The sequence below is a fragment of the Simplicispira hankyongi genome (genome assembly GCF_003570885.1).
Lineage (GTDB): Bacteria > Pseudomonadota > Gammaproteobacteria > Burkholderiales > Burkholderiaceae_C > Simplicispira > Simplicispira hankyongi.
In genome coordinates, this window is sequence record NZ_QXJC01000001.1 from 682,609 (window position 1) to 796,365 (window position 113,757).

The 113,757-nt window shown below is 63.1% G+C and carries 99 protein-coding genes, 2 tRNA genes, 2 pseudogenes and 2 riboswitches (2 of these 105 cut by a window edge); of the genes and pseudogenes, 33 read left to right on the top strand and 70 right to left on the bottom strand.

Going from position 1 to position 113,757, the window contains the following annotated elements; translation table 11 throughout:
• Positions 1 to 284 carry the 3' end of a trifunctional transcriptional regulator/proline dehydrogenase/L-glutamate gamma-semialdehyde dehydrogenase gene (putA, locus tag D3F03_RS03065; RefSeq protein ID WP_119108546.1) on the top strand. 3,439 nt of this gene lie to the left of the window's left edge, so 284 of the gene's 3,723 nt are visible here — the last part of the coding sequence; its start codon lies off the left edge, out of view; its stop codon occupies positions 282 to 284.
• A gap of 14 nt (positions 285 to 298) precedes the next feature.
• Here the strand turns inward: putA and D3F03_RS03070 are convergent, their stop codons facing one another.
• The 14 genes and pseudogenes from D3F03_RS03070 to guaB form a co-directional block, all read right to left on the bottom strand.
• Positions 299 to 2,986: a bifunctional acetate--CoA ligase family protein/GNAT family N-acetyltransferase gene (locus D3F03_RS03070; RefSeq protein WP_119107864.1), complete on the bottom strand. Its 2,688-nt coding sequence runs from the start codon at positions 2,984 to 2,986 to the stop codon at positions 299 to 301.
• 103 nt (positions 2,987 to 3,089) lie between these two features.
• Positions 3,090 to 3,166 (bottom strand) — tRNA-Pro (locus tag D3F03_RS03075).
• A 25-nt stretch (positions 3,167 to 3,191) separates the two neighbouring features.
• Positions 3,192 to 3,614: a MerR family transcriptional regulator gene (locus D3F03_RS03080; protein WP_119107865.1), complete on the bottom strand. Its 423-nt coding sequence runs from the start codon at positions 3,612 to 3,614 to the stop codon at positions 3,192 to 3,194.
• A gap of 105 nt (positions 3,615 to 3,719) precedes the next feature.
• Positions 3,720 to 4,055: an integration host factor subunit alpha gene (locus tag D3F03_RS03085; protein ID WP_119107866.1), complete on the bottom strand. Its 336-nt coding sequence runs from the start codon at positions 4,053 to 4,055 to the stop codon at positions 3,720 to 3,722.
• A 10-nt stretch (positions 4,056 to 4,065) separates the two neighbouring features.
• Complete coding sequence (gene pheT / locus D3F03_RS03090) at positions 4,066 to 6,510, bottom strand: phenylalanine--tRNA ligase subunit beta (RefSeq protein ID WP_119107867.1); 2,445 nt, start codon at positions 6,508 to 6,510, stop codon at positions 4,066 to 4,068.
• 71 nt (positions 6,511 to 6,581) lie between these two features.
• Entirely contained in the window at positions 6,582 to 7,634 is a 1,053-nt protein-coding gene (gene pheS / locus D3F03_RS03095) for a phenylalanine--tRNA ligase subunit alpha (protein ID WP_119107868.1), read from the bottom strand.
• 100 nt (positions 7,635 to 7,734) lie between these two features.
• The gene (gene rplT / locus D3F03_RS03100) at positions 7,735 to 8,094 is read right to left on the bottom strand and encodes a 50S ribosomal protein L20 (RefSeq protein WP_106447603.1); all 360 of its coding nucleotides are present in this window, start codon (positions 8,092 to 8,094) and stop codon (positions 7,735 to 7,737) included.
• A 26-nt stretch (positions 8,095 to 8,120) separates the two neighbouring features.
• Positions 8,121 to 8,324 (bottom strand): 50S ribosomal protein L35, encoded by a 204-nt coding sequence (gene rpmI / locus D3F03_RS03105; RefSeq protein WP_119107869.1) that lies wholly within the window; start codon positions 8,322 to 8,324, stop codon positions 8,121 to 8,123.
• Between the two features lie 175 nt (positions 8,325 to 8,499).
• Positions 8,500 to 9,111 carry a translation initiation factor IF-3 gene (gene infC, locus D3F03_RS03110; protein WP_119107870.1) on the bottom strand — a complete coding sequence of 204 codons (612 nt, stop codon included), beginning with the start codon at positions 9,109 to 9,111 and terminating at the stop codon, positions 8,500 to 8,502.
• A 70-nt stretch (positions 9,112 to 9,181) separates the two neighbouring features.
• Entirely contained in the window at positions 9,182 to 11,101 is a 1,920-nt protein-coding gene (gene thrS / locus D3F03_RS03115; RefSeq protein ID WP_119107871.1) for a threonine--tRNA ligase, read from the bottom strand.
• Between the two features lie 271 nt (positions 11,102 to 11,372).
• Positions 11,373 to 12,704, bottom strand: a complete 1,332-nt coding sequence (gene aceA, locus D3F03_RS03120) for an isocitrate lyase (RefSeq protein WP_119107872.1) — start codon at positions 12,702 to 12,704, stop codon at positions 11,373 to 11,375.
• A 332-nt stretch (positions 12,705 to 13,036) separates the two neighbouring features.
• Positions 13,037 to 13,849, bottom strand: a pseudogene (locus D3F03_RS03125) (tyrosine-type recombinase/integrase); the annotation flags it as partial.
• A gap of 300 nt (positions 13,850 to 14,149) precedes the next feature.
• The gene (gene guaA / locus D3F03_RS03130; RefSeq protein WP_119107873.1) at positions 14,150 to 15,763 is read right to left on the bottom strand and encodes a glutamine-hydrolyzing GMP synthase; all 1,614 of its coding nucleotides are present in this window, start codon (positions 15,761 to 15,763) and stop codon (positions 14,150 to 14,152) included.
• A gap of 70 nt (positions 15,764 to 15,833) precedes the next feature.
• A complete protein-coding gene (gene guaB / locus D3F03_RS03135; RefSeq protein ID WP_119107874.1) occupies positions 15,834 to 17,309 on the bottom strand; it encodes an IMP dehydrogenase in 1,476 nt (491 codons plus the stop codon).
• A 76-nt stretch (positions 17,310 to 17,385) separates the two neighbouring features.
• Here guaB and D3F03_RS03140 point away from each other — a divergent pair, with 76 nt between their 5' ends.
• Positions 17,386 to 17,916, top strand: a complete 531-nt coding sequence (locus D3F03_RS03140) for a DUF4124 domain-containing protein (protein WP_119107875.1) — start codon at positions 17,386 to 17,388, stop codon at positions 17,914 to 17,916.
• Positions 17,917 to 17,919: 3 nt separating this feature from the next.
• Here the strand turns inward: D3F03_RS03140 and D3F03_RS03145 are convergent, their stop codons facing one another.
• Positions 17,920 to 18,282 (bottom strand): RnfH family protein, encoded by a 363-nt coding sequence (locus tag D3F03_RS03145; RefSeq protein WP_425453061.1) that lies wholly within the window; start codon positions 18,280 to 18,282, stop codon positions 17,920 to 17,922.
• Complete coding sequence (locus D3F03_RS03150; RefSeq protein ID WP_119107877.1) at positions 18,245 to 18,685, bottom strand: type II toxin-antitoxin system RatA family toxin; 441 nt, start codon at positions 18,683 to 18,685, stop codon at positions 18,245 to 18,247. Before D3F03_RS03150 ends, D3F03_RS03145 begins: the two co-directional genes overlap by 38 nt.
• Positions 18,686 to 18,807: 122 nt before the next feature.
• Between D3F03_RS03150 and smpB the strand changes: the two genes are divergently transcribed.
• From smpB to D3F03_RS03170, 4 genes are all read left to right on the top strand, one after another.
• Complete coding sequence (smpB, locus tag D3F03_RS03155; protein ID WP_119107878.1) at positions 18,808 to 19,281, top strand: SsrA-binding protein SmpB; 474 nt, start codon at positions 18,808 to 18,810, stop codon at positions 19,279 to 19,281.
• A 150-nt stretch (positions 19,282 to 19,431) separates the two neighbouring features.
• On the top strand, positions 19,432 to 19,803 hold the full coding sequence (locus tag D3F03_RS03160; protein WP_119107879.1) for a COG4315 family predicted lipoprotein: 372 nt from the start codon (positions 19,432 to 19,434) through the stop codon (positions 19,801 to 19,803).
• A 21-nt stretch (positions 19,804 to 19,824) separates the two neighbouring features.
• Positions 19,825 to 20,370: an RNA polymerase sigma factor gene (locus D3F03_RS03165; RefSeq protein WP_119107880.1), complete on the top strand. Its 546-nt coding sequence runs from the start codon at positions 19,825 to 19,827 to the stop codon at positions 20,368 to 20,370.
• A gap of 5 nt (positions 20,371 to 20,375) precedes the next feature.
• On the top strand, positions 20,376 to 21,311 hold the full coding sequence (locus D3F03_RS03170) for an anti-sigma factor family protein (protein ID WP_199665397.1): 936 nt from the start codon (positions 20,376 to 20,378) through the stop codon (positions 21,309 to 21,311).
• A gap of 13 nt (positions 21,312 to 21,324) precedes the next feature.
• Here the strand turns inward: D3F03_RS03170 and D3F03_RS03175 are convergent, their stop codons facing one another.
• The 9 genes from D3F03_RS03175 to D3F03_RS03215 form a co-directional block, all read right to left on the bottom strand.
• Positions 21,325 to 22,416, bottom strand: coding sequence for an enoyl-CoA hydratase/isomerase family protein (locus D3F03_RS03175; RefSeq protein WP_119107881.1), 1,092 nt, complete (start codon positions 22,414 to 22,416; stop codon positions 21,325 to 21,327).
• Positions 22,413 to 23,327 (bottom strand): DMT family transporter, encoded by a 915-nt coding sequence (locus D3F03_RS03180; protein ID WP_342769297.1) that lies wholly within the window; start codon positions 23,325 to 23,327, stop codon positions 22,413 to 22,415. Before D3F03_RS03180 ends, D3F03_RS03175 begins: the two co-directional genes overlap by 4 nt.
• 76 nt (positions 23,328 to 23,403) lie before the next feature.
• Positions 23,404 to 25,227 (bottom strand): translational GTPase TypA, encoded by a 1,824-nt coding sequence (gene typA / locus D3F03_RS03185; protein ID WP_119107882.1) that lies wholly within the window; start codon positions 25,225 to 25,227, stop codon positions 23,404 to 23,406.
• Complete coding sequence (truB, locus tag D3F03_RS03190) at positions 25,224 to 26,222, bottom strand: tRNA pseudouridine(55) synthase TruB (RefSeq protein ID WP_119107883.1); 999 nt, start codon at positions 26,220 to 26,222, stop codon at positions 25,224 to 25,226. Before truB ends, typA begins: the two co-directional genes overlap by 4 nt.
• Positions 26,219 to 26,596, bottom strand: a complete 378-nt coding sequence (rbfA, locus tag D3F03_RS03195; protein WP_119107884.1) for a 30S ribosome-binding factor RbfA — start codon at positions 26,594 to 26,596, stop codon at positions 26,219 to 26,221. The genes truB and rbfA overlap by 4 nt, the downstream gene beginning before the upstream one ends.
• 165 nt (positions 26,597 to 26,761) lie before the next feature.
• Complete coding sequence (gene infB / locus D3F03_RS03200; RefSeq protein ID WP_119107885.1) at positions 26,762 to 29,632, bottom strand: translation initiation factor IF-2; 2,871 nt, start codon at positions 29,630 to 29,632, stop codon at positions 26,762 to 26,764.
• Between the two features lie 23 nt (positions 29,633 to 29,655).
• Positions 29,656 to 31,140, bottom strand: coding sequence for a transcription termination factor NusA (gene nusA, locus D3F03_RS03205; protein ID WP_119107886.1), 1,485 nt, complete (start codon positions 31,138 to 31,140; stop codon positions 29,656 to 29,658).
• 75 nt (positions 31,141 to 31,215) lie between these two features.
• On the bottom strand, positions 31,216 to 31,800 hold the full coding sequence (rimP, locus tag D3F03_RS03210) for a ribosome maturation factor RimP (RefSeq protein ID WP_119107887.1): 585 nt from the start codon (positions 31,798 to 31,800) through the stop codon (positions 31,216 to 31,218).
• A gap of 224 nt (positions 31,801 to 32,024) precedes the next feature.
• Positions 32,025 to 32,426, bottom strand: a complete 402-nt coding sequence (locus D3F03_RS03215; RefSeq protein ID WP_119107888.1) for a thioredoxin family protein — start codon at positions 32,424 to 32,426, stop codon at positions 32,025 to 32,027.
• Positions 32,427 to 32,734: 308 nt separating this feature from the next.
• On the opposite strand from D3F03_RS03215, the pseudogene D3F03_RS17555 reads away from it, so the two are divergent.
• Both D3F03_RS17555 and D3F03_RS17560 read left to right on the top strand, forming a co-directional pair.
• Positions 32,735 to 33,190, top strand: a pseudogene (locus D3F03_RS17555) (universal stress protein); the annotation flags it as partial.
• Between the two features lie 93 nt (positions 33,191 to 33,283).
• On the top strand, positions 33,284 to 33,592 hold the full coding sequence (locus tag D3F03_RS17560; RefSeq protein WP_425453087.1) for a universal stress protein: 309 nt from the start codon (positions 33,284 to 33,286) through the stop codon (positions 33,590 to 33,592).
• 18 nt (positions 33,593 to 33,610) lie between these two features.
• On the opposite strand, the gene arsA is transcribed toward D3F03_RS17560, so the two are convergent.
• The 8 genes from arsA to D3F03_RS03260 form a co-directional block, all read right to left on the bottom strand.
• Positions 33,611 to 35,455 (bottom strand): arsenical pump-driving ATPase, encoded by a 1,845-nt coding sequence (gene arsA, locus D3F03_RS03225; protein ID WP_119107890.1) that lies wholly within the window; start codon positions 35,453 to 35,455, stop codon positions 33,611 to 33,613.
• Positions 35,456 to 35,468: 13 nt separating this feature from the next.
• Positions 35,469 to 35,831, bottom strand: coding sequence for an arsenite efflux transporter metallochaperone ArsD (arsD, locus tag D3F03_RS03230; RefSeq protein WP_119107891.1), 363 nt, complete (start codon positions 35,829 to 35,831; stop codon positions 35,469 to 35,471).
• Between the two features lie 35 nt (positions 35,832 to 35,866).
• The gene (locus D3F03_RS03235; RefSeq protein ID WP_119107892.1) at positions 35,867 to 36,367 is read right to left on the bottom strand and encodes an arsenate reductase ArsC; all 501 of its coding nucleotides are present in this window, start codon (positions 36,365 to 36,367) and stop codon (positions 35,867 to 35,869) included.
• 56 nt (positions 36,368 to 36,423) lie between these two features.
• Positions 36,424 to 36,762: an ArsR/SmtB family transcription factor gene (locus D3F03_RS03240; protein ID WP_119107893.1), complete on the bottom strand. Its 339-nt coding sequence runs from the start codon at positions 36,760 to 36,762 to the stop codon at positions 36,424 to 36,426.
• A 92-nt stretch (positions 36,763 to 36,854) separates the two neighbouring features.
• Positions 36,855 to 37,424 carry a hypothetical protein gene (locus tag D3F03_RS03245; protein WP_119107894.1) on the bottom strand — a complete coding sequence of 190 codons (570 nt, stop codon included), beginning with the start codon at positions 37,422 to 37,424 and terminating at the stop codon, positions 36,855 to 36,857.
• An 86-nt stretch (positions 37,425 to 37,510) separates the two neighbouring features.
• The gene (locus D3F03_RS03250) at positions 37,511 to 38,983 is read right to left on the bottom strand and encodes an RNB domain-containing ribonuclease (RefSeq protein ID WP_119107895.1); all 1,473 of its coding nucleotides are present in this window, start codon (positions 38,981 to 38,983) and stop codon (positions 37,511 to 37,513) included.
• Between the two features lie 22 nt (positions 38,984 to 39,005).
• The gene (locus D3F03_RS03255) at positions 39,006 to 40,247 is read right to left on the bottom strand and encodes an MFS transporter (protein WP_119107896.1); all 1,242 of its coding nucleotides are present in this window, start codon (positions 40,245 to 40,247) and stop codon (positions 39,006 to 39,008) included.
• A 125-nt stretch (positions 40,248 to 40,372) separates the two neighbouring features.
• The gene (locus D3F03_RS03260) at positions 40,373 to 41,923 is read right to left on the bottom strand and encodes an RNB domain-containing ribonuclease (RefSeq protein ID WP_199665398.1); all 1,551 of its coding nucleotides are present in this window, start codon (positions 41,921 to 41,923) and stop codon (positions 40,373 to 40,375) included.
• 422 nt (positions 41,924 to 42,345) lie between these two features.
• Here D3F03_RS03260 and D3F03_RS03265 point away from each other — a divergent pair, with 422 nt between their 5' ends.
• Entirely contained in the window at positions 42,346 to 45,027 is a 2,682-nt protein-coding gene (locus tag D3F03_RS03265; RefSeq protein WP_425453065.1) for a cation-translocating P-type ATPase, read from the top strand.
• Positions 45,028 to 45,033: 6 nt separating this feature from the next.
• Here D3F03_RS03265 and D3F03_RS03270 read toward each other — a convergent pair whose 3' ends face one another.
• Together D3F03_RS03270 and dmeF are read right to left on the bottom strand one after the other, a co-directional pair.
• Positions 45,034 to 45,987, bottom strand: a complete 954-nt coding sequence (locus D3F03_RS03270; RefSeq protein ID WP_119107898.1) for a cation diffusion facilitator family transporter — start codon at positions 45,985 to 45,987, stop codon at positions 45,034 to 45,036.
• Between the two features lie 92 nt (positions 45,988 to 46,079).
• Positions 46,080 to 47,027, bottom strand: a complete 948-nt coding sequence (gene dmeF, locus D3F03_RS03275; RefSeq protein ID WP_119107899.1) for a CDF family Co(II)/Ni(II) efflux transporter DmeF — start codon at positions 47,025 to 47,027, stop codon at positions 46,080 to 46,082.
• A 65-nt stretch (positions 47,028 to 47,092) separates the two neighbouring features.
• Between dmeF and D3F03_RS03280 the strand changes: the two genes are divergently transcribed.
• On the top strand, positions 47,093 to 47,368 hold the full coding sequence (locus D3F03_RS03280) for a metal/formaldehyde-sensitive transcriptional repressor (RefSeq protein ID WP_119107900.1): 276 nt from the start codon (positions 47,093 to 47,095) through the stop codon (positions 47,366 to 47,368).
• Positions 47,369 to 47,602: 234 nt separating this feature from the next.
• Here the strand turns inward: D3F03_RS03280 and D3F03_RS03285 are convergent, their stop codons facing one another.
• The 5 genes from D3F03_RS03285 to D3F03_RS03305 form a co-directional block, all read right to left on the bottom strand.
• Positions 47,603 to 48,766: a DUF4382 domain-containing protein gene (locus D3F03_RS03285; protein WP_119107901.1), complete on the bottom strand. Its 1,164-nt coding sequence runs from the start codon at positions 48,764 to 48,766 to the stop codon at positions 47,603 to 47,605.
• A 220-nt stretch (positions 48,767 to 48,986) separates the two neighbouring features.
• Complete coding sequence (locus tag D3F03_RS03290; RefSeq protein WP_119107902.1) at positions 48,987 to 50,618, bottom strand: ABC transporter ATP-binding protein; 1,632 nt, start codon at positions 50,616 to 50,618, stop codon at positions 48,987 to 48,989.
• The gene (locus tag D3F03_RS03295; RefSeq protein WP_425453066.1) at positions 50,615 to 51,790 is read right to left on the bottom strand and encodes an ABC transporter permease; all 1,176 of its coding nucleotides are present in this window, start codon (positions 51,788 to 51,790) and stop codon (positions 50,615 to 50,617) included. The genes D3F03_RS03290 and D3F03_RS03295 overlap by 4 nt, the downstream gene beginning before the upstream one ends.
• On the bottom strand, positions 51,756 to 52,787 hold the full coding sequence (locus tag D3F03_RS03300; RefSeq protein ID WP_119107904.1) for a microcin C ABC transporter permease YejB: 1,032 nt from the start codon (positions 52,785 to 52,787) through the stop codon (positions 51,756 to 51,758). The genes D3F03_RS03295 and D3F03_RS03300 overlap by 35 nt, the downstream gene beginning before the upstream one ends.
• Before the next feature lie 3 nt (positions 52,788 to 52,790).
• On the bottom strand, positions 52,791 to 54,617 hold the full coding sequence (locus D3F03_RS03305; RefSeq protein ID WP_119108550.1) for an extracellular solute-binding protein: 1,827 nt from the start codon (positions 54,615 to 54,617) through the stop codon (positions 52,791 to 52,793).
• Between the two features lie 107 nt (positions 54,618 to 54,724).
• Here D3F03_RS03305 and fabI point away from each other — a divergent pair, with 107 nt between their 5' ends.
• Both fabI and D3F03_RS03315 read left to right on the top strand, forming a co-directional pair.
• Positions 54,725 to 55,513, top strand: a complete 789-nt coding sequence (gene fabI / locus D3F03_RS03310) for an enoyl-ACP reductase FabI (protein ID WP_119107905.1) — start codon at positions 54,725 to 54,727, stop codon at positions 55,511 to 55,513.
• A 75-nt stretch (positions 55,514 to 55,588) separates the two neighbouring features.
• The gene (locus D3F03_RS03315) at positions 55,589 to 56,437 is read left to right on the top strand and encodes a DNA ligase (RefSeq protein WP_119107906.1); all 849 of its coding nucleotides are present in this window, start codon (positions 55,589 to 55,591) and stop codon (positions 56,435 to 56,437) included.
• Positions 56,438 to 56,489: 52 nt separating this feature from the next.
• Here D3F03_RS03315 and D3F03_RS03320 read toward each other — a convergent pair whose 3' ends face one another.
• The gene (locus D3F03_RS03320) at positions 56,490 to 57,056 is read right to left on the bottom strand and encodes a fasciclin domain-containing protein (RefSeq protein WP_119107907.1); all 567 of its coding nucleotides are present in this window, start codon (positions 57,054 to 57,056) and stop codon (positions 56,490 to 56,492) included.
• A 155-nt stretch (positions 57,057 to 57,211) separates the two neighbouring features.
• On the bottom strand, positions 57,212 to 59,578 hold the full coding sequence (locus D3F03_RS03325; RefSeq protein ID WP_119107908.1) for an arginine/lysine/ornithine decarboxylase: 2,367 nt from the start codon (positions 59,576 to 59,578) through the stop codon (positions 57,212 to 57,214).
• A gap of 150 nt (positions 59,579 to 59,728) precedes the next feature.
• Here D3F03_RS03325 and D3F03_RS03330 point away from each other — a divergent pair, with 150 nt between their 5' ends.
• The 4 genes from D3F03_RS03330 (at position 59,729) to D3F03_RS03345 (ending at position 62,804) form a co-directional block, all read left to right on the top strand.
• Positions 59,729 to 60,154, top strand: coding sequence for an NfeD family protein (locus D3F03_RS03330; protein ID WP_119107909.1), 426 nt, complete (start codon positions 59,729 to 59,731; stop codon positions 60,152 to 60,154).
• Between the two features lie 41 nt (positions 60,155 to 60,195).
• Positions 60,196 to 61,116 (top strand): SPFH domain-containing protein, encoded by a 921-nt coding sequence (locus D3F03_RS03335; RefSeq protein ID WP_119107910.1) that lies wholly within the window; start codon positions 60,196 to 60,198, stop codon positions 61,114 to 61,116.
• Positions 61,117 to 61,676: 560 nt separating this feature from the next.
• Positions 61,677 to 61,766, top strand: a tRNA-Ser gene (locus tag D3F03_RS03340).
• Positions 61,767 to 61,844: 78 nt separating this feature from the next.
• A complete protein-coding gene (locus D3F03_RS03345) occupies positions 61,845 to 62,804 on the top strand; it encodes an IS5 family transposase (protein ID WP_119107911.1) in 960 nt (319 codons plus the stop codon).
• Between the two features lie 198 nt (positions 62,805 to 63,002).
• Here the strand turns inward: D3F03_RS03345 and galE are convergent, their stop codons facing one another.
• The 3 genes from galE to D3F03_RS03360 form a co-directional block, all read right to left on the bottom strand.
• A complete protein-coding gene (gene galE, locus D3F03_RS03350) occupies positions 63,003 to 64,019 on the bottom strand; it encodes a UDP-glucose 4-epimerase GalE (protein WP_119107912.1) in 1,017 nt (338 codons plus the stop codon).
• A gap of 176 nt (positions 64,020 to 64,195) precedes the next feature.
• The gene (locus tag D3F03_RS03355) at positions 64,196 to 64,834 is read right to left on the bottom strand and encodes a 3-oxoacid CoA-transferase subunit B (RefSeq protein ID WP_119107913.1); all 639 of its coding nucleotides are present in this window, start codon (positions 64,832 to 64,834) and stop codon (positions 64,196 to 64,198) included.
• A gap of 1 nt (position 64,835) precedes the next feature.
• Positions 64,836 to 65,543: a CoA transferase subunit A gene (locus tag D3F03_RS03360; protein ID WP_119107914.1), complete on the bottom strand. Its 708-nt coding sequence runs from the start codon at positions 65,541 to 65,543 to the stop codon at positions 64,836 to 64,838.
• A gap of 76 nt (positions 65,544 to 65,619) precedes the next feature.
• Between D3F03_RS03360 and D3F03_RS03365 the strand changes: the two genes are divergently transcribed.
• The 3 genes from D3F03_RS03365 to D3F03_RS03375 all read left to right on the top strand — a co-directional run bounded on the left by D3F03_RS03365 (position 65,620) and on the right by D3F03_RS03375 (position 68,542).
• Complete coding sequence (locus tag D3F03_RS03365; RefSeq protein WP_119107915.1) at positions 65,620 to 66,162, top strand: PAS and helix-turn-helix domain-containing protein; 543 nt, start codon at positions 65,620 to 65,622, stop codon at positions 66,160 to 66,162.
• A 215-nt stretch (positions 66,163 to 66,377) separates the two neighbouring features.
• Positions 66,378 to 67,826 carry a catalase gene (locus tag D3F03_RS03370; RefSeq protein ID WP_119108551.1) on the top strand — a complete coding sequence of 483 codons (1,449 nt, stop codon included), beginning with the start codon at positions 66,378 to 66,380 and terminating at the stop codon, positions 67,824 to 67,826.
• Positions 67,827 to 67,951: 125 nt separating this feature from the next.
• Positions 67,952 to 68,542, top strand: coding sequence for a peroxidase-related enzyme (locus D3F03_RS03375; protein ID WP_119107916.1), 591 nt, complete (start codon positions 67,952 to 67,954; stop codon positions 68,540 to 68,542).
• A gap of 98 nt (positions 68,543 to 68,640) precedes the next feature.
• Here D3F03_RS03375 and D3F03_RS03380 read toward each other — a convergent pair whose 3' ends face one another.
• A complete protein-coding gene (locus D3F03_RS03380; RefSeq protein ID WP_119107917.1) occupies positions 68,641 to 69,063 on the bottom strand; it encodes an acyl-CoA thioesterase in 423 nt (140 codons plus the stop codon).
• 152 nt (positions 69,064 to 69,215) lie between these two features.
• Positions 69,216 to 69,998, bottom strand: coding sequence for an SDR family oxidoreductase (locus D3F03_RS03385; RefSeq protein WP_119107918.1), 783 nt, complete (start codon positions 69,996 to 69,998; stop codon positions 69,216 to 69,218).
• A 141-nt stretch (positions 69,999 to 70,139) separates the two neighbouring features.
• Between D3F03_RS03385 and D3F03_RS03390 the strand changes: the two genes are divergently transcribed.
• Positions 70,140 to 71,846, top strand: coding sequence for an electron transfer flavoprotein-ubiquinone oxidoreductase (locus tag D3F03_RS03390; protein WP_119107919.1), 1,707 nt, complete (start codon positions 70,140 to 70,142; stop codon positions 71,844 to 71,846).
• A 125-nt stretch (positions 71,847 to 71,971) separates the two neighbouring features.
• Here D3F03_RS03390 and D3F03_RS03395 read toward each other — a convergent pair whose 3' ends face one another.
• From D3F03_RS03395 to D3F03_RS03435, 9 genes are all read right to left on the bottom strand, one after another.
• Complete coding sequence (locus D3F03_RS03395; RefSeq protein WP_281271416.1) at positions 71,972 to 73,501, bottom strand: methyl-accepting chemotaxis protein; 1,530 nt, start codon at positions 73,499 to 73,501, stop codon at positions 71,972 to 71,974.
• A 227-nt stretch (positions 73,502 to 73,728) separates the two neighbouring features.
• Entirely contained in the window at positions 73,729 to 77,391 is a 3,663-nt protein-coding gene (locus tag D3F03_RS03400; RefSeq protein ID WP_119107921.1) for a hydantoinase B/oxoprolinase family protein, read from the bottom strand.
• 3 nt (positions 77,392 to 77,394) lie between these two features.
• Positions 77,395 to 78,360 (bottom strand): TRAP transporter substrate-binding protein, encoded by a 966-nt coding sequence (locus tag D3F03_RS03405; protein ID WP_119107922.1) that lies wholly within the window; start codon positions 78,358 to 78,360, stop codon positions 77,395 to 77,397.
• Positions 78,361 to 78,462: 102 nt separating this feature from the next.
• Entirely contained in the window at positions 78,463 to 79,764 is a 1,302-nt protein-coding gene (locus tag D3F03_RS03410; protein ID WP_425453088.1) for a TRAP transporter large permease, read from the bottom strand.
• Between the two features lie 16 nt (positions 79,765 to 79,780).
• A complete protein-coding gene (locus D3F03_RS03415; protein WP_119107924.1) occupies positions 79,781 to 80,293 on the bottom strand; it encodes a TRAP transporter small permease in 513 nt (170 codons plus the stop codon).
• 104 nt (positions 80,294 to 80,397) lie between these two features.
• Positions 80,398 to 81,363 carry a TRAP transporter substrate-binding protein gene (locus D3F03_RS03420; RefSeq protein ID WP_119107925.1) on the bottom strand — a complete coding sequence of 322 codons (966 nt, stop codon included), beginning with the start codon at positions 81,361 to 81,363 and terminating at the stop codon, positions 80,398 to 80,400.
• An 11-nt stretch (positions 81,364 to 81,374) separates the two neighbouring features.
• The gene (locus D3F03_RS03425) at positions 81,375 to 82,199 is read right to left on the bottom strand and encodes a putative hydro-lyase (protein WP_425453067.1); all 825 of its coding nucleotides are present in this window, start codon (positions 82,197 to 82,199) and stop codon (positions 81,375 to 81,377) included.
• A gap of 317 nt (positions 82,200 to 82,516) precedes the next feature.
• Positions 82,517 to 83,437: a LysR family transcriptional regulator gene (locus tag D3F03_RS03430; protein ID WP_119107927.1), complete on the bottom strand. Its 921-nt coding sequence runs from the start codon at positions 83,435 to 83,437 to the stop codon at positions 82,517 to 82,519.
• 22 nt (positions 83,438 to 83,459) lie between these two features.
• Positions 83,460 to 83,918 (bottom strand): Lrp/AsnC family transcriptional regulator, encoded by a 459-nt coding sequence (locus D3F03_RS03435; RefSeq protein WP_119107928.1) that lies wholly within the window; start codon positions 83,916 to 83,918, stop codon positions 83,460 to 83,462.
• Positions 83,919 to 84,149: 231 nt separating this feature from the next.
• Positions 84,150 to 84,250, top strand: a riboswitch (glycine riboswitch).
• 13 nt (positions 84,251 to 84,263) lie between these two features.
• Positions 84,264 to 84,391, top strand: a riboswitch (glycine riboswitch).
• 46 nt (positions 84,392 to 84,437) lie between these two features.
• On the opposite strand from D3F03_RS03435, the gene gcvT reads away from it, so the two are divergent.
• The 5 genes from gcvT (at position 84,438) to D3F03_RS03460 (ending at position 92,028) form a co-directional block, all read left to right on the top strand.
• Positions 84,438 to 85,571, top strand: coding sequence for a glycine cleavage system aminomethyltransferase GcvT (gene gcvT / locus D3F03_RS03440; protein ID WP_119107929.1), 1,134 nt, complete (start codon positions 84,438 to 84,440; stop codon positions 85,569 to 85,571).
• Between the two features lie 88 nt (positions 85,572 to 85,659).
• Complete coding sequence (gene gcvH, locus D3F03_RS03445; RefSeq protein ID WP_119107930.1) at positions 85,660 to 86,034, top strand: glycine cleavage system protein GcvH; 375 nt, start codon at positions 85,660 to 85,662, stop codon at positions 86,032 to 86,034.
• Between the two features lie 74 nt (positions 86,035 to 86,108).
• Positions 86,109 to 88,991 carry an aminomethyl-transferring glycine dehydrogenase gene (gene gcvP, locus D3F03_RS03450; RefSeq protein ID WP_119107931.1) on the top strand — a complete coding sequence of 961 codons (2,883 nt, stop codon included), beginning with the start codon at positions 86,109 to 86,111 and terminating at the stop codon, positions 88,989 to 88,991.
• A gap of 201 nt (positions 88,992 to 89,192) precedes the next feature.
• Positions 89,193 to 91,367 carry a PAS domain-containing hybrid sensor histidine kinase/response regulator gene (locus tag D3F03_RS03455; RefSeq protein ID WP_119107932.1) on the top strand — a complete coding sequence of 725 codons (2,175 nt, stop codon included), beginning with the start codon at positions 89,193 to 89,195 and terminating at the stop codon, positions 91,365 to 91,367.
• The gene (locus tag D3F03_RS03460; RefSeq protein ID WP_119107933.1) at positions 91,360 to 92,028 is read left to right on the top strand and encodes an RluA family pseudouridine synthase; all 669 of its coding nucleotides are present in this window, start codon (positions 91,360 to 91,362) and stop codon (positions 92,026 to 92,028) included. The genes D3F03_RS03455 and D3F03_RS03460 overlap by 8 nt, the downstream gene beginning before the upstream one ends.
• 71 nt (positions 92,029 to 92,099) lie before the next feature.
• Here the strand turns inward: D3F03_RS03460 and D3F03_RS03465 are convergent, their stop codons facing one another.
• Positions 92,100 to 93,023 (bottom strand): pseudouridine synthase, encoded by a 924-nt coding sequence (locus tag D3F03_RS03465; protein WP_245960482.1) that lies wholly within the window; start codon positions 93,021 to 93,023, stop codon positions 92,100 to 92,102.
• A 181-nt stretch (positions 93,024 to 93,204) separates the two neighbouring features.
• Between D3F03_RS03465 and D3F03_RS03470 the strand changes: the two genes are divergently transcribed.
• Positions 93,205 to 93,762 (top strand): hypothetical protein, encoded by a 558-nt coding sequence (locus D3F03_RS03470; protein WP_119107934.1) that lies wholly within the window; start codon positions 93,205 to 93,207, stop codon positions 93,760 to 93,762.
• Positions 93,763 to 93,887: 125 nt separating this feature from the next.
• Entirely contained in the window at positions 93,888 to 96,098 is a 2,211-nt protein-coding gene (locus D3F03_RS03475; RefSeq protein ID WP_119107935.1) for an AsmA family protein, read from the top strand.
• A 209-nt stretch (positions 96,099 to 96,307) separates the two neighbouring features.
• Here D3F03_RS03475 and rraA read toward each other — a convergent pair whose 3' ends face one another.
• From rraA to D3F03_RS03525, 10 genes are all read right to left on the bottom strand, one after another.
• Positions 96,308 to 96,832, bottom strand: coding sequence for a ribonuclease E activity regulator RraA (gene rraA, locus D3F03_RS03480; protein ID WP_199665399.1), 525 nt, complete (start codon positions 96,830 to 96,832; stop codon positions 96,308 to 96,310).
• 21 nt (positions 96,833 to 96,853) lie between these two features.
• Positions 96,854 to 97,147, bottom strand: a complete 294-nt coding sequence (locus D3F03_RS03485; RefSeq protein WP_119107937.1) for a hypothetical protein — start codon at positions 97,145 to 97,147, stop codon at positions 96,854 to 96,856.
• Positions 97,148 to 97,185: 38 nt separating this feature from the next.
• The gene (locus D3F03_RS03490) at positions 97,186 to 97,467 is read right to left on the bottom strand and encodes a FixH family protein (protein WP_119107938.1); all 282 of its coding nucleotides are present in this window, start codon (positions 97,465 to 97,467) and stop codon (positions 97,186 to 97,188) included.
• A 54-nt stretch (positions 97,468 to 97,521) separates the two neighbouring features.
• Positions 97,522 to 98,967, bottom strand: coding sequence for a cytochrome c oxidase accessory protein CcoG (gene ccoG, locus D3F03_RS03495; protein WP_119107939.1), 1,446 nt, complete (start codon positions 98,965 to 98,967; stop codon positions 97,522 to 97,524).
• Between the two features lie 131 nt (positions 98,968 to 99,098).
• Complete coding sequence (gene ccoP, locus D3F03_RS03500) at positions 99,099 to 100,013, bottom strand: cytochrome-c oxidase, cbb3-type subunit III (protein WP_119107940.1); 915 nt, start codon at positions 100,011 to 100,013, stop codon at positions 99,099 to 99,101.
• 30 nt (positions 100,014 to 100,043) lie between these two features.
• The gene (locus D3F03_RS03505; protein WP_119107941.1) at positions 100,044 to 100,181 is read right to left on the bottom strand and encodes a cbb3-type cytochrome oxidase subunit 3; all 138 of its coding nucleotides are present in this window, start codon (positions 100,179 to 100,181) and stop codon (positions 100,044 to 100,046) included.
• A 15-nt stretch (positions 100,182 to 100,196) separates the two neighbouring features.
• Positions 100,197 to 100,826 (bottom strand): cytochrome-c oxidase, cbb3-type subunit II, encoded by a 630-nt coding sequence (ccoO, locus tag D3F03_RS03510; RefSeq protein ID WP_119107942.1) that lies wholly within the window; start codon positions 100,824 to 100,826, stop codon positions 100,197 to 100,199.
• A gap of 17 nt (positions 100,827 to 100,843) precedes the next feature.
• Positions 100,844 to 102,286 carry a cytochrome-c oxidase, cbb3-type subunit I gene (gene ccoN, locus D3F03_RS03515; protein WP_119107943.1) on the bottom strand — a complete coding sequence of 481 codons (1,443 nt, stop codon included), beginning with the start codon at positions 102,284 to 102,286 and terminating at the stop codon, positions 100,844 to 100,846.
• A 62-nt stretch (positions 102,287 to 102,348) separates the two neighbouring features.
• Positions 102,349 to 102,486 carry a cbb3-type cytochrome oxidase assembly protein CcoS gene (gene ccoS / locus D3F03_RS03520; RefSeq protein ID WP_119107944.1) on the bottom strand — a complete coding sequence of 46 codons (138 nt, stop codon included), beginning with the start codon at positions 102,484 to 102,486 and terminating at the stop codon, positions 102,349 to 102,351.
• A gap of 16 nt (positions 102,487 to 102,502) precedes the next feature.
• Entirely contained in the window at positions 102,503 to 104,914 is a 2,412-nt protein-coding gene (locus D3F03_RS03525; protein ID WP_119107945.1) for a heavy metal translocating P-type ATPase, read from the bottom strand.
• A 109-nt stretch (positions 104,915 to 105,023) separates the two neighbouring features.
• Here D3F03_RS03525 and D3F03_RS03530 point away from each other — a divergent pair, with 109 nt between their 5' ends.
• Positions 105,024 to 105,467, top strand: coding sequence for a universal stress protein (locus D3F03_RS03530; protein WP_119107946.1), 444 nt, complete (start codon positions 105,024 to 105,026; stop codon positions 105,465 to 105,467).
• 82 nt (positions 105,468 to 105,549) lie between these two features.
• Here D3F03_RS03530 and D3F03_RS03535 read toward each other — a convergent pair whose 3' ends face one another.
• A complete protein-coding gene (locus tag D3F03_RS03535) occupies positions 105,550 to 106,239 on the bottom strand; it encodes a glutathione S-transferase family protein (RefSeq protein WP_119107947.1) in 690 nt (229 codons plus the stop codon).
• A gap of 210 nt (positions 106,240 to 106,449) precedes the next feature.
• Here D3F03_RS03535 and D3F03_RS03540 point away from each other — a divergent pair, with 210 nt between their 5' ends.
• The 5 genes from D3F03_RS03540 (at position 106,450) to hemH (ending at position 111,512) form a co-directional block, all read left to right on the top strand.
• The gene (locus tag D3F03_RS03540) at positions 106,450 to 106,845 is read left to right on the top strand and encodes a DUF2946 family protein (protein WP_119107948.1); all 396 of its coding nucleotides are present in this window, start codon (positions 106,450 to 106,452) and stop codon (positions 106,843 to 106,845) included.
• Between the two features lie 92 nt (positions 106,846 to 106,937).
• Positions 106,938 to 109,196: a TonB-dependent receptor gene (locus D3F03_RS03545; RefSeq protein WP_119107949.1), complete on the top strand. Its 2,259-nt coding sequence runs from the start codon at positions 106,938 to 106,940 to the stop codon at positions 109,194 to 109,196.
• A 202-nt stretch (positions 109,197 to 109,398) separates the two neighbouring features.
• A complete protein-coding gene (locus D3F03_RS03550; RefSeq protein WP_119107950.1) occupies positions 109,399 to 109,758 on the top strand; it encodes a TraR/DksA family transcriptional regulator in 360 nt (119 codons plus the stop codon).
• A 39-nt stretch (positions 109,759 to 109,797) separates the two neighbouring features.
• Complete coding sequence (locus tag D3F03_RS03555) at positions 109,798 to 110,382, top strand: Lcl C-terminal domain-containing protein (RefSeq protein WP_119107951.1); 585 nt, start codon at positions 109,798 to 109,800, stop codon at positions 110,380 to 110,382.
• Positions 110,383 to 110,420: 38 nt separating this feature from the next.
• On the top strand, positions 110,421 to 111,512 hold the full coding sequence (gene hemH, locus D3F03_RS03560) for a ferrochelatase (RefSeq protein WP_119107952.1): 1,092 nt from the start codon (positions 110,421 to 110,423) through the stop codon (positions 111,510 to 111,512).
• A 15-nt stretch (positions 111,513 to 111,527) separates the two neighbouring features.
• Here the strand turns inward: hemH and D3F03_RS03565 are convergent, their stop codons facing one another.
• Both D3F03_RS03565 and D3F03_RS03570 read right to left on the bottom strand, forming a co-directional pair.
• A complete protein-coding gene (locus D3F03_RS03565) occupies positions 111,528 to 112,925 on the bottom strand; it encodes a GTPase/DUF3482 domain-containing protein (RefSeq protein WP_119107953.1) in 1,398 nt (465 codons plus the stop codon).
• Positions 112,922 to 113,757, bottom strand: the 3' portion of a protein-coding gene (locus D3F03_RS03570) for a DUF2868 domain-containing protein (RefSeq protein WP_119107954.1). It continues 589 nt past the right edge of the window; the window shows 836 of its 1,425 coding nt (coding positions 590-1,425); the start codon falls outside the window, past its right edge — the gene reads right to left on this strand; the stop codon is at positions 112,922 to 112,924. The genes D3F03_RS03565 and D3F03_RS03570 overlap by 4 nt, the downstream gene beginning before the upstream one ends.

Sequence of the window (113,757 nt, forward strand, 5' to 3'; positions counted from 1 at the left end):
GCCTGCGCGAACAACTGCCCGCCGCCGTGCAGCAGCACGTCACGCTGGCTGCCGTGGGCGTGCTGGACGCGCCAGCACTCGACGTGGTGCTGCAACACGGAACAAGCGCCGACCTGCAGCGCAGCAGCGAAATCCTGGCCAAGCGCCCGGGGCCCATAGTTCTGCTGCAGGGCCTTGCACCTGGCGAGACGGCCATTGCTCTGGATCGATTGGTGCTGGAGCGTTCGCTCAGCGTGAACACCGCAGCGGCCGGCGGCAACGCCAGCCTGATGACCATAGGCTGATAAGTGGCCTGCGCTCAGAGCGCATGGCTGACGAGCTTGAAGTCAGGGTCTTCCGCAAACGCCTTGACGCTGAAACCCAGGCTGCGCATAAGCTTGAGCATGCCAGGGTTGTTGGCCAGCACCAGGCCTTCCATTTCGCTCAAACCACGTTCACGCGCTACGTCCATGATGCTGAGCATCAGGCGCGAACCCAGGCCACGGCCACTGAAATCGTCTGCCACTACGAGGGCGAACTCACAACTGCTGTGGTCGGGATTGGTGATGTAGCGCGATACGCCGACAACGCGCTCGGTCTCCACCATTTCCCCATCCGCGCCCGGCGCGCGTTGCTTGAACACGGCGACCAGCGCCATTTCCCGGTCGTAGTCGATCAAGGTGAACCGCGCCAGCATGCTGGGCGGCAGCTGCGCCATTGAGGAGATGAAGCGGAAATAACGGCTCTCAGGCGAAAGGCTGTGCACCAAGGCCTGGAGCATCTGCGCATCGTCAGGACGTATCGGGCGTACCGTGTATTCGCCGCCACCGCTGAGCGGCCAGACCTGGCGAAAGCGTGCCGGGTACGGCAGGATGGCCAGATGGCTGTAGTGCGCGGCACTGCCGCTGGCCTGCGGCGCATGGTCGACCACGATGCGAGCATCCACCGCAATGACGCCGGAGGCATCGACGATCAACGGATTGATGTCCATTTCGCGCAACTGCGGAAGCTCGCACACCATTTCGGAAACGCGCAGCAGCACCTGTTCCAGCGCATTGCGGTCCACTGCGCTTGCGCCGCGCCACTCGTCCAGGGTTTCAGCAACACGGGAGCGCTCAATGAGCCGGCGCGCCAGGAACTGGTTGAGGGGCGGAAGCTCCATGGCTCGGTCATCGATCAGTTCGATCATGGTGCCACCAGCGCCAAAAGTGATCACCGGACCGAAGGGATCGTCGGTCACCAAACCAATACACACTTCGCGGCCACGCCGGCTGCGCGCCATCTTCTGCACCGTCACGCCGTTGATGCGCGCGTTGGGCAGCTGCTGCTTGACCCGCTGCACCATATCGGTATAGGTGTCGCGGGCATTGGCGCCGCTCATGATGTTGAGCGCCACGCCCTGCACATCCGACTTGTGGCTGACGTCGGGCGAGTCGATCTTGAGTGCCACCGGAAAACCCAGCTGCGTCGCGATCATCATCGCTTCGGTGGCGCTGCGAGCCAGAATGGTGTTGGTGACAGGAATGTGGAAGGCGGCCAGCAGCGTCTTCGATTCCATCTCGGTGAGCACCTTGCGCCGCTCGGCCAGCACACCTTCGATGACCAGCCGAGCCCCCTCGATGTCCGGTTTCGCCAAAGTAGTCAACGGTGGCGGCGTTTGCTGCAGCAACTGCTGATTTTGGTAAAACGACGCAATGTTGCCGAAAGCGCCCACGGCAGCTTCCGGTGTGCGAAAGCTGGGAATGGCTGCCTCGACCAAGACAGCGCGAGCCGCCACCACGGAGCTGTCGCCCATCCAGCACGAGAGCAGCGGTTTGCTCATCTGGCGCTTGGCTTCAACGACCGCCTGTGCCACCGCCGTGGCATCCACACCCGTCTTGGGCGAGTAAATGGCCAACACGCCGTCGATTTGCCGATCGCGGCTCGCCGCTTCCACCGCAAGGCGGAAATGCTCGGGGCCGGCCTCTTCCGACAAATCGATCAAATCGCACAAGGAAGCGAGCAGCGGTAACTGAGGCTGCAAGGCTGCAATGGATTCAGGCGACAGACGCCCCAGGTCAAGAAGAATCTCGTTCACCCAATCGGCTGCCAGAACCCCTGGCCCACCTCCGTTGGTCACGATAGCAAGCCGCCGGCCCACAGGTCGGTAGCGCGATGCCAGGCACTTGGCTGCCGAAAAAAGCTCTACAAACGACCGCACCCGCACGGCACCCGCACGGCGCAGCACGGCGTCGAACGCATCGTCGCTGCCGACGATAGCGCCGCTGTGGGTTTGTGCTGCAGCATTACCCGCAGGTTTTCTACCCGCCTTGAGAACGACCACGGGCTTGGCGTTGGCCGCGGAGCGCAATGCACTCATGAAGCTGCGCGCGTTGGAGATACCCTCTAGATAGACAACGATGCTGTGCGTCTGTGGATCGCTGGCCAGATAGTCCAGCACTTGGGCACTGTCCAGCGACGTGTTCGGCCCCACCGACACGACGGACGAAAACCCCACGGCATTCTGGGCCGCCCAGTCCAGGATGGATGCCGTCAACGCCCCAGACTGCGACACCAAGCCAAGAGACCCCTGGCGGGCCAGTGGCCCTGCCACACTAGCGTTGAGCCCAAGCGCAGGGCGCTGAAACCCAAGGGAATTAGGCCCCAGCAGGTACACCCCTTCGCGATGGGCAATCTTGGCCAACACCGCCGCTTCGTCCTGCCCCATGCCGCTAGAAATAACCAACGCTGCGCGACATGCCATGCGCCCCGCCACCTCCAACGCCGCCGGCACATCTTTCGGAGGCAGCGCGATGATGGCCAGGTCGGCGCGCGCCTGTGCCAGATCGGCCAGAGTGCCAGTGGTTTCAATGTCGAGAAACTGCAAACGACCGCCGAAGCGCTGGGCACTGATCGCTTCGCGAAGCAACCTGCCTTGCGGGATCTGGCTCTCCTCGCGTGCAGAGTCGCCGGAGAAAACGACGATGGATTCTGGTGAGAAAAGAGGTGTCAGAAAGTGCTTGTCCACTGGTGTTCCTCCAACCCCGGTCAGCTTATTGGTACCACCTGAGCTGAAAATGACAACGGGTCACAGCATTGCTGCTGTGACCCGTTGTCTCTAGTCAAATTATTGGTCGGCGTGAAAGGATTCGAACCTTCGACCCCTTGCACCCCATGCAAGTGCGCTACCAGGCTGCGCCACACGCCGAACAGCTTCGAATTATAGATCCAAATCACGCTGCCACCGACAGAAGACCTCGGATTTCAAACAATTCACGGCGTACCGATTCGAGGTCTGCGGGCAGTACTGCCTGAGGGGCTGGGCCATTGGGATCAGATCGCGCTACGTGGCCCGCATCCAAGGCGTCTTGCAGCGGATCACCGGCGAAGGACAGCGCCTGCGCCCCGTCTTGAAGCTGATTGCGGGCACCACTGATCGTGAAGCCTTGGTCGTAGAGCAGATCCCGTATGCGACGAATCATCAGCACCTCATGGTGCTGGTAATAGCGCCGGTTGCCGCGGCGCTTCATAGGGCGCAATTGTGTGAATTCCTGCTCCCAATAGCGCAGTACATGCGGCTTGACAGCGCACAAATCGGCCACTTCACCAATGGTGAAATAGCGTTTGGCTGGTATGGAAGGAAGCGCAGATCCCATGAAACGAGCGCGCCACCGCGCGCAAGATGCGATAAACCTTCTAGCCTACAGCAGACGCATCCGTTGCGCTATGCGTTGTAACGGCCCAACAACGCGGAAGCTGCATCATTCCGAGGGGAAATGCCCCTGAATTTGTTCCTTGAGCTTGGTACTGGCATGAAAAGTCACCACCCGGCGTTCACCAATGGGGATGGCCTCACCCGTGCGCGGATTGCGACCTGGGCGGGGTGCCTTGGTGCGAATCTGGAAATTGCCAAATCCTGATAACTTGACATCGTCCCCCTCCACCAGGCTGCGCGCAATCAAATCGAAAAACGCGTCCACCATGTCTTTGGACTCCCGCTTGTTCAGCCCGATCTGGTCAAACAAGAGCTCCGCAAGCTGCGCCTTGGTGAGCGCGGGCGTTTCCAGGCTTTCCACTGAAAATTCGATGCGTTGCATCGTATGTCTCCTAGGCCCGCAGGCGAGCGCCGTGGCGCAGACCCAGTTGCTCCACGATCGTCTGCACCGCCGTATCGATCTGCAACTCGGTCAGCGCGGTTTCCCCCCCAAGCACCAGTCGAATCGCCATGCTCTTCTCTCCCACGGCAAGCGAGCCAGGCGCTGCAAGCTCGCCAGTTTTGTTGAGCTTGGGCCGGAAGACGTCAAACAAGACCACATTGCGCAGAAGACCGGCATCCACCGCACTGGCGATGGTGTCCTTGATCTGCGCGTAGATGATGCGCTCGTTCACCACGACCGCGATATCACGTTCCACCACCTGGTGCCGGGCAACTGGACGGAACGCTGGCACCGTGCGGCGGAGCACCGGGTCAAGTTCCAGCTCAAACATCACGGGCGCCTGAGCAAAACCCCAACTCTGTCGCCACTTGGGGTGCAGTTCACCCACATACCCCACAGCACAACCGTCGACCAAAACCCGTGCACAGCGACCGGGGTGCATGGCGGGATGCTCTGCAGCCTCAAACACCGGCACGCGCGGTGCCAACAATGCCTCGACGTCGCCCTTGATATCGAAGAAATCGACATTGCGCGGGCTAACCGACCATTGGACACCGTCGGCAGGGCCGAAGGCGAGACCGGCAACGCGCTGCGGCTGGTGATAACCCGCCACACTGTTATCAGAGTCCTGCACGGATGCGTCGCGCAAGAAGATGCGGCCAATCTCGAAGACCCGCACCCGCTCTGCCCGTCGGTCTGCGTTGTACTTTAAAACCTGTAGCAAGGAACCTAGAAGGGACGAGCGCATGACGCTCATTTGGGACGAAATTGGATTGAGCAAACGGATCGGGGCAGTGTTGGAGGTCAACTCACGTTCCCAACCCTCGTCGACAAAGCTGAAATTGATCGTTTCCTGGTACCCCAGCGAGGCGATCTGACGCCGCAAGGTGAAGGGACTGCGCCTGCGCTCCTCGCGCAGCGTGGGCGTGACAGGCGCCAGCGGCGGCGTATCGGGCAATTGCCCGTATCCCACGATCCGCGCAACCTCTTCGATCAGGTCTTCTTCAAGCGCAAAATCAAACCGGTAGAGCGGCGGTGTGACGGTGAGCACGTCGGCCGACTCGACCACCTCAAGGCCAAGCCGTGTCAGCACCTCGGCGCATTGGGCTTGCGAGAGCGGCATGCCGATCACCTTGGCCGCCCGGGAGACACGAAGACTCACGGGGACGCGCTGTGGCATACGCGGCTGTTGGTCATCGACCGGGCCACAAACCGTCTCGGGCGTGCCGCAAATATCCAGCACCAGTTGCGTGATGCGCTCAATGTGCAGGACTGTCTGCTCGGGGTCTACCCCTCGCTCGAAGCGATGCCCTGCCTCGGTGGCGAAGCGAAACTGCCGCGAGCGGCCGGCCACGGCTGCAGGCCACCAAAATGCTGCTTCGATGTAAATATCCTGCGTGTCGTCGGAGACGGCCGTCGCATCGCCACCCATGATGCCGGCGAGGGATTCGACCTGCACTTCGTCCGCAATCACGCCCACGCGTTCGTCCAGATCCACCGTGCTGCCATTGAGCAAGGCCAGTCTTTCACCCACGCGTGCCCAGCGAACGTCAAGGCCTCCGTGGATTTTTCCGAGATCAAAAATGTGCGAGGGCCGCCCCAGTTCGAACATCACGTAGTTCGAGATATCCACCAGCGGCGAGACGCTGCGCTGTCCACAACGCGCCAAACGCTCCACCATCCACGCGGGAGTGCTGGCACGCGGGTTGACCCGGCGCACGATGCGACCGGAAAACCGTCCACAGAGGTCGGGCGCGCTGATCTTGACCGGCAAGGTATCCAAAATATTTGCAGAAACTGAGCCAATGTTTGGCTGCATGAGTGGGGAACCGGTCAGCGCAGCCACTTCACGCGCCACCCCGAAGACGCTCAAACAATGCGCCAGATTGGGCGTCAGTTTGAGTGTGAACAACGTATCGTCCAGCGCCAGCACGTCGCGTACGTTGGCACCGAGAGGCGCCTCAGAAGCGAGCTCCAGCAGTCCACCGTGGTCGTCGGACAGCTTGAGCTCCTTGGCAGAACACAGCATGCCGAAGCTTTCCACCCCACGCAGCTTACCTACGCGAATAGCAAATGGCTTGCCATCTTCTCCGGGTGGTAGCTGCGCCCCCACGACAGCGCAGGGCACCTTGATGCCAACACGCGCATTGGGTGCTCCGCAGACGATGTTGAGCAGTTGCGCTTGGCCAATATCCACCTGGCAAATGCGCAACCTGTCGGCATCGGGGTGCTGCACCGCCTCACGGATTTCGCCCACCACCACACCGGTGAAAGGGGGCGCGACCGGCCGCAGTTCTTCGACTTCCATGCCGGCCATGGTCAAGGTATCGGCAAGCTCTTGCGTGCTCAAGGGCGGATTGCAAAATTGGCGCAGCCACGATTCAGGAAATTGCATGAGGAGATTTTTGGTTCGTCAAAAGAGCGCTGGCGCGCTGATCGCAGGGCAGTGGAAAGCGTCCTTGCACATCACTGGAATTGCGACAAGAAGCGGATATCGCCGTCAAAGAAGAGCCGCAAATCATTCACCCCATAGCGCAGCATGGTCAAGCGGTCAAAGCCCATGCCAAAGGCGAAACCTATGAAGCGCTCGGGATCGAGCCCCATGTTGCGCACCACATTGGGGTGCACCTGGCCTGACCCGGCCACTTCCAGCCAACGACCGGCAAGCGGCCCGCTTGGAAATTGAATGTCAATTTCGGCACTCGGCTCGGTGAACGGGAAAAAACTGGGTCGAAAGCGCAGCACCAAGTCGTCTGTCTCGAAAAAAGTGCGGCAAAACGCGGTGAAGATGTACTTCAAGTCCTTGAAACTGACGTTCTCGCCGATCCACAACCCCTCGCACTGGTGAAACATGGGCGAATGCGTGGCATCGCTGTCTACACGGTAAGTGCGACCAGGCGCAATGACGCGAATTTCCGGCATGGGCTGGCCGGCATCGATTGCGGCGCGGTGGCGCTTGACGTGCGCGATCGCATGGCGAATCTGCATCGGACTGGTGTGCGTGCGCAGCAAATGGGGCGCATGCTCGCTCCCACCTTCCAAATAGAAAGTGTCATGCATGGAGCGTGCCGGATGGTCTTCGGGCGTATTGAGCGCCGTGAAATTGAACCAATCGGTCTCGATTTCCGGCCCATCGGCCACCTCGAACCCCATGGAGCCAAAGATGCTCTCGATGCGCTCCAAGGTCAGCGATACCGGATGCAGCCCGCCCTGCCCACGTTGGCGCCCAGGCAGGGTCACATCCAGGGCTTCGGCGTGCAACTGGGCATTGAGCTCGGCGTCGGCCAAAGCCTGCCGCCGGGCCGTCAAAGCAGCCTCTATGGCTTGTTTGGCAAGGTTGATGGCCGCACCGCGCGACTTTTTCTCGTCGGGCGAGAGCTGCGCCATGCCCTTCATGAGTTCTGTCATGCGCCCCGACTTGCCAAGGAACTGCGCCTTGGCGTTTTCGAGATCGGCCGGCGTGCCACTCGCAGCAAAAGATTGCTGCGCGGCACCCACCAAGGAATCCAGATCGTTCATAAGTGCTCTTGAAAAAGAAACAAGGGCTAGCGCCCTTTCAAGCCCTAGCCCTTGTCATGGTTGCGGTACAAGCTATCAATAAAATAGCAAGTCGCTACGCTCAAGCAGCCAGTTTTGCCTTGACCTGCTCCACAATGCTGCCAAAGGCAGCCTTGTCGTGCACAGCCAGATCGGCCAGCATCTTGCGGTCGATCTCGATGGATGCCTTCTTCAGGCCGTTGGCGAACTGGCTATAGGTCAGGCCCAGCTCACGGGCTCCAGCGTTGATACGGGCAATCCAGAGGCGGCGGAACACGCGCTTCTTGGCACGGCGATCGCGATAGGCATATTGCCCAGCCTTCATGACCGCTTGTTTGGCGATCCGAAAGACATTACCGCGGCGACCGCGAAAACCCTTGGCAAGGGCCAGAACTTTTTTGTGACGGGCGTGAGCCGTTACACCACGTTTGACGCGAGGCATGTGAGTACTCCTTGTTCGTCCGTTGATTACAGGCCAGCGAAGGGCAGCATCTGCGCCATATGACCCATATTGGTCTCATGGACAGACGTGATGCCACGCAGATGGCGCTTGTTCTTGGTGGTCTTCTTGGTCAGGATGTGACGCTTGAAGGCGTGGCCGCGCTTGACGGTACCACCCGGGCGAACGCGAAAGCGCTTCTTTGCGCTGCTCTTGGTCTTCATTTTGGGCATGGAAATGCTCCTTTTATTGTGCTCGTGAGGCGCCTGCAAAACAGCTTGCAAGCTTGTTGGCCCCGAGACACTTCTTTTGACCGGTTTTGCATCCGGCCCAGGACAGCGGCAACACCGCTCTCCATTTTTTGATCGCCCAGGCGAACCCGGGCGGATCAAAATCTTAAATCTATCGTCAGGCTGCGTTCACGTCCGAACCAGCAGCCACCTCAGCCGATCGCGCAGCCGCAGTCTTTTTACGTGCCGGTGCGATCATCATGATCATCTGCCGACCTTCAAGCCGGGGAAACTGCTCCACGAGAATGGTGTCACCCAAATCGTCGCGCAGTCGGTTAAGCAACGCCAGACCGAGATCCTGGTGCGTGATCTCACGGCCACGAAAACGCAGCGTAATCTTGCATTTGTCACCCTCAGCGAGAAAACGCCGGATGTTGCGCAACTTGATGTTGTAGTCGCCGTCATCGGTGCCCGGGCGGAACTTGATTTCCTTGATCTCGATGACCGTCTGCTTGGCCTTCGCTTCCGCCGCACGCTTTTGCTCGATGTACTTGAACTTTCCATAGTCCATCAGACGGCAAACAGGCGGGTTGGCCGTCGCGGAAATTTCCACGAGGTCCACATCCAGCTCCCCGGCCATGCGCAAGGCGTCCATCAGGCTCACAACACCCAAAGGCTCGTTCTCTGGGCCCGACAAACGGACTTCCGGGGCCATGATTTCACGGTTCAAGCGGTGCTTGCGCTCTTCACGGTGGCGACGATCACGAAATTCAGTAGCTATGGTTCTCACCTCTTGTGTTGAATTTAAGAATCCCAAGACCGCCCAAACACCGCCGCAAAGCGGCTGGCATCAGACAATCTCAAGTTCTTTCGGCAACTGCGCTGGTAAGAAGTCGAATGAAATCATCGACTGGCATTACCCCGAGATCCTTGTTGCCTCGGGCGCGCACTGCAACGGCACCGGCTGCACGCTCTTTCTCGCCAGCGACGAGGATAAAGGGCAGCTTTTGCAACGAATGCTCACGTATTTTATACGTAATCTTCTCGTTTCGTAGATCCAGCGCGATGCGCAGCGGGTGCTGGGGCACCGCTTGCTGGATTTTTTCGGCAATTTCACGACAGTAATCGCCCTGCGCGTCAGTGATGTTCAGAATACCCACCTGCACCGGCGCGAGCCAGACCGGCATAGCCCCAGCGTGCTGCTCGATCAGAATACCAATAAAACGCTCCAGGCTGCCGACGATGGCACGGTGCAGCATGACGGGTCGATGTCGGTTGCCGTCCTCACCGACGTACTCGGCATCCAGCCGCTCTGGCATGGAGAAATCGACCTGGATCGTGCCGCATTGCCACTGGCGTCCGATGGCATCCTTGAGCGTGTACTCGATCTTGGGCCCATAGAACGCCCCCTCGCCCGGCGAAATTTCGTACGCGCAGCCCGAGGCGTCGAGGCTGGTGATCAGCGCTGCTTCTGCTTTGTCCCAGCTTTCATCCGAGCCAATGCGCGCATCGGGGCGCGTGGCGACCTTGTAGATAATGTTCTCGAATCCAAAGTCTTGGTACACCTTCTGAAGCAAAGCGGTATAGGCGGTGCATTCCGCAAGAATTTGGTCTTCGGTGCAGAAGATATGCCCATCGTCTTGCGTAAAGGCGCGCACACGCATGATGCCGTGCAGGCCGCCCGTCGGCTCGTTACGGTGGCACTGGCCAAACTCACCGTAGCGCAGCGGCAGATCCCGGTAGCTCTTGATGCCCTGCTTGAAGATCAGGATATGCCCGGGACAGTTCATCGGCTTGAGCGCGTATTCGCGCTTTTCCGATTCGGTCGTGAACATGTTTTCGCGGTACTTGTCCCAGTGCCCGGTCTTTTCCCAGAGCGTCTTGTCCAGAATCTGCGGGCCTTTGACTTCCTGGTAGCCGTTGTCCTGGTAGACACGGCGCATGTACTGCTCCACTTCCTGCCACAGCGTCCACCCCTTTGGGTGCCAGAACACCGTACCAGGCGAATGCTCGTCGATGTGGAACAAATCCAGCTCACGCCCCAGCTTGCGGTGGTCGCGCTTCTCGGCCTCTTCCAGCATCGTGAGGTATTGCGCAAGCTCGTCCTTGGTCGCCCAGGCCGTGCCGTAGATGCGCTGCAGCATCTCGTTGCGGTGGTCACCGCGCCAATACGCGCCTGCCACTTTCATCAGTTTGAAATGCTTGAGCTTGCCCGTGCTCGGGACGTGGGGGCCGCGGCACAAATCCTCAAAAGTGCCTTCGCGGTAAAGGCTGACATCCTCGCTGCTGGGAATGCTAGCGATGATTTCCGCCTTGTAATGCTCACCAATACCTTTGAAATACGCGACTGCTTCATCACGTGGCAGCACACGACGCACCACTGGCTCGTCCCTGGCGGCAAGAGCCGTCATGCGTTTTTCGATGGCTTCCAGGTCTTCTGGCGTGAACGGGCGCTTGTACGCAAAGTCGTAAAAGAAACCATTTTCAATTACCGGGCCAATCGTGACCTGGGCATCCGGAAAAAGCTCCTTGACTGCATAGGCAAGCAAGTGCGCCGTCGAGTGGCGAATTACGTCCAGTCCTTCAGCATCCTTTGCCGTCACGATAGAAAGCGGACTATCCTGGCTGATCAGATAACTGGTATCGACCACCTTGTCGCCCACTTTGCCCGCCAGGGCTGCCTTGGCGAGGCCTGAACCGATCGAGGCAGCCACTTCGCCAACGGTGACGGGGCCCGGATACTCGCGCTGCGAGCCATCGGGAAGGGTGATGTGAATCATGGGAATCCTTGTCGAATCTTGGGGGAAACCGCGCGGCGCCCTTCAAAGCAAAAGCGCGGACCATGTCCGCGCTTTTCAGGTAAAAGTTGAATCCTGTGCAGGCACGAACAGCCAGCCTCAGCGGCTGGTAACCATCTCCGGTGTAGTTCGCGGTGTCATAACCAAAGTGCCTTTCTTGCCCTTGTTGGTGGATTCTGCATTTCATTTTAACCGGTACAAAAAAAGGCCCGCAACGAGCGTTGCGGGCCTTTTCACATCTCCGCAGAAAAAATCAGTGGAACTGCTCTTCTTCGGTGGAACCGGTGAGCGCCTTTACGCTGGAGGAGCCACCCTGAATCACGGTGGTGACGTCGTCGAAGTAGCCCGCACCCACTTCTTGCTGGTGCGACACGAAGGTGTAGCCCTGCTCGCGCGCTGCGAACTCAGGCTCTTGCACCATGTTGACGTAGTGCTTCATGCCTTCGCCGCCAGCGTAGGCGTTGGCGAACTTGAAGGTGTTGAACCAGTTGATGTGGATACCGGCCAGCGTGATGAACTGGAACTTGTAGCCCAGCGCCGACAGGTCTTCCTGGAACGAAGCGATCTGCTTGTCGTCAAGGTTCTTCTTCCAGTTGAACGAGGGCGAGCAGTTGTACGACAGCAACTTGCCGGGGCAGGCCGTCAGCACGGCTTGCGCGAATTCGCGGGCGAAGCCGATATCGGGCACGCCGGTTTCGCACCACACCAAATCGGCATAGGGAGCATAGGCCACACCGCGGCTGATGGACTGCTCCAGACCATTCTTGACACGGTAGAAACCTTCTTGCGTACGTTCCCCGGTCAGGAAGGGCTTGTCGTTGGCATCGTAGTCCGAAGTGATCAGATTGGCGGCTTCAGCATCGGTACGAGCCAGGATCAGGGTAGGCACACCCATGACGTCGGCAGCGAAGCGGGCGGAAATCAGCTTCTCGCAGGCTTCTTGCGTGGGCACAAGCACCTTGCCACCCATGTGACCACACTTCTTCACGGCTGCCAGCTGGTCTTCGAAATGCACACCGGCAGCGCCTGCGGCGATCATGTTCTTCATCAGCTCGAAGGCGTTCAACACGCCGCCAAAACCAGCTTCAGCATCGGCCACGATGGGCAGGAAGTAGTCGATGAATTCCTGGTCGCCCGGGTTGAGACCACGTGCCCACTGAATTTCGTCCGCACGCTTGAATGTGTTGTTGATGCGGCGCACCATGGTAGGCACCGAGTCGTAGGCGTACAACGACTGGTCGGGGTACATGGTTTCCGACGTGTTGCCGTCCGCAGCCACTTGCCAGCCCGAGAGGTACACGGCTTCCAGACCTGCTTTGGCCTGCTGCATTGCCTGACCGGCGGAAATGGCGCCAAAGGCATTCACATAGCCCTTTTTGGCACCGCCATTGACCTTCTCCCACAGCTTCTCAGCGCCGCGCTGGGCAAGCGTGTGCTGGGGCTGCAGGCTACCGCGCAGGCGCACGACGTCGGCGGCGGTGTAGCCACGCTTGACGCCCTTCCAGCGGGGGTTTTGCGCCCAGTCTTTTTCGAGGGCAGCAATTTGCTGTTCGCGGCTCAGTTGTTGGGTGAGGGATTGGGGCATGTGAACTCCATGAAGGTTGAAAAAACGACCGCGCTGCTCGGCAGTTGCATGGCTTCACTTTAAGTCTTCTATAAGACTTGTGCAAGCTCTTATGTCTTATAGAAGAGTCAGATTAATTTTCACAAAATCAAGATGTTGCGATGAACTTTTCACATTACAAAATCATCTTAATGAAACGGGCTCTTCGGTATTGGCGTGGAACGTTATCAAATTTTCACATCAAGAAATGATATTTCCATAATATGAAACTTCTTGCTGCCATTGATCGAAAACTTCCCCATCCCCTAGCCGTTGTCCACAGCTGAGCTGTTTTACCTGCGCACCTATCTGCCCGTCAGGTAGACCACGTGCGGCTTGCGTCCCTTCATGCGCTGCTTTGGAATCGTCCAGGTCGCGCTCTCGAAATCGACCTCACCCCAAGTGGCCTGGATCAGTTCGCTCTTGCGAACCAAGGTCACCATGATCATGCGCAGCGCCAGCCGGATGGACGGATAGGTCGCCACCGATTCCATCATCCGGATCTCCAGCGGTGACAGGGCGCGATCCTTGGGCACGAAGGTCGCTATCGACGCTTCGCCCACTCCGGCCGCTGGGTTGTCCACCTTCTCTCTATGAAGTAGGGTGAAAGCATAGATTTGCTTCACGATGTCGCGGGTGTGCATCGCAGTGGCCGGGGCGCCCCACCCTTTCACCTTGCCGCACAGGGCGCGCAAGTCGTCGGCGGTGATTTCGTTGAGCATGCGGTTCTGGAAGGCCGGCAGGATGTCCCGATCAACGATGCTCTTGCGCATCGCTCGCGTGCTGTCGGCCATCCGGGCACCGGCAAGCCACTGGGCGGTCATGTCGCCGAAGTTCTTGGCGGCGGTCAGGCGGCGCTTCTCGCGCTGCTTCTCATGCGCCGGGGACTTGCCCTGGGCGACGGCCTTCTTGGCATCCAGCAGCTTTTCGCGGGCCATCGTGAGCGAAATGCGGGACGGCCCATACCGTCCAATGGTCAGCGTCTCGCGCCGGCCGTTGAGACGGTAATCGTAGCGGAAGGTGACGGTACCGGTGGGCGATACCGTCACGTACATCCCATCTCGGTCAGAAGCCTTATAAGTCAAGGGCTTAGGCTTCAAATTGCGCAGTGCGGTGTCGGTAAGCATCGAGGTTTTCCTCCTGTTGGTGACGGCTTTTACCGTCAGGGGTCAGGAGACCTGCTGATGCCCGGAAAGCCACATGAAATCAGCTTTCCAGAGGAGACTTTTACCGTCAAAGACCGATTTGGTCTCAATAGTGAACGGGAGGGTCTTAATCCGGCCTCCGGTTCTTACCGCCACTTTTACCGCCAACCTATTCCGCTGGCCGGCGATAGCCACCGATAGCTGCAGTCACGTATTTCTTTCTAAATCAACACGTTACGGCAGTTTTTCGATAGCTGGCGATAGTCCCCGAAGGACCTGATTTCACTCCCACTCAATCGTCGCTGGCGGCTTGGAACTGACGTCGTAGGTCACCCGATTGATACCCCGGACCTCATTGATGATGCGGCCGGAAACTTTCTTGAGCAGCGCGTAGGGCAGCTCGGCCCAGTCGGCCGTCATGAAGTCGCTGGTCTGCACGGCGCGCAGTGCCACCACATAGTCGTAAGTGCGGCCATCCCCCATCACGCCGACGCTCTTGACCGGCAGGAAAACGGCGAAGGCCTGGCTCGTCAAGTCGTACCAACTCTTTCCGCTTGCCTCGTCCTTAAAGTTGCGCAGTTCCTCAATAAAGATGGCATCTGCACGGCGCAGCAGGTCGGCATATTCCGGCTTCACTTCGCCCAGAATACGCACGCCCAGGCCGGGGCCGGGGAAGGGATGGCGATAAACCATCTCGGGCGGCAGACCCAAGGCTACGCCTAGCTCGCGCACCTCGTCCTTGAACAGATCGCGCAGGGGCTCTAGCAGCTTCAATCCCAACTGCTCCGGCAGGCCGCCCACGTTGTGGTGGCTCTTGATGGTGACCGCTTTTTTGCTCTTGGCGCCACCCGATTCGATCACGTCGGGGTAGATAGTGCCCTGCGCGAGCCATTTGGCGCCCTTGGCACCAGCACTGGTCAGCTTGGCTGCTTCCTGCTTGAACACCGTGACGAACTCGCTTCCAATGATCTTGCGCTTGGCTTCCGGATCGGCGACGCCCGCGAGCTTGCCGAGAAACAGCTCGCTCGCATCGACACGAATCACTTTGGCGTGCAGCTTGCCAACAAACATGTCCATGACCATGTCGCCTTCATTGAGGCGCAGCAGGCCGTGGTCCACGAACACGCAGGTCAGCTGATCACCAATGGCACGGTGAATCAGCGCAGCAGCCACGGATGAATCCACTCCGCCCGACAAACCAAGAATCACTTCCTCGTCACCCACCTGCTTGCGAATCAGTGCCACTGCTTCGGCCACGTGGTCGCGCATGACCCAATCGGGTGAGATCTGGCAGATGCCCAGCACAAAACGCTCGAGAATGGCCTTGCCTTGCCGCGTATGCGTCACCTCCGGGTGAAACTGCACTGCATAAAACTTGCGCTCCTCATCGGCCATGCCCGCGATGGGACAGGAATCGGTGGACGCCATGAGTTTGAAGCCAGGAGGCATCTCGGTCACGTTGTCACCGTGGCTCATCCAGACATGCAGCATGCCGTGGCCTTCGGGCGTTGCGTAATCCTGGATGCCTTCGAACAACTGGGTGTGGCCACGTGCACGGACTTCGGCATAACCGAATTCGCGCTTATGCCCGCCTTCGACCTTGCCCCCCAGCGCGGCAGCTATTGCGTACATGCCAAAGCAGATACCGAGCACCGGAATACCGAGTTCGAACACCACCTGCGGCGCCCGCAGGGTTTCGTCTTCCCAGAGGCTGGCATGGCTGCCCGAGAGGATCACACCTTTGAGCATGCCGTCTGCGGCGAACTCGCGGACCCAGGCATCGGTCACGTCGCAAGGGTGCACCTCGCAGTACACATGGGCTTCGCGCACACGGCGGGCGATCAACTGGGTGACCTGGGAGCCGAAATCGAGAATGAGAATTTTCTGGTGTTGCATGGCAGGCGACAGAAAGAAAGACAAAGGCCCGAACACCGTGAACTGGGTTCGGGCCTGCGGAGCAGTAGCGTCAGTCGGCGCGGTAGTTCGGCGCTTCCTTGGTGATCTGCACGTCGTGCACGTGGCTTTCGCGGATCCCGGCTGTGGTGATCTCGACGAACTCGGCCTTGTTGTTCATGTCTTCAATGGTGGCGCAACCGCAGTAGCCCATGGCGGCGCGCACGCCACCCGCCATCTGGTAGACGATGGACACCATGGAGCCCTTGTACGGCACACGGCCCTCAATGCCTTCGGGCACTAGCTTGTCGGCGTTCGGATTGCCCGTGCTCGATTCCTGGAAGTAGCGGTCAGCGCTGCCTTGCTGCATGGCGCCAATGCTGCCCATGCCGCGGTAGCTCTTGTAACTACGCCCTTGGAACAAGATAACTTCGCCCGGCGCCTCTTCCGTACCTGCAAACATGCCCCCCATCATGATAGTGCTGGCCCCAGCAGCAAGCGCTTTGGCAATGTCGCCGCTGAAACGCACGCCGCCGTCGGCGATCAGGGGCACGCCCGTGCCCTGCAAGGCAGTGGCGACGTTGTCAATGGCCATGATCTGCGGCACACCCACGCCTGCGACGATGCGCGTCGTGCAGATCGAGCCAGGGCCAATGCCCACCTTAACGGCGTCGGCCCCTGCCTCCACCAGCGCAAGCGCAGCTCCGCCCGTGGCGATATTGCCGCCGACGACGTCGATATGCGGATAGTTCTGTTTGACCCAGCGCACGCGCTCGATCACGCCCTTGCTATGCCCGTGCGCCGTATCGACCACAATGGCGTCCACCCCGGCTTTGACGAGCGCCTCAACGCGCTCTTCGGTGCCCTCGCCCACCCCCACGGCAGCGCCCACCCGCAGGCGCCCCGAAGCGTCGCGCGCAGCGTTGGGGAAACTGGTCTGCTTGGTGATGTCCTTCACCGTGATCAGGCCCTTGAGCTCGAAGGCGTCATTGACCACCAGGATGCGTTCAAGCTTGTGCTTGTTGAGCAGCGCCTTGGCCTGCGCAGGGGACGTGCCATCGCGCTCGTTCACCGTGATGAGCTTCTCGCGCGGCGTCATGATCTGGTGCACCTTGACGTCGTAGCGCGTCTCAAAGCGCAGGTCGCGCCCCGTCACGATGCCGACCACCTTGCCGCCATCACAGACCGGGAATCCTGAGATACCCAGCTGCTCGGACAATTGCAGCACCTGCAGCACGGTATGTTCCGGCGTGATCACCACCGGATCGCGCACCACGCCCGACTCGTAGCGCTTGACCTTGGCCACCTGGGCCGCTTGCTCCTGCGCGGTCAGGTTCTTGTGCACGATGCCGATGCCGCCTTCCTGGGCAATGGCAATGGCCAGGCGTGCTTCCGTGACCGTATCCATCGCGGCGGACACCAGCGGCAGGTTGAGACGGATATTGCGGGAAAACCGGGTGGCGAGAGAGGTGTCCTTGGGCAGGACCTGGGAATACGCTGGCACCAGCAACACGTCGTCGAAGGTGAGCGCTTTGCCAAGAAGGCGCATGTGAAAGCTCCAAAAAATCAATTGTACCCGCCACTTTTGCTGGCGACTTCGGCGCAGCAGCCGCTAAACTGCAAGCATGAAGCTGCACAAACTCTGTCTGGTGACGCTGGCCTGCGTTTGGTCGGTGGGCGCCGTAGCGCAATGGCAATGGATCGACAAGGACGGCCGCAAGGTTTTCAGCGATCGTCCGCCGCCGCTGAGCATTCCGGATAAAGACATCCTTCGCCAACCACAGCAGCAACCTCGACCCGTAGCGCCAGCCAACGCCGATGCAGACACGCAGGCAGATGCGCAGCCTGCCGCTGCCAAGGCGGCTGCAAAGCCTGCCGCCAATGCGCCAGGCAAAGGCGTAGACAAGGAGCTCGAAGAACGCAAGGCCAAAGCCGATGCGGAAAAAGCGGCCAAGGACAAGGCAGACGAGAAAAAAATGGCTGCCGCCAAGGCAGAAAACTGCACCCGCGCCAAGCAGTCCAAGGCCACGCTGGACTCGGGTCAGCTCATGAAACACACCAATGCCAAGGGCGAGCAAGTGTTCCTCGACGACGCAGCGCGGGCCGCCGAGCGCAAACGCGCACAGGCGGTCATCGACTCGGACTGCAAACCCTGAGCATCATCGCTTCGGAACCGGTTTGCGTACAAACAGCCCGGCGCTTCGCGCACCCTGGCTAACAAAGCGTTCACGCCGGGCCACCTTGGGATCCACCCTCAGCGCTCGGTAGGTCTCTACCCGATCGCCATCACGCAACACCTGGGTGAGCGGCGCAGCCTTGCCCCAGATACCGACAGAATCCAGGGCTGTCACATCGCAGCCAGCGAGGCGCAGGGCGTCCACAAGTTGCGCGCCGGCAGGCATATCACCGCACCATTCGCGCACCGCGCCTGGTTCTGTGCAGACGGCCACCGTCACCCGCAGCCTCTGTGGCACTTGGCCAGCGTCAGCCATAAACCTGCTCGGCGCGCTTGACGAAGGCATCCATCAAGCTGCTGGCAATACGATCGAACACCGGCCCCACCACCGCGGCCAAGGGTGCGCTGTTGAACCCGTAATCCAAATGCAGATTAATGCGCGCTGCGCGCTGCGCGCCGTCCCCCACGGGTTGGAAATGCCAATCGCCATTCAAGCGGGAAAATGGACCCTTGATCAGTTGCATCTCCACCCGCCGACCGGCCTCATGCAGGTTGCGGGTAACAAAACTCTGGCGAATCCCCGCCATGGAAATGCCGATTTCTGCCACCACGCCGCTGCTTTCCTGTTCCAGCACACGGGCGTGGTCGCACCAAGGAAGAAACTCGGGATAACGGTCCACATCGGTGACGAGGCTGAACATTTCCTCCGGGCTGTACCAAATGAGGACAGATTTGTTGACGTTCTTCATGAAATGGGACTGCGGGGCGCCAGGCCGCGCTCCGACCATGGCACACCCTAGAATCAGGACTGCGCGAGAACAGCAATTGTAAAGAGGGGCGTCCGCCCCCTCCGCTGGCGCCTTACGACCCGATGGCCAAGAAACCTGATTCCAATTCCCGCATCGCCGACAACAAGAAGGCCGCGTACAACTACTTCATTGAGGAGCGCTATGAGGCAGGCTTGGTCCTGCAGGGCTGGGAAGTGAAGGCGCTGCGCGAAGGCAAGGCGCAGCTGACAGATGGCTATGTGGTGATCCGCGAGGGCGAGCTGTACCTGATTGGATGTCAGATCAATCCGCTCAAGACCGCGTCCACCCACGTCAGCCCCGAGGCCGCGCGCACCAAAAAGCTCCTGCTGCACAAGGAGGAGATCAAGCGCCTGATCGGCAAGGTCGAGCAAAAGGGCTACACGCTGGTGCCCCTGAATCTGCATTGGAAGGACGGCCGGGCCAAATGCGACATCGCCCTGGCCAAAGGCAAGGCCGAACACGACAAGCGCGACACCATCAAGGACCGCGAAGGCAAGCGCGAGGTGGAACGCGCCCTGAAAAGCCGCAGCCGCTGAGGCAGCGCGCGGTAGGGGCCCGGCACCGAGTGCCAAAGGGCACCGGGCTTGGGTTTTTTTGCGGAGCCGTGGAATAAACATCGGGGCCCATGTGTTTGTTCAAGTGCAAGGCAGCATCCGCCTCCGCCTGCATCCCACCTGGAGAAACCCATGAAAAGATTGATCTCGATGGCCGTATTCGCCGCAGCAGCCTCGCTGGCTGGCTGCGCTACCATGGACGACTCGCCCGTGAAAACCATGGACGGCGCACTGGTCGGCGCTGGCGGCATGACGCTCTACACCTTCGACCGAGACGCCGCGGGCAGCGGCAAGTCGGCGTGCAATGGCCCCTGCGCCGCCAACTGGCCGCCGCTGATGGCCAGCAAGGCCCCCGGCGGCGACTACAGCGTCATTACCCGCGACGACGGCATGACCCAACTGGCCTACAAGGGCAAGCCGCTGTACTACTGGTCCAAGGACACCAAGCCTGGCGACAAAACCGGCGACGGCGTGAACCAGGTTTGGCATACCGCACGACCATAAAGTTCACGAAGCACCGCAGGCATGAACCGCACCCAGGTCGTCGAGCAGCTGCCCGGGCTGCGCCGTTATGCCCGGGTGCTGACGGGCGAGGCCTGGGCGGCCGATGATCTCGTACAGGACACGCTCGAGCGCGCCTGCAGCAAGTGGCTGCTGTGGCGTACGGGAACTGACCTGCGCGCCTGGCTGTTCACGCTGATGCACAACCTGTACCTCAACCAGCGCCGCGCGCTGTCCTCGCCAGCGCCCGTCAATATCGAGGACGTCCAGGACCAGTTGCCCGGTGGCAGTGGACCTTCGGATGAGGCGCTGGACCTGGAACGCTGCCTGCAGCGCCTGCCGCCCGACCAGCGAGCTGTGCTGCTGCTGGTCGCCATGGAGGACATGAGCTATGAAGACACAGCCCGGATCCTGGGCATCCCGGTGGGCACCGTCATGTCGCGCCTGTCGCGGGCCCGCACACGCCTGCGCGCGCTGATGGACCGCGAACCCACACCAGGCCTCTCCCAGGCGGCCCCCGCGGGCGCGCCGACCACAGGCCCGGCACCTGCACTGCGCCGCCTGAAGTAACGACCATGACCCGCTCCTCCACCATCGATCCGAGCCAGCACGCCTCTCGCCCTCAGGCCGACGAGAGTGCCCACTGGCATGCGCTGGTGGACGGCCAGCTGCCACCCGCACAGGCGCAGGCGCTGCACGAGCAACTGCTTGACGATGAGGCCGCCCAGGACGCCATGGCCCACTGGCGGGCGCAGGGGGACCGGCTGCACGCGCTGCACCAGGATCTGCTCCACGCCCCCGTCCCCGACATGCTGCTCGCCGCCGCGTTGCGAACCGCAGACCGCGGGCAGCAGCAGGCGAGGTGGTGGCGCTGGGGTGGCATGGCCGCCTCGGTGGTGCTGGCCTTTGGGCTGGGATGGACGGGACGCAGCCAATGGCCCGGCCTTGCACCTGGCGTTGCACCTGGGAGCAGCATGGCAATCCGGAACGCAGCGCCGCTGGCGGCAGAAACCCCGCAGCGATTTGCCCAGCAGGCCGCGGTGGCCCACGCGGTGTACCAGCCCGAGGTGCGCCACCCGGTCGAGGTTACCGCCGCGCAGCAAGACCATCTGGTGCAGTGGTTGTCCAAACGGCTGGGCCGGCCGCTCAAGGTCCCTGCCCTGGGCTCGCTTGGCTACGAACTGGTCGGCGGTCGGCTCTTGCCCGGCGATACCGGGGTACGCGCGCAGTTCATGTACCAAAACAGCGCAGGCCAACGGATCACGCTGTACCTGGGCGCTCTCGCACCCGCGTCGGCCGGTGCCGTCCGCAGCGGCTTGCCGGGACCAATCGCCCCGGCGCCCGGGGCGACTTCGCCCTCCGACACCGCTTCTTTCCAGTTCACCCAGACAGGCCCGGTGTCCGGCTTCTACTGGACAGACGCCGGATTTGGCTACGCCTTGAGCGGGCAGCTCTCGCGCCCGGAGCTACTGAGCCTGGCAACAGCCGTGTTCCAGCAATTGAATCTCTGAGGCCAACGACAGTTCAGGCCAACTGGGCCAGCGGATGTGCGTAGGCAGGCCAGGGGCTGGTAAAGAACGGCGCCACCATCGCGGGTGTCACGTCTTCGATGCGCGCCGGGTTCCAGTGGGGCGTATGGTCCTTGTCCACGGCGAGTGCACGGATGCCTTCCAGGGTTTCGCTCTGGCCTGGACGCAGGGTGAAGCAGTGGCGCACCATGTCGCGCTCCATGCGCAAATCGTCGGCCAGTTCCATGCTCCGCGCACGGCGGATTTGCTGCAGAACGACGCTCAGCAACAAGGGCGAACGCTTGCGCAGTGTCGCCGCGGTGTCGTGCTCCCACTCGCCGTCAGCGGCTTCGAGGGCAGCCACGATTTCGCCCACGCTGGGGAGTGAAAAATATTGGTCAATTTGAGCTCTAGCGCTTATGTAATATGCGCTTACAGCTATCATTTTTGATTTCACAAGCGCGGTAACCGCACCAGCGTCAGCGAAGTGCTGTGTCCCCAGAGCCTCCCACAACGACGCCTGTGTCTCCAGTGCGATGCGCCCGTCCGCCAAGCCCAGCGCCAGGGCGGCATCCCCTCCGATCGCCTCGCCGGTCAGCGCCAGCCACTCCCCCGTATGGCCGGGGCAGCGCGAAAGAAAGTAGCCGCCGCCCACGTCCGGAAACAGGCCAATGGCCGTCTCGGGCATCGCCATCTTCGTGCGCTCGGTCACCAGCCGCAGCGCAGCACCCTGGCTGATGCCCATGCCGCCACCCATGACGATGCCATCCATGAAGGCAATGTAGGGCTTGGAGTAGCGATGGATCAGGTGGTTGAGGGCGTATTCCTCGGTGAAAAAATCTTCCAGGCGCGGATCGCCCGTACTGCCCGCCTGGTGCAGAAACCGGATGTCGCCGCCAGCGCAGAAAGCGCCAAACGGACCTTCCTTGTTACTGCCGCGCACAGCGACGGCCAGCACGGCGGGGTCGTCCTGCCAGGCGAGGAGCTGCTCCATCAGGCCGCGCACCATGTCAAGCGAGAGCGCGTTGAGCGCACGTGGCCGATTCAAGGTAATGAAGCCAACCTGGCCTCGTCGTTCGCACTGCAGTTCCACCAAATGCTCCGTCATGTCTGCTCTCTCCACCCCAGTAATTCGTTGAAAACCAGTGCGCCAATCACCAGCGCGCCTCCCGTCAGCACGGCCGGACCGGGTCGCTCGCCCGCGCCCCACCATGCCAGCAAAATACCAAAAATCACCTCCAGCAGACCGAGAAGCGCCATCTCGGGCGCTTTCAACACCCGGCCGCAACGCACCACCAGCAGGCAGGGGACCGCCAGCTGCACCAGACCCAGAAAAGCGAGCAGCAGCAGGTCATGGCCGGAGGCGGCAAACGGCAGCGCAAGCGGCAGGGTAGCCAAGCTGGAGATCACGGCGCCGATCAGTACCGCAGGCATCAGGTCGACCGATTCCCCATGGCGCTGCGCGTGCTGCACCACCGTCCAGTTCACGGCCGCAGCCAGGGGCACACACAGGGCAACCAAGGTGCCCGCCAGCGGTACGCTGCGCACCTGCGTACCGAACATCCAGGCGATGCCCAGCCCCGCCACTGCAATGGCCATCCCGGTGCGGGGGGCGATGCGATGGCCGATGAAAACCCGGGCTACCAGAGCGGTCAGTAGCGGGCCAGAGGCCATGGTGACCAGTACGTTGGCCACCGGCATGAGCGTGATGCCGACCATGAAGGCCGTGAACATCACGCTCCAGCACACGCCCGAGAGCCACAGGGCATGCCCGCCGCGCAATAGCGGCGCCAGGGCGTTTCGCCCGCGCACGGCAGGCAAAAGCACCAGAAGAGAGGCGAGCGTGAACACGCTGCGCCAGAACGTCACCTCGAAACTGCGCGCCTGCTCAAGGTGGCGGGTGACCACGCCCGCTATCGACCACAGAAAGGTGGCACCCACCATGGTCCACACCGCGCGGGTATGGGTCAGGCTTCGTCCTGCCTGCAGCAACGAAGCTTGGGCCGGATGCGTTTCCATCACGCGGCAATGAAGGCGCGCGCAGCGCATTGCAGCGGCCACCGCGCTGGGGCCAGCGCTACCGGGGCTTGTGCGCTCATTCCCGGCTGGCGCGCTTGCGGTCACTCTCTTTCAGGTGGCGCTTGCGCAGGCGAACGGACTTGGGCGTGATCTCGACCAACTCGTCGTCTTCAATGAACTCAACGCCGTACTCCAGCGTGAGGTCAATCGGCGGCGTGATCTTGATGGCGTCTTCCTTGCCCGAGACACGGAAGTTGGTCAACTGCTTGGTGCGCGTGGCGTTCACCACCAGGTCGTTGTCGCGGCTGTGGATGCCGACGATCATGCCCTCGTACACCGGGTCGTTGGCCTTGACGAACATGCGGCCGCGGTCGTCGAGCTTGCCCAGGGCGTAGGTGAAGATTTCGCCGTCGTCCATGGAAATCAGCACGCCGTTCTTGCGGCTGCCGATCTCGCCCTTGTGCGGCTCATAGCTGTCAAAAATGTTGGAAATCAAGCCCGAGCCGCGTGTCAGGTTCAGGAATTCGTTGGTGAAACCAATCAGCCCACGCGCAGGAATGCGGTATTCCAGGCGCACGCGGCCGCGGCCGTCCGGCTCCATGTTCACCAATTCGCCTTTGCGCTCGCCCAGCGCCTGCATCACGCCGCCCTGGTGGGTTTCCTCGATGTCGGCGGTGACCAGCTCGATAGGCTCGTGCTTGACGCCGCCCACGTCCTTGAACAGCACGCGGGGTTTGGAGACGGCCATTTCGTAGCCTTCGCGGCGCATGTTCTCCAGCAGGATGGTCAGGTGCAACTCGCCCCGGCCCATCACTTCAAAAATGCCTTCTTCATTGGTCTCGCTGACGCGCAGAGCCACGTTGTGCTGCAGCTCTTTCTGGAGGCGGTCCCAGATCTGGCGGCTGGTAACGTACTTGCCTTCGCGGCCAGCCAGCGGGCTGGTGTTGACGCAGAAATTCATGGTCAGCGTGGGCTCATCCACCTTGAGCATGGGCAACGGCGCCGGGTTCGTGGGGTCGGTCACCGTCACGCCAATGCCGATATCCGAAATGCCGTTGATCAGCACGATTTCGCCCGGGCCGGCCTCGGTGGCCTGCACGCGCTCCAGGCCCTGGAAGGTGAGCACCTGGTTGACGCGGCCTTTGAAGGATTTCCCGTCCGGGCCCTCCATCACGAGCACGTCCATGTTGGGTTTGATGGTCCCCTGGTTGATGCGGCCCACCCCAATGCGGCCGACGAAGGTGGAGAAATCGAGCGCCGAGATCTGCAGCTGCAGCGGCGCATTCTCGTCGCCCTCATGCGCGGGAACGTGCCCGAGCACGGTTTCAAACAGCGCCGACATGTCCGGGCCCCATTGTTCGCCCGGTTCGCCTTCTACCAGCGACGTCCAGCCGTTGATGCCCGAGGCGTAGACCACCGGAAAATCGAGCTGCTCGTCGGTTGCGCCGAGCTTGTCGAACAAGTCAAATGCAGCGTTCACCACCTTGTCGGGGTTCGCGCCGGGCTTGTCCACCTTGTTGACCACCACGATGGGCTTGAGGCCCAGCGCCAACGCCTTCTTGGTGACGAAACGCGTTTGCGGCATCGGGCCTTCCTGCGCGTCGATCAGCAGCACCACGCCGTCCACCATGGACAGCGCCCGCTCGACCTCACCACCAAAGTCGGCGTGGCCGGGGGTATCGACGATGTTGATGTGCGTGCCCTTCCAGGACACGGCGCAGTTCTTGGCCAGGATGGTGATGCCGCGCTCGCGTTCGATGGCGTTGTTGTCCATCACCGTGTCGACGACTTTTTCGTGTTCGGCGAAAGTGCCCGACTGGCGCAGCAGCTGGTCCACCATGGTGGTTTTGCCATGGTCAACGTGGGCGATGATGGCGATGTTGCGAATTTGCTTGTTCATGTCGTTTCCAAAATACCGGCGTTTGCGGCGCTCGGCGTGCTCTTCAAGATTTGTTCGATTTCGATCGGGCTCAGCAACCGGTCGGGGATAAGTTCGCCTGCCACCACGTGGCCCGCGCCCAACAGCGCGGCAGGCGCTTGCCCGAACACCGCAACTTCTGGCGCATCGGGCCAGGCGCCGCGGCGGCGCAGACCGGAGAGAAAACGCCCGGCCTCGTAGGCGTCCAGCTCAATGCGAGGTTGACCGGCGAGCAACAACTCAGCCGGCGCCAGGCAGGCAAGGCGAGCGTCTTCGTCCATGGCTTCCAGCGCCTCAAGCGTGACGCAATCGGCCAGCCCCAAGCCTCCGGTTTCAATGCGGCGCAAAAAGGTCAGGTGGGCGCCACAACCGAGTGCCGCTCCGATATCTTCGCCGAGGGTGCGGATGTAGGTGCCTTTGCTGCATTTCACTACGATATTGATAGCTGGATGCGCAGATGTATCCTGCGCTGGAGCCAGATTTAACTCAAAAATTTCTACGTTACGCGGCGCGCGCTCCACCTCAATGCCCGCGCGCGCGTATTCGTAGAGCGCGCGCCCGTCCTTCTTCAAGGCGCTGTGCATCGGCGGCACCTGCGCCATGGGGCCGGTGAACTGGCGCTGCACAGCCGCAAGCCGCTCTGGGGAGAGTGCGTCAGCCGGAACCGGCCGCTCGGCCAGCACGTCACCTTCCGCGTCGCCCGTGCTGGTCGTCACACCGAGGCGCGCCACCGCGTGGTATGTCTTAGGGGCGTCGAGCTGCAACTGGCTGAATTTGGTCGCCGCGCCAAAACACAGCGGCAGCACGCCAGTGGCCAGCGGATCGAGCGTACCCGTATGGCCCGCCTTTTCCGCGCGCAACAGCCATTTGGCCTTTTGCAAGGCTTGGTTGCTGGAGAGCCCCAGCGGCTTGTCGATGAGCAGCACCCCATGCACCGGGCGCCGCTGCACCCGAATGCGGGGAGCCGGCGCGGTCATTCGTTGTCTTCTTTTGAGCGCGAAGCGACCGCCTGGGCAATCAGCGCATTCATATCCGCCGCATGCTCGGGCGTGCGGTCGAACACGAAGTGCAGCGTGGGCACGGTATGGATGTGCAGGCGCTTGAACAGACCGGCGCGCAAAAACCCCGCCGCCTGATCCAGTGCTTCTTGCGTGGCGGCCGGCTCGCCGGTCAGCACGCTGTAGAACACCTTCGCATGGGCGTAATCGGGGGTCACCTCCACCGACTGGATGGTGACCATGCCGACGCGCGGGTCCTTGAGCTCGCGCGCGATCAGCTCCGACAGATCGCGCTGGATCTGGTCGGCCACCTTGAAGGCGCGGTTAGGCGTGGAGGATTTCTTGGCGGCCATGTTAGTAACCCACTGCGCCAATCACCGACGACGCCGCGTGAACGTGGCGCGGCCAATGCCAGCGCCCCCGCACAAGGGCCGCCCCGCCGTGCTGGGGGCGTCCCCCTCCCGAATCGCAAAGCGATTCGAGAGAGGGGGAAGGCGCGAAGCGACTCAGGGGGTGCTTCATAGCGTCCGCGCGATTTCCTTGACGTCGAAGAATTCCAGCTGATCACCTTCCTTGACGTCGTTGTAGTTCTTCAGCTTGATACCGCACTCGAAACCTTCCTTGACATCCTTGACGTCGTCTTTCAGGCGGCGCAGCGACTCGACTTCGCCGGTGTAGATGACGACGTTCTCGCGCAGCAGGCGGAACTTCGCATTGCGATGCACCATGCCGGACGTGATGTACGAACCCGCAACGGTACCGATCTTGGAGGCCACGAACACCGTACGGATTTCGGCCGTGCCGATGATCTCTTCGCGCTGCTCAGGTGCCAGCATGCCGGACATGGCCACTTTCAATTCATCGACGGCGTCGTAGATGATGCTGTAGTAGTGCAGTTCGACATCGTTGGCTTCAGCCAGCTTGCGCGCACCGGCGTCGGCCCGCACATTGAAGCCGATGACGATGGACTTGGATGCAATCGCCAGGTTGATGTCCGACTCGCTGATCGCGCCTACGCCGGTATAGACCAGTTGCACCTTGACTTCGTCGGTCGAGAGTTTGAGCAGCGACTGCGACAGCGCCTCTTGCGAACCCTGCACATCGGCCTTGACGATGATGGGCAGCATCTTGACTTCGCCCGCCGTCATGTCGGAGAACATGTTCTCCAGCTTGGCTGCCTGCATCTTGGCCAGCTTGGTATTGCGGAACTTACCGGCGCGGTAGGTCGCGATTTCGCGTGCACGGCGCTCGTCGGTGAGCACCATGAACTCGTCGCCAGCCTGCGGCACTTCCGTCAAACCCTGGATTTCCACCGGAATGGACGGACCTGCGGACTTGGCGGTCTGGCCATTTTCATCCAGCATGGCGCGCACGCGGCCAAAGGTCTGGCCGGCAAGCACCACGTCGCCCACCTTGAGCGTACCGGACTGCACCAGCACCGTCGCAACCGGGCCACGGCCTTTGTCGAGCTGCGCTTCAATCACGAGGCCCTTGGCCAGCGTCGTCACCGGCGCCTTGAGCTCCATCACTTCGGCTTGCAGCAGTACCTGTTCAAGCAGCGCGTCGATGCCCATGCCGGTCTTGGAAGACACTTGCACGAAAGGTGTGTCGCCACCGTATTCTTCAGGCACCACCTGCTCGACCACCAGCTCCTGCTTGACGCGCTCAAAGTTGGCGTCGGGCTTGTCGGACTTGGTGATGGCCACCACCATGGGAACACCGGCCGCCTTGGCGTGCTTGATGGCTTCCTTGGTCTGCGGCATGACGCCGTCGTCGGCTGCCACCACCAGAATCACGATGTCGGTCGCCTGTGCACCACGGGCACGCATGGCGGTGAACGCCTCGTGACCGGGGGTATCGAGGAACGACACCATGCCGCGCGGGGTCTCGACGTGGTAAGCCCCAATGTGCTGCGTAATGCCGCCCGCTTCACCCGTCGCCACCTTGGTGCGGCGGATGTAGTCCAGCAGCGAGGTCTTGCCGTGGTCCACGTGGCCCATGACGGTGACAACCGGCGCGCGCGAGACGAGCTCGGCGGTTTGCAACGATGCATCCTCTTGCGCAAAAGCTTCCGGATCGTCCAGCGCGGCGACCACGGCCGTGTGGCCGAGTTCCTCGACCACGATCATCGCGGTGTCCTGGTCCAGCGGCTGGTTGATGGTCACCATCTGGCCCATCTTCATCAGCGCCTTGATGACTTCAGACGCCTTGATGGACATTTTGTGCGCCAGCTCGGCCACCGTAATGGTTTCAGGCACGTGCACTTCAATGGCGCGCATCTCCACCGGTGCGGCGTGTGCGTGCTGATCAGAACGGTCGCGGTCGTTGCCACGGCGGCCGCCGCTGCGCGAACCGCTGCCACTGCGCCAGGCACTGGCTCCACCACGTCCACCGCCCGTGTCGCCACGGGTGGGAATGCCCTTTTTCTTGGCTGCGTCACCCGCCCAACTCGACGAGAGCTTGGCTGACTTGACTTCCTTGCCGGCACCCCCTGGGGCACCTGGGGAGCCCGCCGCACGCGGTGCCGCACCAGGGGCGGCAGCCGGCTTGTGCAAGGTGCCCTTCTTGGCGTCGCCAGCGCGCGCAACCACCTTGGGCTCTTCCGGCTTCTTGGCTACCAACACCTTGGCAGGCGCCGACATCATGGAGCGAATGGCAGCGGCTTCCGCCAATGCCTTGCGACGGCGCTCATCCAGATCGCTGGCGCGTTCGGCTTCCTCGGCGGCACGCGCGCGGGACTCGGCTTCGGCCTTCTCACGCGCTTCGGCCTGTGCGGCCGCGCGGGCTGCGGCCTCGGCGGCCTGCTCACGCGTGGCCTCCTGCTTCTCAGCAGACGCCTGCGCCTTTTTCTCGGCTTCCTGCGCGGCATAGGCTGCGGCGCGCTCTGCGGCTTCGCGTTCGCGCTGCTCGCGCATCTCGCGGTCGCGGCGTTTCTCGCTCAGATCCTGCTCCTGGCGGCTGATCAGCTCGGCCTGGCGACGCGCTTCCTCCTCGCGGCGTGCGAGATCAGCGTTGTCCTGTTCTGGCGCCTGCTCCACGTCTTCCGGCACGGCATCAATGTCCGACAGTGCTGCAGCCTCCGCCGCATCGTCACGCTTGACGAAAGTGCGCTTTTTGCGCACTTCCACCTGAATGGTACGCGCCTTTCCAGAGGCATCGGCCTGCTTGATTTCGCTGGTGGAGCGCTTTACCAAGGTAATTTTTTTGCGATCCGATGCTGCAAGACCATGGCTGGCCTGCAGATGCGCGAGCAGCTTTTGCTTGTCGCTCTCGGTCAGAACGTCGGACGCAGCGGCCTTGGAGACACCGGCAGACTTGAGCTGTTCGAGCAAGACGTCAGAGGTTTTTTTGAGTTCGCTGGCGAACTCGGCAACGGTATTACTGGACATATGTGGTTCGTGCCTCCCGACCTTTACGCTTGCCCCGCGAACCAATGCTCGCGTGCTTTCATGATCAATGCCTTGGCGTCGTCTTCGGTTTGCCCTGTCAGCTCGATGAGCTCATCCAGGCCCAAGTCGGCCAAATCGTCGCGTGTGTGTACGCCACCCCCAGCCAGCTTGGCAATCAGCTCGGGCGTCACGCCTTCGAGATCGCGCAAATCCTGAGAGACGCTCTCGACACTGTCTTCGCGTGCGATTTCCATAGTCAACAAGGCATCCTTGGCGCGCGCGCGCAGTTCGTTGACGGTGTCTTCGTCGAAACTCTCAATCTCCAGCATTTCCTGCAGCGGCACGTAGGCCACTTCTTCGAGGGTGTTGAAGCCCTCTTCGATCAGGGTGTCGGCGATCTCCTGGTCAACATCAAGCTTTTCCATGAACAGGTGACGCGCCATATTGGTCTCGTTGGCCTGCTTCTGGGCCGATTCGGCAGCGTCCATGATGTTGATTTTCCAACCCGTGAGGTCAGACGCAAGGCGCACGTTCTGGCCGCCACGGCCGATGGCAATGGCGAGGTTTTCCTCATCCACCACCACATCCATAGCGTGCTTTTCCTCATCGACCATGATCGATGAGACATTCGCTGGCGCCAGGGCGCCAATGACAAACTGCGCCGGGTCTTCGGACCACAGCACAATATCGACACGCTCACCAGCGAGTTCGTTGGTCACGGCATTGACGCGCGTGCCACGCACACCGACGCAAGTGCCGATGGGGTCCACGCGACGGTCATGCGAGAGCACGGCAATTTTGGCCCGGCTGCCGGGGTCACGGGCACAGCTCTTGATCTCCAGCAGGCCCTGCTCGATCTCGGGCACCTCATGGCGGAACAGCTCGATCATGAATTCTGGCGCCGAGCGCGAGAGGATGATGGGCGCGCCGCGCAGCGTCAGGTCCACCTCCATGATCATGGCGCGCACGCGGTCGCCGCTGCGCAGGTTTTCCTTGGGAATCATCTCGCTGCGGCGCAGACGCCCTTCGACGCGGCCAGACTCGACAATGAGGTCCCCCTTGTCCATGCGCTTGACGGTACCTGTCAGAATCTTCTCGCCACGCGACATGAAGTCGTTCAGCAACATTTCGCGCTCGGCGTCACGAATCTTCTGCAGGATGACCTGCTTAGCAGCCATCGCGCCAATGCGGCCGATGGGCACAGATTCGATGCCTTCCTCAATGTACTCGCCGACCTCAACGTCTGGAACGCGCTCCCGCGCATCCATCAGCAACTCTTCAGCGTCAGGGTTTTGCAGACCGGCGTCGTCAGGCACCACCAGCCAGCGACGGAAGGTTTCGTAGTTACCGCTGTCGCGGTCAAGCGCCACGCGGATATCTACTTCGCCGGAATAGAGTTTTTTCGTCGCCTGGGCCAAGGCGGATTCAACGGCACCCAGCACCACGTCCCGCTCAACGCTTTTTTCGCGCGAAATGGCATCCACCAACATCAACAATTCGCGATTCATGCAACGACTCTCCTATTTCTTTCACCTTGGGGCCACACGCAGGCGGCCCGGACCGACTTCATCCCTCACGGGATATCACCCCGACGCCGCCCCCGCGCCGCGCCCTTTGAAATTCACAATGGGCGCCAAGCGCACCTCCTTGAGTTCATCAAGTGCAAAACCCAGCGCCTGGAGCGGCGTCTGCGCCCGTTTGGCGCTGACACGCTGACCAGGCTTGATCGGCGGCTCGTCGCGCCACGTAATCTGCCAGCCGCCACCCTCGGCACGCTCAAGCGTGCCGCGAAACTTCTTGCGCAGCGGGCTCACCTGCCCTGCCGCGGCAGCGCCTATGGGCTGCTTGAGGACAAGATCAATCACCTGACCCTCAAAACGCACAAAATCCTGCTCGTGGCGCAAAGGCCGATCGATACCGGGCGAAGACACCTCAAGCCGCGTGTACTCCACCGCATCCACTTCCAGCGCAAACTGCAGCTGCCGCGTGACCTTCTCGCAATCTTCCACGGTGATGAATTGCTCAGACCGCGAACCACCGATTTCTGCCGGCGCCTGCCAAGGCAAATCAATGGTGATGCGCAACAGGCCACCGGGGCAGCGAGCCACCTCGACCAAGTCGTACCCCAGGCCGATGACAGTTTGCTCGACGATTTGCTGCAGCGCCACGTATTGAATTCAATTCCGGAAAAACAAAAAACCCGAGAACCCCCTGAGGCTTCGAGCTCCAAAAGCTTACGGCCAAAAAAAACGGGCGGTTGGTACCCGCCCGCTTGGTCGTGAGAGAGCCATTGTAGCCCGGAAAACCTCCTCACAAAAGCCCCTGGCCCCTGAAAAACGCAAAAACAGGCCTTGCCACACCCCCAGCAAACGGCTGGCGCAGGGCCGCACGGTCAGTTCCTGCTTGCACGGACCCGCTCGAACAGCGCCTGCCCCTGCGGGTCCACCCCAGGCGCCAGCCCTGAGGCGCCCGCCTGCAGGTTGCTGATGAGGCGCGTCAGAACGCCGGCCTGCGGCAGCAAGGGGCCGAGAAAGCGCGTGCCACTGGCATCGGCCACTAACAGCGTGGGAAAGGTTTCCACGTCGACATCGCCCGTGACTTCGGCTTCATCCTCGATGTCTACCCATTCAAAGCGAATCGCCGGCCACTGGCGCGCAACGGCTTCGAACGTCGCACGGTAATCGCTGCAAGTATTGCACCAGCCGGCGCATAGACACACCACCCACAAGAGGCTGGGGGCCGACTTCGGTTCGGTGGCCAAAGGTTTCACGGCGTGGGACTGCGTCATAGGCATTTAAGGGAGGCGCCGCACCATAGGTGCGCACGACAGGTCGCCATGGTAGCCGCAGTCGCTCTGGTCACAGAACATGTTTACGATCTCTCCAAGGTCACACAAGCGTCTTTTCAGAACGGCATACAAGATGCAGCAGCCTGCCCGGAAAGTCGCTTTCCCTTCAGATTGGGGCGAAATCGGGCGATTTCCACGTCCGGCAGCTTGGCAATGGGCATGCACCGATGCTGCGCAGCCAGGCTTAAACTTGTCCTGATTGCGCCCGAATGCGGCCCCGGATGGATCGTCAACACGTTCTGATAGGAGATCCCATGAACAAGGTCTACGCCTGCATCGACGGCCGCACCACCACCGCCGCCGTCATCGACTGGGCCGCCTGGGCGGCGCAGCGCCTGTCTGCGCCACTCGAATTGCTGCATGTGCTGGAGCGCCCGCCCGAGCTGCCCAACGTGGGCGACTACAGCGGCACGATCGGCCTGGGGGCACAAGAGGTGCTGTTACAGCAACTGAGTGCACTCGATGAGCAACGCAGCAAGCTGGCGCAGCAGGCCGGACGCGACATGCTGGAAGCTGCCAGCCTGCGCGCCCAAGCTGCCGGCCTGCCGGTGCCCGCCACGCACATGCGCCACGGCGAACTCGTCGATACCCTTTTGGAACTCGAACCCGAGCTGCGTTTGTGCGTGCTGGGCGCGAACCACCGGGCCAGCGGGCCGCGCCGGCTGCACCTGGACCACCATGTCGAGCGCGTCATCCGGGCGCTGCAACGGCCGGTACTGGTAGCCACCAGCGAGCGCTTTGCCCCGCCCGAGCGCTTTGTGGTGGCCTACGACGCCAGCCCCACCGCCCGGAAAATGGTGGACATGGTGGCTGCCAGCCCCCTGCTGCGCGACCTGCCGGCACTGATCGCCATGGTGGGCGAAGACACGCCCGAGGCGCAGGAGCCACTCGCTGCTGCCGCCGAACTGCTGCGCGTCGCGGGTTTTTCGGTGCAGACGCGGCTGTTACCGGGCGAGCCCGAAAGTGCGCTACCCGAACTGCTCGCCAGCCAGGGCGCGGCCCTGCTGGTCATGGGTGCCTACGGCCATTCGCGCATTCGCCAGCTCATCGTCGGCAGCACCACGACGACGCTGCTGCGCTTGTCCGATGTGCCGGTGTTGATTCTTCGGTAACTCTGTTTTTGATAGCTGCTAGCGCTTACCCAATAAGCGCGAGAGGCCATTTTTATCGGATTTTATGCCTACCTCAGACACGGTCCGTTCTCCCTGAGCCTGGAAGGCCGATCCGGCAAGCTCCAGCAGGCGCGCAATGCCGACGGGCTCCTCGCTCAGCAGCGGGACGATGGCCCAGCGCGTGGCGTGCTGCGTGATGACGGCATCGATCTCGCGCAGCTCGTTGCGGGCGCGCTGGCGCAGCAGCGGCGAGGTCACCCGAGCAGCCGCCACGCTGTTGTTGATGACCCAGGCCCAGGGCTCAATGCCGGCGCGGCGCAGGTCGTTCTGCAGGTTGGCGGCTTCCAGCACCGGCGTGGTCTCGGCCAGCGTGACCAGAACCACCTTGGTCTGCTTGGGGTCCTGCAGCTGCATCATCGGCGTGGTGAAGTGCACGCCTGTGCTGCCCATCTGGCGCACGATGTCGCGGTGGTAGGCGCCGGTGGCGTCCAGCAACAGCAGCGTGTGGCCGGTGGGGGCCGTGTCCATCACGACAAACTTCTTGCCCGCTTCGCGGATGGTGCGCGAGAAGGCCTGGAAGACGGCGATTTCTTCGGTGCACGGCGAGCGCAGGTCTTCTTCGAGCAGTGCGCGCCCTGCGGCGTCGAGCTTGGCGCCCTTGGCTGCCAGCACCTGCTGGCGGTAGCGCTCGGTCACCTCGTGCGGGTCGATGCGGCTCACGGTGAGGTTCTCCAGCGCACCGCTCAGGGTTTGCTCCAGGTTGGCCGCCGGGTCCGACGTGGACAAGTGCACCGCAAAGCCCCGGTGCGCCAGCTCCACAGCGACGGCGGCGGCCAGGGTGGTCTTGCCGACGCCGCCCTTGCCCATCAGCATGACCAGCCCGTGGCCATCGGCGGCGATGCCATCCACCAGCGCGGCCAGGCGCGGCAGGTCGGTCTGTGGCTGCTCGCCAGCGTCGTCAGACATCACCGCCGGTACGGTCTCCACCAGCAACTGGCGCAAGGCCTCGCGCCCCACCAGGTTGAAGGGCTTGAGCGCCACGAGGTCGGTGGGCAGCGCCTGCAAGGCGGGCGGCATGGCGGCGAGCACGGCCTGCTCGCGCCGGCAGATGGCGGCGGCCAGCGGGTCTTGCGCCGCTTCGCCGGGCGGAAACACGCCGTTCACCACCAGGAATTGCTGCCCCAGGCCGATCGCGTCCAGTTCGCCATGCGTGCGCGCGGCTTCGCGCAGCGTGGACTGCTGCGCGCGCGCCACCAGCACCAGCCGGGTGCGCGTGCCGTCGGCCAGCGCCGCCACGGCCGCCGCGTACTGGCTGCGCTGCTTTTCCAGCCCGACCAGCGGGCCCAGGCAGGAGGCATCGCCCTTGCCAGACTCCAGAAAACCGCTCCAGGCCCCCGGCAATTGCAGCAGGCGGATGGTGTGGCCGGTGGGCGCGGTGTCAAAAATGATGTGCTCGTAGCGCGCGTCCAGGCTGTCGTCGGTCAGCAGCGCGGTGAATTCGTCAAACGCGGCAATCTCGGTGGTGCAGGCGCCCGAGAGCTGCTCTTCAATGCCCTTGACCACGTCGTCGGGCAGCACGCCGCGCACCGGCCCGACGATGCGGTCACGGTAGCCCTGCGCGGCCGCCTGGGGATCGATCTCCAGTGCCCACAGGCGCGGCACCTCGGGCACGGCCGTGACCTGGTTGCCAATGGCGACGCCAAACACCTGGCCCACGTTCGACGCCGGGTCGGTGCTGACCAGCAGCACGCGCTGGCCCTGCGCGGCCAGTTGCATGGCCGTGGCGCACGCCAGCGAGGTTTTGCCGACGCCGCCCTTGCCGGTGAAAAATAGAAAGCGCGGCGCGCTGTCGAGAAATTTCATAGGGTCTTTCGGTTCAGCAGCAGGCGCCGCCCGAGCAGCAAGCGCCCGTGGACTGCGGCTCGGCAGCGGGCAGCGCGATGCCGGCCCAGCGCGCCAGATCGCTGCGGCTGGGGTAGCGGCCAGCCAGCGCCACCTCGCCCGCCACCAGCGTGAGCGGCAGGGCCTCCTGACCCGAGCGCTGCAAAAAGCCTTTCACCAAGGGATTCTCGGCAAACGCCAGGGGCTGCTGCGCGAGGTTGAAGCGCTCGATCTGCGCGCCGTTCTGGCGCGCCCAGTCGGCATCGGCGGAGAAGTTGACGAGGGCTTGGTCCACGTCAGTGCCGCACACGCCGCTGCTGCAGCACAGGGCCGGGTCAAAAATCTGGATGGTGCTCATGGGGAACTCCTGGTATTTGGGGCCTGTTAAAGGCCCTAGTGGGAAGACAGGCCGCGTGCGGTTTCCTCTAGCAGGTGCTGTTGCAGCTTCTCGACCGGTAGGTTGAGCAGCAGTTCGAGGCGGCGCTTGATGGCGTGCAGCGTCTGGCGGAAGGCCTCGCGCTTGACTGCATCCGGCGCATCGCCCGCCGACGGGTCGGCATAGCCCCAGTGCGCGCTGGCGGGGTGGCCGGGCCAAAGGGGGCAGACCTCGCCTGCAGCGCTGTCACAGACGGTGATGATCAGGTCCATGTGGGGCGCGCCCGGGGCGGCGAATTCGTCCCAGTTCTTGCTGTGCAGGCCCTCGGTAGAAATACCGGCGCGCTGCAGAACCTCCAGCGCCAGCGGGTGCGGCTGCTGCCCGGGCCGGGGGCTGCTGCCAGCCGACCAGGCCTGGAAGCGCCGCGTGGGTGCCCGGCTGTCCAAGTGGTTAAGCAGCGCTTCGGCCAGGATGCTGCGGGCGGAGTTGTGGGTGCAAAGAAACAGGACGTTGCGCATGGCTTGTGGTCGATCCGAAGGATGGTGGAGTGGAAAAAGGCCTGCGTTTTGGGGCGTCAGGCGCGGTTGGTGCAGGCTGCCATGGCGCCAGCCGGCAGACAGGCCTCGGGGTGGCCTGCGCAGCATTCGTCCGTCAGGTAAGCGATCAGTTCGACCATCAGGGGAATGTGGGCGCGGTAGCGCTGGTAGCGCCCCTCCTGTGTGGCGGTGAGCAGGCCGGCCTGCGTGAGGGCCTTCAGGTGAAACGACAAATTGGTGGCTGGCACCCCCAGCGCGGCCGCAATCTCGCCCGCCACCAGGCCCTCAGGGCCTTGTTTGACGAGGAGGCGAAAGACATCAAGCCGGACACCCGATGCCAGCGATTCAAAGACAGTGGTAGCGGTTTCTTTTTCCATTTTGCAATTATTCAATAATAATTGAATAATTGCAACGTAATGAACCCAAGCGCACAAGGCGTCAGGCGGCCCGAACGAACCGGCTCCGCTTCTCAGGCCGACACGCGGATGGCCGAAAAAGCCAGGTGGTGCATGAATTCACGCAGGATCAGCAGCACAGCCGCAAACGCTGTGCTGTCGGGCAGGCCTTCGAGTACCGCCGGGCGGCCCTCGGCCACGGCGGTCAGCCGCTCAAAAGTCTGCTCCATGCGCTCCAGGGGCAGCACCATGCACGCGCCAGGGGCCACGCCCGCCATCAGGGCAATGTCACGCACCGACGGGTCCGTCGACCACAGAGTGGAACGGGGCGGCAACAGCGCAGCCAGGCGCATCACTTCGTCCTCCACCGTGGCAATGGCGTTTTCCATTTCCAGCGGCGTCGGCGGGCTGCGCCGGAAGAACATTTGCGCCGTTTTCAGCGCACCGATCGGCAGTACGAGGGTGGCGGCCGCCTCGGCGCCCTCCCCCGTGGCCACGACCGTGTGCTCGGCACCGATGTGCAGCACCGTAAGAGCCTCGGTCGACCCGGCATACACGCGCACCGTTCGGTAGGCATGGCGGATGCTCGCCTCCGCATCCCAGGGCGTCGGTGCGGGTTCAGGGGGCGTAGCGTGTGGTTCCATGGAATATTTCCTTCGGTGAGCGCCCTTGCCGCCAAGGGCCAAATGCAAACCAAGCGCCTGAACGGTCCAGGCGGGGACCGAGCACACTAGGCGATCTGCTCAAAATCGATGAAACCCCGCTCCACATTGGTCGCCACCAATTTGACGCGCAGCTTCTGGCCCACATCCAGGTGGGTGCCAACGCCCACCAGCATGCCTTCGGCAGGCGGCACGAAGATGCGCACCCAGGTGGCGCGGTCGGTCGCGCCGGTGACGACGGCGTCGAACTTTCTGCCCACCAGCCCCTGCAGGTACAGCGCGGCTTCGGACTTGCGCACACTGCGCTCCACCTTCTGCGCTGCGTCTTCCTGCTGCGTGCAGTGCTCGGCCAGAAGCTCCAGCTCCGCCGCGCCATAGGGCGAGTGCTCGCCCTGCAGCAGCGCCTTGACCATGCGCAGCGTGATCAGGTCGGGGTAGCGCCGATTGGGCGCGGTGGAATGGGTGTAGTCGCGCACCGCCAGGCCGAAGTGGCCGATCGGCTCGCCGCGCGGGCGTTCCACCACGTATTCGCCCGAGCCCATGAGCTTGACGATCACTAACGAGAGGTCGGGAAACCTCAGCGGGTCGGCCTTGCGCCGGCGCGCCAAAAAACCCTCCAGCGCGCGCGAATCGGGCGCCGACGGCAGATGCTCGCCGTATTTGGCGGCCACCTCCACGATGCGCTGCCAGCGCTCGGGCGAGCGCACCACCCGGCGCAGGGAGCTGGCGCCGTGCTGCGCCAGGAACTGCGCGGTGCAGGTGTTGGTGGCGATCATGAATTCTTCAATCAGCTGGCGCGCGCGGTTTTGCGCCTGCTGGACGATGTCCACCACGCGCTCTCCCTCGAACACGGCGCGTGGCTGGAAGGTTTCCAGGTCAAGCGCGCCCTGCTCGCGCCGGCGTGCGCGCATGCGCTGGGCCACGGCGTCCTGCGTACGCAGTTGCTCGTCCATACCCGGCACGTCGCGCGCGGCGTCTGGCAAATCGCCCACGCCCTCGATCCACGCGGACACGGCCTCGTAGGCCAGCTTGGCCTGGTTGCGCACGCGGGCACGGTGCACGGTGCTGTGGGTCACCACGCCACCGTGGTCGACCAGCATTTCGGTGACGATGGCCAAGCGGCTCTGCCCGGCATTGAGCGAAGTCAGGTTGGTGGACAAACGCTCGGGCAGCATGGGAAACACCCGTGCCGAGGTGTAGACCGAAGTGGTGTTGGTGCGCGCATGCACATCGATGGCGGAGTTTTTCTTCACCAGCGCGTCCACATCGGCCACGGCGACAAAAATCTTCACTGCACCGCGGCCCATGGCAGCGCAGGCGGTGAGCTGGTCGAGATCGAGCGAATCGTCGTTGTCGATGGAGCACCAGGGTAGCGCCGTGAGGTCGCGGATGGTGGAACTGGCGTCTCTGCCTGGGCCCGTGATGGCATGGAGTTCCTGGAGGGCGCCAGCAGGAAATTCGGGTTCCAGGCCGCGCTCCTTCATAGCCTCGGTGGCAATGCGAACCAGGTCGCTGCGGCGAAAGTTTTGTGGATGGCTCATGGTGCAACTGTAGGGCAGCGGATCAGTGCGCCGGACCCGCAGCGGGCCGCACGCGCACAAAAACCGCCATCGCCGCCAGCGACAGCGCAGCCGCCAGGCCAAACGCCAGGCTGGGGGACAACGTCCACAGCGCCCCGGCCACGAGCGAGGCCGGCAGGTACAGCAAACCCGTAACGAAGTTGTAGGCCCCCATGGCCGTGGCGCGGCGCTCGGGTTCGATATCGGCAATGAAGGCCTTGCTTTGCGACTCTTCAATCGCATAGAAAACGCCGTAGATGCAGAACACCGCGATCATCTCCCAGCGCGTGCCGGCAAACACCATCCACAGGTTCAGGCCGGCGTACGCCCCGTAGCCCAGCAGCACGATACGGCTGCGCCCTACCCGGTCGCCCAGGTGTCCCACCAGCGGCGCCACAACGACGCAGGTGGTGTTGAACAAAGCATAGAGCAGCACCACGTCGGTCATGCTGAAGCCCACGTCGTGCGCGCGCAGCAGAAAAAAGCCCAGGCTGAAGTAGCCCAGCGCAAACACGCCGGCCGGCAGCAGGAAGCGCTTGAAGCCGGGGCTGAGCTGCTGCCAGTTCTGGCGCAGGCCTTCGCGCGGATGCGGCTGGCCCGGAGCGTTCGAGATGAGCATGAGCACCAGCACGGCGAGCACCGCCGGCACCACGGCCACCAGGAACAGCAGGCGGTAGGTGCTGGCGGATTCGCCCAGCCATTTCAACAAGCCGTAGGCCACCAGGGGGCCGACGACGGCGCCCGATTTGTCCAGCGCCTTGTGTACGCCGAGCGCATAGCCGCGTGTGGCCTGGCCCGCCACCGACACCAGCCAGGCGTCGCGCGGCGGCCCGCGAAAGCCCTTGCCCAGGCGCTCGAGCACACGGAACACCGCCAGGCCGGCAATGGACGAAGACACCAGCAAAATCAGTTTGGCCACTGAAGAAAAACCATAGCCCGCCGTGGCGAACCACTTGCGCTGACCGCTGCGGTCCGACAACCAGCCGGCCAGGTAGTTGAGCGAGGAGGCGGAAAAATCCGCCAGCCCCTCGATGAGCCCCAGCAGCGCACTCGATGCGCCGGCCACCGTGGTGAAGAACACGGCGAACACCGAGAAAATCATCTCCGAACTCAGGTCGGTGAGAAAGCTCACCAGGCCGAGCTTGAGCACATCGGGGTGCAGCTTGGCCCTGGGTTGGCCCAGCGCTGGAGGCGCCGTGGAGTCAGGTGCTGCGGGTGCGGACGGAAGCGGTGGCTCTGGGTGCATGTCTGTCGGGCGGCGCCCAGAGGCGGCCGGGTTAGATACTATTAAAACTATAGCTGGTAGCGCATACGGTATAAGCGCTAGAGGCGATTTTTATCTGAAATTTTTCTGCCCATAGCAAGGCAGCATCAAGGAAGCGGCGCGAAATCAATAAACCCCTGGGCCACATCGGCGCTGAGCAGCTTGACACGCAGCTTCTCGCCCACCTCCACCTGCGCCCCGGCGCCCTCCAGTTTGCCTTCCACCGGCGGCACCAAGGTACGAATCCAGGTGCCCCGGTTGTTCCTGCCGGTGACGATGGCGTCGAACTCGGCGCCTATCTTGTCCTGCAGGAACAGCGCGGCCTCAGACTTGCGCAGACTCCGCTCCACCTTCGTGGCGGCGCTTTCCTGGTGGTTGCAGTGCTCGGCCAGGGCCTGCAGTTCGGCCACGCTGTAGGGCGCGCTCTGCCCCGCCAGCACCGCCTTGACGAGCCGGTGGCTGATGAGGTCGGGGTAGCGGCGGTTGGGCGCGGTGGAGTGCGCGTAGTCCCGAATCGCGAGGCCAAAGTGGCCATAGTCCTCGATGGCTACGGTTTTTGAGCGATCCACCGGCACGCCGGGCTGGGCATCCTCGATCACGTATTCGCCCGCGCCCATGAGCTGCACGATGGTGAGCGAGAGGTCGGGGAAACGCAGCGGATCGGCTTGGCGCCGGCGCTCCAGAAAGGCCTCCAGCGCCTTCGAATCGGGCTCGGCCGGCAAGCTATCGCCGTATTTCTTGGCCACCTCGACCACGCGGCTCCAGCGCTCGGGCGAACGCACCACACGGCGCATGGCCAAGCCGCCGTGCCGCTCCAGAAACTGCGCGGTACAGATGTTGGTCGCCACCATGAATTCTTCAATCAGCTGGCGCGCGCGGTTGTGCTCGCGCTGCGAAATGGCCACCACCTGATCGCCTTCGACCTGTGCGCGCGGCTCGAAGGTTTCGAACTGCAATGCGCCCTGCGCCGTGCGGCGTTGGCGCAGCGCCTGGGCGGCGGCGTCCTGCAGGCGCAGTTGTGCATCCATGCCGGGCGCGGCACGAACGGCGGCAGGCATTTCGCCGTTGCCGTCCAGCCAGGCGGCCAGAGAGTTGTAGGCCAGCTTGGCCTGGTTGCGCACCTGGGCGCGGCAGATGGAGAAGCCACTCACCTGCCCTTCCGCATCCACCACCATGGCCGTGACGATGGCCAGGCGGTCCTGGTGCGCGCCCAGTGAGCTGAGGTCGGTGGAGAGCCGCTCGGGCAGCATGGGAAACACGCGGGCCGCGGTGTAGACCGAAGTGGTGTTGCGCTGCGCCTGCAGGTCGATGGCCGAGCCCTTGTGCACCAGCGCATCGACATCGGCAATGGCGACGGACACCGTCCACCCGCTGCCCGACGGCTCGCAGCAGCTGAGCTGATCGATGTCTTGCGAATCGTCGTCGTCAATGGAGCACCAGGGCAAGGCACGCAGGTCGCGGATGTTGGGCCCAGCCTCCTGCGCAGGGCCGGCAATGGTGGCCAGCTCAGCCAGTGCAGCGGCTGAAAAATCCGGGGCCAGGCCGTGCGCGGCCAAGGCCGCCACCGCAAGCTGCACCAGGTCGCTGCGACGCGAAATGGCTGGGGTGGTCGCTGTGGCATGGACCTGAACGGCTTCGGTGCTGGAGGGTTCGCTCATGCCGCAATGGTAGAGCCTCACGCGCCTACCAAAGGGGTATCCGCCCATGGCGCTTATTCCATTGCCCAATCCATCGAGCACGCGAAGGCGAAGCGCAGACAGTGCTGTAGCACAGGAAGCGAAGTCGGCAAAGGAATCGCTTGATTGAGAAATGGAATCACCCGGCGTTCGGAGTCCGAAACCTGCTTTCGTCGATTGGCTGGGGCCGGGATGGCACCATTCAATGGCATTCAGGTCGAGAGGGGATTGCTATCATAACAATAGCATGAACCGCTGAACTGAAAGGCGCTAGGTGCCAATTCCGGCAAAAAAATCTACCAATACCGTCAGGACGGATGATCGGCTGCCTACACTGAGACACGCAACACGCCTGGCCGCGCCAAATTGCGGCGACCCATGCCCCGTCCAATGAAGTGATTTCCATGCCTACCAGAATGACGCGCTCGCCTTCTCCACCCGAGGCTACCGGGTCAATCGCCACCCACCATGGCCTGAGCGCCGCCGAGGCTGCCCGCCGCCTGGCTGCGGACGGACCCAATATGCTTCCCGGCAGCGCACCCAAGTCCAGTTGGGCCATCGTGCGGGACGTGCTCACCGAGCCGATGTTCCTGATGCTGTTGGCCGCGGGCGGCATCTACCTGGCGCTGGGCGACCGGGGCGAGGCACTGTTCCTGCTCGGCTTCGTGTTCGTGGTCATCGGCATCACGCTGGCACAGGAGCGCAAGACGCAGCGCGCCCTTGAATCCCTGCGCGATCTGTCGGCACCGCGCGCGCTGGTCATCCGCGACGGCCAGGAGCAGCGCGTGGCCGGACGCGACGTGGTGCGCGATGACCTGCTGGTGCTGCATGAGGGTGATCGCATCGCCGCCGACGCCCTACTGATCGACGGCCAGCTCGAAGTGGATGAATCGCTGCTCACCGGCGAAGCGGTGCCTGTGGCCAAGCTGTCCGTGGTACAGAACGAGCAGACGGCCGCCAACGCCGGGCCGCCCCAAGAGAGGCCAGCCCCCTTGGGGGGCAGCGCGGCACACGAAGTGGCAAGCGTGGGGGCACTATTCGCCAGCACCGTGGTCACGCGGGGCGTGGGCATGGCCCGGGTGTGCGCCACCGGAGCCCAGACAGCCGTCGGACGCATTGGCGCCGACCTGGCGGCCACCACCGAGCCGCCCTCGGCGCTGCAGGAAGGCTCACGCCGGCTGGTGCGCAACCTCGGCATCGGTGCCTTAGTGCTGGCGCTGGCCCAGGTGCTGCTGGGCTGGTGGTGGAACGGCCGGCCGCTGCTGGAGAGCCTGCTCTCGGGCATCGCCCTGGCCATGGCCATCCTGCCCGAGGAGATTCCGGTCATCCTCACCGTGTTCCTGGCCCTGGGGGCGTGGCGCATCGCGCACCAGAAGGTCCTGACGCGGCGCGTCACCGCCGTCGAGGCACTGGGCGCCATCACCGTGCTGGCCGTGGACAAGACGGGCACGCTCACCGTCAACCGCATGGCGGTGGCGGAACTGGCCACTCCCGAACAGCATTTCCGCCCCGAAGGCGCCAGCCATCTGCCCGAAGACTTTCACCTGCTGGCCGAATTCGCCATGCTGGCGACGCCGGGCGATCCGTTCGACCCCATGGAAAAGGCCATTCAGCATTTCGGCCACCAGTGGCTGGAAGGCACCGAGCATGTGCATGACGGGCGTGAGCCCGAGTTCGAATACGCCCTCTCGGGCGAGATCCTGGCCATGACGCGCGTGTTCGCCAGCGACGAGCCGGACGTGCACCTGCTGGCCACCAAGGGCGCACCCGAGGCCGTGGCCGATCTGTGCCATCTCGACGCGGTGCGGCTGGGCGCGATCCGCAGCCAGGTTGAAGCCATGGCCGAGCGCGGCCTGCGCGTGCTGGGCGTGGCGCGGGGGCGCTGGCGGGGCCAGGCCCCGGCGCCCGACCAGCCCCCGCCCTGGCCGCAAAGCCAGCACGACTTCGATTTCGACTTCCTGGGCCTGGTGGCCCTGGCCGACCCACCCCGCCCCGAGGTGCCCGCCGCGCTGGCCGAATGCCGACGCGCCGGCGTGCGTGTGATCATGATGACCGGCGACCACCCGGCCACGGCCCGCGCCATTGCCCAGCAGGTGGGCCTGTCAGACCGCCCCGACGTCATCACCGGCGCAGAGCTGGAAGCGCTGGACGATGCGGCCCTTGCCGAGCGGCTGCGCCACGTGGACCTGTGCGCGCGCCTCCAGCCCCAGCACAAGCTGCGCCTGGTGCAGCTGCTGCGCGCCAGCGGCGAGGTGGTGGCCATGACCGGCGACGGCGTGAACGACGCCCCCGCACTCAAGGCCGCCGACGTGGGTATCGCCATGGGCGAACGCGGCACCGACGTGGCGCGCGAGGCCGCCGCGCTGGTGCTGCTGGACGACAGCTTTGCGCGCATCGTGGCCGCGATCCGCCAGGGACGGCGCATCGACGACAACGTGCGCAAAGCCACGCGCTTCACCTTTGCGGTCCACATCCCCATCATCGCGCTGGTGCTGGGCCCCACGCTGCTGAAATGGCCCACGCTGCTGATGCCGGTGCATATCGTGCTGCTGCAGTTGCTGATCGACCCCACCTGCGCGGTCGTGCTGGAAGCCGAGCCCGAAGCCAGCGGCAGCATGGAACGGCCGCCCCGCCCTGTTTCCGACTCGCCCTTTGCCATGGGCCCCTTGCTTTACTCCGTGCTGCAAGGCATTGGCATGGCGGCCGTGCTGCTGGCTGGGCAGGCCTGGCTGGCGGACCAAGGCTGGAGCAGCGCCCAGAGCCGCACCGTGGTCTTCCTCACGTTGGTGCTTGGCGTGATGCTGTTGATTCTGGCAAACCGCGATCTGTCGCGCCCCGCGCTACTGGGCATCACCGCCCCCACTCCCTGGCTGTGGCGCATCACCGCCGCCATGCTGGTGCTGCTGGCTGCGGTGCTGGCCATTCCATGGCTGCGCGCCCTGATGGGGTTGGTTTTGCCCGGATCTCAGGGCATGGTGGTGGCCGCGGGCCTGCTGGTGCTGTGCCTGGCGTGGCTGGAACTGCTGCGGCTGGCGGGACGGCGCCTAGTGCGGCCCCGGTTGCCCGGGCCTGCTCTGCGCCAATAAAACGACCTACCGTGCCACGGGCGGCGCGGCGTGGTCCAGGTCGGGCAGGCGCCACGGGTCCACATGGGTCATGAGGTTGAGCACACGGTGGCGCTGCAGCACGCGCTGGCGCGCTGCAACGGCAATGTCGTGGCCGGCCTCCACGGTCAGCGCGGCATTCACCTCCAGGTGCGCATCAACGACGATCATGTCGCCCATCTTGCGCGTGCGCACGTCGTGCACACCGCTCACGCCAGGGGTGTCGAGCAGCGTCTGGCGGATGGCCTGCACCTCCTGCTCGTCCACCGAACGGTCCATGAGGTCGTGCAGCGCATCCCAGCCAAACCCCCAGCCCATTTTTGCGACCATGAAGCCGACGATGAGCGCGGCGATCGGGTCCAGGATGGGATAGCCGGCCAGATTGCCGGCGATGCCGACACCCACCACCAGCGACGAGGCGGCGTCCGAGCGCGCATGCCAGGCGTTGGCCACCAGCATGCTCGACTTGACGCGCTTGGCCACGGCCAGCATGTAGCGGAACAGCAGCTCCTTGCCCAGCAGCGCGCCGCCAGCCACCCACAGGGCGATCACATGCACCTGCGGTACGGTTTCGGGGTTCTCCAGCTTGACAACCGCGGACCACACCATGCCCACGCCCACGCCCAGCAGCAGCAGACCCAGCACCAGCGAGGCGGCTGTCTCGAAACGGTGGTGACCGTAAGGGTGGCCCTCGTCGGCGTCTTTCTGGGCATGGTGGTTGGCGAACAGCACCACGAAGTCGGCCACGAGATCCGACAGCGAATGGATGCCGTCGGCGATCAGGCCCTGCGACTTGGCCAGCACGCCCACCACGATCTGCACCGAGGTCAGCAGCACATTGACCCCCACGCTCACCCAGGTGCTGCGCGATGCGGCGGCGGCCCGCTGCTGGGGCGTGTGTTCGGTGTGCTCGGTATCGTCTTCAAGTTCGCTGAATTTCATCGCCGGGGTTCCGTAGTGTCAGCACGCCTTCGCGCCACGCGGGGATTCTGCCCCGCCGCTGCGGCGGCCTGCCGGTGGCATAGCAGAAAACATCAGCCCGCAGCGCCAGCGCCGGCGGATTGGATCTCGACCGTGATATGGACCAGTTCCTCGTGCACCCGCAGCTGCTGCTTGAAATATTCCGGGTCTGCACCCGGTGCCGTCACCAGCGACACGATGCAGGCATAGTCGCCCCGGCCCACGCGCCAGACGTGCAAATCGCTGATGCGCGCCGGCACCGGGCTGGCCGCAATGACCTCGCGGATTTCCTCCACCACCGGCGCCTCCATCTCGGCATCGAGCAACACCTTGCCCGCGTCGCGCAGCAGCCCTTGGGCCCACACGGCCACCAGGCCCGCGCCCGCCAGGCCCATCACCGGGTCGAGCCAGTCGAAGCCCCAGAGCTTGCCGCCGAACAGCGCCACGATGGCCAGCACCGAGGTGGCCGCATCGGCCAGCACATGCAGGTAGGCCGAGTGCAGGTTCAGGTCATGGTGGTGGCCCGCATGGCCATGGGAATGCCCGTGGCCGTGGCCATGGTGGTGGCCGTCGCGCAGCAGCCAGGCGCAGGCCAGGTTGACGAGCAGACCCAGCACACCGATGGCGATGGCCTCGTCATAGTGGATGGGCTGGGGCGCCAACAGCCGCTGGAGCGACTGCACCAGCATCACGCCCGCCACCAGCACCAGCGCCAGCGCGCTGGTGTAGCCCGCCAGCACCTCGATCTTCCAGGTACCGAAGGAAAACCGCCGGTCGTGCGCATAGTGCCGCGCCGCCGCATAGGCCATGGCCGACAGGCCCAGCGCCAGCGCGTGCGAACTCATGTGCCAGCCGTCGGCCAGCAAGGCCATGGAGTTGAAGATCCAGCCGCTCGCGATCTCGACCACCATCATCGCCGCCGTCAGGGCCATCGCCCAGCGCGTATGGCGTTCGGCCAGCGGGTTGCCCTGGTGGAAATGGTGGGAATGGGTCCAGTCCGGGTTCTGGGCAGAGGCTTGCATGGGAGGAAGGCGGCGGGAGAATGCCTGAAATATACTCCACCCCAGTATCAAAAAGGGCAAGCACCATGGCACACACCATCGCAGGGAAGAAGCAGTTGCTGGCGCGCGTGCGCCGCATCCAGGGCCAGGCCGCTGCACTGGAAAAAGCCCTGCTCGCCGAGACCGACTGCGCCGCCGTGCTGCAGCAGATCGCGGCAGTGCGCGGCGCTGTCAACGGTCTGATGGCCCAGGTACTGGAAGGCCACCTGTGCGAGCACGTAGGCGCACCAGGGCTTTCAGAGGCGGCCCGCAGCGAAGCCATGAACCAGGTCACGGCCGTGCTGCGCTCGTACCTGCGCTAGCCTCTGCACGAATCGTCGCGCCGTGTGCATCTGCGGCCTCGGGCGATCCGCAGCGCCCACTTGCCACGCAATTCGTGCAGAGGCTCCTTAGCCGAAATGCATCGGGCCGCACAGAGCGGCCCGATGATTGCTACTTATTTAATAGCTATATGCGCTTATCCAGTAAGCGCCACAGGCCGTTTTTATATAAAACAGGCACTGTGCAGAGCGCTCGCCCTGCCTGTCCGCTTCCCCTCAGGGGAAAGTGAAGTTGGCGGTGGCGGCGCCCCCAGCGGTCAGGGCGGGCAGCACAGCGTCCTTGTCGGCAAAGCCCGGCAGGCTGGCGCGCAGGGTGTACCGGCCGGCCGCAGACGCGTCGGCAGCGAACACCAGCGGCGCGGGCGCTGCGGCATAGGCGGCCACCAGCGGGGCGCTGACCGGCAGCGAGAAGGCATAGGCGCCCGTAACGCTGTTCACGTACTGGCCGTCGATCTCCACGGTGCCCACTGCGAGAGGTTGCAGCGCGCGCACCAGCGTGTCGGCTGGCGCGGTGCCCGTAGCGCTGGCGCTGGCCGAGGGTGGCAGGGCCACGGGCGCAGCCGCACTGGCCACGGGTGTCACGGTCTCCGCCGCCACGGGCACCCCGGTGACCACGGCCGACGTATGGCCCGGTGCCGCCATGACCAGCGTGTAGTTGCCTGGCGCCACGGGCTGCAGCAGGAACTTGCCGGTGCTGTCAGAAGTGGTCGCTTTCACGACGGTGCCGTTGACCTGCAGCGACACGCGGGTGGCACCCGCGCTCAGGGCCGGGTCCACATACCCTTGCACGCCGGACACATAGCGCGGGATCACCGCCACCACCGGCTTGAGCAGGTACTGGCCGGACGCCCCGGCCTGCACCACCGACTTGCAGGCATCGAAGTCCAGCACGAAATCGGCCATCTTGTTCTCGGCGATGTCGATATTGATGTTGGTCTTGACACCCGACTGCTGGCCGCTCGGCGTCTTGAGGGCCACTTCGCGGCCGCCAGTGGGCAGCACCGAATTGGCCAGCGGCTGGGTGGCGCTGTTGTCGGCCAGCACCAGGCGCATCTGGGTGTATTTGCCCGTGGGCAGCGGTACCTGGCCCAGTTCCATCAACACGCCATTGGTAAGGCCGAGGAGGTCCACCCGGCGCGCGGGGTTCAGCACGATTTCGGACCAGCCAGCATCGGCATCGCTGGCGCTGCTGTTCTGGTGGACACGGACTTTCGTGACGGTGACATTGACAGCGTCGTAACCGCAACTGGGCGCATCGGTCAGTGCCAGACGCAGCGTGCCGCTGCCCGCGGCGCTGTCGCTGCCACCACCACCGCAGGCCGCCAGACCGGCCAGCAGGGCGGCGCCCAAGGTGAACTTCATATTTCGGAATAAGGTCATGAGGGGTCTCTCTCGGTTGGCACACTCTTCAGGCAGTGCGATTGAATGCGAATTTTTCACATTCATAGAATAAAGGCCCGACACCCCGCGACCCGTAGGACTGCGCCCTCCGCGTGGAAACAGATGTAAGAACGTGTGTTCACGATCTCCCAGCCTGCGCACGGGGGCAGACCATGGCGCGCCGGCTTTGGCCTGCGTCTTGTTGCGGCCGGCGCCCCGGTCAGCGCACCGGCAACGCCGTGGCCGCCGCCACGAGACGCTGCGTATAGGGGTGGCGCGGTGCGTCGAGCACCTGGCCGACGCTGCCGCTTTCGAGCACCTCGCCATCCTTCATGACCAGCACGTCGTGCGCCATGGCGCGGATCACCTCCACGTCGTGCGTGATGAGCAGGTAACCCAAGCCCTTGTCCTTCTGCAGGCGCTGCAGCAGGGCCAGCACCTGCTGCTGGATGGTGACGTCGAGCGCGCTGGTGGGCTCGTCGAGCACCAGCACGCGCGGCTGCACGATGAGCGCCCGCGCAATCGCCAGGCGCTGGCGCTGGCCGCCCGAAAACTCATGCGGGTAGCGCGCCAGCAGGCCCGGAAATTGCGCGTCTGTCAGGCCTACCTCGGCGAGCGCAGCCTCCACCCGGCGCCGGCGCTCGGGCAAGGGCAGAGCCGGTTCATGCACGCGCAGGCCCTCACCGGCAATTTCCTCCACCGTCAGGCGCGGCGAGAGGGACGAGAACGGGTCCTGGAACACCACCTGAATCTGCCGGCGCAAGCGCTGGTTGGCGGGCGTGTTGCGCGCGCTGGGTGCCTGCCATGCACTGCCCACCACCTCGACGCTGCCCTGGTACGGCAGCAGGCCCAGCAAAGCCTGCGCGAGTGTCGATTTGCCCGACCCTGATTCGCCCACCACGCCCAGCGTGCGGCCGGGCAACAGGCACAGGTCGGCGCCGTGCACCGCAATGAATTCGCCCTTTTTGAACCAGCCGCGCACCCCCGGCAACGGCGTCGGGTAGCCCACGCGCAGGTGTTGTGCACGCAACAGCGGCTTTGCGGCCGCATCCGGCGCGCCCTCCACCACGTCGCGCTTGGGCTGGCTGGCGATGAGCCGGCGCGTGTAGGCGTGCTGCGGGGCCCGAAAGATGTCGGCCACGGGGCCCTGTTCGACCAGCACGCCCTGCTCCATCACGGCCACGCGGTCGGCAAAGCGATGCACCAGATTCAGGTCGTGCGTGATGAGCAACACCGCCATGCCAGTCTGGCGCTGCAGGTCGGACAGCAGGTCAAGAATTTGCCCGCGCAGCGTGACATCGAGGGCCGTCGTGGGCTCGTCGGCCAGCAACAGTTTGGGGCGGCTGGCCAGCGCCATGGCAATCATGGCGCGCTGGCGCTGCCCGCCCGAGAGCTGGTGCGGGAACGCGGTGGCGCGGCGCGCAGGCTCGGGGATGCCCGTGCTTGCAATCAATTCGATAGCTGCCTGCCAAGACTGCGCCTGCGTCAGCGCCTGTTTTAGCTCCAAAACTTCGCTGATCTGCCGGCCCACCGTCATCAGCGGATTGAGCGCCGTCATGGGTTCCTGGAAAACCATGGCAATGTCGCCACCGCGCACACCGCGCAGCTCGCGCTCGGTGAGTGCCAGCAGGTCGCGGCCCTCAAACAGCGCCTGGCCCTGCACCAGCGCATCGCCTGCCAGGCGCAGCAGGCTGAGCGCGGTGATGGTTTTGCCCGAGCCCGATTCGCCCACCAGTGCGAGTTTTTCGCCGGGTGCGATCTCGAAGCTCACATCGCGCACCACTTCCTTGGCGCCAAAGCGCACGCACAGGTCGTGCACTTGCAGCAAAGGCTGAGCCGAAGTTGCCGTCACTTATCTGCCTTGCGGGGGTCGAGCGCGTCGCGCAGCGCGTCGCCCATAAAAGTCAGCAGCAGCAGCGTGACCACGAGCACGGCGAAGGTGGAGAGCGAAATCCACCACGCATCAATGTTGTTCTTCCCCTGGCTGAGCAGTTCGCCCAGCGACGGCGTCCCCGGCGGCACGCCCAGGCCCAGAAAATCCAGCGAGGTCAGCGCAAGGATGGCGGCGCTCATGCGAAACGGCAAAAACGTGACCACGGGCGTCAGGCTGTTGGGCAGGATGTGGCGCCAGATGATTTGCCCGTTGCCCACGCCCAGCGCCCGCGCGGCCTTGACGTAATCGAGCTGGCGGTTGCGCAGGAACTCGGCGCGCACGTAGTCCGAGAGGCCCATCCAGCCAAACAGGCTCAGCAAAACCAGCAGCAGCCCAATGCTGGGCGCGAGCACTGCGCTGAAGATGATCAGCAGATACAGCTCGGGCATGGAACCCCAGATCTCGATGAAGCGCTGGAACGCCAGGTCCGTCTTGCCGCCAAAGAAGCCCTGGATGGCGCCCGTCACCATGCCCAGCAGCACGCCGGTGGCGGTGAGCGCCAGTGCAAACAGCACGCTGACGCGAAAGCCGTAGAGCAACTGTGCCGCAAGGTCGCGCCCCCGGTCGTCCGTGCCCAGCCAATTCTCGGTCGTGGGCGCTGAGGGATTGGGCTCTTTGGCAAAATAGTTCAGCGTGTTCGGGCCGTAGGGGTTGAGCGTGAACAGCGCCCAGTTGCTGCCTTCCTTCAACTTCTTTCGAATGTACGGATCCAGATAGTCGGTGGCGGTCAAAAAATCGCCGCCGAAAGTGGTCTCGGGGTAGTCCTTCAGCATGGGAAAGTAGAGCTGCCCTTCGTAGCGCACCACCAGCGGCCGGTCGTTGCTGACCAGCTCGGCACACAGACTCACCGCCACCAGCACCACGAAAATCACCAGGCTCCAGTAGCCCAGACGGTTGCGCTTGAAGCGCAGCCAGGCGCGGCGGCTGGGCGACAAGGACGGCGGCGCCGACGCCGCCACAGCGCCATCGCCAGCGCCCCCACGGATCGGGCTTTGTCCTGCCGCCAGGGGCGCCCCCCCTGCGGTGCGAAGGCGGCCTTCGGCCGATGCAGGGGGGCTAATCGAATTTGACACGCGGGTCCACCCACACATAGCAGAGGTCGGAAATCAGCTTGGTGACCAGGCCGATCAGCGTGAACAGGTACAGCGTGCCCATCACCACCGGGTAGTCGCGCCGGATCACGCTCTCGTAGCTCAGCAGCCCCAGGCCATCGAGCGAAAACAGCGTTTCGATCAGCAGCGACCCCGTGAAAAACGCGCCAATGAACGCCGCCGGAAACCCCGTGATGATGGGGATCAGCGCATTGCGAAACACATGCTTCCACAGCACCTGGCGTTCAGACAGGCCCTTGGCACGCGCGGTCAGCACATACTGTTTGCGAATCTCTTCCAGGAAGGCGTTCTTGGTCAACATGGCCGTCACCGCAAAGCTGCCCGCCACCATGGCGATGATGGGCAGCGTGATATGCCAGAGGTAGTCCGCGATGCGCGCGCCCCAACCCAGCTCGTCCCAGTTGCTCGACGTCAGCCCGCGCAGCGGAAACCACTGCAACTGCCCGCCGAATATGACTAGCAGTGCCACACCAAGCACAAAACCCGGAATGGCATAGCCGACCAAAATCAGCAGCGTCGTGACCAGATCGAAGCGGGAACCCGCCCGCACGGCCTTGGCCACGCCCAGCGGCACGGCGACCAGGTAGCTGATGAAAAAAGTCCACAGGCCCAGGCTGATGGACACTGGCATCTTTTCCTTCACCAGTTGCCACACGTCCTTGTTCTGGAAAAAACTGCGCCCGAGATCGAAGCGCGCGAACTGGCCCAGCATCTGGACAAAACGCTCCATCGGCGGTTTGTCAAAGCCATACAACTTCTTGATTTGCTCCAGGCGCTTGGGGTCCACGCCCTGCGCGCCGCGGTAGCCCAGCCCGCCGCCCTCTGCGCCCGCCCGCCCTGCGCCCGCTTTGGCCTCGGCGAGGTACTGCTCCACCGGCCCGCCGGGCACGAACTGCACCACGGCGAAGGTGAGCATCAGTACGCCCAGCAGTGTGGGCAGCATGAGCAGGATGCGTTTGAGGATGTAGGCGAACATGGCTTAGCGCGGGCTGGGTTCGGTCTGAGGTGGAATGCGTACCCACCAGGTGTCGATCACCCAGGTTTCGCCCGGAGAATACGGCGGCACCACGTCTGGCTTGGCCAGGCGCCAGGCGTTGTAAGCCATGCGGTGCGTGCCCGCGCTCCACTGCGGGATGAGGTAATGGCCGGCCACGATGGTGCGTTCGAGTGCATGGCAGGCGGGCAGCAACTGTTGCTGCGTTTTGGCGCTGGTCATGGCGCTGATCATGGCATCGACCGCCGGGCTCTTCACCCCGGCGAAGTTGCCAGAATCCTCCGTGTCAGCGGCCTTGCTGCCAAACAGGTCGGCGAATTCCTGGCCGGGGTTGTTGGTGCCCTGGTACGCAATCGACGTGATGTCGAAATCGAACTTCTGCAGCCGCTCCTGGTACAGCGCGAAATCCACCGAGCGAAACTTGAGCGTGATGCCGAGCTTTTCCAGATTGCGCATCCAGGGTGAGACGGTGCGCACGCCACCTTCGTTGCTGTCCATGTATTCGAGCACCATGGGCTCGCCCTGAGCGTTGCGCAGCAGCCCGTCTTTCACGGCCCAGCCTGCCTCATTCAGCAGGGTTTTCGCATGGCGCAGGTTGTCTCTCAAACTGTGGTCGCCATCGGTGCGCGGGGGCTGCGGCATGGGACCGAACGCAGCAGCGGGAATGCTCTTGCGCCAGGGCTCCATCAGCGCCAGTTCCTCGGACGAGGGGCTACCGTGCGTCTCGCAAGCGGTGTTGCCAAACAGGCCGTGCACGCGCTGATAGGCCCCATAGAAGAGCTGGCGGTTCATCCACTCGTAATCGATTGCCAGGCCCAAGGCCTCGCGCACGCGCTCATCTTGCAGATAAGGCCGGCGCGTGTTGAGCACATAGCTTTGAAACCCCGTGGGAAGCTTGTGCGCGAATTCGCCCTTCACCAACTCGCCCGTGTCGAACTTCTTGCCGTTCACGCGCCGGGCCCAATCGCCCGCGCTGAAGAAACGCATCAGGTCGAATTCGCCCGCCTTCAACGCTTCGAGCCGGGCCGTGGCGTCCTTGTAGATCTTCACTTCGATGCGGTCGAAATTGTTCTGGCCGCGTCGCACGTTCAGGTCGCGCGCCCAGTAGTTCGGGTCACGCACGTAGGTGATGTCCTTGCCAAAGCGCACCGGGCCGATTTTGTAAGGCCCGCTGCCGATCGGAATGTCGGTCACCACCTGGTCGAAGGGTTTGGACCTGCCGTTCTCCCTGCCCCAGGCACGGCTGAAAATGGGCAGGCCGCCGACGGTCAGTGGCAGTTCGCGGTTGGGCTTCTTGAAACGAAAGCGCACGGTGCGGTCGTTCACCACATCCACACCCGCCACGTCGATCAGCAGTGTTTTGTAGGCGGGCGAGGTGAAGGGCCCCACCAGCGTCTCGTACGTCCAGGCCACGTCCTGCGCCAGCACCGGGTCGCCGTTGTGAAAGCGCGCCTCGGGCCGCAGACGGAAGGTGGCCGAGAGGCCATCGCTCGCCACGCTCACGTCTTCGGCCAGCAGGCCGTAGCCGGTGGCGGTTTCATCCAGCGAGCCGGTCAGCAGGCTGTCGAACATCAGCTCGGTCAGGTAGGCCGGCGCCGCGCCGCGCATGGTGAAGGGGTTGTATTTGTCGAAGGTGGAGGTGCGCTGGTTGCTCACCAGGCGCAACTCGCCACCCTTGGGAGCATCAGGATTCACATAGGCGAAGTGCGTGAATCCGGGCGCATACAGCGGCTCGCCCCACAGCGCATACGCATGCGCTGCCCAGGCCGGCAGCGCCAGCCAGCAGGACAGGAAGATCAGCCAGATTCGCATGCGAGAATTCTGCACCACGCTGGCAAGGCTCCCGCCCCACAAGGCATGCGGCAAACCCTGCCCTGGCCAGCGCATTCACTTTCCCATTTCGCTACAGGAGAACCACCATGGGCTTTCTAACCGGCAAGAAGCTGCTGATTACCGGCGTGCTGTCCAACCGCTCCATTGCCTACGGCATTGCACGCGCCTGCCACCAGCAGGGCGCCGAACTCGCCTTTAGCTACGTCGGCGAACGCTTCAAGGACCGCATCACCGAATTCGCCGCCGAGTTCGGCTCCGAGCTGGTGTTCGATTGCGACGTCGCCAGCGACGAGCAGATCGAGCGCATGTTCCGTGATCTTTCAGCCACCTGGCCCAAGCTCGACGGCTTCGTGCACAGCATCGGCTTTGCCCCGCGCGAAGCGATTGCCGGGGATTTCCTCGAAGGGCTCTCGCGCGAAGGCTTTCGCGTGGCGCACGACATCAGCGCCTACAGCTTCCCGGCCATGGCCAAGGCCGCCCTGCCCTACCTGAACGACAAGTCGGCGCTGCTGACGCTGTCGTACCTGGGCGCGCTGCGCACCATTCCCAACTACAACACCATGGGCCTGGCCAAGGCCAGCCTGGAGGCGAGCGTGCGCTACCTGGCCGAAGCGCTGGGCCCCAAGGGCATGCGCGTCAACGGCATCAGCGCCGGCCCCATCAAGACACTGGCCGCCAGCGGCATCAAGGATTTCGGCAAGCTGCTCTCCGGCGTGGCCAGCGCCTCACCCCTGCGCCGCAACGTGACCATCGAAGACGTGGGCAACGTGGCAGCGTTTCTGCTGAGCGATCTGGCCAGTGGCATGACGGCCGAAATCACCTACGTGGATGGCGGTTTCAGCCAGACGGCAGGCATCAGCCGCGACATGGTGTAGGCTTCAAAATTTAAAGCCAAATCAGCCTTTAGTGCTTGCCCCTTATGCGCATGCAGCTCTCACTAAGATAGCAACATGCAGAGACGGCTCGCGCTTTTTTGGTGTGCGCTGGCGCTGTGGGCACCCGCCCAGGCCGGGGAACCGCCGGCCCTGCTGCTAGCGAGCGTCTACCGGCCAGGGTTGCCCCTGGCCGACTATTGGGTCAGCGAAAAATACGACGGCGTACGCGGCTATTGGGACGGCCAGCACCTGCGTACCCGAGGCGGCGAGCCCGTCACCCCGCCCGCCTGGTTCACCGCCAACTGGCCGAGCACGGCGATGGACGGTGAACTGTGGGCTGGGCGGGGCCAGTTTGCACAGGCCCAGTCCACCGTGCGCAGCGTGGACGCTGGCGACGCCGCCTGGCGGCAGATGCGCTACATGGTGTTTGACCTGCCGGCATACCCTGGCACTTTCGACCACCGCCTGCCAGAGCTGCAAAGAACGATCGCGCACATTGGTCAACCCTGGGTACAGGCGGTTGCGCAGCACCGCATCAGCAGCCCGGAAGCACTGCACGCCCTGCTGCTGCGCACGGTGCGGGCGGGCGGCGAGGGGCTGGTATTGCACTGCGGCGATTCGCTCTACCGCGAAGGTCGCAGCGACGATCTCATCAAAGTAAAAACCCACGACGACGCCGAAGCGCGTGTGGTCGCTCACCTGCCCGGCAAGGGCAAGCACGCCGGCAAGATGGGGGCGCTGCTGCTCGAAATGCCGGGTGGCCAGCGCTTCAAGCTGGGCACGGGCTTTAGCGATGCAGACCGCGCCGCACCGCCTCCGGTGGGCAGTTGGGTGACCTACCGCTTTCTCGGCACGCACGACAGTGGTCTGCCGCGCTTTGCCAGCTTTGTCAGGGTGCGCGAGGACATGCCGACCGAGCATTAAAAAACCCGCCGGCCATGTGCACGGCGAGCGGGTCGGGCTGGGCAAGCCGCACTTACTTGGGCATGAGCACCTTGTCGACCACGTGAATCACGCCATTCGACTGAACCACGTCGGCAATGGTCACGTCAGCCGTGCCACCCTTTTCGTCGGTCACCGTGACGCCCTTGCCCATGGCACCCGCCTTGGCTGTCAGCGTGCCGCCCTCTACCGTCTTGAGCTTGGCCATGCCGTGACCGTCGGCGATCATTTTCATGATGGCAGCCGCGTCGTACTTGCCGGCCACCACGTGGTACGTCAGCACCTTGGTCAGCGTGGGTTTGTTCTCGGGCTTGAGGAGCGTGTCCACCGTGCCGGCGGGCAGTGCAGCAAAGGCGTCGTTGGTGGGGGCAAAGACGGTAAATGGACCTGGACCCTTGAGCGTCTCGACCAGGCCTGCAGCCTTGACGGCGGCGACCAGGGTTGTATGGTCGTTGGAGTTGACGGCATTGTCGATGATGTCCTTGCTGGGCAGCATGGGCGCACCGCCCACCATGACCTGGGCCGTCGCAGGCAGTGTGGCGGCAGACAGGGCAACAGACAGGCCGATGGCGGCAAGACGGGGTTTGAAATGAATGCGCATGGAAAACTCCTATGGGGTTTGAGACAGACCGCTCGAACAAAAAATCGGGCGGCTGACAACCCATACGCATGCGTTGGCCGAGTGGATTCAGAGGGCCTCAAAAAAAATCGCTCCACGGCCTGCGCCGGGAGCGATCTCATGCCGGCGTCTTCGCGTCAGACCTGCCGGTGAAACGGTCCATCGTCGCCCACCTGCACCAGGTTTTCGACAGTGGCCAAGGGCTTGGGCGCGCGTTCTGCGTCGCCCGCGGCCACGCAATCGGCGTAGTAACGCACGGTGCCCGCGTCGTCCTCGATTTCCACCAAACCGTGAATGTCGGTTTCGAAGCCTGGGCACAGCTTGGCAAATTCGCGCGCGAACTTGAGGTAGTCCACGATCTTCTTGTTGAACACCTCGCCCGGAATCAGCAGCGGAATGCCGGGTGGGTACGGCGTGACCAGGCCGACGGTGATGCGGCCCTCCAGATGGTCGATTTCCACCCGCTCGGTCGTACGGTGCGCGATATGCGCGAAGGCATCCGATGGTTTCATGGCCGGGGTCAGATCCGAGAGGTACATCTCGGTCGTCAGGCGCGCGATGTCGTACTTGGCGTACATCTCATGCACGTGCTGGCACAACTCCTGCAGCCCCATGCGCTCGTAGCGTTTGTGCTGCTGGCAGAACTCGGGAAGGATGCGCCACATGGGCTGGTTCTTCTCGTAATCGTCCTTGAATTGCTGCAGCGCGGTCAGCAAGGTGTTCCAGCGGCCCTTGGTGATACCGATGGTGAACATGATGAAGAAGCTGTAAAGCCCCGTCTTCTCCACCACCACGCCGTGCTCGGCCAAATACTTGGTGACGATGGATGCCGGAATGCCCGTCTTGTCGAACTTGCCGTCGAGGTTCAGCCCGGGCGTGACGATGGTCGACTTGATCGGGTCGAGCATGTTGAAGCCGTCGGCCAGCTGGCCAAAGCCGTGCCACTTGCTGCCCACCTTGCGGCTCTTGCTGTCGCTGCGGATGATCCAGTCTTCAGCGCGGCCAATGCCTTCGTCGACCAGCTTTTCCGGCCCCCAGACCTTGAACCACCAATCTTTCTTGCCGAACTCTTCTTCAATCTGGCGCATGGCGCGGCGAAAATCCAGCGCCTCCAAAATGCTTTCTTCCACCAAGGCAGTGCCACCGGGCGGCTCCATCATGGCGGCGGCCACGTCGCAACTGGCAATGATGCTGTACTGCGGGCTCGTGCTGGTGTGCATCAGATAGGCCTCATTGAAGAGGTGCCTGTCGAGCTTGGTGGTCTGCGAATCCTGAACCAGCACATGGCTCGCCTGGCTGATGCCGGCGAGCAGCTTGTGGATGGACTGCGTAGCGTAGGTCACCGAATGCTGGGGCCGCGTACGCTTCTTGCCCATGGCGTGGTAGCTGCCATAAAACGGGTGAAACGCTGCATGCGGCAACCACGCCTCGTCAAAGTGCAGGTTCTCCACGTAGCCGTCGAGCATGCCCTTGATGGTTTCGGTGTTGTAGAGCACACCGTCGTAAGTCGACTGCGTAAGCGTCAGCACGCGCGGCTTCACCTTTTTGGCATCCACGCCCTTGAGCAGTGGGTTCTTTTTGATCTTGGCCTGGATCGTGGCTGGCTCAAACTCGCTTTTCGGAATCGGGCCAATGATGCCAAAGTGGTTGCGCGTGGGTTTCAGGAAAACCGGAATCGCCCCCGTCATGATGATGCTGTGCAGGATGGATTTGTGGCAGTTGCGGTCCACCACCACCACATCACCCGGCGCCACGGTGTGGTGCCACACCATTTTGTTCGACGTGCTGGTGCCATTGGTCACGAAGAAGCAGTGGTCGGCGTTGAAGATGCGCGCCGCGTTGCGCTCGCTCTCGCCAATGGCGCCGTTGTGGTCGAGCAGTTGGCCCAGCTCCTCCACCGCATTGCAGACGTCGGCGCGCAGCATGTTCTCACCATAGAACTGGTGGTACATCTGCCCCACCGGGCTTTTGAGGAACGCCACACCACCCGAATGCCCTGGGCAGTGCCAGGAATACGACCCATCCTCTGCGTAGTCGAGCAGCGCCTTGAAGAACGGCGGCTGCACGCCTTCGAGGTAGCTCTTGGCCTCGCGGATGATGTGCTTGGCCACGAACTCGGGCGTGTCCTCGAACATGTGGATAAAGCCATGGAGCTCGCGCAGGATATCGTTGGGCAAGTGGCGGCTGGTCTTGGTTTCACCGTGCACGTAAATAGGCACATCGACGTTCTTGCGCCGCACTTCTCCAATGAAGCTGCGCAGGCTCAGCACGATTGGATCCAGCCCTGATCCCAGGGTGAATTCTTCATCGTCAATCGACAGAATGAAGGCGCTCGCCCGGCTTTGCTGCTGCGCAAACTGCGACAGATCGCCGTAGCTCGTTACCCCCAGCACCTCGAAGCCCTCGGACTCAATCGCCTGGGCCAGCGCGCGAATGCCCAGCCCGGACGTGTTTTCCGAGCGGTAATCCTCATCGATGATGATGATGGGAAAGCGAAACTTCATGCGGGGCCTCCGAGCAGCCGCGCCTCTGCGCGGCGATAAAAAGCGAAATAGCCGCGCAGTGTAAGGAATATGTCGACCCGATCGCGTAAGTCTCTGTCTTTTGACCCAGAATGCGGGCTCATGAAGCAATAAGCATACGGAGGCGGCGGGATGGCGGAATCGACAATCTGGTGGCTGCTGGCGGGGGGCACGGTGGTGGCCGAACTGCTGACCGGCACCTTCTACCTGCTGATGCTGGCCGTGGGCTTTGCAGCGGCAGCCCTCGCGGCGCACGCAGGCGCGTCCACCGTGGTGCAAATCGTGACCGCCGCCTTGGTGGGAGGCGGCGCAGTCGTCGCGTGGCACTGGGCCCGGCGCCGGCGCCCCGGCGATCCTTCTGCCCGGGCAGACCGGAGCGTGAATCTCGACGTGGGCGAGTTGGTCATGATCGACAGCTGGAATGCCGATGGCACCGCCGCTGTCAAATACCGCGGTGCCAACTGGACTGCCGTGCACCGCAATGGCGTCACGCCCAGCGTGGGCATGCACCGTGTGGCCGAACTGGTGGGCAGCCGTCTGTTGGTCGATCCAGTCTGAGCGCCCACACCTATTTCAACGACACAGAGGGAACGTTCTCCATGCAAGTCGCCATCGTCATTCTCGTCATCGCCATTCTGTTCATCGCGCGCTCAATCAAGGTCGTGCCGCAGCAAAACGCCTGGGTCAAGGAGCGCCTGGGCAAGTACGCCGGCACCCTCACGCCCGGTCTGAATTTCCTCGTGCCGTTCGTGGACCGCGTGGCGTACAAACACAGCCTGAAGGAAATCCCGCTCGACGTGCCCAGCCAGATCTGCATCACGCGCGACAACACGCAGTTGCAGGTGGACGGCATCCTGTACTTTCAAGTGACCGACCCGATGCGCGCGAGCTACGGTTCGAGCAACTACATCGTCGCCGTGACGCAACTGGCGCAGACCTCGCTGCGCAGCGTCATCGGCAAGCTCGAACTCGACAAAACCTTTGAAGAACGCGACATCATCAACGCCCAGGTGGTGCAGGCCATTGACGAGGCAGCGCTGAACTGGGGCGTGAAGGTGCTGCGCTACGAGATCAAGGACCTCACGCCTCCCAAGGAAATCCTGCACGCCATGCAGGCCCAGATCACCGCCGAGCGCGAAAAACGCGCCTTGATTGCCGCCTCCGAAGGCCGCCGCCAGGAGCAGATCAACATCGCCACCGGTGAGCGCGAGGCCTTCATCGCCCGCTCAGAAGGCGAGAAGCAGGCGGTCATCAACAACGCACAGGGTCAAGCGGCCTCCATTCTGGCCGTCGCCGATGCCACGGCCCAGGCCATTGAACGCGTCGCCAACGCCATTCGCCAGCCCGGCGGCGATCTGGCGGTACAGCTCAAGGTGGCAGAAAAAGCCGTGGAGGCGTACAGCAAGGTCGCAGCCGACGCCACCACGACGCTGATCGTGCCTAGCAACATGACCGAGGTGTCGGCATTGATCGGGTCGGCGATGAAGATGGTGCAGAGCACTGGGCAGCGCGCCGCGTAGAGGTTCTTTCTTCCAACGCTTTTCGCATTGCTAGCCGAACGGATGGCACAGGCCATGCGGTAAACGGACCAAGTGTCCGGGTTTGGTGGAGAAGCGTTGGTACTGTTGCAGCCCGATACCTCGGAAGAGAATTCCCTGCACCTGGCCCACAAGCTGCGACAAAACTCGCCGATCCGCCAGTTGCCAGCCTGGGCACGCTCGGGGCTGCCAACATAGGCTTGGCTTGCATGGCGGCAGGAAGTACACAGCGCTTGGACGCCTGGCTCCAGCATGCAGACGACGCACTCTGGCAAGCCAAATACGAGGGGGCGGAACCGAACCATGGCGGCGAAAATTTCTGGTGACCGTCCACCAACCTGCCTTGCAGGCAGAGCAGGCGATCCGCACGACGACCATTGACGGTGAGGCGGACACACTGCCCGAGCTTGCGGACCCATCCCCCATGAAATTGGCCAGGGCGCTGAAATCGCACACGGGCGCAAGACAGACGCGCCAGTCACGCTCTTAATCACGCCAAAGCGCCCAGCACGCACCGCGCACATGGCATAATCGTGGGCTTCGGAGAGGTGGATGAGCGGTTTAAGTCGCACGCCTGGAAAGCGTGTGTGGGTTTATCCCCACCGCGGGTTCGAATCCCGCCCTCTCCGCCAGATACAGGCCTAAGGAAAGTCTGCATAAATCGGCTTCCGATGTGCTCGGCGAGCCGATGAGCTGAGAAAATCTGAAGCATGAAGCAAGCGGACCTTGGCCTGAACCTGACAACCAAGCGCACGCGCAAGCGTGAGTTCCTGGGGGAGATGGAGCGCGTGGTGCCGTGGGCGGAACTGGTTGCTCTGATCACGCCGTACGCACCGCAAGGCAATCGCGGACGCCCGCCGTTTGCTGTGGAGACCATGCTGCGGGTGCACTTCATGCAGCAATGGTTTACGCTGAGCGATCCGGCCATGGAAGAGGCACTGCACGACGTGCCGTTGTTCCGTGAATTCGCTGGCCTGACCTGGGACACCGCAGTGCCCGACGAGACGACGATTCTTCGATTCCGCCGGCTGCTGGAAGAACACAAGCTGGCCCCGCAGATCCTGGCGCTCATCAACGAACTGCTCAGCGCCAAGGGACTGCTGCTGCGCACCGGCACCGTCGTCGATGCCACACTGATTGCCGCACCGAGCTCGACCAAAAACGCATCGGGTAAGCGCGACCCGCAGATGAAGCAAAGCCAGAAGGGCAATCAGTGGTACTTCGGCATGAAGGCCCACATTGGCGTGGACGCGGACTCGGGTCTGGTGCACACGGTGCGGGGAACGGCAGGCAGCGTCAGCGATGTGGTCGAGGCCAATACCTTGCTGCACGGCGAGGAAGTCGAAGCCTGGGGCGACGCTGGCTACCAGGGCGCTGCCAAGCGGGCCGATGCCAAGGAGGGCGTGCGCTGGAACATTGCCATGCGCCCGGGCAAACGCAAGCTGCTGGACAAGACCCGGCTGGTCGACGACCTGACCGACCAGCTCGAACGCATCAAGGCCAGCATCCGGGCCAAGGTCGAGCATCCGTTTAGGGTGCTCAAGCGCCAGTTTGGCCACGTCAAGGTGCGCTACCGCGGCTTGAGCAAGAACACGGCACAACTGCACACGCTGTTTGCGCTGTCCAACCTGTGGATGGCCCGGCGAACTTTGATGAGAGCGCAGGGATGAGTGCGCCTGCAAACGGCCAAGGGGCCGAGAGAACTGCCCGTACAGGCTGAAAAATCGCTGCGCCACGCGCCCATTCTGCAAATTGGCTCAACTGGGAGCCATCAGCACACTCAAAGTCGCTTTAAGCAGAGCATCCCTAAGTGATTGATTCACTTAGGCCTTTTTTATTTTTAAAAGCGCTCACGCTGAAGCAACTGACTACTCCCGATTCACGCTGCGCCCAACACCGTCCTGCCAGCGCCAAGCATCCTGGCACATGCGCTCCACGCCATGACGCGCTCGCCAGCCCAGCAGGCGCTCGGCCAGCGCCGGGTCGGCCCAGCACTCGGCCACGTCGCCAGGGCGCCGCGCCACCACCTGGTAGGGGACCGGGCGGCCGCTGGCCTGCTCGAAACCGCGAACCATCTCCAATACGGACACGGGTCGCCCAGTTCCCAGATTCACGGTGAGTACGCCCGTGTGGCTTTGCAGGTAGCGCAGCGCCGCCACGTGGCCCTCTGCCAGATCGCAAACGTGGATGTAGTCGCGCACACCCGTGCCGTCGGGTGTAGGGTAGTCGTCGCCATACACGCTGAGGCATTTGCGTTGGCCAGCGGCCACCTGCGCCACATAGGGCAACAGGTTGTTCGGAACGTCTTGCGGGTCCTCTCCAATCAGACCACTCTCATGCGCCCCGACCGGGTTGAAGTAACGCAGCCGGGCAATGCGCCATTGGCCAGGATTGGCCGTATCCACATCGGCCAGTACCTGCTCCATCATCAGCTTGCTCCAGCCGTAAGGGTTGGTGGCGGTGAGTGGGAAATCTTCGCGGATGGGCGATCTGGCCGGATCGCCATACACCGTGGCGGAGGAAGAAAACACCAGCGTGTGCACCTGTGCCCGCTGCATGGCGCGCAACAGCGATACCGTGCCCACCACGTTGTTGTCGTAATAGCGCAAGGGCTCACGCACAGACTCGCCCACAGCCTTGAGTCCAGCGAAGTGCATGACGGCAGTAATGGGGTAGTTCGCAAACACGCTGTCCAGCAAGGCCGCATCGCGCACATCGCCCTCAATGCACTGGGGCACCACCCCGGTGATACGGCCGACGCGCTCCAGCACGCTGCGGCGGCTGTTGCTGAAATTGTCGAGTACGACATACGGCTGGCCTGCCGCTGCGAGCGCCACGCCAGTGTGTGAGCCGATATAGCCGGCGCCTCCGGTCACCAAAATCATGTAGCGGCTCCCATTAGTAGCGATTGGATGGCGAACGCGAGGTCAACAGAGCAGAAGCGGCGTGAATACATCGAAAAATCCTGTGCTTGCTTTGGAGAAGGCTGCGAACGAAACCCCTAAAAGAAAAACGGGCCTTGACGGGCCCGTTTTCGCTAATCCAACCTCTCCGTGCAGTCCTATTGTCGCAGCGTCACCCCGGTCTTTGCTTGCAATGCCTCGAACGTTACCCCAGGTGCGAGTTCGATCACCTTGAGGCCCTCGGGCGTCACGTCGATCACGGCCAGGTCGGTGATGATGCGGTCCACCACGCCCACACCCGTGAGCGGCAGCGTACAGCTGGGCAGAATTTTCAGGTCTTCGGTGCCGTCCTTCTTGCGCGCCACGTGCTCCATGAGCACGATCACGCGCTTCACACCGGCAACCAGGTCCATGGCGCCGCCCATGCCCTTGACCATCTTGCCGGGAATCATCCAGTTGGCCAGGTCGCCTTCTTCGCTCACCTGCATGGCACCGAGAATCGAGAGGTTGATCTTGCCGCCGCGAATCATGGCAAAGCTGTCGTGGCTGCCGAAAATGGACGATCCGGGCAGCGTGGTCACGGTCTGCTTGCCGGCGTTGATCAGGTCGGCGTCCACCCGGTCTTCGGTGGGAAAGGGGCCGATGCCCAGCATGCCGTTTTCCGACTGCAGCCACACCTCTTTGTCACCAGTGAAATTGGCGACGAGCGTAGGAATCCCGATGCCGAGATTCACATAGAAACCATCTTCGAGTTCTTGCGCGGCGCGGGCCGCCATCTGGTCTTGGGTCCAAGGCATGTCAGGCTCCTTTCTTGTCGGTCAGCGTGCGCTTTTCAATGCGCTTTTCCGGGTTCGGGTTGTGCACGATGCGGTGCACGTAGATACCAGGCAGGTGCACTTCGTCAGGCACCATGGCTCCGGTCTCGACGATTTCCTCGACTTCCACGATGCAGACCTTGCCGGCCATGGCCGCGGCCGGGTTGAAGTTGCGTGCCGTCAGGCGAAACTGCAGGTTGCCCGATTTGTCTGCGCGATGGGCCTTGACGAGCGCCACGTCCGGCACCAGCGAGCGCTCCATGACGTAGGTTTCGCCGTCGAATTCGCGCAGTTCCTTGCCTTCGGCCACCATGGTGCCCACGCCGGTCTTGGTGAAGAACGCTGGAATGCCGGCGCCACCCGCGCGCAGCTTTTCGGCCAGCGTACCTTGGGGAGTGAATTCCAATTCAAGCTCACCGGCCAGGAACTGGCGCTCGAACTCCTTGTTTTCCCCCACGTAGCTGGAGATCATTTTCTTGATCTGGCGCGTCTCAAGCAGTTTGCCAAGACCGAAGCCGTCCACGCCTGCGTTGTTGGAGACCACGGTGAGATCCTTGACCCCGCTGGCCTGGAGCGCCTCGATCAGGGCCTCCGGAATCCCGCACAGCCCAAACCCGCCAACCGCCAGCAACTGGCCGTCCTCCACCACCCCCGCGAGGGCTTCGGTGGCTGAAGCAAATACCTTGTTCACGCGTCTCTCCTGTTGATTAGGTTTATCGAACGATACTACGTATTAATATAGGTAGTTTTTCGTAGATATTTTCACCATGCCCATTGACTATCGTCTTGCATTTGAAATGGCCCCGGTGGGCATGGTGGTGTCCCGCAATCGGGACATGATCGACTGCAACGACCATCTCTGCGCCATGTTTGGTGCCTCGCGCGAGGTGCTGGTGGGGCAGTCGTTTCGCATTCTCTACCCGAGCGCCGAGGAATACGAACGCCTGGGCGCGCACATGGAACCCATCCTGAACGCCAAGGGGCACTACTCGGACAACCGCATCATGAAGCGGGCCAACGGCGAGATGTTCTGGTGCCATGTCTCGGGCCGTGCGCTCGACCGCGCCGATCCCCATGCTGCTGGCATCTGGACGCTGGAAGACCTGAGCGAGCGCCGTGCCGTGAAATCCAGTTTGACAGGACGCGAACGTGAGGTGGCAGCACGCCTGCTCGAAGGTCTGACGTCCAAGGAAATTGGCAAAATTCTGGACATCAGCCACCGCACCGTAGAAATTTACCGCGCCCGGCTGATGCGCAAATACAGCGCATCCACCGCCGTGGACTTGGTGCACAAACTCGTCACGGGCTGAAGCCGAGACTCTCACCCCCTGCCCGCCTTCAAAGGCACCGGCTATCACCGCCTTGCATAAATACGATGGGCCAAGGCTCGCCCTTTTCATAGAAAACGAAAATAATAAATTCATATTAATAGTTATTAGCTATTAATTGGAATAGAGACCCTGCCCCTTGCCATCTGGCCAGGAGCCAGCGCTCAATATTTTGTTTTCGTATGAAAGGATTCACCATGTCCAAGCTCACCACCGCCGCCGGCGCACCTGTTGCCGACAACCAGAACGTCATGACAGCAGGGCCACGTGGCCCGATGCTGCTGCAGGACGTGTGGCACCTGGAAAAACTCGCCCACTTTGCCCGCGAAGTGATCCCCGAACGGCGCATGCATGCCAAGGGTTCGGGTGCGTTTGGCCACTTCACCGTCACGCACGACATCACGCGCTACAGCAAGGCCAAGCTGTTTTCAGCCATCGGCAAGAAAACGCCTTTGGCGATGCGCTTTTCCACCGTGGCCGGCGAGCGCGGTGCGGCCGATGCCGAACGCGATATTCGCGGCTTTGCCATGAAGTTCTATACCGAGGAAGGCAACTGGGACCTGGTGGGCAACAACACGCCGGTGTTCTTCCTGCGCGACCCGCTGAAGTTCCCGGACCTGAACCGCGCCGTCAAGCGCGACCCGCGTACCAACATGCGCAGCGCCGAGAACAACTGGGACTTCTGGACCCTGCTGCCCGAGGCGCTGCACCAGATCACCATCGTGATGAGCGACCGGGGCCTGCCCAAGTCCTACCGCCACATGCACGGCTTTGGCAGCCACACCTTCAGCCTGATCAATGCGAAGAACGAGCGCTTCTGGGTCAAGTTCCACCTCGTCACGCAGCAAGGCATCCAGAACCTGACCGACGCCGAAGCCGAGGCCCTGGTCGGCAAGGACCGCGAAAGCTCGCAAAGCGACTTACTGAACGCCATCGACAACAAGGACTTCCCGCGCTGGAACCTGAAGATCCAGGTCATGCCCGAGAAAGACGCGGCCACCTACCACCTCAACCCCTTTGACCTGACCAAAGTCTGGCCGCACGGCGACTACCCGCTGATCGACGTGGGCGTGTTGGAGCTCAACCGCAACGCCGAGAACTACTTTGCCGAAATCGAGCAACTGGCCTTCAACCCGGCCAACGTGGTGCCCGGCATCGGTTTCTCGCCCGACAAGATGCTGCAGTCGCGCCTTTTCAGCTATGGCGACGCACAGCGTTACCGCCTGGGCGTCAACCACCACCAGATTCCGGTGAATGCGCCGCAATGCCCCTTTCACAGCAACCACCGCGACGGCGCGATGCGCGTGGACAGCAACAACGGCGCGGAGGTGGGCTACGAGCCCAATAGCAAGGGTGCATTGCAGGAGCAGCCCGACTTTGCCGAGCCACCGCTGTCGCTCGAAGGCGCAGCCGACCACTGGAACCACCGCGTGGACGAGGACTATTACTCGCAGCCGGGCAACCTGTTCCGTTTGATGGCGCCGGAAAAGCAGCAAGTGCTGTTTGACAACACCGCCCGCTCGGTCGGTGGCGCGTCAAAGGCCATCCAGGAACGCCACATTGCCCACTGCACCAAGGCCGACCCGGCCTACGGCGCCGGCGTGGCGGCGGCACTCGCAGCACTCAAGGCGGGCACGCTCAAGTAAGCAGCGCGGCATGACGCAAGGCGCTCGGCTTCGGCCCGGCGCCTTTTTCGTGCCCGCCTCTGCCCAAAGATGGCCGCACGTATCATTCCCGGCAGAGACAACAGCTGAAACCAAGGAGCCCACCCATGACCGCACGCTACCCCGCGCCCGACCTCAACGCCCTGCCCGACGACATCAAGGCCAAAGTGCTGGAAGTGCAGGAAAAGGCGGGCTTCATCCCCAACGTATTTCTGGGCTTCGCGCGCCGCCCCGCAGAGTGGCGCGCCTTCTTTGCCTACCACGACGCGCTGATGGACCCCGAGAGCGCGGGCCGCACCAGCCATCTCACCAAGGGCGATCGGGAGATGATCGTCACCACCACCAGCGCGGCCAACCAGTGCCTGTACTGCGTGGTGGCCCACGGCGCCATCCTGCGCATCCACGAGAAGAAGCCTTTTGTGGCCGACCAGGTGGCGGTGAACCACCGCAAGGCCGACATCAGCCCACGCCAGCGCGCCATGCTCGATTTTGCGATGAAGGTCTGCCTGCGCTCGGCCGAACTTGACGACAGCGATTTCGAGGCGCTGCACGCGCATGGTTTTGACGACGAGGACATCTGGGACATTGCCGCCATCACCGCGTTCTTCGGCCTGTCCAACCGCATGGCCAGCTTTGCCGGCATGCAGCCAAATCCCGAGTTTTACCTGATGGGGCGCGTGCCTCGGCAGAAGCAATAACTCCTGAATTGATAGCTGTTAGCGCTTATGGGATAAGCGCTAGAAGCCAATTTTCCTTGAAGCTTTGACAATGCGGCGCTTGCGCACCACCGCGCGGCTCACGGCGTCACCAGCGCCCGCATCCAGCCGGGCAAGTCCATTGCCTTCTGCCTGGGGAAATCCACCCAGATGGTCGTCGCCCCGCCGGCCGCGCAGACCACGCCAGGCGCAGCAATGCGCTCCATCGTGCCCCAGGTTTCAAACGTGGTGCGGCCCGGGTCGCTGACGTAGAGCTTGAGCAGCACCTCGTCGGGGTACTGGAGCTGCTGGTAAAAGTTACAGAAAGCGTTCACGATGACCGGCCCCTGGCCCGCCGGATCGGGGTTGCAGCCCGCGGCCACCATCCAGTCGATGCGTGCCGTCTCCAGGTAGCGGAAGTACACCGTGTTGTTCACATGGCCCATGGCGTCCATGTCGCCCCAGCGCACGGGAAAGCGCATTTCGTGCACCAGTTTCTTGTGCTCGGGAATTTCGATTCTCATGGAATACAACCGATTAAAGCTAGGAAGGCCTGGCGTGGTGCGAAGCGCAAAAACTGGCGCGCGCCAATACCAGTGCCGCCGTGGATCTGGCTTCGCCAGTCCACCGGAGGCGTCCCCCTTGGGGAAAGGCGCGAAGCGACGCAGGGGGAAATTCAGACGGCAAAACCGTCGTCGGCGGCAATCACTGCGCCATTGACAAAATGGCTCTGGTCGCTGGCCAGCATGACGATCAGCGCGTCCAGGTCCTGCGGCTGGCCCACGCGCTTGCGCGGCAGCATGGCAACAAGTTTCTGGCCGTGCTCGGTGTGCCAGTGGTCGTGGTTGATCTCGGTGTCGATGTAGCCGGGGCACAGCGCGTTCACATTGATGCCAAAACGCCCCCATTCAAGCGCCATCGCCTTGGTCATTTGCACCACGGCCGCCTTGCTCATGCAGTAGGCGCCAATCTGCGGCAGCACCTTGAGCCCCGCCATGGAAGCGATATTGATGATGCGCCCACCGGTAAAGCTGCCGGGCGCCGCACCGCGCGAGCGCGCCAGCATGCGCTTGCCGACTTCCTGCGCGACGAAAAAGGCGCCTTTGACGTTGGTGTCGAAGATGTAGTCGTAGTCGTCGGGTGTCACATCCTGCAGGCGCTGCGTAGTGGAGACGCCCGAGTTGTTGACCAGGATATCGATGGAACCCATCTCAGTCTCGGCATGCGCCACGGCGGATTTGATGGAATCGAAATCGGTCACGTCCAGCTCGACCACATGCGCGTCACCGCCCTCGCCCTCAATACGGGCGCGCAGCTCCTTGAGTTTCTCTATGCGGCGGCTCGCCAGCACCACGCCAGCGCCGGCCTTGGCCAGGGTGCGCGCAAACTGCGCCCCAAGGCCGCTGGACGCGCCGGTGACAAAGGCCACACGGCCCGAGAGATCGATGCTGTAGGCCATCACTGCACTCCTTGAAAAATCAAAAATAGAACGGTCGTTCTTTTATCATCGCCGTTGCATACAATCGGTCGCATGCCGGACAGTTGCGCCCCATGCGCTGCCGGGAGAATCCCCTTCATTATCAAACGCAGATCCCACGCCATGACCAACGAAGAAATCCTCAGCGCCCACGGCCCCCGTGAATCCATGGAATACGACGTGGTGATCGTCGGCGGCGGGCCGGCGGGCCTGTCCACCGCCATCCGGCTCAAGCAGCTCGCCGCGCAGCACGCGAAAGAAGTTTCGGTGGTGGTGCTTGAGAAGGGCTCCGAGCCGGGCGCGCACATTCTGTCTGGCGCCATCATGGACCCGAAGGCCCTGACCGAGCTGTTCCCCGACTGGAAGGAGCGCGGCGCCCCGCTCAACCAGCCCGTGACCGGCGACGCCATGGTGTTCCTGAGCGAAAAATCGTCGTTCCGCACGCCCAACCTCTTTTTGCCCAAGTGCTTTCAGAACCACGGCAATTACATCGTCAGCCTGGGCAATGTCACGCGCTGGCTGGCCGAGCAGGCGGAAGCGCTGGGCGTGGAGATTTTCCCCGGCTTCCCCGCCGCCGAAGTGCTCTACAACGACAACGGCAGCGTCAAGGGCGTGGCCACCGGCAACATGGGCGTGGGCAAAGACCACGAATTGACGGGCGACTTCCAGCTCGGCATGGAGCTGCACGCCAAGTACACGGTGTTTGCCGAAGGCGCACGTGGCAGCCTCGGCCGCCAGCTGATTGCCCGCTTCAAGCTCGACGAGGGGTGCGATCCGCAAACCTACGGCCTGGGGGTGAAGGAGCTGTGGGAGATCGACCCGGCCCGCCACCAGCCCGGCTTTGTGCTGCACACCGCCGGCTGGCCCATGGACAGCGACACCTATGGCGGTGCCTTTCTGTACCACGCCGAGGACAACAAGGTTTCGCTGGGCTTCATTACGGGGCTGGACTACAGCAACCCCTACCTCAGCCCGTTCGAGGAATTCCAGCGCTGGAAGACGCACCCGAACATTCGCTGGTACCTAGAAGGCGATGAATCCAAGGGCATCAAACCAGCCAAGCGCATTGGTTACGGCGCACGCGCCATCACGGCGGGCGGCCTGCTGAGCCTGCCCAAGACCGTGTTCCCCGGTGGCGCGCTGGTGGGCTGCGAGGCGGGTTACCTGAATGTGAGCCGCATCAAGGGCAGCCACGCCGCCATCAAGACCGGCATGTTGGCGGCAGAAGCGGCATTCGACGCCATTGCCGCCGGCCGCCAGCACGACGAGCTGACCGCCTACCCCAAGGCATTTGAAGAAAGCTGGCTCTACACCGAGCTGAACAAGGCACGCAACTTCAAGGCCTGGTTCAAGAAGGGGCTGACCACCGCCACGCTGATGAACGGCATCGAGCAATTCGTGCTCAAGGGCAGCATTCCCTGGACGCTGCACCGCGACAAGCCCGACCACGCCTTCCTCAAGCCCGCCGCCGAGTGCAAGCCCATTGCCTACCCCAAGCCCGACGGCAAGCTCACGTTTGACCGACTCTCCAGCGTGTTCATCAGCAACACCAACCACGCCGAGAACCAGCCGGCGCACCTCACGCTCAAGGACGCCAGCGTGCCGGTAGCCATCAACCTGGCGAAATATGCCGGTCCCGAGCAGCGCTACTGCCCGGCCGGCGTGTACGAGTTCGTGCCGGACGAGGCCAAGGGCGGCAATGCACAGCGCCTGCAGATCAACGCGCAAAACTGCGTGCACTGCAAAACCTGCGACATCAAGGATCCGACGCAGAACATTGTCTGGATTCCTCCCGAGGGCGGTGGCGGGCCGAACTACTCGGGGATGTGACAACGAATCAAATTCTATAGCAAAGAGCCCTTTATCTACCTGCGCTAGAGGCTGTTTTTCCTTGAAACTTTCACGGTGGAAGGCGTTGGCGTGGTGCAGCGCTTCGGCTTCCTCCCGCGAATGCGTCAAGCCGCCGGGGACAGCACAAACTGGCCCATCGCACCGGCGAGCCGGTTGGCTTGTTCCTTGAGGCTCTGGGCAGCGGCCGCCCCCTCTTCCACCAGCGCCGCGTTCTGTTGCGTCATCTGGTCGAGCTGGTCCACCGACTGGCTTACCTGCCCAATCTGCTCGCTCTGCTCGGTGGAGGCGGCGTGAATCTCGGCCATCAGCGTGCTGACGCGTTCCACGCTGCGCACGATATCCCCCATGGCGCTGCCTGCCGCCACCACCAGCTTCGCGCCATCGCTGGCCTTGGTCACGCTGTCGGAAATCAGAACGCGAATTTCGCGCGCCGCCGCGCTGCTGCGCCCCGCCAGCGCGCGCACCTCGCTGGCCACCACGGCAAAACCCCGGCCCTGCTCGCCAGCACGTGCCGCCTCAACGGCCGCGTTGAGTGCCAGGATGTTGGTCTGGAAGGCAATGCCGTCAATGATGCCGACAATTTCGGCAATCTTCTGGCTGCTGGCGTTCACGTCCTCCATGGTCCTGACGACCTGACTCACCACCGCGCCGCCCTTGCCGGCCACCTGCGAGGCGTCGGACGCCAGCCCATTGGCCTGGCGGGTGCTTTCCGCGTTGGCGGACACCATCTGCGCGAGCTGGGTGATGCTGGCAGCGGTCTGTTGGAGGTTGCTGGCGGCATGTTCGGTGCGCGCGCTCAGGTCGGCATTGCCGGCGGCCACCTCCACCGCGGCCGTATGGATGGAGTCGCCAGAATCGCGCACCTCGGTGACGACGAAATGCAGGGACGCCACCATCTGGTTCAACGCCGTGAGAAGCTGGCCGATTTCATCGCCGCGCTCCGTCTCCAGATGCACCGTGAGATCCCCACGCGCCACCGTGGTCGCCGCCTCTGACGCCTGGCGCAGCGGCAACACGATGGAGCGGCGCAGTAGCCAGCCGAACAGCGCCGACAACACCAGCACGATCAACACCGCCACGCCGCTGATCCATTGGGCGCGCGAGGCGCCCGCAATCATTGCGTCTCCTTCGGCCAGTGACGCCTTTTCGGAATCGACCAGCAGTTGGTCAATCGCGCCCAGGTACGCGGTCAGCGCCTGGGCATGCTCGGCCAAGTCTTTCTGGCTGGCGATCTTGGATTCCAGCGCATTCTTCATTAGCGCGTCGCGCAGCGCGCTGTATTGGGCGCGCTGAGCCAGCACAGCCGCCCAGACCAGCTCGGTCGCATCGCGCGTGGAAGACTGCGCGCACGCCGCTTCGATGCGCTTGCGCGATGCCTCCTCCTTGACCAACTGCGCGCGCATTTCGGTCAGCAGGGGAAACACTTCCTGCGTCGCCGTTGCGCGCAACGCAATCTGACCAATGAGCACAGACTGCGTTTTCCAGTCGCGCACGGCGCGCTCTATGGGCAACTGTTCGCGCACCAGCAAGCCCGCCTGATGCTGCGTGGCCTCTCCGGTGAACCAGGTGGCCGCGCCCAGAACCGCCACCGCCAGCCCCAGCAGGCCAAAGCTGAGCGCCAGTTTCTGGCCCACGCTCAAGCCAACCCTTCGCCCAGGCGCCGGCGATGGGGCGCGCACAGCCGCAACATCCGCCGGGAGGCCGGCTTCGGTGCTGCTGCCCAAACATCCATATACCGGCACAGCAGGCAAGTGGTTCATTTTGATTCCTTTGCATTCCACAGAGCCCAGCAAAACGGTTGTGCAAACGCTGTTGGCGCCGCCACATCCCCAGCGAACAAGGCGCCCTCCTCGCAAGACACTCAAGCACCTGGCGCGCCGAACCCGCCGCCGCCAGGCGTCGCGATCTCAAAGACATCGCCCGCAGCCATCTCAGCCTCACCGATGTGGCCAAGCGCCTCGATGTCGCCATTGGCGCGCACCACCCGGTTGGCGCCAGGGCGGCCCGGCGCCCCGCCGGCCATGCCGAAAGCAGCATGGACTCGGCCGTTGGACAAAATGCTGGCCGTCATCGGCTCGAGGAAACGCAGCCTGCGCACGCCACCATCACCACCGGTCCATCGCCCGGCACCGCCCGAACCCTGGGCGATCTCGAAGCTCTCCAGAAGCACCGGGAAGCGGAACTCCAGAATTTCCGGGTCGGTCAGGCGCGAGTTGGTCATGTTGGTCTGCACGACGCCGGTACCGTCAAAGCCGCGCAAGGCCGCTCCATTGGCGTCCAGCACGGCGCCAGCGCCACTGCCGCCGGCAATGGTTTCGTAGTACTGGTATTGCGCATTGCCAAAGGTAAAGTTGTTCATGGTGGGCTGGCTGCCCGCCATCACGCCCAGCGCACCAAACAGGGCATTGGTGATGCAGGTGGACGTTTCCACATTGCCCGCCACCACGGAAGCCGGAGGATTGGGGTTCAGCATGGAGCCCTGCGGAATGACTACCTCGAGTGGGTTGAGACAGCCGGCATTGAGCGGAATATCGTCCTCCACCAATGTGCGAAACACGTACAACACCGCCGCCATGCACACCGCGCGAGGCGCATTGAAGTTGTTCGCCTGCTGCGCGCTGGTGCCGGAAAAGTCAATCACCGCGCTGCGCTCTGTGGCATTCACTTCAATCGACACGCTGATCTGCGCGCCGTTGTCCAGTGGCAGCGTAAAGCGGCCACTTTTGAGGTGCGTGATGACGCGTCGCACCGACTCTTCGGCGTTGTCCTGCACGTGACCCATGTAAGCCTGCACGACGTCCAGGCCGAACTGCTGCACCATGCGGGTGAGTTCCTGCACGCCTTTTTCGTTGGCTGCAATCTGCGCGCGCAGATCCGCCATGTTCTGCGCGGGATTTCGGCTGGGGTACGGCGTGGTGCCACCGCCCGTGGCAAGCAGCGCCAACACTTCGGTCTCCCGCAAAGTGCCACGGTCCACCAGCTTGACGTTGTTGAGCTGCACGCCCTCTTCTTCGATGCGGGTGGAAAACGGCGGCATGGAACCTGGGGTCGTGCCGCCGATATCGGCATGGTGCCCGCGGCTTCCCACGTAAAACGTGGGCGCGTTCGCGTCCGATACATACACCGGCGTGATCACCGTCACGTCGGGCAGATGCGTGCCTCCGTGGTACGGGTCGTTGAGCATGTACACGTCGCCCCGGTGCATGCGTCCAGCATTCTCGCGAATCACCGTCTTGATGCTCTCGCCCATGGAGCCCAGGTGCACCGGCATGTGCGGCGCATTGGCGATCAGATTGCCTACGGCATCGAACAGCGCGCAGCTGAAGTCGAGCCGTTCCTTGATGTTGACCGAGTAGGCGGTGTTCTGCAGTTGCAGGCCCATTTGCTCGGCAATGTTCATGAAGAGGTTGTTGAACACTTCCAGCAGCACCGGGTCCACCGTGGTCCCGGCGGCGTATTGCAGGGCGCGCGCCTCGACACGGTCGAGCACCAGGTGGTCTCGGTCCGTCAGGCGGGCCGACCAGCCGGACTCCACCACGGTGGTGGTGTTCTTCTCGGCAATGATCGCTGGTCCGGGAATCACGTCGCCAGGCCGCAGGTCCTCGCGCACGACCAAGGCCGCTTGGTGCCATTGGCCGCCGGAATACATGGGCGCTTTCTCGCGCAGCGGCACCGCGCGCTCAGGGTGCACATCCATCCTCGGCTCTTCGGGCGCGTCGCCGGCAATCACGGCCTCCACGGATACCGCTTCCACCACCAGGCGCTTTCCTTGCATCAGGAACGCGAAACGCTGCCGGTAAGCCGCCTCAAACGCCTGTTTGATCGAGTCGATATCACCAAACGGCACGATCAGAGCCGAATCCGTGCCTTCATAACGCACGTGAACGTTGTGGTGGACGGCGACTGGGTTGTTCCCCACCTGCTGGGACTCCAGTTCGGTCTGGGCGGATGCGCCCAGCGCTTCGAGTCGCTCCGCGATCAGCGGCAGATTCTGGGTATCGAGCAGCATCTCCACTGCCTGCTCACGGATCACTGTCTGGTCCGCCAGACCCATGCCGTAGGCAGACAGAACGCCCGCCAAAGGATGCACAAACACGCGCGACATGCCCAAGGCATCGGCCACCTGGCACGCGTGCTGCCCACCCGCGCCGCCGAAGCATTGCAGCGTGTAGCGCGTTACGTCGTACCCGCGCGCCACACTGATCTTCTTTATCGCGTTGGCCATCTGCTGGACCGCGATCTGGATGAAGCCTTCCGCCACTTCTTCGGGCTTGCGGTGGGTGGTGGCCGCCAGTTCAGCAAATTTGGCGCGCACGGCGTCTGCGTCTAGCGCCTCGTCGGCATTTGCACCAAACACTTTGGGGAAATACCGGGGCTGGACCTTGCCCACCATGACGTTCGCATCCGTCACAGCGAGCGGCCCCCCGCGGCGGTAGCTGACCGGACCCGGGTTGGCCCCTGCGCTCTCGGGTCCAACGCGGAAACGCGCGCCGTCGTATGTCAGCAGCGACCCCCCACCGGCAGCCACCGTGTGGATGCTCATCATGGGAGCACGCATGCGCACGCCAGCCACATGGGTTTCAAACTCGCGCTCAAAGGCGCCTGCATAGTGGCTCACGTCAGTCGATGTGCCGCCCATGTCGAAGCCAATAACCCGCCCCTGCCCTGCTATGGCTGCCGTGCGCGCCATGCCCACAATGCCACCGGCAGGGCCACTCAGGATCGCATCCTTTCCCTGGAACAGGTTGGCGTCGGTCAGGCCACCGGACGACTGCATGAAGAACAGCCGGACTCCGGGCATTTCGCTGGCCACCTGATCGACATAGCGCCGCAAGATGGGTGAGAGATAGGCATCGACCACCGTGGTATCGCCCCGGCTGACGAACTTCATCATGGGGCTGGTTTCGTGCGAGGTGCTGATTTGCGTGAATCCAACCTCCTGCGCGAGCCGCTTGGCGATGGTTTCATGCTCCGTATACCGGTAGCCATGCATGAATACGATGGCCAGGCTGCGGATTCCACTGGCGTAGGCGCCGGTCAGGTCGGCACGCAGCGCCTCTTCGTCCAGCGCCTCCAGCACTTTGCCGTGCGCGCCGACACGCTCCTTGGCTTCGACCACTTGGCTGTACAGCAGTTCAGGCAGGTGAATCTCCCGGTCGAATAGGCGTGGCCGGTTCTGGTAGGCAATGCGCAGCGCATCGCGAAACCCGCGCGTCGTCACCAGCAAGGTGCGCTCGCCCTTGCGCTCCAGCAACGCATTGGTGGCAACCGTGGTTCCCATCTTCACGCACTCGACCAGATCGGATGTGACTGGCTGGCCAGGTGCAACCCCCAAAAGGTGGCGTATGCCCGCCACAGCCGCATCCCGGTACTGTTCGGTGTTCTCCGACAACAGCTTGTGGGTGAACAGAGAACCATCGGGAGCCTTGGCGACGATATCGGTAAAGGTACCGCCTCGGTCTATCCAGAACTGCCAGCGGCTGGCATGGGTCGAGGAGGAAGTTTGCGTGGTATTGAGAGCCATGGTTCAACGTTCGAAGTAATAAGGAATGAAAATCTTGGTGGCTTCATAGCCGACGCTGTTTACCCATTCACGGGAAAAGCGTTCTCCCAGGCGCTTGAGATCTGCATCGAAATCAGGCGGTACGCGCTCCACCTGGATTCCGTTGTGCTGGAGTTCTGTAACGGACGCCTCGGCGGCGGCCTGGCTCATCGCCCAGCCGCGCTTTTCGGCATCGGCGGCGGCCGTCACAAGCGCCTGCTGCATGGCCGGCGTCAGTGCGTCGAAGGCCTTCTGGTTCACAAACACGATGTTCTTGGGGAACCAGGCATTGATGTCGTAGTAGTACTTGATCTTTCCCCAGACCTCGTTTTCCACACCGGTCAAAGCGGAAGTGATCATCGAATCGAGCCGATTGGCGGACAGCGCGCGATGGACGCCCACCATGGGAACATCCACCGGTTGCGTACCCAGCAGCTCCGCGATGCGCACCGTGGTCGGGTTGTAGGTGCGCATGCGTGTCCCTTGGAAATCGCTTTTGCTGCGCACCGGTGCGATGGAGAAGAGCCCTTGTGGTGGCCACGCCACCGCGTACAGGGCTTTCAAGCCGATTGCTTTGAAATGCGCGTCGATCAGCGGCCGTTGCAGCTGCCACATGCGCCTGGCGTCTGCATAGGTACGAACCACGAACGGCACGGCGTCGGCACCCGCGATCGGAACCTCGCCCACAAAGCTGGTCATGATCGCCTCGCCCGCCTGCACCTTGCCGCTCTCAACCGCTTTCGGAATCTCGGCCAGTTTCACCAGCGTGTTGTTCGGGTGCACAGCGATGCGCAAGCCGCCCTGGGTAGCTTGATCGACATCGTTCGCGAACTGCACCAGGTTGCGGGTATGGAACGTGTTGACCCCATAGCCGGTAGCCAGCTGCCACTGGGTCTGCGCATGCAGGACAGGAACAGCGAACAACGCTGCCGCCATCAAGATGACTTTCATGCAAAGCTCCTTGTGAAAAGGGTCGGGCGATTCGTCCGTGGGCGCCACCGCCGCGCACGCTGGCAGAGGCTCTGCGCCTTGCGCCGGGTCTTGCAAACGTCTTCAGTTCTGCATCTGGTGTGGCAGCCAGAGCACGATGTCGGGTGCGAAGTAGGTGATGAGCACGGCTACCAGCATCAGGAAGAAGAGCGGCATCGCGGTGCGTGCAATCCAGGTCACCTCTCGCCGGGTGAGCCCCTGCAGCACGAACAGGTTGAAGCCCACGGGCGGCGTGATTTGCGCCATCTCCACCACCAGCACGATGAAGATGCCGAACCACAGCAGGTCAAACCCTGCCGCCTGCACGGTGGGCAGCAGCACGGCGATGGTCAGCACCACCATGGAGATTCCGTCCAGAAAGCAGCCGAGCACGATGAAGAAGATCACCAGCAGCACCATCAGCGCAAAAGGTGCCAGATGCAGCGAACCAATGAATTCCGCGAGGTGTCGCGGCAGGCCGATGAAACCCATGGAGAGCGTAAGAAACGCGGCCCCTGCCAGGATCAGACCGATCATGCAGTAGACGCGGCATGCGGCCACCAGTCCGTCCTTGAAGCGCTCCCAGCTCAGCGAGCCCTCGATCGTGGCCAGCAACAAAGACCCTGCAACCCCCAGCGCAGCGGCCTCGGTGGCGGTAGCAATGCCGGTGTAGATACCGCCGAGCACCAGCACGATGAGCGACACCACCGGAATCAGAAAGCGCGAGGCATGCAGCTTTTGCACGAAGGTGGTGGGCGCATCCGGCGCGGGGACCTTGTCCTTGTTCAGCAAGGCCCAGACGACGATGTAACCCATGAACAGGGCCCCCAGAACCAGACCTGGAATGATGCCGGCCAGAAAAAGCTTGCCGATGGACACGTTGGCCGCTACGCCGTACACGATCATGATGATGGAAGGCGGAATCAACAGGCCCAGCGTACTGGCACCAGCCAAGGTCCCCACCGAAATGTCGTCGGGGTAGCCGCGCTTCTTCAACTCCGGCAGCGTGATCTTTCCGATGGTGGCGCAGGTTGCGGCAGAGGAACCTGAGATCGCCGCGAAAATGGTGCAGCCCACCACGTTGGTGTGCAGCAACCGGCCGGGAAGCCGATCCAGCCAAGGCGCCAGCCCTTTGAACATGTTGTCCGAAAGGTGGCTTCGAAACAATATCTCGCCCATCCACAAGAACAGGGGAAGCGCGGTCAGCGTCCAGGTCGACGTAGAGCCCCAGATGGTCAGCATCATGCTGTCGCCCACCGGACGGCTGGTGAAAAGCTCCATGCCGATCAGCCCCACGCCCAACAGCGACAGGCCAATCCACAATCCCGAACCCAGCACTGCAAACAGCAGCACAACGAGCGCAACGGCAATAATCAAATCCATGATGGGTGTTCCTGTCAGGCTATTCGGTACGTGCGGCCTCGCCGCCTTCGGCAATCAGGGCGCCGCCCCGCAAACGCAGCAGCAGCGCATGCACAAAAGACAGTACGAAGCCGAGGCAACCGATGGCCATGCTGATCTGCGGAATCCACAGCGGCGACGCGTCTGCAGCAGGCGATACGTCGTGGGTGATATAGGAGATCCAGACCGCCCGGCACGCATACCATGCAACGAACAATGCAAGAGCAGTTGCCGCAAACAGGCAACCGATCTCGAATATTCCCCGGCCTCTTGGCGACAGGCGGTTGATAACCAAGGTGACGCGAATGTGGTCGCCGTTCACCAGCGTTGTTGGCAGCGCAAAGAACAGCGCCGCTGCAATGGCATATCCCGCATACGCATCCAGTCCATTGATCGCAATGAACGGCACCTCGCGTGAAATGACGCCCAAGATGACGATGACAAAGGCTGCCACCATGGAGATGCCTGAGAGCACCATCAGCAGCCTGTAGAAATTTCGGACGAAGTGGTCCATCGCGTGCTCCCTTGCCGCTGAATAAACGTATTGGTTTTCGCTGGTCCTGCGCTGCAAGCACAGGGTTGCGGGCCTCGCGAATGTCACCCGCAGCGTTGGTGGCTCTATGGCTTGCGATAGGCGTCGACAATGGCCTTGCCATCCGGCCCGACCGACTTGATCCAGTCCGCGGTCATCTTCTCGCCGATATCGGCGAGGGTCTTCTTGATGGCATCGCTGGGCTCGCCAATCGCCATGCCCTTGGCACCCAGCTCCTTGATGTACTCGGAATCGAGTTTTTCACTGGCGGCCCAACCGCGTGCTTCCGCGTCCGCGGCAGCTTTCATGACCGCCTCCTGTGCAGGCTTGTCGAGCGCCTCGAACGCCTTGATGTTCACCACCGTGGCATTGCGCGGCAACCACGCACTGACCGGATAAAAATATTTCACCTGCTCATACAGTTTGGACTCGACACCGCTCGCACTCGAAGTCAGAAAATTCTGGACCGTATTGGTCGCCAGCGCCTGTCCCAGTTCCGAGAGCTGGATCGTGACCGGCTGCGCCTTGAGCATTTCAGCGATTTTGGTGGTGGCCGGGTTGTAGGCACGCATGCGCGTTCCGACGAAATCGGCGGGGGTGGTCACCGGCTTGAGCGAATACAGCGACTGGCCCGGCCACGGCACGGTAAACAGAACCTTCAGGCCTTGCGAGGCGAGCAGCTTGTCTTGCGCGGGCTTGGCCGCCAGATACAGCCGCTTGGACTGGGCATAGTTGGTTGCCAGGAACGGCACAGAATCGATACCGAACAGCGGGTTCTCATTCGATGCCCCCGAAAGAATGAACTCGGCGGCCGGAACCTGACCCGTTTGAACGGCTCGCTTGATTTCATTCGCCTTGTAGAGCGAACCTCCGGGGTGCAGTGTGATCTTGAGCTGTCCACCTGTCGCCTTGTCGACGTCCTTGGCAAACTGCTGCACGTTCTCCGTCTGGAACGTGTTGGCCCCGTAGCCGGTCGGCAGGTCCCATTTCACTTCGGCGTGGGCGCCCCACATGCTCAGGGCGGCCGTCATGCACAGTGCAAATTTCTTCATGTCTATCTCCTTTAAAAACTGGCTAGCTGGTGGTTAAGAAGATCGGTGACCAACATGCACCCCGGCGCATGCGTGATGCAAAAAGGCGGCTGCGCATTCAGGATGACCGACTGCGGCGTCACCCCGCAGGCCCAGAAAACCGGGATGTCGCCAGGCATCAGCGATACGGCGTCGCCGTAGTCGGGGCGGGCCAGATCGGCGATACCGATCAGCGCCGGGTCACCGATATGCACCGGTGCCCCATGCACGTTGGGAAAGCGCGAGGTGACTTGCACGGCGCGGATCACATCGGCGGCAGGCATGGGGCGCATGGTCACCACCATGGCCCCGCCAAAGGGGCCGGCCGGCACGGTTTGCACATTGGTGCGGAACATGGCGACGTTCTTGCCTTCGTCGACGTGGCGCAGGCGAATTCCAGCCTCGATCAACGCGTACTCGAAGGAGAACGAGCAACCGAGGATGAAGGTGACCAGGTCCGGCCGCCAGACGCTGACAATGTCCGCGACCTCCTCCGCTGGCTCTCCATGGCGCCAGATGCGGTACAGCGGCACGTCGCTGCGGATATCGATGCCCTCACCCAGCGAAGGCAGGGTGAACTGGCCGGGCTCGCTCACGGCCAACACCGGACAGGGCTTGGGGTTGCGCTGACAGAACCGCAGAAAATCACAGGCAAGCACCTTGGGCAGGATGACCACGTTGCCCTGCACGTGGCCGTCTGCCAGACCACTGGTATGCGAGGTCCACAGGCCCCGGCGGATGGCGTCGCGTACCTGATGCGGGTTGCTGCTGCCCTCGGCTCCAAAGACCGCAAGCACTTGTTCTTGAGTTGAATCCACCGTATTTCCTTGCATTGAGAGAAGTCAAATGCATGACGTTGGGCGGATTGTGTTGGCCTGGAATCGCGCTGGCAAACTCAAAAATTTCTTGTCAATGCATCGATTTTTTCGATGCATTACAGAGGAGCGGCCTACCTCAGAGAAAAACCTAGGGATATCCCTAGGTTTTTCTCTGAGGGTTTTTACGGAGGTTTTCAAAGGCTCACGGCGAAACCAGAAGCAAGGGCTCGGCGTGCCATCTGCGAGAACGTCGGACACCTTTTGCGATGCAACGTCCAGGGCAGCAGACCGGGGCCGTGCGCATCACGCCGCCGGATCTACTTGTTCTGAACAGGCAAGGTGTCCAGCGCAGTCAACAGCTTGTGCGCGTCAATGAACGCCAACGCAGAACGCACCACCGTTTCTGCAGCGGCGGACGCAGGATCTTCGTGGTAGCTCAAATGAATCGGTAGCGGTTTGAGCGTTACCTCACAAGGCAGTGCACGCAGGTCTGGAAACGACAGCATTCGCTCCACCGCTTGCCGAGGCAGCGTCGCTACCCCAAATCCCGCCTGCACGAGCTGCACCATTGCCGAAATGGATGAAATCGCGTGCACGCAGCGCGGTTCCACTTGCGCATTTCGGAACAGATCGAGCAGATACACGTGCGGCTGCGAGCCACGCTGGAACGTAAGAATATCGGTCGCAGCAAAGTCGCCAAGCGCATAGCTGCGTTTTCTGTGCAGTTTGCGATTTCCGACAAACACCATTTCCATGGGCGCGAGCGCCTGCGTGCGTATTCCATCGCCCGAGACCGGCAGCGCCGCAAAGCTGGCATCGAGCATGCCGCGCCTGATCTGGTCCAGAAGAACAGGGGTCGTCTCCACCGTCAGTTCCAGTTCAAGCAGCGGGTTGTCACTGCGCAATTGCTCCACCCACGGGATCAACCAGGAATGCAGAACGGATTCAATGACACCAAGACGAATCGAAACCTCCAGCGGCGCGCCCGAGCCCATTTCGGCTTTGAGCTGTCGCTGCAGTTCGAGCATGCGCTTGGCATACACAAGAAAACGTGTTCCTGCTACGGTCAGCTTGAACTGCTTGTCCCGGCGGTCAAGCAGAACGACACCCAACTCGTCTTCCAGTGCTGCCACCCGGCTCGACATGGCCGACTGCGTAAGAAACAACTTGTCTGCCGCGCGCGTCACGCTCTTGAGGGCGGCGACCCAATAGAAGGCTTCAACAAATCGCAAATTCATGGCGGTTTCAGGCAATGCAGGGTCAATAGATTTCCAGGGGAAGATCGGCCTTCTTCAAGGTACGCAGGACGAAGCTGGAGCGGCTGTGCCGTATGCCTTTGATTTTGTAGAGTTTTTCGCGCAGGAGGCGCTCGTAATCGCGCGTATCTTTCACCACCACACGCAGCAAATAGTCATAGTCGCCCGAGACCAGATGCGCCTCGATCACCTCGGGAATGCTGGCGAGGGTCTCGCCAAACTTCTCCAGCGTGTTGTCGGAATGGCTGTCGAGCGTGACCTGCACCAACACCGTATCGGCCAAGTCCAGCGCCTGCGGGCTGATGCGCACGGTGTAGCCCTCGATCACGCCGGCCTCTTCCATCTTCTTGATGCGGCCCCAACACGGCGAGGGGCTCAGGCCCACGGCTTGGCCAATCTCTTGAAGACTCGCGCGGGCGTCGCCCTGCAGCACAGCGAGAATTTTTCTATCAAGTCGATCCATACAAAAAATTATCCAATAAAACTCTTAGAGAGAAAAAATTATTCTTCAAATTCAGATAATTGACGGAAATTTAGCAAATTCTTCTTCGAGCTTGCCGGCACACTGTGGACATCAAGGCGCTCTTACCGGAACGCACGAACTGCCGGGGCCCTGGCTGGTTACCACTAGCCAGGGCACAGTCAGACCGGTAATTGCTGGCTGGTCATCCCCTGCTGCGCGCCTGCCGTAGAATTCCACAGGTCAGGAGAGAGCGCCCGCCCCGCACCGGGGCTGCGGCGCCGCCGAAGGCGCAGGTTCACCGAACGCTCAGGCAAAAGGACTGGCAACCGCCCGCAGCGATGCGGGCGTTTCCTTGCTGGAGAGAGGCCGGGCGCTGCGCAGAGCAGCGCCACCGGCCCACCGAAGGAGCAAGCCGCACGGCCAGCCAGGGCGATGGGGTGAATCTCTCAGGTAAAGCGGACAGCAGGGCAAATTCCGTGGCCTCCGGGCCGCGGCCCGCATTTGCCCCGAGATCTGCCCATGACCGCTCCTGCTACCGACCTCAAGACCACGCCGCTCAACGCCCTGCACCTGGAGCTTGGCGCGCGCATGGTGCCGTTTGCCGGCTATTCCATGCCCGTGCAGTACCCCGCCGGCCTGATGGCCGAGCACCGCCACACGCGCACGGCGGCGGGCCTTTTTGACGTCTCGCACATGGGCCAGTTGCGCCTGACCGGGACCGACGCTGCGGCTGCCTTTGAAACACTGATTCCCGTGGACGTGATCGGCCTTGCGGTAGGCAAACAGCGCTACGGCCTGCTGCTGAACGACGAGGGCGGCATCCTCGACGACCTGATGTTCTTCAAGGAAAGCGCCGACAGCCTGTTCGTCATCGTCAATGGCGCCTGCAAGGTGGCCGACATCGCCCACATCACGGCGCGTATCGGCCAGCGCTGCACCGTGCAGCCCCTGCCAGACCACGCCCTGCTCGCCCTGCAAGGCCCGCAGGCGGCCACCGTGATGGCACGGCTGGCACCCGGCATCGACCAACTTGTCTTCATGACCGGCGGCAACTTTGCCGTCGCTGGCACCGACTGCTTCGTCACGCGCAGTGGCTACACCGGGGAGGATGGGTTTGAGATTTCGGTGCCCGCGAACGAGGCCGAGGCCCTGGCACGTGCGCTGCTGGCCCAGCCGGAAGTTGCGCCCATCGGCCTGGGCGCGCGCAATTCGCTGCGACTGGAGGCCGGCCTGTGCCTCTACGGCAACGACCTGGACACCAGCACCACCCCCAGCGAAGCGGGCTTGAACTGGGCCATCCAGAAGGTGCGCCGTACGGGCGGGGCGCGCGCTGGCGGTTTCCCTGGCGCCGAAAAGGTGCTGGCGCAAATCGACGACCCAACCCTGCTTATCCGCAAGCGCGTCGGCCTGATCGCTACCGAGCGCGTGCCAGTGCGCGAGCCAGCGGTCCTGGAGAACATGGACGGCCAGCAAGTCGGCCAGGTCACCAGCGGCCTGCTGAGCCCCACGCTGAACCAGCCGATTGCCATGGCCTATGTCAGTTCGGACTACGCAGCGCCCGGCACCCAGCTGTTTGCCATGGTGCGCGGCAAGCCCGTGCCGATGCAGGTCGGTGCCATGCCGTTCGTCCCGGCACGCTATTTCCGCGGGTAACCCTGCGGCAGTTCCGCATTGCCCCCTGCGACACCGACCGCTACAGTGGCCGGTCCTCTTTCTTCAAGCTTTTTTCTGGAGCATTTTTATGACCGTCAAATACTCGCGCGACCACGAATGGGTGAACATCAGCAACCCCGAAGCCGCCACGGTGGGCATCACGCTGCACGCACAGGACGCGCTGGGCGACGTGGTGTTCGTCGACCTGCCCGAAGTGGGTGCCACTTTTGCCCAGGGTGAGGTGGCTGGCGTCGTGGAGTCGGTCAAGGCCGCCGCCGACGTCTACATGCCGGTCGCCGGCGAGGTGGTGGAAGTGAACGAAGCACTGCGCGCCGACCCCTCGCTTGCCAACACCAACCCGCTGGGCGCGGGCTGGTTCTTCCGGGTGCGCGTGAGCGACCTGACGCAGTTCGATGCCCTGATGGATGAGCCGGCCTACGCCAATTTCACCAAGGGCGCCTGAGCGACTCCCTCGTTTCCCCCGCTTTCGCCTGCGCAGCCCGCGCGGGCGAAAGCTCTATTTTTCTGTCCACGCCGATGACTTCCACCCCTGCCCTGCGCGCGCTTGAAAACGCAGCCGAATTTCTGCCCCGCCACATCGGCATTGACGCCGAAGACGAAGCGCTCATGCTTTCGGCCATTGGCGAAGCTTCGCGCCGAGCGCTGATCGACTCCATCGTGCCGCGCTCCATTGCGCGCCGCACCCCCATGGATTTGCCGCCCGCCTGCACCGAAGCGGATGCGCTGGCAGAACTCAAGGCCATCGCCGGGAAAAATCAGGTACTGCGCAGCTTCATCGGCCAGGGCTATTACGGCACGCACACGCCAGGCGTCATCCTGCGCAACGTGCTGGAGAACCCCGCCTGGTACACGGCCTACACGCCCTACCAGGCCGAGATTTCGCAGGGGCGCATGGAGGCGCTCATCAACTTCCAGACCATGGTCTGCGACCTCACCGCCATGCCGGTGGCCAACGCGTCGATGCTGGACGAAGCCACGGCCGCGGCCGAGGCCATGACGCTGGCACGCCGCTCGGTCAAATCGAAGAGCATGCGTTTCATCGTGGCCGGCGACGCGCACCCGCAAACCATTGAAGTCCTACAGACGCGCGCCGCGCCCATGGACATCGAGGTGGTACTGGCCAATTCGCTCGAAGAATGGAACGCCGCGTTGGATGGCGACTACTTTGCCGTGCTGGCCCAGTACCCCGCCACCAGCGGCCGCATCGACGATCTGCGCGCCGACGTGGCGAAGGTGCATGCCAAGCAAGCTGCCTTTGTCGTGGCTGCCGATCTGCTGGCGCTGACGCTGATTGCCCCACCGGGCGAATGGGGCGCCGACATTGTCGTTGGCAGCACGCAGCGCTTTGGCATGCCCATGGGCGCGGGCGGCCCGCACGCCGCGTTCATGGCCTGCCGCGACGACTTCAAACGCTCCATGCCCGGCCGCCTCGTAGGCGTGAGCGTGGACGTGCATGGCGACCCCGCCTACCGCCTGGCGCTGCAAACGCGCGAGCAGCACATTCGCCGCGAAAAGGCCACCTCCAACATCTGCACCGCGCAGGTGCTGCCAGCCGTGGTGGCCAGCATGTACGCCGTGTACCACGGGCCACAGGGCCTCTCGCGCATTGCGCAGCGCGTGGCGAGCTTCACGGCCATATTGACCCGCGGGTTGCAGCAATTGGGTGCGCCAGTACGCGAGCAGGCGACCTTCGACACGGTCACGCTCAAGACCGATGGCGCTACCAAAGAAATAGCTGCTCGCGCAGTATCCATGGGCGCCAACCTGCGAATTTACTTTGAAAACTGGCTGTGCATCTCGCTCGACGAGACCACTACCCGCGCCGATATTGAGTTGCTGTGGAAAATTTTCGCCAAGGATGGGCAGGCGACTCCTTCCTTCGGCGCATTCGAGAACGGCGTTGAGCCGCTGATTCCGCCCGCCCTTCGCCGCGGCAGCGCCTTTCTCACGCACCCGGTGTTCAACACCCACCACAGTGAGACCGCGATGCTGCGCTATATCCGCCAGCTCTCGGACAAGGACTTGGCGCTGGACCGCAGCATGATCCCACTGGGCAGTTGCACCATGAAGCTCAACGCCACCAGCGAGATGGTGCCCATCACCTGGCCGGAATTTGCCAACATTCACCCATTCGCGCCCGCCGACCAACTGGAAGGCTACCGCTTGCTCGATGAGCAGCTGCGCGCCTGGCTGTGTGAGGCCACCGGCTACGCGGGCGTCAGCCTGCAGCCCAATGCCGGCTCGCAGGGTGAATACTCCGGCCTGCTGGCCATCCGTGCCTACCACGCCGCCAACGGTGGTGCGCACCGCCATATCTGCCTGATTCCGGCCAGCGCGCACGGCACCAACCCGGCCAGCGCACAGATGGCCGGCATGCAGGTGGTGGTCACGGCGTGCGATGCCAACGGCAATGTCGACATGCTTGACCTGGCGGCCAAATGCCAGCAGTACAGCGCCCACCTGGCCTGCGTGATGATCACCTACCCCAGCACGCACGGCGTGTTTGAAACACAGGTGAAAGAGCTGTGCGCCCTGGTGCACCAACACGGGGGCCGCGTGTACGTCGATGGTGCCAACATGAACGCGCTGGTCGGCATTGCCGCACCGGGGGAATTTGGCGGCGATGTGAGCCACCTCAACCTGCACAAGACCTTCTGCATCCCACACGGCGGCGGCGGGCCGGGCGTGGGGCCGGTATGCGTGGTGGAAGACCTGGTGCCTTACCTTCCAGGCCATGCCACAGGCGGTATCGCTGGGCGCGTGGGCGCGGTGAGCGCCGCGCCGCTGGGCAACGCGGCGGTCCTTCCGATTTCCTGGATGTACATCCGCATGATGGGCGCCGCCGGCCTGCAGGCCGCGACCGAAGTGGCCATCCTCTCGGCCAACTACATCAGCGCACGCCTCAAACCCCATTACCCGACGCTGTATGCATCGGCCAACGGTCACGTCGCGCACGAATGCATCCTGGATCTGCGGCAACTCAAGGACACCAGCGGCGTGATGGCCGAAGACGTGGCCAAGCGCCTGATCGACTACGGTTTTCACGCGCCCACGCTCTCGTTCCCCGTGCCCAACACGCTGATGGTCGAGCCCACCGAGAGCGAGACATTGTTCGAGTTGGACCGCTTCATTGGCGCCATGATTGCCATCCGTGACGAGATCCGCCAGATCGAATCGGGCGCCTGGCCGCGCGACGACAACCCGCTCAAGAATGCGCCCCATACCGCCCACAGCCTGGTGTCTGAAACCTGGGACCACCCATATCCCCGGGCGCTGGCGGCCTACCCTGTCGCGGCCCTGCGCAGCAACAAATACTGGGCGAGCGTGGGCCGCGTGGACAACGTGTACGGCGACCGCAACCTGTTCTGTAGCTGCATTCCGGTCAGCGCTGCCGAATAGCCCCGCGCGATGCGCCCCACCCGCGCCTGCCTGGCCTGCCAGCCCTCGGCACGGTATGCGTTGGTGCAGTCGGAGCCCGCCATGGCCCGATGGCATTCGGGGCGCTGAACCAAAGCCGCTCCAGCCGCGTCGCAGCGCTCCCGCGTACACTCGCTCGCATGCCCGCCGCCCGTGCGCGCCTGCGCCACGGGTGCTTGCCCCATGAATGAGCCTGATCTCTCCTACCTGCTGCGCAAATCCGATCCGGCTGCGTATCCGCCGCAAGCACAGGACTGGCCGGTGTCAGAGCGCCGCAACCCCGACGCTCGCCCCGCCGGCTCTGTCGCCAGCCTGATCGCGGAGCTGCGCAAATCCCAGGCCGAACTGAAGGCGCAAAACGAGGTGCTGCGCTACAGCCAGGCCGCAGCCGAGAGTGCATCCGAGCGTTTCGAAGCGCTGTTTGCCAGTGTGCCACTGGTACTCATGGTGATCGATGCACACGACATGGTGGTTCAGGCCAATCCCATGGCGCACCGCTCGTTTCAGCCAGGCGAAGGCGATCGCCCGCTGACTGCGCTCATGCCCTTTGTGGATGCTGCACACGCACAGCGCGTGCAGCACGCGTTTTCGCAGGCGGCGGCGCAAGGACATGCCGAAGCAACCGAAGTCGTATTTCGCATTGGCGAGACCACGCACATCACGGGCGACCTGCACATCGCGCGCATCGAGACGCCACAGGAGAACAATCTCTCGCAATACCAGTTCCTCTGCGCCCTGGTAGACCAGGGGCCGCTGCTGGCCGAGCGCCGCGCCTTGCAACAAAGCACAAGAGAGCTTCAACAGCGCAACGAACAGCTCTACGCTGGTGAAAAGCGCCTGGCGGCCGTGATCAACTCAGCGCTCGACGCCATCGTGTGCGTGGACCGGCACCAGCGCATTACCGTGTTCAACCCCACGGCTGCCGCGCTGTTTCAGTGCGCGGTCAGCGACGCCCTGGGAAGCCCGCTCGAGCGCTTTCTGCCCAAGGCGGCCGAGGCGCTGTTGTTTGCACCGCTCACCACACAGGCCCTGCTGGGTGAAATGACGGCGCGCACCGCAAGCGGACACGAACTGGCCGTGGAGGTGAGCGTCTCGTTCGAGCAGCACGCCGACGGCGAGACCACCACTGTGTTTGCCCGTGACCTCACGGCGCGCAAGCGTGCAGAGGAGCGGCGTGGCGAGTTGGAACTGCAACTGCGCGAATCGCACAAGATGCAGGCCATCGGCACCATGGCCGGCGGTATTGCGCACGACTTCAACAACATCGTCGGGGCTATTTTGGGCAACGTGGAGCTGGCGCGGGCGGATTGCCCCCCAGACTCTCCTGTGCAGGAAAGCCTGCGCGAAATCGCCAAAGCCGGCCGCCGCGCCCGCGACCTGGTGCGCCAAATCCTCACCTTCAGCCGCAACGAGCCACCTCGGCGAACACCGGTTCGCCTGGAGGCGCTGCTGCACGACACCGAGCGTCTGCTGCGGGTCACGCTACCGCCCACGGTTGAACTGCAGGTGCGCGCGTCCAGCGCCCTGCCCCCCATACTGGCCGATGCGACACAGGTTGAACAGGCCGTTCTCAACCTGTGCACCAACGCCATCCAGGCGATGACCGGGCGCCGCGGCCACGTCACGGTACAAGCCCACCCGGCCCAACCCGATGCCCGCGTTCGCGAGCGCCTGGGTCTCGCAGCGGGCCGCTATGTGGCCATCATCGTGCACGACAATGGCCCGGGCATCGATGCAGATACGTTGACGCGCGTGTTCGAGCCGTTCTTCACCACCAAGCCCGTGGGCCAGGGAACAGGGCTCGGTCTTGCCGTCGTGCATGGCGTGATGCGCGCCCACGGAGGCGCTGTGGATGTGCGCGCCACCTTGGGCGAAGGAAGCTGCTTCACTCTTTACTTCCCCGCAGCCGAAGACGAGGCACAGGCGCCTGAGTTCGTTGCCAGCACCCCCGCGCCGCTGGTGGCCGAGGCGCCGCGCACGGGCACTCCTCACCATGTCATGTACGTGGACGACGACCAGGCGCTGGTCTTTCTGGTGCAGCGCCTCCTGCGCCGGCGCGGTTACCAGGTGAGCGGATTCACCGATCCGCGCGGCGCCCTCGCGGCCCTGGCGGAAGCGCCCTGGAAATACGACCTGCTGGTGACCGACTACAACATGCCGGGCTTTTCCGGGCTGGACCTCTTGCGCGAGGCGCAAAGGCTGCGGTCCGATCTGCCGGTTGCATTGGCCTCTGGCTACGTCACGCAAGAGATCGAAGAAGCGGCGATCCGCGCTGGCGCGCGCGCGCTGGTGCACAAACCCAACGACGTCGAAGAACTCTGCACCACCGTGCAGCGCCTGGTGCGTGGCGATGCCTGAACCGCAGGCACCACCGCCAGACGTGGTCGCCATATTCGCAGATGCGGACCTGCTGGTGCTGGAGAAGCCTTCCGGCCTGCTGTGCGTGCCAGGGCGCGGGCCTGACAAAAGCGACTGCCTGAGCCAGCGTGCCAGTCAGCGCTGGCCGGGCGCACTGGTGGTGCATCGCCTGGACCAAGCGACCTCTGGGCTGCTGGTGATGGCACGCAATCCCGAGGCGCAGCGCCTTCTGTCGGCCGCATTTGCCGAGCAGCGGGTTCACAAACGCTACCAGGCCATCGTGCACGGAAGACCGCACGACGGGCCCGCAGCGCAAGCGGATGGCGGCTGGAACACCATCTCCCTGCCCATCGCCGCAGACTGGCCGCGCCGCCCGCTGCGCGTCATCGACCACGCACTGGGCAAAGCCAGCCAAACCCAGTGGCGCATCCTCGGACCGGCCCAAGGTAGCGATGCCACTCGGCTGGAACTCGCACCGCTCACAGGGCGCACGCACCAGCTGCGCGTGCACCTGTCGGCCATCGGCCACGCCATCCTGGGTGATGCCTTGTACGGCGACGCGGCCAGCGCCCCCCGATTGCTGCTGCATGCCACGCGAATGGCTTTCGCGCATCCGCGAACCGCGGAACCACTGCAGTTCACCTCGGCGCCAGAGTTTTAGGTGTTCTCGGCCTCTACCGCTTACCAGGTAAGCGGTTCCAGATATCAATTTAGTAGCACTAAGGAATGGACTCAGGCACCACCATCGCCCAGTGGCAATAGCGACCGCTGGCTGGCAAAAAACCTGGCGTCCCCCGTCAAGGGGTCGGTGAAGGCCAGCGAACGCGCGAGCAACTGCAAGGGCCGAGACCAATCGCCCTCCGGCGGGTCGTTCACTTCGGGGTAGAACGCGTCGTTGCGCAGCGGCAGACCAAGCGCCGCCATGTGCACGCGCAGCTGGTGGCGTCTGCCCGTGACCGGCCGCAGGCGGTAACGTGCCCAATCAGTGCCCGTCTCCAACACATCGATATGCGTGAGGCTGTTGGCCGGACCGCTTACCTCGTGCATGCGAAAAAACTGCGGGCTTTCCTCAAGGCGGCTGGCGCGCTCACGTGGCGGCGTCCCGTGCGGCCAGATGGGCGCAATGGCCTCGTATTCCTTGTCGATGCAGCGCTCGCGAAACAGCGCCTGGTAGGTGCCACGTGTGGCCTGCTGCACCGAAAACAGGACCAGGCCCGCGGTGTCCCGGTCAATCCTGTGCAGGGGCGAGAGCTCACTCAAGCCGTAGGCCCGCTTGAGCCTCACGAGCAGGCTGTGGTGCAGATAGCGGCCCGAGGGCGTGACCGGCATGAAGTGCGGCTTGTCGGCCACCAATAGGTGGGCATCGCGGTACACCACGACTTCTGCGTCCGGCGGTCGGGGCTCGCTCGCCAGGCTGCGGTAGTAGAACAACCTGAGACCGGGTACAAACAAACTTACAGGGAGCACCGTTTGACCGTGCTCATCCACGACTTCCCCCGCCGCCATACGCCGTTCCCAGTCGGCACGGGAGACCTTGGGAATGCGATCGCAGAGAAAATCCAACGCCAATCCATGCCCTTTGGAAGGCAGCACCACACAGCTCGGGCTCACACCATCGCGCATCGGCAGTACAGCTGGGCGGCGGTTTTTTTGCATGGCGTTGGGTAGATAGGCCTGTCGAGGGCCGAAAAATTGTAGCCCTGCGGCGGCAAGGAACGGTCAATCACCCGCTTTCTTGGTATCTCTCCGCAAAATCGGTAAAAACCCCAGTGTGCAGTCCCTATCCCGTAGATCACTATCGAGAGAGAAATTCCGCTTTTTCAAGGATCCCGGCTTCATGCCAGATACCCCCACCGACTTACGCTCCGCCATTTTCTCCAAAACCACCACCGGGCAGCAAGAAATCGCCTCGCGTTCGCTGGGACTCAGCCCCTTGGCGCGGCGGCTGCTGGTGCTGATTGACGGACGCCGCACCGGACACGACCTGGAGCCCTTTGTGGCCGGGCACGAGCTTGCGCAATACCTGAACGAACTCCTTGACCGCGACTGCGTAGAAATGAAGGCTGTGCTGCCAGCGAAGGCCTCCCCGGCAACCGGCTCTGCGGCCGAGGCATCCATGCTTGCTCCTGCCTCCACCGACTGGCTGGCCGTTTTGCCACCAGCAGAATCGCGCAGCGCCAAGGAAATGGAAATGGCGCGCAATTTCATGACCAATACCGTCAACAACATCTTCGGACACCACAACCGTATCAGTCTGATCGAGTCGATCTACAACTGCAAGAGCAGCAGTGAATTGCGCGAGGTGTACCACGCTTGGGCCCAGGCACTGGAATCCAATTCAATAGGTCACAAGCGCCTGCCAGAACTGCGAGAAAAACTTTTTGCAGTGCTGTAGCAGTATGTTCTGCTTGCCTGCGCAATACATGAACGACGGGGTATAGCGGTCTTGATGTAGGACAAGGGCGGCAAACCTCGCCTACGCGCCAACTCCTGCTGGGGCCGCCGTAGCATAGCGGGCCTATGGTCACCATCGACCCCCCAAGCGCTCCGCCGTCACCGCAACGCCCTGCCCTGGCACGTCTCCTTTGGCTGCGCGCTGCGCTTGTGCTGTGCGCGGCCACCTTGGTGTTGCCGTTCGCCACGCTGCTGGCGGTGCACCTGATCGACTGGAACCGGGCCAGGCCATGGATCAATGAACAGGTCAGTGCAGCCAGTGGCCGGCATTTTGAAATCAAGGGAAATCTTGAGGCCCACTGGATCTGGCCCCAGCCCCTGGACACCGGGTGGCGCCACTGGGTTCCGGGACTTCTGGTTCAGGCAAGGGATCTGGAACTGGCCAATCGCAAGCATTTTGGCGATCTTGGCTCCCTGGATGCGCCAAGCACGCGCTCCCAGCCACCCTCCCTGGCCCCACCTGCCCGCAAGGATGGGGCTGCCGACACACAACCGCTCATGGCGCAAGTCAAGCAAGCCAGCGCAAGCCTGCGGCTGCTGCCCTTGCTGGGACGCGTGGTATTGATCGACACGCTGATGCTCTCTGCCCCCGACATAGCGCTTGCGCGCAAGAAAAATGGCGAAAACAACTGGACTTTTCCCCGCCAGACGCAGGAAGCCGATACGGCACAGCCCAATCCCTGGAGAGTAGACGTGCGACAGCTGGGGCTTACCCAGGCCCGCCTCTCGTACACCGACCAAATGCAGCAGCTGGCGCTGCGCGCCGCCATTGAAGAGCAAGACAAAACGGCATCGACTGACGAGGACAGTGCCCGCTATGGGCTGCGCGTCGAGATGAGCGGCAATTTCCGCAATGCGAAACTTAAAGGCTGGGGACGTGTGGGGCAGTTGCTGTCATTGCGCGATGCAGCAGTGGAATACCCCGTGGACTTCGAAGTGCGTGCCGGGAACACGCGCGCGCAGGCGCGAGGCACTGTGTCCAACCCCCGCAAGCTCTCTGGCGTCGATTTGCAGGTGCAGCTCGAGGGCGACTCCATGGCCGATCTCTACGGGCTGACAGGGCTCGTGCTTCCCAATACGCCACCTTACAAGACCAGTGGCCATCTGGTCGGCAGCCTGGAGCCAGAACACGCAACGTGGGATTACGAGGACTTCTCCGGCACCGTGGGCGAAAGCGACCTGGAAGGGCATCTCACCTACACCTCCGGGCAACCTCGGCCGCATTTGAGGGGGCAATTGAAGTCCAAAAAACTCCGCTTGGCGGATCTCGGCCCCATCATTGGCACGACCCAAAGCACAGAATCAGACAAAAAGGAAACTGCCCGCCCCGGGAAGGTTCTGCCCAACACCAAATTCGCAACAGATCGCTGGGGGGCAATGGACCTGGACATCGCCTTTCTCGGCGAAAAATTGTTGGGCCCATCGTCTCTGCCCTTGGACAACCTGAGTATGCGTGCCACCCTCAAGAACGGCACATTGCACCTGAACCCCTTGCGCTTCGGCGTAGCCAAAGGGCGGATTGATACCCAAGTGGACCTTGATGGCCATACAGACCCTCTGAATGCCCGCATTCATGCGACGGTGGACGGCCTTAAACTGTCTGCGTTGTTTCCCAAAGTGGCATTGATGGACAAGAGCCTCGGTCGTATGGACGGCGCGTTGGCTCTGGCAAGCAGGGGGGACTCCATTGCCAGCATGCTCGCCAGCAGCTCTGGCGAGGCGCGCCTGTATGTGCGTGACGGCACACTAAGCAAGCAGCTCCTGGATCTGGCCGCGCTCAACTTGGGCAGCGTAATTGTCACCAAGCTGTTTGGCGCTGACAAGGAAGTGAAACTGCGTTGCGCCATGGCGGACTTTGGCATCAAGAACGGCATGGCCCAAACGCGCTCGGTCAAATTGAGCACCAACGAGGCGGTAGTCGAGGCGGTCGGAACGGTTGACTTTGGGCATGAATACATCAACCTGCGTGTCAAACCTGAATCGTTGCAATGGAAATTCTTCTCGCTGCGCACGCCACTCACCGTACGCGGCCCCTTCATCGATCCCAAGGTGGGATTTGAGGCAGGCCCCTTACTGGCTCGTGCTGGTGCTGCAATCGTCGCCGCGGTCGCGGCACCCACAGCCCTGGCACTTGTGCCCATCACGGTCCCAGCGGCAGAAGACGATGCCGAATGTGCCCAGCTGCTTGCCCGCGCCGATGAGGCGGTCAAGGTGGGGCCAGAAGGTGCGAAGCCCAAGCCAATAACCCATGCACACAAATATTCGGACTACCGTTAGCCGTTAGCCGTTAGCCGTTAGCCACTTGCCCTGGACTGCATGCACAGCATGCAGTGCCCACCACGGACAAGGCTTCGGGGCGGCTGACCCGCATGCGAGCGCTCGTCGGCCAAACGGTTTCTGGTCCGTCACCCCAGGCGACGGGATGAGAGGGGCACAACCAGCGCCATGGGTGCCTTGCAAGTGCTGGTGCCGCTCTGGCACAGCACTCAGGGGGCGTGCAACGCAGTAGTGCTGACCACTATGCCGTCCTGATCGGCATACAGCCAATCACCAGGACGCACCGATACCCCAAGCACTTGAATCGCGACATCGCGCTGCCCTTCGCCACGTTTGGTGGTTGGCAGGGGCATGAGACCGAGGGCGCAAATCCCCACTGACGCAGCCGCCAGTTCTGCTGCATCGCGCACACAGCCGTCGACCACGACGCCGGCCCACCCATTCGCCGCAGCCGCAGCCGCCAGGTTGCCCCCCACAAGAGCGCGGCGCAGCGAGCCACCACCGTCGACCACCAAAACGCGGCCCTCGCCGGGCGTGTCGAGCGCAGCCTTTACCAAAGCATTGTCTTCAAAACATTTGACTGTGCTCACAGGCCCGGCGAATACGCGCTTGCCTCCGAACGATGACAAGCTCGGAGGTAGCACGCGAAAAGCGCCGCTGTCGTCTGTCTTGTGCAGGTCGCAGAAGTCGCAGGTTGAAAAAAATGGGAAAGGGGACATTGCAGCGTCTGCCATGTGTCGGGTTCCAAGCGAAAGTCAGGTGCGCATGTGGATTTTTCGGCAATCGTCTGGTCGTTCGCCATTGGGCACAGGACAGCGATTGACCTCGAAAGGTGAAAACGAGAGCAAGGTGGTCAATGCGCTGGATGCAATCGTCATTGCCCAAAACAGGAAGAACGCCAGCGTGTACACGCCCTGGCGAGACAATCCAAGCGGCTCACCAAACCAGTGCAGATCACTCGGATCGACCATGGCAAAAACCAGCATTTCGAGCAGGCCCGCGACCAAAAAGGCGGGCCATGCAATCCACATCAGGCGTTGGGTCCACATCTGCTTGCTTCCTCTAAAGGTAATTGGGCGCAGCGATTTCAGCGCGGTACGTCTTCAGCCGGTGTTGCCGCATGGTTGCGCCCTTTCATCGCAGGGGCAAGGCTGTGCTCCTGTGCGGTGAGCGTCTTGTTGATGGCCATGCCATGCTGGTAGTAGTTTTCATCGATCACCGGATCCGGCGTTCGAATGGCCAGCCACAGGGTGACAAACGATGCCACCACGACGACGGCAGGTCCACCAAAAATGAGCCAGACAAAGCCAAATTTCCACCAGGGTTGGGGCTTGGAAGAATCAGCAGAAGGAGCGGATGGGTTGATCATGAGGGTCAATCAGGGAGGTAGGCGGCACCGACCATGGCTGCGAATTCAGTCTGATCAGCGTGGCACCAGAAAAACCGATTTTTCGCGGACATGCGCATTCGTGCCAATGGCTTCAATATCAAAATGCACTGGGTGAGATCCAGGCTCGGCCGAGCCATAGGGAATGCGCAGATTGACCGGCACCCAACGCGACTGCGCAGCCTCAATTTCGAATTCGGGCTCCGAGGCCAACTCCAGCCCATCGAGCCCCGCGGCACTGATGCGGTAGCGGTGCGTGGTTTCGGTGGCGTTCATGATCTGAAGTCGATAAATATTCTCAAGTTTTCCCCCTGCCACGATACGCGACAGTGCAGCCCTGTCCCGCACCACATCGACCTTCAACGGAGTGCGCATGATGAGGCTTGTCAGCATGCCCACGCACAGCGCCACCAGAATACCAGTGTAGATGAGCACGCGCGGGCGCAGCACGTGGCGGAAAATCTCCGCCTTGCCCCAGCCTTTGACCACGGCGTTCTGCGTGGAAAACCGGATCAACCCGAGTGGATAGTGCATCTTGTCCATCACGCTGTTGCACGCATCCACGCACAGACCGCAACCGATACATTCGTATTGCAGGCCATCACGGATATCAATGCCCACGGGGCAGACCTGGACGCACAAAGTGCAATCAATGCAATCGCCCAGCCCCTTGGCCTTGTAATCCACCGTCTTGACGCGGGGACCACGCGGCTCGCCACGTGCTTCGTCGTAGGTGACGATCAGTGTGTCCTTGTCGAACATCGCACTCTGGAAACGTGCGTACGGACACATGTACTTGCACACTTGCTCGCGCAAGAAGCCGGCATTGCCATACGTTGCGAACCCATAGAACAGCACCCAGAACACTTGCCAGCTTCCCTGGAGCGCCAGCAGCTCGATACCCAACTGGCGAATGGGCACGAAGTAGCCGACGAACGTGAAGCCTGTCCATAGCGAAATCAGCACCCACAGTGCTTGCTTGAGCGATTTTTTCCAGATTTTCTCGGCCGTCCACGGACCGTTGTCGAGTCGCACGCGGGCGCTGCGATCGCCCTCGACCTTGTGCTCGATCCACATGAATATTTCGGTGTAGACCGTTTGTGGACAAGCAAAACCGCACCACAAGCGACCGGCCACTGCGGTGAACAGAAACAGCGACAACGCGGAGATGATCAGCAAGCCCGTCAAATAAATGAAGTCCTGCGGGTACAGCACCAGGCCGAACATATAGAAACGGCGCGCGCCCAAGTCGAACAGCACCATCTGTCGCTGTCCCCACTCCAGCCACGGCAGACCGTAGAACACGGCCTGGGTGAGAAACACCAGGGCCCAGCGCCACCGCGCGAAAAACCCACTAATTGAACGTGGGTAGATCTTCTTCTGCGCCTCGTAGAGAGAAGACACAGAGTTCTGTGCAGATGGCTCCGATGCCACTGGGGCAATCGGGATAACCTTGCGAGGCTTATCGCCTGGGGTATTCATGGAAAACTGCTTTAGAAATTCAGCACATCAGGACGAAAGTGCCACGTACAAAGAAATTTCAGACCCTCGGGACAATTCCCCTGGTTGCAGCGATCGGATACCGACCCCGGAAACCAGGGAAATGCGCAGGGTCATTGTGCAGCTTTGGGCCGGTTCGACAGACCCCATACGTAGGCGGTCAACACACGTATTTGTGGCTCGGTGAGCTTACTGGCCTGCGCGGGCATCTCATTGGTTTTCCCATTGTTGACCATGGCAGTGATGGCTGCCTCGCCCCAACCATGAAGCCAGATGTCGTCCGTCAAGTTAGGCGCTCCGATCACCTGGTTGCCCTTGCCGTCCATGCCGTGGCAGGCAGCGCAAGCAACGAACTTGGACTTGCCTAGCGATGCGCGCACCGAATCGTGCGGGCTGCCAGAGAGGCTGAGCACGTAATTCGCCACATTACGCACGTCGTCCGCCGTACCGACCGCCGCAGCCATAGGCGGCATCATGCCAATCCGGCCATTGTGGATCGTCTCACTGATGTTTTCTGGCAGTCCACCGTGCAACCAATCCTTGTCCGTGAGATTAGGAAAACCCTTGCTACCGCGGGCATCAGAGCCATGGCACTGCGCACAGTTGTTCATGAATAGGCGCTCGCCAATGGCCATGGCCGGTGGGTCACCCGCCAGTTGCTCCGTCGTCAAAGAGGCAAACCGTGCATACACAGGAGCGATCTCGGCCTCGCCCTTTTGCATTTCCTCCTGGTATTCCTTGACTTCGGTCCAACCCAGCTTGCCGGCGAAATTTCCCAACCCAGGATAAAACGCCAAGTAGCCCAGGCCGAAAACGATGGTGATGACAAACAGCCACATCCACCAGCGCGGCATGGGGTTGTTCATCTCTGTCAGGTCCTCGTCCCAGACATGGCCGGTGGTGTTGTCGGTTGTGGCATCGACTTTCTTGCGGGCGGTGAACCACAGCAGCAGCAGGCAGCCGATGATCCCGGCCAGCGTCATGCCGGCGACGTAGATCGACCAGAAATTGTGGGTGAAATCGCTCATGGGATGTTCTCGTTTTCGGAGCTGATCGGATCAATCTTGTTCGAAGGGAAGACGTGCGGCTTCTTCAAAGCGCTCGCGGTTGCGGCTGGAAAATGCCCATATGCCTATACCCAGAAAGCAGGCGAACGACAGCAGCGTGAACACGATGCGCAAGGTAGTGATATCCATGGTGTTCTCCTGCCGTTATTTGAGCGAGCGGCCCAGCACTTGCAGATAGGCCACGACGGCGTCCATTTCCGTCTTGCCCTTGACTTCGTTGGCTCCGGCGGCAATCTCCTCGTCGGTGTACGGAACACCTACTCTGCGCAGGGCTCTCATGTGCGGCGCAACATCTTGCGGATCGACCATGCCGGTATTGAGCCAAGAGTAGGCCGGCATATTGGATTCAGGCACCACGTCCCGCGGGTTGTTCAGGTGGATGCGGTGCCATTCGTCGCTGTACTTGCCGCCTACGCGTTGCAGGTCCGGACCAGTACGCTTGCTGCCCCATTGGAAGGGATGGTCATAGACGAACTCACCCGCCACCGAATAGTGGCCGTAGCGCAGAGTTTCCGCACGGAAAGGCCGAATCATTTGCGAGTGGCAGTTGTAGCAACCCTCGCGCTGATAAATATCACGGCCCATCAGTTGCAGCGCCGTGTAAGGCTTGAGTCCCTTGATGGGCTCGGTCGTGGATTTCTGGAAGAACAGCGGCACGATTTCCACCAGGCCGCCCACCGCAACCACCAGAACGATCAGCACGATCATCAAGAAGTTGTTGGTCTCGATGCTCTCGTGCGAGAAGCCTTTGGATACTTTGTTGGTATGTGACATGAATCAATCCTCAAAACTCAGGCGTGGGCGGGCTTGAGGGCCGGTATCGCCACCGTGGAGGAGCGGCCGGAACTTACCGTCAGCCAGACGTTCCAAGCCATGATGAGCATGCCGCTGAGGTACAGCAGTCCGCCGATCACCCGAATCACATAGAAGGGATAGGTGGCCTTGACACCCTCAACGAAGGTATAGGTCAACGTGCCATCCGCGTTCACTGCACGCCACATCAGGCCTTGCATCACCCCGGAAATCCACATGGACGCGATGTAGAGCACGATGCCGATAGTGGCAAGCCAGAAGTGGAGTTCAATGGCCTTGACAGAATGCATCTTCTCGCGACCGAACAGGCGTGGAATCAGGTAGTAGAGCGAGCCGATGGTGATCAGTCCCACCCAACCAAGCGCACCCGAATGCACGTGGCCGATCGTCCAGTCCGTGTAATGGGAGAGCGCATTGACCGTTTTGATGGCCATCATCGGACCTTCAAAAGTGGACATGCCGTAGAACGACAACGAAACGATCAGGAAGCGCAGGATGGGGTCTTCACGCAACTTGTGCCATGCACCCGACAGTGTCATCATGCCGTTGATCATGCCGCCCCAACTGGGAGCCAGCAGAATCAGCGAGAACACCATGCCGACCGACTGCGTCCAGTCAGGCAGGGCCGTGTAGTGCAGGTGGTGCGGGCCCGCCCACATGTAGGTGAAGATCAGCGCCCAGAAGTGGACGATCGAGAGGCGGTAGCTGTACACAGGCCGGTTCGCCTGCTTGGGAATGAAGTAGTACATCATGCCCAAGAAGCCCGCCGTGAGGAAGAACCCGACCGCGTTGTGGCCGTACCACCACTGAACCATGGCATCCTGCACGCCGGCATAGGCCGAGTAGCTCTTCATGAAGCCGGCGGGCACTTCCGCGCTGTTGACGATGTGCAGCAGTGCCACCGCCAGAATAAAGCTGCCGTAAAACCAGTTCGCCACGTAAATGTGGCGCACCTTGCGTATGCCGATGGTGCCAAAGAACACGATGGCATAGGCTACCCATACGATGGTGATGAGGATGTCGATGGGCCACTCAAGCTCAGCATATTCCTTGCTGGTGGTATAGCCCAACGGAAGGCTGATGGCCGCAGCAAGAATCACCAGTTGCCAGCCCCAGAAGGAAAAGGCCGCCAACGGCCCACCAAACAAACGCACCTGGCAGGTGCGCTGTACGACGTAATAACTGGTCCCCATCAGTGCACAGCCACCGAAGGCAAAGATCACCGCGTTGGTGTGCAGTGGGCGCAAACGCCCGTAGCTGAGCCAGGGTATGCCGAAGTTCAGCTCTGGCCAAGCCAGCTGGGAGGCGATAAACACGCCGACCAGCATGCCGACCACGCCCCATACGACGGCCATGATGGAAAACTGCCGGACAACGGTGTCGTTGTAATAGCCGGCATTTGCTGTGGTTGAAGGAGTCATCGATTACCTCTGGAAGTCTGCAAAAATATTAACCGTGTTGTAAGTAATGTTTTTGACCAACGTCAATTCTCTCGAAGAATGCGCTCCGCTTCCTGGTCGATATTTTCGAACTGGCCACGATAGACCGCCCACCAAAGACCGAGCAGCACGAGCAGCACCAAACCTACGGACAGCGGGATGAGCACATACAAAATATCCATGGAAGTTCCTTGAAGATCAGGCACGCATCGGCGCATGGACGAGGGAAGTGCATTGCGCCTGTGCCTCTACCAGTGGCGCGAGCGGCGGCATGGCACGCGCCAGGCGCGCCGCGTTGAGCACCACCAACAAGGAGCTTGTGGCCATGCCCAGGCCAGCGAGCCACGCCGGCATCCACCCAGCAATGGCCAGCGGGACGCACAAGGCGTTGTAGCCAGCCGCCCACCAAAGGTTTTGCCGCACCACACGCAGCGTCTTGCGCGCCAGCACGATGGATTGCGCAATCAGACGCAACTGCCCGCCCAGCATCACGAAATCGGAACGCAAGCGCGCCAGCGGCACAGCGCTACCGAAAGCGAAGGAGACGTGGGCAGCGGCGAGCACGGGGCCATCATTCAGCCCGTCACCCACCATGGCGACGCGATGCCCGCTTGCCTGCAAGGCGCAAAGCGCAGCCAGTTTGTCGGTCGGCGTGCAATCGCCCCGCCAATTGGCAATACCCGCCCGCCGCGCCACGCGGCCTACCGATGCAGACCGATCGCCCGAAAGCACCTGTACTGCAATACCGGCTTGTGCCAACGCACACAGCGACAACCCGGCATCACCGCGCAATTGCTCGTCCAATTCAAAACGTGCGCTCAGGCGACACGAAGCGGCGTCTTCGGCCCAGCCCATGCACACCTGCACGCAGTCACGCTCAGGCAACGCCACGCCCACATGCGCGGCAGAGCCCAGCAGCAGCGTCCGTGCCGGACCGGTGCCGCCGATAGTCCGAACTTGCGCGCTGAGGCCCCGCCCCGGTATTTCGACAACCTCGCTCACGTCCCAAGACGGAGCGCCTTGCGGCAAGGCTTGCTCCGCAGCCGCCACCAGCGCACGCGATACCGGATGCAGCGAGTGCCGCGCCAGCGCTGCCGCCAGCTCCAGCGCGGTTGAAGGCGAGAAGCCGCCCGTCGCCTCGGTGTGGCGCAGCACCATGCGGTCGAGCGTCAGCGTGCCGGTCTTGTCAAACACCACCGTATCAACGCCAGCCAGGGTTTCAAGCGCCTGCAGATTGCGCACCAGAACGCCTTCGCGCGCCAAGGCACCAGCGGCCGAGAGCATGGCCACGGGGGTGGCCAGCGACAGTGCGCAGGGGCAGGTAACAATCAACACCGAGACCGCCACCATCAGCGCGTGCTGCGGGTCGCGCGGCCACCACCACAGCAGAGCCGCCAGAGCTGCCAGCAGCACGAAAACCAAAAAGGGCCGCGCCACACGGTCAGCCAACTGGGCCAGGCGGGGCTTCTGCAGCGAGGCGCTTTCCATCAGCGCGACAATTTCGCCAAAGCGCGTGTCGGCGCCCAAGCGAACGACTTCCATCTCCACGGCGGCTTCCAAGTTAATGCTGCCCGCACAAACCGATGCCCCCACGGTGCGCCAGCGCGGTGCGGACTCGCCGGTCAGCAAGGCCTCGTCCACCCGAGAACTGCCGGCTGTCAAACGCCCATCCGAAGGGAACGCCTCTCCGGGCAGCACGCGCACCACGTCGCCCACTGCAAGGCGGCGCACCGGAACGCGGACAAAGCTGCCGTCGCCGCTGCGTCGCTCGATGCTGTCCGGCAGCCGGTTCATCACGGCTTCGAGCGCGCCGGCAGTACGCTCACGCAGCCGCAGCTCCAGCCAACGCCCCGTCAGCAGGAAGAAGACAAACATGGTCAGTGAGTCGTAGTACACCTCACGCCCAAACAAGCCCTCGGGCTGAAAGGTGCCCAGCGTACTCACCCCGAACGTGATCGCCATGCCCAAGGCGACTGGCAGGTCCATGCTGATGCGGCGATGGTAGACATCTGCCAGGGCGCTGGAAAAAAATGGGCCGCAGGCAAACAGCACCACCGGCAAGGTAATGACCCAGGAGGCCCAGCGCAGCAGGGACTCCATTTCAACGCTCAGGTCACCAGGCTGCGCGATGTAGGCCGGCCACGCATACATCATCACCTGCATCATGCAAAAGCCCGCCACCAGCAAACGCCACAGTGCACGGCGGTTCTCGCGCACGCGTTGCGCGCGTGCCGCCTCATCCACTGCAGGAAGTGCACGGTAGCCCGCTTTGCGCACGGCATTCAGCCATTGCGAGGGCCGCGTGGCATCCGCAGCCCACACCACGCGCGCGCGCTGGGTCGCGGCGCTGACATCGACCTGCTCAATTCCGGGGACCGCGCGCAGCGCGTCTTCTATGGTCAAGGCACAGGTTGCGCAATGCATGCCCTCGATGACAAGATGCGATTCCCAGTGATTGCCTTCGCCTGCAGACTCCACCGGGCGGCCAAACGCAGGCCACTCCGCAGGGTCGTCGAGCAAATTTTCCACGCTGTGGAGCTGCTCGGCAGAGACACCTTGGGCTTGCGGCAGGGGTGCCGAAGTTGCTGGTACCGAAAAACTCTTTGACATGGCGCAAGCTTAACCCACACTACTTTCATGGAATTGACTTGAATCAAGTCCGAGAGCGCACTCGGCGCCTACGCTGTGCCCATTGTTGTGTTCATCCAAGAGGCCTCTCATGTACCAGCGCATTCTCGTTGCCACCGATGGCTCCGATCTCTCCAAAAAAGCGGTGCAAAGCGCCCTGTCCCTCGCGGCTTTGACGGGCGCGACGCTGGTGGCGCTCAAGGTGGTGCCGCGCTACCCGCGCAGCTACATGGAGGGCGCATTGCCAGTGGACGCCCAGAACGTCAAGCAGATCGAAGCGCAATGGACCGCAAACGCCCAAACAACGGTAGACGCCATCAAGGCCGATGCAAGCGCCCAGGGTGTGACGGCCAAAGCAGTGGTGGCCAAGTCTGATCTGGTGGCCGAAGCGGTGATTGCCGCGGCCAAGAAGCACAAGTGCGATCTGATCGTCATGGCCTCGCACGGCCGCAAGGGCATCAAGCGCCTGCTTCTGGGAAGCGAAACCCAGCATGTGCTGACGCATTCGCATATCCCCGTGCTGGTGCTGCGCTAGGGCAATTCTAAGGCGCCGCTGCGCCACCTGCGGGTGGCGAAATTTCAAGTAAAAATAGCTGCTAGCGCTTATAGGGTAAGCGTTAGCAGCTATTTTTTTGATAGTCCTCCACACCGTACTGGCGTGCGAGTTCGCGCATCGCCTGCTGTGCCGGACGTGCCAGGCAACGCACCAGCCATTGCGCGCTCAGTGGGTGTGCTGCCAGCAGGGCGCGTGCCGGCATGGCCCAGGCGAGCACGCTGGCGACGCACAGGTCGGCCACGGTAAAGCGGGTACCGGCCAGCCAATCTCGGCCGCGCCCATGCTGAGTGCGCAGTTCCGCCTCCAGTACGGCAAGGGGGACGTTGAGGCGCCTTTCCGCAGCGGCCGCCAGATCGCTCTTGCGCTGGGCTTCTGGCATGACGCGCCGGTGCATGAGCACGGTCAGGGCATCTTTCTCCAGTTCGGTCACCGTCCAGAAACTCCAGCGCAAGGCCTGCGCGTCTTCCTCTGGCGTCGCAGGGCTGATCCCCACGCCATCGGGCTTGCCGTGGTAGCGCGCAAGGTAGAGCGTGCAGGCCATGCTTTCCCACAGCACAACCTTGCCCTCTGGGCGTTCATCGACCAGCACGGGGATATGCCCGTTGGGGTTGAGCGCCCGAAATTCAGCGCTGCGCGTGGCACCTTCCTGGTAACGCAGGGGTACATGGTCGTAGGCGAGGCCCAGTTCCGTGGCGGCCCAGAGGGGGCGCACGGCGCGGGATGCGGCAATGCCGTAAATGGTGAGGGACATGGCACGTCTTTTGATGGGTGAAGGCCGTCCGTTCGCGAGGCACAAGGCACAGTCCCCTCTCCGTCGGCGGCAGCGCGTCGAGAATACCTGAGGGCCCACGCGCGCGCCCTGGCGCCACCACGCCGCGCTTTTGATGCAGCGCAATATCGACCAGCATCCGCGCGGTGAGGCCGTTCAAACGCCCGCACGCCCACAGACAATACAGGCCCTGTGACTTTGCACCGCATCCCCAAACACCGCTACCGCGCGGCCAGCCTGCTTGCACTGCTGGCTGTGCTGGCGCAGCTGTGGATGGTGCAGCTCAGCCACCAACATCTGGCGGCGCAGGCATCGAACTGGCTGCAATGGGGGGAGGTTTGCAGCACGCACAGCCCCGATGCCCCGGCGCCAGACGACACCGGCCACCCCATGGGCATGGGCGGCATGGACTGCCCGGTCTGTGCGGTGGCGGGTACGGGGATGGCGCCCGTGCCGGCGCCCGCGGTCGTTGCCTTGTTCGCTGCGCCGGCAAGTTCTGCACCTGCCTGGCTGCGCGCTGCGCGTCTGCCTGCATTCGAGCGCGGCGTGCGGCCACCCGCGCAAGCACCTCCTGCGGCGCTGAGCTGAGTTTTCGGTTTTTCGGACGTGTTCCCACGCAGCCGCGCTGGGGGCACTTGGGCGCACACGCCCGCCTTTCCTTATTTTTCGAATGGATTCGCATGCACCCCCTTGCCTTGCTTTCACTGCGCTCACGCGCCTGGCCCACTGCCGCATTCCCCCTCCAACCGCTGTGCGCCCTGCTGGCCGCCCTGCCCTTCGCCTGTCTGGCGCAAGAAGCCTCCTTGCCTGCCGTAACGGTGCACGCCCCCCACCAGCAAGCCCCCGCAGTGCTGCCGGACCAACCCACGCCAGAGGAACTGGCTGCCCAGCGCGCCACCAGCGCCGATACCGCCAGCCTGCTGCAGAACATTCCGGGCCTGAGCCTGCAAAGTGCCGGTGGCATCTCCAGCCTGCCCAGCGTGCATGGCATGACGGACGACCGCCTGCGCATCCAGCTCGACGGCATGGATCTGGTGTCCTCTTGCGGCAACCACATGAACCCGCCGCTGTCGTATGTCGATCCTTCACGGGTGTCCGCCGTGCGGGTGTTCACCGGCACGGCGCCGGTCAGCGTGGGCGGCGACAGCATTGGCGCCAGCATCCAGGTGGAGACGGCGCCCCCGGTCTTTGCCGCGCCCGGCCAGGGCCACCTCATGAGCGGTGAAATCGGCACCTGGGCGCGCAGCAACGGCAACGGCTTTGGCGGCCATGCCAGCGCCACCTACGCCACCGAGCAACTGAGCCTGCGCTACGACGGTTCAACCGCGCAGGCCGACAACTACTACGCCGCACGCGCCTTCAAGGCCGCCGGCCCGGCCGGTGCCGACAAGCCGGGCCGCATCCTGGCCGGCGACGAGGTCGGGTCGAGCAGCTACAAGGCACGCAACCAGTCACTCTCGCTGGCCTTTCGCGGCGACGCCAGCCTGTTGGGCCTCGAAGTCGGTATGCAGGACGTGCCCTACCAGAACTTCCCCAACCAGCGCATGGACATGACGCGCAACGACAGTACCCACGTGAACCTGCACTACCAGCGCAGCTTTGCCTGGGGAGAGCTGCAGGCGCGTGCCTGGCACGAGCAGACCCGGCATTCCATGGACTTCGGCCCGGACAAGCAGTATCGGTACGGCGTCGCCACCGGCATGCCCATGGACACGCGCGGCAGCACCAGCGGAGCCAAGCTCTCGGGCGACATTGCCCTGTCGGCGCAGGACACCCTGCGCGTGGGCACCGAGGCCTTGCGCTACCGGCTGGACGACTGGTGGATGCCCTCGGGCGGCGGGATGGCGCCCGACATCTTCCGCAACATCGCCGATGGCCAGCGCGATCGTTTGGACGTCTACGGCGAATGGGAAGCGCGCTGGAGCCCCGCCTGGGTGAGCCAAATCGGCCTGCGCAGCAGCCATGTGCGCAGCAACAGTGGCGAGGTCCAGGGCTACAACGCGAGCTACGGCGCCGACGCGGCCGCGTTCAATGCCACAGACCGCAGCCGCAGCGACCAGAACCTCGATTTCAGCGCCCTGGCGCGCTACACACCCAACGAGAGCAGCAGCTACGAATTCGGCTTCTCCCGCAAGACCCGCTCGCCCAATCTGTACGAGCGCTTCGCCTGGTCCACGGGCGGCATGGCGATGCGCATGGTCAACCTGGCCGGGGACGGCAACGGCTACGTCGGCAACCTCAACCTGGCGCCTGAAACTGCCCACACGCTGAGCGCCACCGCCGACTGGCACGACGCCAGCGGCAAACGCTGGGGCGTGCGCCTGACACCCTGGATCAGCCAAGTGCGCAACTACATCGATGCCGAGCGCTGCAGCGGAGGCAGCGGCATGATGAGCGTCTGCAACGCCGCCAACCTTGCGGCCCAGCAGAAATTCGTCTACCTGCGCTTTGCCAACGCCGATGCGCGGCTCTGGGGCATGGACCTCTCCGGCTTCCTCGACCTGGGCCGCAGCAACACGCTCGGCGATCTGCGCCTCGATGGCGCCATCAGCCAGGTGCGCGGGCACAACCAGGACACCGGCGACGGCCTCTACAACACCATGCCACTCCATGCACGCCTGGCGCTGACGCAGCAAAGCGGCGCCTGGAGCAGCACCGCCGAAGTGCTGCTGGTCTCGGCCAAGACGCGCGTTTCTGCCCTACGCAACGAGCTACCCACCGCCGGCTATGGCCTGCTGAACCTGCGTGCCAGCTACCAGTGGCAGCAGTGGCGGTTTGATGCAGGCATCGACAACGTGGCGAACCGCTTCTACGTCCACCCGCAGGCCGGCGCCTACGTCGGCCAGGGCGCCACCATGGGCGGCACGGCAGTGCCTTGGGGCGTCAGCGTGCCGGGCATGGGGCGCTCGTTCAAGCTGGGCCTGACGATGCAGTTCTAAAACCACCCCATACGGAACTATAAAAATAATAGCTGTCTGCGCTTATGGTGATTGCGCTAGAGGCTATTTTGGCGTTAAATTTTTTACTCTGCCGGCGGTGCCGATGCACAGAGCTTGATACTGGCGTGTCCACAGTCGGGACATACCGGCTATTCTGGAAGCGTTGCACGCCACCGGGCGTCCACGCTTTCAGGAGAACCCCATGAGCCAAGAACTGACCACCGCCCAAATGAACGAACTGCGTGCCTTGCTGCTGGCGCGCCGCGCCGATCTGCTGGTGCAAATGGAACAGAACCGTGAGAACCTGACACCACCCAGCCAGGACGAAGGCGCCGTGCTGCAGCGCAACGTAGCGCGCGAAGTGGACCAGACGCTCACCGACATCGACGCCACCGACCTGGTGCGCATCGACCAGGCGCTCAAGCGCATGGACGAAGGCACTTACGGCGAGTGCGGGGAATGCGGCTGTGCCATCCCCTTCGAGCGCCTGAAAATCGAACCGCAGACGCAGCACTGCGTCACCTGCAAGTCGCGCTGGGAACACCAGCACACGGGCCGCTGAACCTTTGGCGGCTGGCTCTTTGGCATAGGAGGTGTTGCCATGAAGACCTTGAACTGCGTTGCTGCGTTGCTGCTGGGTTCCTTCGCGGTAGCGCCCACCTTGGCCGCCGGCCCACCCAGCGCACCTCCGACAGGCGCCACAGCCCTCACCCCCACAGCCGATGGCAGCGGCGTGCTCGACCCACGCGCCCGCACCGTGTGGGCGCGCTGCGTCGAAGGCATGCAATGGAGCGGCAGCACCTGCAGCGGCCGTGCCTTGCTGCTCACCCGTGCCGAGGCCACGGCCCGTGCCAAGGCCCGCAGCACGGCAGACGGGCATGCCTGGCGCCTGCCGCGCAGTCTGGAGCTGCGCCGGCTGGTGAACAAGCAGGCGACACCGCCAGGCGTGGATGCCCAGCTGTTCCCCGCTGCCCCGGGCGGCATGTACTGGTCCGGCACGGCCAATGTGCGCCAGCTCTCGGTGAACCCCTACAACTACGGCAACATCGAAAACGGCCTGACCAAGGGCGGCACTCGCCTGGCAGCGCTTGAAGGCTGGGCGGTGGACATGGACACTGGCGAAGCCTTTGGCGACATCTCGCGCGCCAGCAAGCTGCCGGTGCGGCTGGTGCACGGCGCGGACTGACCGGCCGGCTCTGCGCCCCGCTTGCCCGACAATCGCGCATGCCCTTTTTTTCCGCCGAACCTGCCTATCGCCACGGCACCCCGACACGCACCGCTGTGCTGCTGTGCAACCTGGGAACGCCCGACGCGCCCACGCCCGCAGCGCTGCGGCGTTACCTGGGTGAATTCCTCGCTGACCACCGCGTGGTGGAAATCTCCAAGCCGCTGTGGTGGCTGATCCTGCACGGCATCATCCTGCGCACCCGGCCCGCCAAATCGGCCGCCAAGTACCGCAGCATCTGGACCGACGGGGGCTCGCCCCTGGCCGTATGGACAGAGAAACAGGCCAAGCTGCTACGCGGCTGGCTGGGCGAAGCCGGCGTACCAGTGCTGGTGCGCCACGCCATGCGCTATGGCAACCCGTCCATTGCCAGCCAGCTCGACGCGCTCAAGGCCGAGGGTGCCACACGCATCCTTGTACTGCCGCTGTACCCACAGTATTCGGCGACCACCACCGCCAGCGTGTTCGACGCGGTCTACGCCTGGGCCGCGCGTACGCGCAGCGTGCCCGAACTGCGCTTTGTCAACCATTACCACGACCATCCCGGCTACATCGACGCGCTGGCCAAAAAAATCGAGACCCACTGGCGTGAGCATGGCCAGGGCGAGCAACTGGTCATGAGCTTTCACGGCGTGCCCGAACGCACGCTGCACCTGGGCGACCCCTACCACTGCGAGGCGCGCAAGACGGCGCGCCTGCTGGGCGAACGGCTGGGTCTTGCAGAGACGCAGCTGCGCGTCACCTTCCAGTCGCGCTTTGGCAAGGCCAAATGGCTGCAGCCCTACACCGAGCCGACGCTCATCGAGTTGGCGAAAAGCGGTGTGCGCCGCGTCGATGTGGTGTGCCCCGGTTTCACCAGTGACTGCCTGGAAACGCTGGAAGAAATCAACCAGGAGGCGCGCGAAGCCTTCCTGCACGCGGGCGGCGAGCAATTCCATTACATCGCATGCCTGAACGACAGCCCGGCGTGGATGGCGGCGCTCTCCGACATTGCGCAGCAGCACCTCGCCGGCTGGCCGCTGCAGCCGGCCAACCCAGGTCTGCGCGACGCCTCGCGCGAGCGCGCCCTGGCCTGCGGCGCGCGCGACTGACCACGGGGCGCGGGGTTAACCCCCGGCGACAAGCGCCTGCAGCAACAGGCTGGCGATGCGCTGGCCGAGCGCCTCGCGCCGTGCGTCCGGGCTGGCGGCCAGCGCAGAAGCCTTGGCCACTTCAGGAAAGCCACGCGCCGGCGCCAGCGCCTGCACCACGGCTTGCAGTTCGGTCTGATCCCCACTCTGGGCAGCAATGGCCAGCCGCGCAGTAGCGGCATGGCCGCGACGCTCCAGTGCGCGCACCAGGCGCAGCAGGCTGTCCGCCAAGCCCAGCAGCACGGCGTCTTCCAGGGTGAGCTCCTCGACACCCTGCAGCTTGTGCCTGAGCTTGCGCGGCAACTGGCTCCAGCCCTGGCTGACCACTCCGCCCACTGCAGCCCCCAGTGCCGTGGCTGCACCGAGTGACATGCCAGCCAGCGCGACATCGGCGGCGAGCCCCACGGCCGCACCTACCGCAGCCCCCGTTCCCAGCTTGCGTCCGGCGTCCTGCAGGGTTTGGGGGTGGAAAAGATCGGCTTGCCAGCGCCCACTGGTCCAGGGAGACAGGGCCAGGTCGGCTTCATCCGGCCTAAAACCGTACACGCCCAGGATGGCCTGGACCACCTGCTGGGTGTGCCCGGCGAGGGATTTGCGAAACTGCGCCACCGCCTGCTCCCGACCGGCGGGCGCTTCCAGCTCCGCACGGGGCACCGCCCGGCGCTGCGCCGCCGCGTGCACCAACAGGCGAGCCACCAGCGTGGCAGCGGCCACGCGCCGGGCCTGCGCCTGGCGATCGAGCTCGGCGACCACGGCCTGCAGTTCAGCCTGGCGCGGCCGCAAGAGCACGCACAGATCCTGAAACAGCTGCCGCTCCGCACCCACAAAGGGCGCCACGGCGTCGAACTGCATCCATACGTGCAGGTTGAAGCCCGCCAGCACGTCGCGCCAGCCATCGGCCCGAGCTCCCGAAGCCGCAATGAAGTTGAGCACCGGCATCACCGGCCGCGCGCAGGCGCAGAGCAGCTCGATCTCGCTGCGGTATTTGGGCAACACGTCCTGGCGGCAATCGATGACGTACACCGCAGCGTCCACCTCCAGCATCTTGCGCAGCACCTTGGCTTCCTGCTCGTAGGCAGCGTGCGCCTCGGGGCCGGCAAGGAAAGCGCGCACGCGCTCCACCGGATTGGCAAAATCGCCGGGCAAACCCGCCATGTAGTGCTGCAGCGCCACAGCGTCTTCCAGGCCGGGGGTATCGAAGAAGCGCACCGCAGCGCGCCCGTCGACGTGCAGATCGATGCGCTCCACATGGCGCGTCGTACCAGGGCGGTCCGACACTTCGCCAAAACTCTGTTTGCGCGTCAGCGTGCGCAGCAGCGAGGTCTTGCCGACATTCGTGTGGCCGACCACCGCGATTTCTATCGGCTGGCTCATGGATGCGCCTCCACCCAGCGCGAAGCGTCGGCGAGGCCGTCAAAAACACTCCAGGCACCCAGCCCGCTGGCATCCATCCAGGCATGCCAGCGCTGCAGGCCCGTCGCACCCGCACCCGCACTCTCGCCCGCTTCGCTTGCGCTGCGTAGGCTCAGCACCAGGGCACAGTGCTGTGCCGACGCAGCCGCTTCGCGCAAAAAGCGCGCCACGCCACGGTCGGGTGAGGCCTCGGCATCGCACACCACGACCAGAATCTTGGGCTGCAACTGGGCCAGGCGCGCATGCACCTCGGCTTGCTCTGCCATGCTGCCTGCAATGCGGGCCACGAATGACGCACCTTCCCCCAAGGCTTGCGGTGGCCAGGGCACGCTTGCAGGCAACTCAAACCCCACGACGGCCTTGGCGGTGCCATACCCGGTTCTGTTGCGCATCGGAGCCACCATGTGCTCGGTGCCGGGTTCCTCCGCGTCGGTCACCTCGGCCGGCTCCAGCGCCTGCAAGCGTGCGAGCAACTGCTGGTAGTAGGGATCGGCGAGCGGCAGGCCCATCCGCCGCGCCGCCCGCCTGACCACCAACCAGCACCACAACGCGCACAGGGCGCGTGGCAACAGGCCGTACAGCGCCACGCAGGAGAGCAACCACCAGGCAGCCTCCCGGGCGGGCCACGCACCTGCGGTCTGGGCGCTGTTCGCCAGCGTTGGAATGGGAACGCCCAGCCAGGCTGGCAAGGCCCCGGTCACGCGGGCAAACGCCGCAAACCAATCCGGGCCCAGGATGGTGGTTTCCCAGGTCAATCGGTACTCGCGAAAGGCGAAAGCGAACAGCAGACCGC

Excerpts from the sequence above, each read along its gene's own strand:
- D3F03_RS03080 (WP_119107865.1), bottom strand. The coding sequence starts at position 3,614 with ATGGGATCTGCGCTTCCTTCCATACCAGCCAAACGCTATTTCACCATT.
- D3F03_RS03085 (WP_119107866.1), bottom strand. The coding sequence starts at position 4,055 with ATGCAACGCATCGAATTTTCAGTGGAAAGCCTGGAAACGCCCGCGCTC.
- pheT (WP_119107867.1), bottom strand. The coding sequence starts at position 6,510 with ATGCAATTTCCTGAATCGTGGCTGCGCCAATTTTGCAATCCGCCCTTG.
- pheS (WP_119107868.1), bottom strand. The coding sequence starts at position 7,634 with ATGAACGATCTGGATTCCTTGGTGGGTGCCGCGCAGCAATCTTTTGCT.
- rplT (WP_106447603.1), bottom strand. The coding sequence starts at position 8,094 with ATGCCTCGCGTCAAACGTGGTGTAACGGCTCACGCCCGTCACAAAAAA.
- rpmI (WP_119107869.1), bottom strand. The coding sequence starts at position 8,324 with ATGCCCAAAATGAAGACCAAGAGCAGCGCAAAGAAGCGCTTTCGCGTT.
- thrS (WP_119107871.1), bottom strand. The coding sequence starts at position 11,101 with ATGATTCACATCACCCTTCCCGATGGCTCGCAGCGCGAGTATCCGGGC.
- aceA (WP_119107872.1), bottom strand. The coding sequence starts at position 12,704 with ATGCCCCAATCCCTCACCCAACAACTGAGCCGCGAACAGCAAATTGCT.
- guaA (WP_119107873.1), bottom strand. The coding sequence starts at position 15,763 with ATGCAACACCAGAAAATTCTCATTCTCGATTTCGGCTCCCAGGTCACC.
- guaB (WP_119107874.1), bottom strand. The coding sequence starts at position 17,309 with ATGCGCCTTCTTGGCAAAGCGCTCACCTTCGACGACGTGTTGCTGGTG.
- D3F03_RS03140 (WP_119107875.1), top strand. The coding sequence starts at position 17,386 with ATGAAGCTGCACAAACTCTGTCTGGTGACGCTGGCCTGCGTTTGGTCG.
- D3F03_RS03145 (WP_425453061.1), bottom strand. The coding sequence starts at position 18,282 with ATGCCTTCGTCAAGCGCGCCGAGCAGGTTTATGGCTGACGCTGGCCAA.
- D3F03_RS03150 (WP_119107877.1), bottom strand. The coding sequence starts at position 18,685 with ATGAAGAACGTCAACAAATCTGTCCTCATTTGGTACAGCCCGGAGGAA.
- smpB (WP_119107878.1), top strand. The coding sequence starts at position 18,808 with ATGGCCAAGAAACCTGATTCCAATTCCCGCATCGCCGACAACAAGAAG.
- D3F03_RS03160 (WP_119107879.1), top strand. The coding sequence starts at position 19,432 with ATGAAAAGATTGATCTCGATGGCCGTATTCGCCGCAGCAGCCTCGCTG.
- D3F03_RS03165 (WP_119107880.1), top strand. The coding sequence starts at position 19,825 with ATGAACCGCACCCAGGTCGTCGAGCAGCTGCCCGGGCTGCGCCGTTAT.
- D3F03_RS03170 (WP_199665397.1), top strand. The coding sequence starts at position 20,376 with ATGACCCGCTCCTCCACCATCGATCCGAGCCAGCACGCCTCTCGCCCT.
- D3F03_RS03175 (WP_119107881.1), bottom strand. The coding sequence starts at position 22,416 with ATGACGGAGCATTTGGTGGAACTGCAGTGCGAACGACGAGGCCAGGTT.
- D3F03_RS03180 (WP_342769297.1), bottom strand. The coding sequence starts at position 23,327 with ATGGAAACGCATCCGGCCCAAGCTTCGTTGCTGCAGGCAGGACGAAGC.
- typA (WP_119107882.1), bottom strand. The coding sequence starts at position 25,227 with ATGAACAAGCAAATTCGCAACATCGCCATCATCGCCCACGTTGACCAT.
- truB (WP_119107883.1), bottom strand. The coding sequence starts at position 26,222 with ATGACCGCGCCGGCTCCCCGCATTCGGGTGCAGCGGCGCCCGGTGCAT.
- rbfA (WP_119107884.1), bottom strand. The coding sequence starts at position 26,596 with ATGGCCGCCAAGAAATCCTCCACGCCTAACCGCGCCTTCAAGGTGGCC.
- infB (WP_119107885.1), bottom strand. The coding sequence starts at position 29,632 with ATGTCCAGTAATACCGTTGCCGAGTTCGCCAGCGAACTCAAAAAAACC.
- nusA (WP_119107886.1), bottom strand. The coding sequence starts at position 31,140 with ATGAATCGCGAATTGTTGATGTTGGTGGATGCCATTTCGCGCGAAAAA.
- D3F03_RS03215 (WP_119107888.1), bottom strand. The coding sequence starts at position 32,426 with ATGCCTATGACGCAGTCCCACGCCGTGAAACCTTTGGCCACCGAACCG.
- D3F03_RS17560 (WP_425453087.1), top strand. The coding sequence starts at position 33,284 with ATGGTGGCTGCCAGCCCCCTGCTGCGCGACCTGCCGGCACTGATCGCC.
- arsA (WP_119107890.1), bottom strand. The coding sequence starts at position 35,455 with ATGAAATTTCTCGACAGCGCGCCGCGCTTTCTATTTTTCACCGGCAAG.
- arsD (WP_119107891.1), bottom strand. The coding sequence starts at position 35,831 with ATGAGCACCATCCAGATTTTTGACCCGGCCCTGTGCTGCAGCAGCGGC.
- D3F03_RS03235 (WP_119107892.1), bottom strand. The coding sequence starts at position 36,367 with ATGCGCAACGTCCTGTTTCTTTGCACCCACAACTCCGCCCGCAGCATC.
- D3F03_RS03240 (WP_119107893.1), bottom strand. The coding sequence starts at position 36,762 with ATGGAAAAAGAAACCGCTACCACTGTCTTTGAATCGCTGGCATCGGGT.
- D3F03_RS03245 (WP_119107894.1), bottom strand. The coding sequence starts at position 37,424 with ATGGAACCACACGCTACGCCCCCTGAACCCGCACCGACGCCCTGGGAT.
- D3F03_RS03250 (WP_119107895.1), bottom strand. The coding sequence starts at position 38,983 with ATGAGCCATCCACAAAACTTTCGCCGCAGCGACCTGGTTCGCATTGCC.
- D3F03_RS03255 (WP_119107896.1), bottom strand. The coding sequence starts at position 40,247 with ATGCACCCAGAGCCACCGCTTCCGTCCGCACCCGCAGCACCTGACTCC.
- D3F03_RS03260 (WP_199665398.1), bottom strand. The coding sequence starts at position 41,923 with ATGAGCGAACCCTCCAGCACCGAAGCCGTTCAGGTCCATGCCACAGCG.
- D3F03_RS03265 (WP_425453065.1), top strand. The coding sequence starts at position 42,346 with ATGCCTACCAGAATGACGCGCTCGCCTTCTCCACCCGAGGCTACCGGG.
- D3F03_RS03270 (WP_119107898.1), bottom strand. The coding sequence starts at position 45,987 with ATGAAATTCAGCGAACTTGAAGACGATACCGAGCACACCGAACACACG.
- dmeF (WP_119107899.1), bottom strand. The coding sequence starts at position 47,027 with ATGCAAGCCTCTGCCCAGAACCCGGACTGGACCCATTCCCACCATTTC.
- D3F03_RS03280 (WP_119107900.1), top strand. The coding sequence starts at position 47,093 with ATGGCACACACCATCGCAGGGAAGAAGCAGTTGCTGGCGCGCGTGCGC.
- D3F03_RS03285 (WP_119107901.1), bottom strand. The coding sequence starts at position 48,766 with ATGACCTTATTCCGAAATATGAAGTTCACCTTGGGCGCCGCCCTGCTG.
- D3F03_RS03295 (WP_425453066.1), bottom strand. The coding sequence starts at position 51,790 with ATGTGTGGGTGGACCCGCGTGTCAAATTCGATTAGCCCCCCTGCATCG.
- D3F03_RS03300 (WP_119107904.1), bottom strand. The coding sequence starts at position 52,787 with ATGTTCGCCTACATCCTCAAACGCATCCTGCTCATGCTGCCCACACTG.
- D3F03_RS03305 (WP_119108550.1), bottom strand. The coding sequence starts at position 54,617 with ATGCGAATCTGGCTGATCTTCCTGTCCTGCTGGCTGGCGCTGCCGGCC.
- fabI (WP_119107905.1), top strand. The coding sequence starts at position 54,725 with ATGGGCTTTCTAACCGGCAAGAAGCTGCTGATTACCGGCGTGCTGTCC.
- D3F03_RS03315 (WP_119107906.1), top strand. The coding sequence starts at position 55,589 with ATGCAGAGACGGCTCGCGCTTTTTTGGTGTGCGCTGGCGCTGTGGGCA.
- D3F03_RS03320 (WP_119107907.1), bottom strand. The coding sequence starts at position 57,056 with ATGCGCATTCATTTCAAACCCCGTCTTGCCGCCATCGGCCTGTCTGTT.
- D3F03_RS03325 (WP_119107908.1), bottom strand. The coding sequence starts at position 59,578 with ATGAAGTTTCGCTTTCCCATCATCATCATCGATGAGGATTACCGCTCG.
- D3F03_RS03330 (WP_119107909.1), top strand. The coding sequence starts at position 59,729 with ATGGCGGAATCGACAATCTGGTGGCTGCTGGCGGGGGGCACGGTGGTG.
- D3F03_RS03335 (WP_119107910.1), top strand. The coding sequence starts at position 60,196 with ATGCAAGTCGCCATCGTCATTCTCGTCATCGCCATTCTGTTCATCGCG.
- D3F03_RS03345 (WP_119107911.1), top strand. The coding sequence starts at position 61,845 with ATGAAGCAAGCGGACCTTGGCCTGAACCTGACAACCAAGCGCACGCGC.
- galE (WP_119107912.1), bottom strand. The coding sequence starts at position 64,019 with ATGATTTTGGTGACCGGAGGCGCCGGCTATATCGGCTCACACACTGGC.
- D3F03_RS03355 (WP_119107913.1), bottom strand. The coding sequence starts at position 64,834 with ATGCCTTGGACCCAAGACCAGATGGCGGCCCGCGCCGCGCAAGAACTC.
- D3F03_RS03365 (WP_119107915.1), top strand. The coding sequence starts at position 65,620 with ATGCCCATTGACTATCGTCTTGCATTTGAAATGGCCCCGGTGGGCATG.
- D3F03_RS03370 (WP_119108551.1), top strand. The coding sequence starts at position 66,378 with ATGTCCAAGCTCACCACCGCCGCCGGCGCACCTGTTGCCGACAACCAG.
- D3F03_RS03375 (WP_119107916.1), top strand. The coding sequence starts at position 67,952 with ATGACCGCACGCTACCCCGCGCCCGACCTCAACGCCCTGCCCGACGAC.
- D3F03_RS03380 (WP_119107917.1), bottom strand. The coding sequence starts at position 69,063 with ATGAGAATCGAAATTCCCGAGCACAAGAAACTGGTGCACGAAATGCGC.
- D3F03_RS03385 (WP_119107918.1), bottom strand. The coding sequence starts at position 69,998 with ATGGCCTACAGCATCGATCTCTCGGGCCGTGTGGCCTTTGTCACCGGC.
- D3F03_RS03390 (WP_119107919.1), top strand. The coding sequence starts at position 70,140 with ATGACCAACGAAGAAATCCTCAGCGCCCACGGCCCCCGTGAATCCATG.
- D3F03_RS03400 (WP_119107921.1), bottom strand. The coding sequence starts at position 77,391 with ATGGCTCTCAATACCACGCAAACTTCCTCCTCGACCCATGCCAGCCGC.
- D3F03_RS03405 (WP_119107922.1), bottom strand. The coding sequence starts at position 78,360 with ATGAAAGTCATCTTGATGGCGGCAGCGTTGTTCGCTGTTCCTGTCCTG.
- D3F03_RS03415 (WP_119107924.1), bottom strand. The coding sequence starts at position 80,293 with ATGGACCACTTCGTCCGAAATTTCTACAGGCTGCTGATGGTGCTCTCA.
- D3F03_RS03420 (WP_119107925.1), bottom strand. The coding sequence starts at position 81,363 with ATGAAGAAATTTGCACTGTGCATGACGGCCGCCCTGAGCATGTGGGGC.
- D3F03_RS03430 (WP_119107927.1), bottom strand. The coding sequence starts at position 83,437 with ATGAATTTGCGATTTGTTGAAGCCTTCTATTGGGTCGCCGCCCTCAAG.
- D3F03_RS03435 (WP_119107928.1), bottom strand. The coding sequence starts at position 83,918 with ATGGATCGACTTGATAGAAAAATTCTCGCTGTGCTGCAGGGCGACGCC.
- gcvT (WP_119107929.1), top strand. The coding sequence starts at position 84,438 with ATGACCGCTCCTGCTACCGACCTCAAGACCACGCCGCTCAACGCCCTG.
- gcvH (WP_119107930.1), top strand. The coding sequence starts at position 85,660 with ATGACCGTCAAATACTCGCGCGACCACGAATGGGTGAACATCAGCAAC.
- gcvP (WP_119107931.1), top strand. The coding sequence starts at position 86,109 with ATGACTTCCACCCCTGCCCTGCGCGCGCTTGAAAACGCAGCCGAATTT.
- D3F03_RS03455 (WP_119107932.1), top strand. The coding sequence starts at position 89,193 with ATGAATGAGCCTGATCTCTCCTACCTGCTGCGCAAATCCGATCCGGCT.
- D3F03_RS03460 (WP_119107933.1), top strand. The coding sequence starts at position 91,360 with ATGCCTGAACCGCAGGCACCACCGCCAGACGTGGTCGCCATATTCGCA.
- D3F03_RS03465 (WP_245960482.1), bottom strand. The coding sequence starts at position 93,023 with ATGCAAAAAAACCGCCGCCCAGCTGTACTGCCGATGCGCGATGGTGTG.
- D3F03_RS03470 (WP_119107934.1), top strand. The coding sequence starts at position 93,205 with ATGCCAGATACCCCCACCGACTTACGCTCCGCCATTTTCTCCAAAACC.
- D3F03_RS03475 (WP_119107935.1), top strand. The coding sequence starts at position 93,888 with ATGGTCACCATCGACCCCCCAAGCGCTCCGCCGTCACCGCAACGCCCT.
- rraA (WP_199665399.1), bottom strand. The coding sequence starts at position 96,832 with ATGGCAGACGCTGCAATGTCCCCTTTCCCATTTTTTTCAACCTGCGAC.
- D3F03_RS03485 (WP_119107937.1), bottom strand. The coding sequence starts at position 97,147 with ATGTGGACCCAACGCCTGATGTGGATTGCATGGCCCGCCTTTTTGGTC.
- D3F03_RS03490 (WP_119107938.1), bottom strand. The coding sequence starts at position 97,467 with ATGATCAACCCATCCGCTCCTTCTGCTGATTCTTCCAAGCCCCAACCC.
- ccoG (WP_119107939.1), bottom strand. The coding sequence starts at position 98,967 with ATGAATACCCCAGGCGATAAGCCTCGCAAGGTTATCCCGATTGCCCCA.
- ccoP (WP_119107940.1), bottom strand. The coding sequence starts at position 100,013 with ATGAGCGATTTCACCCACAATTTCTGGTCGATCTACGTCGCCGGCATG.
- D3F03_RS03505 (WP_119107941.1), bottom strand. The coding sequence starts at position 100,181 with ATGGATATCACTACCTTGCGCATCGTGTTCACGCTGCTGTCGTTCGCC.
- ccoO (WP_119107942.1), bottom strand. The coding sequence starts at position 100,826 with ATGTCACATACCAACAAAGTATCCAAAGGCTTCTCGCACGAGAGCATC.
- ccoN (WP_119107943.1), bottom strand. The coding sequence starts at position 102,286 with ATGACTCCTTCAACCACAGCAAATGCCGGCTATTACAACGACACCGTT.
- ccoS (WP_119107944.1), bottom strand. The coding sequence starts at position 102,486 with ATGGATATTTTGTATGTGCTCATCCCGCTGTCCGTAGGTTTGGTGCTG.
- D3F03_RS03525 (WP_119107945.1), bottom strand. The coding sequence starts at position 104,914 with ATGTCAAAGAGTTTTTCGGTACCAGCAACTTCGGCACCCCTGCCGCAA.
- D3F03_RS03530 (WP_119107946.1), top strand. The coding sequence starts at position 105,024 with ATGTACCAGCGCATTCTCGTTGCCACCGATGGCTCCGATCTCTCCAAA.
- D3F03_RS03535 (WP_119107947.1), bottom strand. The coding sequence starts at position 106,239 with ATGTCCCTCACCATTTACGGCATTGCCGCATCCCGCGCCGTGCGCCCC.
- D3F03_RS03545 (WP_119107949.1), top strand. The coding sequence starts at position 106,938 with ATGCACCCCCTTGCCTTGCTTTCACTGCGCTCACGCGCCTGGCCCACT.
- D3F03_RS03550 (WP_119107950.1), top strand. The coding sequence starts at position 109,399 with ATGAGCCAAGAACTGACCACCGCCCAAATGAACGAACTGCGTGCCTTG.
- D3F03_RS03555 (WP_119107951.1), top strand. The coding sequence starts at position 109,798 with ATGAAGACCTTGAACTGCGTTGCTGCGTTGCTGCTGGGTTCCTTCGCG.
- hemH (WP_119107952.1), top strand. The coding sequence starts at position 110,421 with ATGCCCTTTTTTTCCGCCGAACCTGCCTATCGCCACGGCACCCCGACA.
- D3F03_RS03565 (WP_119107953.1), bottom strand. The coding sequence starts at position 112,925 with ATGAGCCAGCCGATAGAAATCGCGGTGGTCGGCCACACGAATGTCGGC.